Here is a 112,453-nt window from a genome sequence, read left to right on the forward strand (position 1 = left end):
TCGGTCAGGCAATAGGAAAACACCTTGTCCATGGTCAGCGCTGGCGCAAGGAACCGGTCCTTGACATCGTCGCTGCCGAAGCTGTCCAGCATCTTGGCGCACATGTTGTGGATCGACAGGAAGGCCGCGACCGAGGGACAAGCCATCGAAAGCGCCTCGAAGACCAGCGTTGCATCCAGTCGCGTGAGACCCGAGCCGCCCGATTCCTCGCGCACGTAAAGCCCGGCAAAGCCCAACTCGGCCAGTTTCGGCCACAGTTCTTTCGGGATGGTGCCGTCATCTTCCCATTTCTGCGCGAAGGGGGCGATCATTTCTGCCCCGAAGGCGCGCGCCATGTCGAAAATCGCGACCTGTTCCTCGGTCAGTGCGAAATCCATCTCTGCCTCCTCCCGGTATTATTGAACACCCGTTCATTTGACAGGTCCGCCAAAGGGATTGCAAGCAGCCCTCACAGGTCGGCGTTGTATTCCTCGATGAGGGAATGGATCACCGCGCGCACGGCGTCGTCGGGCGTGCCCCCGGCCGCGATGGCGTTGGCATGCACATGGCGCTGGCGGTCGGCGCTGGTGCCATCGGCGATGACGTCGCGCGCGGCATGCACCTCGTCAAGACAGCCCAGGGCGGCGGCATCGCGCTCGACCAGCGCGATCAGTTCTTCCAGCAGGTCTGGAAACGGCACCAGCGCCTTGCGACCGAAATCAATCAACCCCTCGGTGATGCCGTAACGCTGTGCGCGCCAGCGGTTTTCCCCGATCAGGAAACGTTCATAGACGCGCCAGCGCTGGTTTTGTCCGGCCAGCCGCCACAGCATCCGCGCGATGCACTGGGTCAACGCGGCGATGGACAAGGCATGGTCCAGCCGGGGCGAGACATCGCAAATGCGCGCCTCGATCGTGGGAAACCGTGCCGAGGGGCGCAAGTCCCACCAGATGCGGCTTGCATCCTCGATAAGGCCCAGGGACACCAGGGTACCCACGGAACGTTTGTAATCCGACCAGCTTTCGAACCGGGGCGGCAGGCCGGTGCGGGGCAGGTTGTCGAACACCGTCAGCCGGTACGAGGCCAGCCCAGTATCCAACCCCTGCCAGAATGGCGATGAGGCAGACATCGCCAGAAGATGCGGCAGGAAATACGACATCTGCGCCATCAGGTCGATGCGCTGGTCCTTGTCCGGCACGCCGACATGCACATGCATTCCGCAGATCAGCATCCGCCTCGCCACGCCGGCCAGTGCCTTTTCCAGATCGTTATACCTGTCCTTGTCGGTGTGATGTTGCTGTTTCCAGTCGGCGGCGGGGTGGCAAGACACCGCGATCGGAGCCAGCCCGTGGTGCGCGGCATTCCTGGCGACCGTGGCGCGCAGGCGCCTGAGGTCGTCGCGGGCCTGCGGGACGGTCGTACAGACGCGCGTACCCACCTCGATCTGGCATTGCAGGAATTCCGGCGTGACCTGGTCGCCCAACTCGGCGATGCAGTCCTGCATCAAACCCTTCGGGGCCTCGGCCAACGCGCAGGTCTCGACGTCGACAAGGAGGTATTCCTCCTCGATCCCGATGGTGAATTCGGGCGTTTCGGCCATGCCGTTCCTCCGGCGAGGCATGAATTTCCTGACCAGCAAAACAGACCTGCCCGCTTGCGGCAAGTCCGAAGGCAGGGCAGGGGATCAGCGCGTCAGGATCATCCTGTCGCTGACGAACTCGATCCGGCCGAAGCGGTTCAGATAGGCCATGCCCAGCAGGGAGTCATCCATCGTTCCGCCATTGACGAAGGCGCGCACACGGTTGTCCACGATGGGGCCCAGCCGCATTTCGTCAAGGCGCACCCGCGCGGTCGACACTACCCCGTTGGCGGTGCGTGCCTCGCCAAGATAAGGCAGCGTTTCGGGGTCCAGCCCTACGCGCGCGGCGTCCTTGCGGGTCAGCACCACATCGGTTGCACCGGTATCCACCACGAAACGCACCGGCGCCCCGTTCACCAGGATTGTCAGGTAATAATGGCCATCCGGCGCACGGGGCACCTCGATCTTGCGCGCCTCGGCAAAGATCGCCTGCCTGGGGGCGATCGTCTGGCGGATGTCGGACCACAGCCCCAGGCCCGCGATCACCCCCAAAAAGATCAGCGCCCAGATCGCCGCCTGTTGCGACAGCCTGCCCAGCCGCTGACGGTTCTCAACGAGGAAATAGCCGCCGATGGCCGCGCCCAGCAGGATCAGGTAGATGAGACGTCCGAAATCGTCGCCGTTCATGCCGATACCCTCAGGAGTTCAACCCGTCATATAGGGGCGGAAACGCGCCGCGCGAGGGGCCTTAGCCCGGGGCAAGTCCGAAATCGGCAAGCCCGTCCAGAACGAACTGTACCGACAGCGCCGCCAGAAGCATCCCCAGCAGGCGCGTGACAACGTTTATGCCGGTGCGGCCAAGAGCCCTTTCCAGAACCCCCGCGGCCAGGAACAGTACCAAGACCAGCCCGATCACCGCCACCATCACCAGGTGCACGCCCAGCATGGCCCACGGATCGCGTCCGACCGCTCCGTTCAGCAGGATCATCGTTGCCATCGCGCCGGGCCCCGCGATCAACGGCGTGGCGAGCGGAAAGACCGAAGGATCGGGCCTGTCGTCATGGGCCTGGTCCTCGCGCCGCTTGGTGCGACGTTCGAACAGCATCTCCAGCGCTGTCAGGAATAACAGGATGCCGCCGGCGATGCGGAAGGCGGGCATCGAGATTCCGACAAAGGTCAGCACCGCTTCGCCGAGCACGCCAAAGAGTGTCAGCAGACCCACCGCGATGCCGGCGGATCGCAGGGCGATGGCACGCCTCTCCGCGGCTGGGGTGCCCGCGGTCACCGCCACGAATAGCGGTGCCAGGCCGATCGGATCAATGATCACGAACAGCGTGACAAAGGCGCTGATGTAGAATGACAACTCCACTTTCTAGATCTCTGTTTTCTCAAGATTTTCAAGGGCCGTCATCCACAGACCCTCGGCCCGTTCCATGGCCTCTTCGATCTCGGCGAACTTGCGTTGCCAAAGCAACCTCTCATCCTCGCGCGCGCCGTCGTAAAGATCCGGCTCTGCCAGTTTCCCGGCCAGTTTCTCACGCATCTCTGTCAACTTTTCGACCCGTGCCTCGCATTTTCGCACCTCGGCGCGTAGCGCCTGCACCTCGTTGCGGCCGGGGCGCCGGGGTGAGGATTTCGTGACTTGCGGTTTTGCGGGCGTGTCGGTTGCCAGCAGCATCCGACGATAGGCATCCAGATCGTCATCATAGGGCGCCACGCGTCCGCCTTGCACCAGCCACAGCCGGTCGGCCACCAGCGACAGAAGATGCATGTCATGACTGACGAGTATCACCGCCCCGCCATAGGCGTTCAACGCCTGGGCCAGGGCCTCGCGGCTTTCGATATCGAGGTGGTTCGTGGGTTCGTCGAGGATCAGCAGGTGGGGCGCGTCGAGCGTGGCCAGCAACAGCGACAATCGTGCCTTTTGCCCGCCCGATAGCTTGGCAACCGCCGTTTCGGCCTGGTCGGCGCCCAGCCCGAACCCGGCCAGTCGCGCGCGCAGCTTGGCGGGCGCTTCTTCGGGGCGTTCGCGGCGGATATGATCGAGGGGCGTTTCGTCCAGGTGCAATTCGTCGACCTGGTGCTGGGCGAAATAGCCGATGCGCAGTTTCGTTGCGCTGGTCACGCGCCCGCCCATCGCGGGCAACCGGCCAGACAGCAGTTTCGAAAGCGTCGACTTGCCCTCGCCGTTACGGCCCAAAAGCGCGATCCTGTCATCCTGGTCGATGCGCAAGCTCAACCGGGACAAGACCGGCTTGCCGTCATAGCCCACGCTTGCGCTTTCCAGCGCGACGATGGGCGGGGACAACTCGTCGGGGGCGGGGAAGGTAAAGACGGTGCGCGCCGCCTCTTCGGGGGCGGCGATGATGTCCATCTTTTCCAGCATCTTCAGCCGGGATTGCGCCTGTTTGGCCTTGGTGGCCTTGGCGCGGAACCGGTCGACGAAACTTTGCAGATGGGCGCGCCGGGCCTCCTGCTTCTTGGCCTCGGCGGCTTGCACCGCGCGGCTGGCGGCACGGGCGCGCGCAAAGCTGTCGTAGCCGCCTGTGTAAAGCGTCAGCTTGCGGTTCTCGAGGTGCAGGATATGGCCCACCGCGCGGTTCAGCAGGTCGCGGTCGTGCGAGATCAGGATCACCGTGTGCGGATAGCGGGCAAGATAACCCTCAAGCCACAAGGCACCTTCGAGATCGAGATAGTTGGTCGGCTCGTCCAGGAGCAGAATGTCGGGACGTGCAAACAGCACACCGGCCAGGGCCACGCGCATCCGCCATCCGCCCGAAAAGGCGCGGCATGGCATCGCCTGTTCGGCCTCGGTGAAGCCCAGGCCCTTGAGAATCGCCGCCGCGCGCCCCTCGGCGCCCCAGGCGTCGATATCGGCCAGCCGGGTCTGAATCTCGGCGATCCGGTGCGGGTCGGTGGCGGTGTCGGCCTCGGCCAGCAGGCTGGCGCGTTCGGAATCGGCGGCCAGAACGGTATCGATCAGGGAATCATCGGTCGCGGGCGCCTCTTGCGCCACGCCGCCGATGCGGGCGCGCGGGGGCAGGGCAATCTCGCCCGATTCGAGCGTCAGCTCGCCCCGGATCAGGCGGAACAGCGTGGTCTTGCCCGCGCCGTTGCGACCGACAAGGCCCACCTTGTGCCCATCGGGAATAACGGCCGAGGCCGCGTCAAATAGCGGGCGGCCCTCGATGGCATAGGAAATGTCGTTGATACGCAGCATGGGGCGGGTGTGCCGCAGCCGCCGCGCCCCGTCAATCGCGGCTTTTCAAGTGGCAGACCCCATGCTAGCAGGGCCGCGATTTATCACCGCCGCGACCCTCGCGGCGTTCAGGAGGACGAAAAATGGCGATTCAACGCACGTTCAGCATCATCAAGCCCGACGCGACCGCCCGCAACCTGACCGGCGCGATCAACGCCAAGCTGGAGGCCGCCGGCCTGCGCATCATCGCGCAAAAGCGGATCCACCTGACTCAGGCGCAGGCCGGCGTGTTCTATGCCGTGCACAAAGAGCGTCCCTTCTACGGCGAACTTTGCGAATTCATGGCCTCGGGCCCGATTGTTGTTCAGGTTCTGGAAGGTGAGGACGCAATCGCGAAGAATCGCGAAGTGATGGGGGCAACCAACCCCGCCGAGGCCGCCGAGGGTACGATCCGCAAGGAATTCGCGCTGTCGATCGGCGAGAACTCTGTCCATGGCTCGGACGCAGAGGACACCGCCAAGGAAGAAATCGCCTATTTCTTCTCGGGACTCGAACTGGTCGGTTGATCCGCGGCGCATCTTGGCGCGCTTGAATTAGACTGATTCGAGGGCCGTTCCTTGGGGAGCGGCCCTTTATTTTGTCCCGGCGCGGGGGCTGCCTGTCCGAATCTGGCGATTTTTCCTGTCCCGGCGCCCCGGCCCGAGTCACATGGCAGGCCGCGGAACGGGTATATCTGAGGGCCTGATCGTGCCGTTTCGGGGGCTTTCAGGCGCGGCCTGCGGCCGCAGCGCGTCAACCTGTCATCACCTCCGCAAAGAGGTATCAGCCTGTGGTGCCCCGGATGCCTGGTCTGGGCGCGGCGCCTTGGTACCGCTTGCGCAGATCAAGGCCATAAAAGAAAGCGCCCGCGCGGGCCATACGGGCCGGCGCGGGCGCAAATGTGATGGCGGCGCGTTACTGAACGTGCGCCGCGATGCCGTAATAGGCGCGTTTGGACAGCAGTTTCCAGCCCATCCAGCTCGACAGGGGCGTGGGGTTGCTGGTCGTCAATTCGACATGACCCTCGCCCGTTCCGCCAAGTACCGGCCAGTTCATAGCGCTGGACAGCGGCGTGGGATTGCCGGTCGTCAGTTCGACCTGACGGGTGTTTTTCGACAGGCAGTCGACACCTAGCATGTCAGAAAACGGCGTGGAGCTGGCGCTGCGGTCAAAGGTGACATCGGTCATGCGGTCCTTGCTGGACAGCTTCGGAAGCCAGTCGTCCCAGATATACTTGGTCATGTTTCCTCCTGGTTCATGCTCGCGCATCGTTGCAGGTCGAGCGGGTGCGTTTGAGGCCCGACGAGAACGACATATTCCAAGTCGGCGCGCCCCATTACCCCACCATGTCACGAAAAATTCAATGGCGCTGACCGTCGCAGGTCAGCCTTGCGCCGCCCGGTCGCATTGCGCGGGTTTGGATCGATATGTCGCACGATTTGAGGGGTCTGTAAGGCTGCGTTGACATTGCCAACGTCAACTTCTTGTGACATCGTTTGTTCGTGACGATGCCGGGCATGTAACGCCCTGGACGCAAGATCAGGACCAAGTGTTCATATCCGGCCATTGTCGACATCGAGTGCAGGTTCTGCACGCAACGCAGTCGAAAACCATATTGGGGAGACGACAATATGACTGACGATATGGACAAGGTCTGGCCGACCGGCCTGACGCTCGCCGAAGCTGAAGAGGTGCACAAGCAGCTCATCGACGGCACCCGTGTGTTCGGCGCGATCGCGCTGTTCGCGCACTTCCTGGCCGCCGTTGCCACGCCGTGGCTCGGCTAAACAAACCAAGGAGGACCTAGGTTATGAACAACGCGAAAATGTGGCTGGTCGTTAAGCCGACCGTGGGCATCCCGCTCTTCCTGACGGCCGTCGCCCTCAGCTCGTTCCTGGTGCATGCTGGCCTGGTGCTGAACACCACCTGGATCGGCGACTACCACAACGGCACCTCGGCCGAGTAATAGCCCTTGTGCTAGACATCATACTTTCGCTGCGGGCCGAATGGCCCGGGCGAGGGGATACGCGAAGGCCGGGGCATCTGCCTCGGCCTTTGCACACCTGAGACGGGGTTCGGGCGCGGCTGGAACCGCGTTCGGTTTTCCGGCAGACAGGACGCGGCATTTCCTGCGCCGCGCGGAGACGTATCACGATGAACCGCTTTACCAAGATGGCGATCCAGAGCCTGGCGCAGACCGGGACGCGCTTCATGCCCTTTGCCGACGCTGCCAGCGAGAATGTCCCGCTCAGCCGCCTGTTGCGGCTCGCGCTGTTCCAGGTCTCGGTCGGCATGGCGATGGTGCTGCTTGTGGGCACTCTGAACCGGGTGATGATCGTCGAGTTGGAGGTTCCCGCCTCGCTGGTTGCAGTGATGATTGCCCTGCCTCTGGTTTTCGCGCCGTTTCGCGCATTGATCGGTCATCGATCCGACACGCACAAATCCGCGCTGGGCTGGCGGCGTGTGCCTTTCATCTGGAAAGGCACGCTGTTGCAATGGGGCGGCTTTTGCGTGATGCCCTTTGCCTTGATCGTACTGTCACGGCAGGAATACGCAGCCGAGGCGCCGATCTGGCTTGGCCTGGTCAGCGCGGCGATTGCCTTCCTGCTGGTTGGTGCCGGCATGCACATGGTCCAGACCGTTGGTCTGGCGCTGGCCACCGATCTTTCGCCGCGTGAGGATCAGCCCAATGTCGTGGGCCTGATGTATGTGATGCTGCTGGTTGGCATGATCGCCAGCGCGCTGATATTCGGCACGCTGCTGGAAAACTTTTACCACGCCAAGCTGATCCAGGTCGTGCAGGGGGCGGCCCTGATGACACTTGTCCTCAACGTGGCGGCGATATGGAAGATGGAGGCACGAGACCGGGAACGCGCCTACAAGCAACGCCAAGACCCCGAGCCGGAGCCCAGCTTTGCCGACGCCTGGGGCCTGTTCATGCGCGGCGCCAATCCAAAGCGCCTGTTATGGGTGATCGGGCTTGGCACCATGGGCTTCGGATTGGCGGAGGTCCTTTTGGAACCTTATGGCGGGCAGGTCCTGGGGATGAGCGTGGCGGCAACGACCAAGCTGACTGCGACGCTGGCCGGAGGTAGCCTTGTGGGCTTTGCCTGGGCCTCGCGTGTGCTCAGCAGGGGTGCCGATCCGGCGGTGATGGCCGCGGGCGGTGCGCTGGTGGGCTTGCCGGCCTTTGCGCTGATCACGCTGTCGGCCAGCCTGCAATCGCCGGGGATTTTCATCTTTGGCACGCTTCTGGCCGGATTCGGCGCCGGGCTGTTCGGCCATGGTACCCTGACGGCCACCATGCGTGCCGCCCCTCCAGAACAGGTGGGCCTTGCGCTTGGCGCGTGGGGGGCAGTTCAGGCGACTTCGGCGGGGATCGCGATCGCGCTGGGCGGGGTGGCGCGCGACCTGATCCTGGTCTCGCCGCTGGCAAGGCTCTTTGGCGAGGCCACGCCCTATTTCTTTGTCTACGCGGCCGAGTTCATACTGTTGGCGGTTTGCCTGTCCGTTGCCTATCCGCTGATTGCTGGAAAGGTCTATACCGCGCGCGGCCGAACAACCTGATCGGGTCGAAATTGCGAGGCTGCGCCTTTCGCTAGGGCGTCCCTTGTCGCAATATGGTCCCGAAGGAGACCGCGTGACCGACTCGCCCCTGATCCGATTCCTGGCCGTTCTGGCGTTTGGCGTGCTGTTCGCCGCGCCGGTCAGGGCGATAGAGTCCTCGCTCTCGGCGCCCGGTGTGTCGGCGGAACTGCGTCGCGCCCTGGCCGCATCGGCGCTGAGCATTCAGGCCGCGAACCGGACCGATGCCAGCGCGCAAGAGATCCTGGCCACTGCCCGCGCCGATTACTCCAGGTTGATCGGCGTGCTGTATGCGCACGGCTATTTCGGGCCGGTGATCCATATCCGGCTGGACGGGCACGAGGCCGCGGATATCGCGCCGCTTGCCTTGGGCGGGCCGCCTGTGCGGTTGCAGATCGATGTCGATCCGGGGCCCCCCTTTACCTTTGGCCGGGTCGCGATCGGACCTCTTGCGGCCGGCACCGAATTACCCGACGGTTTTGCCTTGGGCATGCCTGCCGCGACCGGCGTGATCCGAAAAGCCGCCGAGGCCAGTATCGATGGCTGGCGCGGGGCGGGCCATGCCAAGGCGGCGGTAGAGGCGCAGTCGCTAATGGCCGATCATGGAAGGCAGGTTCTGGATGCCGATCTACGCCTCGCGCCTGGGCCGGTGGTCCGGTTTGGCAGGCTGGATATCAGCGGACAAAGTGCGGTGCGCCCCGAGCGTCTGCGTGACATTGCCGGCCTGCCCGAGGGCGCGCGGTTCGATCCCGAGGCCATTGCGATCAGTGCCGAACGCCTGCGCCGTACCGGTGCCTTTGCCTCGGTCCGGTTGCAAGAGGCCGAAACGCTTGGTCCCGGCAACAGCATGGACATTGCCCTGTCGGTGGCGGACGCGAAACCGCGGCGGCTGGGTCTTGGCGGAACGCTGTCCTCTCTTGAGGGGATGACGTTGTCGGGATTCTGGTTGCATCGCAACCTGTTGGGCGGTGCCGAGCGATTGCGCTTTGACGCCGAGATTTCCGGGCTGGGTGCCGATACCGGCGATGGGGTCGATGCGCGTCTGTCTACCCGTTTTGACCGGCCGGCTACCTTCGATCCCGATACGGGCTTGTTTGTCCATGCAGCGCTGGAAACCCTCGACGAACCAGATTACCGCGAAGATACGGGCCGTTTCGGTGTGGGGCTTGCGCATGTCTTTTCCGATCGCTTGTCGGGCGATATATCGTTCGATCTGCACTATTCCGACGTAACCGATGACCTGGGACAGCGTGACATGAGCCATGTCATGCTGCCCATCGGGCTGAGTTGGGACGGACGCGACGATCCCCTTGACCCAAGGGAAGGGGTTTATTTCGCCGGTGGGCTGACCCCGATCGTGGCCCTTGGGGGCGGCGCCGAAAGCGGGCTGCGGATGAGTGCGGATGCCCGCGCCTACCGTGCAATGGGCGAGCGGGTGGTCCTGGCGGGGCGGTTGCAACTGGGGGCAATCGCCGGTGCCTCGACCTCTGGCGTGCCGTCCTCATTGTTGTTCTTTTCCGGTGGCGGCGGATCGGTTCGTGGTCAGCCCTACCAATCCCTCGCCGTCGATCTGGGGGGGGGTAATCGCGTTGGCGGGCGTGCCTTTGCGGGGCTGTCCACCGAGGCGCGCGTGGCGCTGACGGGGCCTTTCGGCGTGGTCGCCTTTGCCGATGCGGGCTATGTCGCGGGCGATCTGGACGGTAGCGGCGAGTGGCATTCCGGCGCGGGCGTGGGGGTGCGCTATGATACGGGGTTCGGTCCGATCCGCCTGGATATCGCGGGGCCTGTTGGCGGGACGACCGGCGACGGGTTGCAGCTCTATATCGGTATAGGGCAGGCGTTCTGATGCGGGCGGCTTTTGCGTTCCTCCTCTGCATGATGTGCGCGTTGCCGCTTTGGGCGCAACAGGCGCCCGTCACCGACGAGGGCGGCAGGGTTCTGGAACGCTTTCTCGAGGAAAGGCTGTCGGGCGCGGGCCGGAGCGTTACCGTCAGCGGCTTTCAGGGCGCGCTTTCGGCCCGCGCGACACTGGATGAACTCAGCATCGCCGATGGCGATGGTATCTGGATCACCCTTTCGGGCGTCGTGCTCGACTGGTCGCGCGCGGCACTCTTGCGGGGCCGACTGGAAATAGCCGAGCTTTCAGCCGAGCGGATCGAACTGGCGCGGCTGCCCGAAAGCGGCCCAGAGGGTGTGAAACGCTCCGAGGCGAAACCCTTTGCCTTGCCTGATCTGCCGGTGTCGATAGAGATCGGCAAGATCAGGACGCCACGCCTTGTTCTGGGCGAGGCATTGCTGGGCCAGGGTGCGGTTCTCGATATCGAGGGGACGCTGGGCCTTGCCGGTGGTGCGGGCCGTATGCGGCTTTCGGCGACCCGTTCCGATGCCGTTGCAAGTTTTTTTGTAGATGTAAGTTTTTCAAACGAAACGCGTGAGCTGGATCTCGATCTTGATCTGTCAGAGGCGCAAGGCGGCCTGGTTTCAGGCATTCTCGGAGTGCCGGGCGCCCCGGCCGTGGAGCTTTCGGTCGCGGGGGATGGGCCGCTTTCGGATTTCGCGGCAAAAATGACGCTGGCCACCGACGGTGTCGCGCGCCTGTCCGGCACTTTTGCGCTGACCGCGCCGCCGGCGTCCTCGCAGGCTCGGCGCTTTGCGCTGTCGGCCAGTGGCGATGTCGGCGCGCTGGTCGCGGCGCGTCTGCGTCCATTTTTTGGCGATACCGCGTCGGTCAACGTCGAGGGCACGCGCCTGTCGGGCGGCGATATCGATGTTGATCGTCTTATGCTGTCGACCGGGGCGTTGCAGATTGACGGAAGCCTTGCGCTGGGGCCCAGTGGGATGCCGCGGCGAGTGATTCTGGACGGGCGTCTTGCCGGGCCGGTCGCGCTGCCGCTGCCCGGTCCTGAAACCGTGCTGGACGGGGCCGGGCTGCGCGCGCGTTTCGATGCCGCTACAGGCCAGGACTGGAGCATCGCGCTGGACCTGGCCGGGCTGGCGCGCGACGGGCTGCTGCTGAAGAACGCGCGCCTGTCGGGGACGGGACGGATTGCACAGGATCTGCTGAGCGGCGATCTTGCGCTGGCGGTCTCGGGTATCGCCCATGATGACCCCGCGCTTGAAAAGGCGCTGGGGCCGTCGGTCACGGCCAAGACGCGTCTGGCCTGGCAGGAGGGTGCTGCGCCGCGGCTTGACGCACTGAGCCTGAGCGCGGGCGATGTCGAACTGACTGGCAATGCGATGCTTGGGTCGCTTGCCGATGGATTCCCGGTCGAGGGGGCGGTGCATCTGTCGGCGTCCGATCTGTCGCGTTTTGCATCGGTTGCGGGACGCGGGCTTGGCGGGACGGCAGAGGCCGCACTCAGCGGCAGCTATACCGTGCTGGGCGGGGTATTCGACCTTGCCGTGTCGGCCCGTTCGCGTGATCTGGTGACGGGCACCCCCCGGCTTGATCCGCTATTGACGGGAGCAGGCGATCTGCGCCTTTCGGCGCTGCGCGACACGGCCGGCACGCGATTGCGCGGGCTCAGGGTCGCGACACCTGGCATCACCCTGGATGTGGCGGGCATGCTATCGAGTGCGCGGGCGGGTCTGACGGTGATCGCCCGTGCCCCCGACCTCGGCCCGGTCGCCCCCGGACTGGACGGTCCGGGGGCGGTCGATGCGCGGATTGGCTGGCAGGAAGGCGGGCCGGTGCGGCTGGACCATCTCGCGGCCACGGCCGCGGGCGGCAGTTTCAACGCGCAGGGCACTGTCACCCCGGATGACCCGGCAATGCCCGTCGATTTGCGCGTCTCGCTGGACATACCAAGGCTTGCAGCCTTTTCCGCGCTCGCTGGGCGCAGGCTGGACGGGCAGTTGGAGGCCGAGATCACGGCCGGTGGCGCGATGCGGGGGGCGGGCACGGCGGAACTGGGCCTGCGGATCAAGGCGCGCGATCTCGCGCTGGGGCTCGGGATGACGGACGCGCTTTGGCGCGGGCAAAGCCGGATGGATCTCCGCGTGGCGCGCCGAGGTGGGGTGGCAATCATAGAGGAACTTGCGCTTGATAGTGCCGGGCTGACGGCCCGGGCGGTTGCCAATGGCGCCTCCGGTGCTGCGTCGGGTTCCGTCGATCTGACCGCCCGGCTTGTCAACCTTGCCATGCTTGTCCCCGGTCTGCCTGGTGCGGTGACGCTTGGCGGCAGCATGGCGCCCTTGGGCAATGGGGTGCGGCTCGATCTCGGCCTCGAAGGGCCGGGCGGCATCACGGCCCGCACGCATGGCACGGTCTCGGTCGATGCGCGTCGGGTTGCGCTGGCGCTATATGGCCGATTACCCCTTTCACTTGCCAATGCCGTGATCGCCCCGCGCAGCCTGGAGGGCGTGGCGCAGTTCGATCTCTCGATCGATGGTGCGCCGGGTCTTTCCGGGCTCAGGGGGCGAATTTCGACCGAGGATGCACGGCTTTCGGTTCCCGACCTGTCGGCCTCGGTAAACGGTCTTGGCGGCGAGGTGACATTGGCTGGCGGGCGTGCCCGGGTTGCGTTGTCGGGCGGGCTTGGCGGAGGGCGCCTGGGGGTCGGGGGCACCCTGGATCTGAGAGCGCCGTTCCCCGGCGATCTGACAGTGACGCTGAACCAGGCCGGGCTGCGCGATCCATTGCTTTATGACACGCGGCTGAACGGCCGGGTGAGTGTCTCGGGGCCTCTTTCGGGCGGTGCGACCATAGGGGGGCGGATCGATATCGGCCGAAGCGAGGTGTCGGTACCCTCCGCCAGTCCCGGTGGTGGTGGACCAGTACCCGTGATTGCACATCGTGGCGCCTCGGCGGCAGTCGAGGCAACGCGCGCGCGGGCCGGTCTGAGCGGTGTCGGGCATGCGGGCAGGGCGGGGCGGCCCTATCCGCTGGACCTGGTCATCGCGGCGCCGGGACAGATATTCGTCCGCGGCCGTGGGCTTGATGCGGAGCTTGGCGGGCGAGTCCACCTGCGCGGCACGACTGCCGATGTCGCCCCCGAGGGCCGGTTCGAATTGATCCGCGGGCGGCTCGACATCCTGTCAAGACGCTTTGACCTAAGCGAGGGCCGGATCGATCTTCAAGGCGCGCTGGATCCCTATCTCTATTTCGAGGCCACCAGCCAGAACGAGGATTTCATCGCGCGGGTGGTGCTCGAGGGCCCGGCGAACGCACCAGAGATCCGTTTCACCTCGGAACCAGACCTGCCCGAAGAGGAAGTGCTGTCGCGACTCCTGTTCGGCCAGGGTTTGCAAAATCTTTCCGCCCTTCAGGCCGCCGAGCTTGCCGGCGCGGTGGCCCAGCTTGCCGGCGGCGGTGGCGGCGGGTTGCTGTCGCAGCTGCGCAAGGGCACCGGTCTGGACGATCTGGATATTGCCGGGACACAAGGCGGCGGAACCGAGTTGCGGCTGGGCAAATACCTTTCCGAAAATGTCTATTCCGAGGTGACGGTCGATGACCAAGGGCGCAGTTCCATTACGCTGAACCTGGACGTGACACGCGATATCAGCCTGCGCGGAACCCTTGGCGCCGAGGGCGATACCGGGATCGGGATGGTGTTCGAGCGTGACTATTGACCCTCGGTGGGCAGCCTGGTGGCCGAGGCGAAAAGCGCATCGAGATCCATATGCGCTTCAAGATGGGCCGCGAGTGCGTCAAGCGTGTCCTCGACCGTGGCGTCATATCCGGCGTCGCCGCCCTTGATGCCAAGCCTGCCCAGCCAGGCACGGCGGAAACCGTCCTCGGAAAATAGCCCGTGCAGGTAGCTTCCGCTGATGCGGCCGCATCGTGAGACCGCCCCCTCCGGTTGGCCCGCAACATGGGCAAAGGGGCGGGCACGGTCGGGACCGTCGGTTGCGCCGATATGGATTTCATAGGCCGAGAATGTCGTTCCGGTCTCGGCATGGATGGCGCCAACCCGGCTGAGGGTCTTGTCCGCCCGCATCCGTGTCGTCACATCCAGCAGGCCCAGCCCCGGCGTCTCGCCCGGCACGCCTTCCAGGCCCTCGGGATCGAGGATGCGTCGGCCCAACATCTGATAGCCGCCACACAGCCCCAGGACATGCCCCCCGCGCCGCACATGGGCGGCAAGGTCGACATCCCATCCCTGTGCGCGCAGGAAGGCGAGATCACCGCGTGTGGATTTCGTGCCGGGCAGGATCACCAGATCGGCATCGCCGGGCAGCGCCTGTCCTGGCGGCACCATGCTGACGCGCAGGCCCGGTTCGAGTTTCAGCGGGTCCAGGTCGTCGAAATTCGCGATCCGCGACAGCATAGGGCAAACGACATGAAATCCGCGGGCACGGGCCGCGCCGGCCATGTCGACGGCATCCTCGGCAGGCAGGCGTGCGGCGCCGTCGAACCACGGGATCACGCCAAAGCCCCGCCAGCCGGTCCGCGCCGCGATCATCGCGTATCCATCGTCGAAGAGACAGGGGTCGCCGCGGAACTTGTTGATGGCAAAACCCCGGATCATCGCGGCGTCGGCCGAGGGCAACACTGCCTTCGTGCCCACGATCTGCGCGATCACGCCACCGCGGTCGATATCACCTACCAGCACGACTGGCACACCGGCAGCGCGGGCAAAGCCCATATTGGCGATGTCACCCGCGCGCAGGTTGATCTCGGCCGGACTGCCTGCGCCCTCGACCAGGACCAGCTCTGAACTGGCGCATAGGCGGGAAAAGCTGTCCAGCACCGCCGGCATCAGGTCGTGCTTGCGCGCGCCGTAATCGCGTGCGCGCAACGCGCCCCTGGCGCGCCCCTGAACCACGACCTGCGCGCCGGTATCGGTCTCGGGCTTGAGCAAGACCGGGTTCATGTCGTTCAGGGGTTCGCGGCCGCAGGCGCGGGCCTGCAAGGCCTGCGCGCGCCCGATCTCGCCGCCATCGGCGGTTACTGCGGCGTTGTTGGACATGTTCTGGGGCTTGAAAGGGACAACCGAGAGCCCCCGGCGCAAGGCCGCGCGGCACAGTCCGGCGACCAGCATCGACTTACCCACGTTCGAGCCGGTGCCCTGGATCATCAGCGCGCGTGTCATGTTCTGTCTCTTTCCCGGTGGCGGGACGGGGCGAACGGCCGCGGGATCTGGGTATTTGGGCCAAGAAGAAGACAGGGCGGGCGCATTGATGATCCTTGGTCAAGACGAGCTTGGCGATTGCTGCCCCGGCGCGCGCGCCTTAGAAAGCGCGGGACAGACACACAGGAGCGATCATGAGCCTTGAGACACCATTTGCCGACGCGCTGCAACGCAAGATCGACCTGAAGACCAAGCCTCCCGGCTCGCTTGGCCGGATCGAGGCGCTTGCCGCGCAGATCGGCAGGGTTCAGTCATCGCTGACGCCCCGCATGGCGCGGTGCCAATTGACGATATTTGCCGCCGATCACGGGATTGCGGAGGAAGGCGTGTCGGCCTTTCCCAGGGAGGTGACGCGGCAGATGGTGCTGAACTTCCTCGGCGGCGGCGCGGCGGCGAACGTGTTCGCGCGCAGCGTGGGGGTGGGGTTGCAGGTCGTCGATGCCGGGATTGCCGGTGCCCCTATGGAGGTCGAGGGGTTGATCGACCGGCGCGTGGGGGCGGGCACGATGAGTTTCCTGAACGGCCCCGCGATGAGCGCGGCCCAATGCGCGCAGGCTCTTGGGGCGGGGCGTGCGCTGGGCGCCGAGGGAGATTGGGACGCGGTTGCCTTTGGCGAGATGGGGATCGGCAATACCGCGACGGCGGCGGCGCTGGGCCACAAGCTGACCGGCGCGGGGCTGGAGCAGTTGGTGGGACGCGGCACCGGCCTGGACGATGCCGCGTTAAATCACAAGCGGGCGGTCCTGGAACGGGCGACGGCGCGGACAGGAGAATTGGCGCCCGCGCAGGCACTGGCCGAATATGGCGGTTTCGAGATCGCCATGATGGCGGGGGCGATGCAGGGCGCGGCCGCGGCGGGAAGGATCGTCATCGTGGATGGGTTCATCGCGACGGCCGCGGCGCTGGCGGCGACGCGGCTGGAACCGACTTGCCGAGGCGCCATGGTCTTTGCCCACCGGTCGCAGGAGCGGGGGCACGCGGTGTTGCTGGAGGCGCTGAAGGCGCGGCCGCTGCTGGAGCTGGAACTGCGCCTTGGCGAGGGGACGGGGGCGTTGCTGGCCTGGCCGCTTCTCAAGGCAGCGGCGGCAATGCTCAACGAGATGGCGAGCTTCGAGGATGCGGGCGTGGCGCGGCAGTCATGAAAGAGCGCTTGAGCGAGCAGGGGCGGCTGGCGCTTTTGGCGGTGCAGTTTCTGACCCGCGTGCCGCTGCCGATCGATCCCGGCTATACGCCGCTGCGGATGGCCCATGCCACGCGATATTTCCCGGCTGTCGGGTTGGCGCTCGGCGCGGTTCTGGCACTCGTCGTGGTCTTGTCTTGGCTGGTTTTTCCGCCGGTTGTCGCGGTTTTGTTGGCGGTGGCGGCCGGGGTGCGCCTGACAGGTGCGTTGCACGAGGACGGGCTGGCAGACATGGCCGACGGGCTGGGCGGTGGCCAGACGCGCGAGCGCGCGCTGGACATCATGCGCGACAGCCGGATCGGCAGTTACGGCACGGTGACGCTGGGCCTGGCACTGGGGCTGAAGGTTGGGGCGCTGGTCGGATTGGGTGCGGTTGCGCCCGCCGCGCTGATCGGTGCGCATTGCCTGAGCAGGCTGGGCGTTCTGGTCGTATCGGCCCGGCTGCCCTACGCGCGCGCAGAGGGCAAGGCGGGGTTCGCCGCCATGGGGCCGGGGCCAGGCGGCTGGACGATCGCATGGGGCACGGGGGGGCTGGCGGTGCTGATCCTGACCATGTGGGCGGGTTTGGCCGCGACGCTAAGCGCGATTGTGGCGGCGGTTGTGGTATCGCTTTGGCTTATGGCTATGTTGCAAAGGCGGCTGGGGGGGCAGACCGGCGATGGCCTGGGCGCGATCCAGCAATTGATGGAGATCGCGATCTATCTCGGACTTTTGGCATGGGTCTGATCCTGCTGCGTCATACCGCGCCCGAGGTGGCGCCGGGCACCTGTTACGGTCGGCTGGACCTGCCTCCGGGGCCCGGATTTGAGGCCGAGGCGGCGGCGACGATCACCGCCTTGCCACCGATCCGCCGCCTGCTGAGCAGCCCTTTGCGGCGCTGCCGCCTGTTGGCCGAGCGGATCGGTGAGGCTCGCGGCCTGTCGGTCGAGGTGGTGCCGGAACTGACCGAGATCGATTTCGGCCGATGGGAGGGGATGGCATGGGATGCAGTGCCGCGCGATGAGCTGGACGCCTGGGCCTCGGATTTCTGGCATGCCCGGCCCCATGGCGGCGAGAGCGTGGCGCGCTTTGCCGGGCGCGTGGCGGAGTTTCTGGCTCGCTGCGGCGCGGCGCAGGGTTGGCTGGCCGTGGCCCATGCCGGGCAGATGCGCGCGGCGGTTCACCTGCTGGGGCAGGATCCCGATTGGAAGCGGCGCTTTGCTTACGGAGAACGGCTGGTCCTGTCGGCGCATGACCTGGCACGACTGGCGGCGCGGGATCGGGATGCTTGACAGGCTTGGCCCAACTTTGATCTATGCGCCCAACCTGTCCCGCCGAGGCCCGCCATGACCGCATTGTCGTATCCGCCGAACCAGACCGACGCGGCCGGCCCGGCGCCGGAAACGGCTCCGCAGGTGTCGGTTGTCATTCCCCTGCATGATGAAGAACCCAACGTCGTGCCGCTTGTCGATGGTATCCGTGCGGCGCTGGAGGGACGATGGTTCTACGAGGTCGTGCTGGTTGATGACGGATCGCACGACAATACCCGGCAGGTGGCGCAGGCGCTGGCGCGCGACGATCCACGGGTGCGGGTGCTGGCCCACCCGCAGGCAGGCGGCCAGTCGGCGGCGGTGCATTCCGGTGTTTTGGCCGCGCGCGCCGCGATCATTGCCACGCTGGATGGTGACGGGCAGAACCCGCCAGCCGATCTGCCGAAGGTGATCGCCCCGTTGGCCGCCCCCGAAAGCCCGGCCGCCCTCGCGCTTGTCGCCGGTCAACGCGTGGGTCGGCGCGACACCCTGTCCAAGCGCCTGGCCTCGCGCCTGGCCAACGCGCTTCGGGGGGCGATCCTGAAAGACCGGACGCGCGATACCGGCTGTGGCATGAAGGCGTTTCGCCGCGATGCCTATCTCTCGCTGCCCTTCTTCAACCACCAGCATCGGTTCTTGCCGGCGCTTTTTGCGCGTGACGGCTGGCAGATCGCCCATGTCGACGTCAGCCACGCGGCGCGCATGGCGGGGCGGTCGAAATATTCCAACTTGCACCGCGCCCTGGTCGGGATCGTCGACCTGGCCGGCGTCTATTGGCTGATCCGCCGACGCAAGACCGTGCGTGCCGTGGATCTGTCACGCGCCCCTGAGCCGACATCGAGCGGCCCGTCGGCCGGATGACACGATGAGTACCGATAGCCTGCATTCCGGTGATGCGGACCGGGCACGCGCCGCGGCCGTGGCGGTCGGCACGGTCCTTGCGCTGACACTGTGGCGGTTGGTCTGGGGCTATCATGACGCAACGGAATTGTCGACGGACGAGGCGCAATACTGGCTCTGGGGGCAGGATTTTTCCTTTGGGGCCTATTCCAAGCCGCCGATGATCGGTTGGCTAATCGGCGCTGCGGATTCCGTTCTTGGCCAAAGCGTGTTTGCGGTGCGGGTGCTGGCGCCGCTCCTGCATGCGGTGACGGCCTTGCTGATCCTTGCCCTCGCGCTTCGGCTGGTCACGCCGCGCGCGGCGGCGCTGGCGGCGGTCAGCTATGCCACCATGCCCGCCGTGACGCTGGGCTCGGCGCTGATGACAACGGATACGCCGCTTCTGACCTGCGTTGCAGGAGCATTGCTGGCGCAACATGCGATCGCGGCACGCGGAGGCCGGGGATGGGCGTTGCCGGTCATGCTGGGGGTGGCGATCGGGTTGGGGCTGCTGTCGAAATACGCCATGCTTTATGCATTGGCCGGGATGGCGTGCGCGGCGGCGCTGAGCCCGGATTGGCGGATTGGCTGGCGCGCGACGAGCATTGCGGCGGGCTTTGCGCTGGCGCTGATCACGCCTAACCTGTGGTGGATCGCATCCCACGGGTTTGTCACCGCCCAGCACCTGGTAGAGGATGCCGAGTATTCAGGCCTGTCGCTGCACCTGGGGGGCACCGTTCGCTTCCTTGCCGAGCAATTCGGCGTGGTCGGCCCGATCCTCTTCGCGTCTTGGCTGGTCGGGTTGCGCCATCTCGCGGGTCGGGGGGCATTGGCTGGGTTGGCCGTGGCCTCGACCCTGCCGATTCTGATCGTGCTGGTGCAGGCGCTGACTGGCCGGGTTCTTGCCAATTGGGCGATTTCTTTCGCTGCTGCCGGGGTGATCGTGGCGGCCGAGGTGCTTTATCGCCGCCCTCGTCTTGCCCTGCTGTCCGTCGGGCTGGGAACGGTTCTGTCATTGGGGCTGCCGGTTGCGCGTGTATATGGCACCGGCTGGACACTGCCTAACGGGGACAGGGTCCTGGCGCGCTATCTGGGCCATGGCGACGTTTCGGACTGGGTTATGGCGCAGGCCGGGGCGCAGGGCGTTTACACGCTCCTGGCCGGGTCGCGCAGTCTTCTGGCCGATCTCAGTTGGGCGGCCGCGCCACGCGGCCTGGCGGTGCGGGCCCTTCCCCATGAGGGGGGGGCGCGCAACCATTGGGAGTTGATGTTCCCCTTTGACCCCGGTAGCGATGCGATGCCCGCGGCGATCGTCGCGCGCGTGGGCACTTCCGGCGCCGCGATATGCGCAGGGCAGGCAATTTTCACGGCGCACCATGATGCCGGGCCGGGTTATGCGGCCGGGCAAGGCTTTGTTATGCGAGTCATCGACAGCCCCGCATGTCTTGCGGCGGGGGATGGCGATGGATGATCCGCTTTATACCCGGCTGTTGATCGCTGTCTTGATGCTGACGGTCGCGGCACAGGCGCTTTTCGCCGCGCTCCCTTGGCTGGACCTGGCCGCCTCCGGGGCGCTGGCCGATGGCACACAGGGGTTTGCGGCGGCTCGCCATCCCGTGTTGCCGCGTTTGAACGGAGCGATCCGCGAGACGTTCCAGTTCGGTGCGATCGCGCTGATCCTCTGGGGGCTCGGGGCGATGATCCTGGGCCGGCTCAGGGGGGATTGGTTGCGGGTCTGGGCCTATTTCGCGTCGAGTGTCATCCTGGCGCCGGGCATCCTGGTCAACCTGGTGCTCAAGGCCCATTCGGGCCGCGCCCGACCCGCCACGATAGAACAGTTCGGCGGCGAGCTGGTTTTCACACCCGCGGGCGTGTTCACCGATCAATGTGCCAGGAACTGCTCCTATACCTCGGGCGAGGCGGCGCTGGCCGCTTGTCTTGCCATCGTTGCGCTGACGCTATGCTGGGCCAACCTGACCGTGTTGCGCCGCGTCGTCGCGCTTCTGGTCGCGGTGGCGGTGGTCGGGGGGGTGTCGTGGCTACGTATGGCGTTGGGGCGACATTTTCTCAGCGACGTGGTCATGTCAACGCTCTTCACCGCGCTGGTGGCGCTGGCGCTGTATCGTCTTCTGGGGATCGGCAGGGCGCGCCGGGTGGTCACACCCGCCGCGCTACGCGCCGGGCTTGGCGCTGCGCGGCGCGGTCTCGTGCGGATCGCGCGCGGGCGATCCTCGCCCTAAGCTAAGGGGCGCCCGCGCTTCCGCGCGACAGGGCCGCGATACCGGTGCGTGCCATCTCGACCAGGCCAAGCGGGCGCATCAACTCGGCAAAGGCATCTACCTTCTGCGGCGTGCCGGTGATCTCGAAGACAAAACTCTCAAGCGTGGAATCGACCACATTGGCACGAAAGATATCGGCCAGGCGCAATGCTTCGACCCTTTTCTCGCCGCCGCCCGTCACCTTGAACAAGGCCAGTTCCCGCTCTACCGAGGGGCCCTCGACTGTCAGGTCATGCACCTCGTGCACCGGCACGATGCGCCCTAGCTGCGCCTTGATCTGCTCGATCACAGCGGGCGTGCCGGTCGTGACGATGGTGATGCGGCTGGTATGGCCATGGTGATCCACCTCGGCCACCGTGAGGCTGTCGATATTGTAACCGCGGCCCGAGAACAGGCCGATCACGCGGGCCAGGACGCCCGCCTCGTTGTCGACGATCACCGCCAGCGTATGGCGCTCTATCGCCTCGGCATTGGGGTCGCGCAGGTCGTAGGCGGAGTGCTTCGACGTGCCCTTCTGGATGTTGAGTGCTGCTGCCATGTCTCTTCTTCTTGGTCCAAATACCCTCGGGGGGAGTCCCCGGCCCCGGCCGGGGACGGGGGGCAGACAGCCCCCCTCCCGCTTTATACCAGCACCGCGCCGCCGGCCTTGATCGCGTCTTCTCCACTGTCTTCGCCCAGCAGCATCCGGTTATGCGGCTCGCCCGACGGGATCATCGGGTAACAGTTCTCGTGCTTTTCCACGAGGCAGTCAAAGATCACCGGCCCGTCATGGGCCAGCATCTCGGCGATCGCGTCGTCCAGGTCGGCCGGGTCCGCGCACTTGATGCCCTTCGCGCCAAAGGCCTCTGCCAGCTTGACGAAATCGGGCAGCGCCTCGGACCAGGAATGCGAATAGCGGTTGCCATGCAAGAGCGACTGCCATTGCCGCACCATGCCGAGGCGTTCGTTGTTCAGGATGAACTGCTTGACCGGCAGGCGATACTGGATCGCGGTGCCCATCTCCTGCATGTTCATCAGCCACGAGCCTTCGCCGGCCACGTTGATGACCAGCGCGTCCGGGTGCGCGACCTGCACGCCGATCGAGGCCGGCAGTCCGTAGCCCATGGTGCCGAGGCCGCCCGAGGTCATCCAGCGGTTCGGCGCCTCGAAGCCGAGGAACTGCGCAGCCCACATCTGGTGCTGGCCGACCTCGGTGCAGATATAGCGGTCGGCACGGTGTTTGGTCAGAGCCTCCAGCCGCTCAAGCGCGTATTGGGGCTTGATGATCTTGTCGGACCCCTTGTAGCGCAGGCACTCGACCTTGCGCCATTCCTCGATCTGGGCCCACCAGCGCGCCAGGCCCTCCTTGTTGACCTTGCGCCCGCGCGATTTCCATATCCTCAGCGCGTCCTCAAGCACATGTGCCACGTCGCCGATTATGGGCATGTCCACACGGATCGTCTTGTTGATCGACGAGGGGTCGATATCGATATGGGCCTTGCGCGAATTCGGGCTGAAATCGGCCACGCGCCCGGTGATCCGGTCGTCGAAGCGGGCGCCGATATTGATCATAAGGTCGCAATCGTGCATCGCGAGGTTGGCCTCGTAAAGCCCGTGCATTCCCAGCATGCCCAGCCAGTTCTTGCCGGAGGCGGGATAGGCGCCCAGCCCCATCAGGGTGGACGTGATCGGGAAACCGGTGGCGTCTACCATTTCACGCAAGAGCTGCGTTGCGGCATCGCCCGAGTTGATGACGCCGCCGCCCGTGTAGAAAATCGGCCGCTCGGCGGTCTCGATCGCCTCGACCAGACGGGTGATCACCTCGCGGTCGCCCTTGACGCGGGGCTGGTAATGGCCGGTGCGCGCGGCGCGCGGCTCGACATAGGTCCCGGTGGCGAATTGCACATCCTTGGGGATGTCGATCAGCACCGGCCCAGGGCGCCCCGTGGTGGCGACATGGAACGCCTGGTGGATCGTATCGGCCAGCTTGTCGGTTTCCTTCACCAGCCAGTTGTGTTTCGTGCAGGGGCGGGTGATACCGACCGTGTCGGCCTCTTGAAACGCGTCATTGCCCACCATGAATGTCGGGACCTGCCCGGTCAGCACGACCAGCGGAATGGAATCCATCAGCGCGTCGGTGATGCCGGTGACGGCATTGGTGGCACCCGGCCCCGAGGTGACCAGCACGACGCCGGGCTTGCCGGTCGAGCGGGCATAGCCCTCGGCCATGTGGACCGCGCCCTGTTCATGGCGCACCAGGATGTGCTGGATCTCGCTTTGCATGAAAAGTTCGTCATAGATCGGAAGCACGGCGCCGCCCGGATAGCCGAAGATTACCTCGACGCCCTGGTCCCTGAGCGCCTGGACAACCATTTTCGCGCCGGTCATTTGTGTCATCTCTGTCTCCGTGCTCTGCGTCGGCCGGGCATAAAAAAGCCCCCGGTTTGGGCGGGGGCGCATGGGGTGAGACCCAGGGTCGGTTTATCCGCCCATGCGCCTGTCTGTAATTACTACAAGGCTCCGTCCCATATGCCCGGGGCTCCTATCTTGTCTGCGCGGCACACTATGGGGGGTGTATCTTCCGGTCAACCGGAAATGGATGAATAATGCTGTTCCAAGACAAAGATTCCTTTCCGTTTGTTGCGAAAAGCGGGGCTCTTGCGCATTTCTCGCAAAGAGGACTCGATTGTCTTTGCCTGTGTTGTCGTCCATGGGGCAGGGATGAGGTTCCCGCCCTGCGGCGAACTGGTCGGGGGACGATGATGCGGCTTGTGAGCGGCGGCAACTACAGTTTCTCAGCCAGTTCAGCGGTCCGGCGCCGCGGTCGCACGGTGTTGCCGGGCCGAATCAAGTTGACCTCTGCGCGAACGTCATGCCCGGCATGCGTGCGCGAGGCGGCAGGCATGCCGGGAATTTTGTCTGAATTGGTAAAGTCATCTTACAGATTTTTCCCCCGCAGGCGTTTCTGACTATTTATCTGCGTCGGACCAGAGGCTAGATTGCGCGCACCAAAAACGATCCGCCCGTCCTCGGGGCGGGCTCCAACCGGGAGGATTACTTAATGGATCGTCGTTCCTTTCTGAAAACTTCGGCGCTTGGCGGCTCGGCAGCCGCGGCCGCCACGCTTGCCGCGCCCGCCTATGCGCAGGGCAAGCGCACGCTGACCATGGTCACGACCTGGGGGCGCGGGCTGGCCGGTGTGCATGATGCCGCGCAATATTGTGCCGATGCGATTACCGCCTCGACCGACGGGCAGCTGACGGTCGATCTCAAGGCTGCGGGCGAACTTGTCGGCGCTTTCGAGGTGTTCGATGCGGTTTCGGCCGGACAGGCCGATATCTATCACGGTGTCGACTATTATTTCCTCGGTCAGCACCCGGCGCTTTCCTTCTTCAGCCAGATCCCGTTCGGCATGACCTTCCAGGAGTTCAACAACTGGTTCCATCATGCTGGTGGGCGCGAACTGGCGGACGAACTGTATTCGATCTTTGCGCTCAAGTGTTTCCCGGCGGGCAATACCGGCCCGCAGTCCGGTGGCTGGTTCCGCCAGGAAATCAACAGCCCCGAGGATTTCCAGGGTCTGAAGTTCCGTATGCCCGGCCAAGGTGGCCAGGTGCTGGGCAAGCTGGGCGCCTCGGTCCAGAACCTGCCCGGTTCCGAGGTCTACCAGGCGCTTGCCTCGGGCGCCATTGATGGCACCGAGTGGATTGGCCCCTGGGCCGATGAAAAGGCCGGCTTCTTCGAGATCACCAAGATTTACTACACCGCCGGTTTCCACGAGCCGGGGCCGAACCTGAACATGACCATGAATCTCGACGTCTACGAAAGCCTGACCCCGTCGCAAAAGGCCGCGGTCGAACAGGCGACCGGGGCCTGCAACACCTGGTCGATGTCGCAGTTCATGGCCAACAACGCTGCCGCGTTGCAGCGTCTCCAGGCTGGTGGCGTTCGGGTGCTGGAATTCTCGGACGCGGTCTGGGATGCCTTCGGCGCAGCGGCAGCCGAGGTCATGGCCGAGCCGATGGGCGATGAACTCTACAAGAAATGCTATGACAGCTACATGGCCTCGCTGAAAAGCTCGGCCGCGTGGAACGGGCGATCGCAGGCCATCTTTACGGCACAGCGCGACCGCGTGAGCGGCCTCTGAGCGGCGAGCTGTCTCGCCAATGGTTCCCCCGGTCCGGCAACGGTCCGGGGGCATCCGCTTGAAAAAGGCCGCCCCGACGGCGGCACGACCGGGGGGTGGGAATGCTGGACGGCATTCTTTGGATCTTTCAGAATATCGGTCTGTCCTTCTACAATTTCGGATATGCGATCATGCATCCGGGCTTGTGGCTGGATTGGTCAGACAAGCAAGCGATCATGCGCTTTGTCTATTACGGCGGCTCGGTGGAGTTCTTCTTCGTCGTGTTCACCGCCTTTTTGGTGCTGACGGCATTGGGTCTGTGGCGACGGCAGATCATGTGGGGCACGGTGCGCGTGCTGGAAGGATTTGCCAATACGCTTGGGCGTTTCTTTGCCTGGGCTGGCCTGTTGATGGTGCTGCAACAAATCATGATCGTATTCCTGCAACGCATCTTTCGCGTTGCGGAAATCCAGTTCGGACCGTTCGGCTATTCCTTTGCCAAGGATCTGTCGTGGTGGGGCGAAGAGCTTAAGCTGTATAACGCGATGATCGTTTGCCTGTGCGCCACCTATACCTTCGTGCAGGCGGGGCATGTGCGCGTGGACCTCGTCTATTCCAGCGTCAGCCATCGTACGAAACGGGCGATCGACATGTTCGGATCGCTGTTTTTCATGATGCCGGCGGCGGTGCTGACGTGGATGTATGCCTGGTTCTTCATGTGGCGTCATCTCATAACGCCCAAGCCCTCGGCCAGCGACACGCTTGATCGTCTGTTGATGAAGGCCCGCGCGGTACGCTGGAATGTCGAGACGATCGGATTCTCGCCCAACGGATTCAACGGCTATTTCCTGTTCAAGGTGCTGCTGGTCGCCTTTGCGGGGTTGGTATTCCTACAGGCCATCGCGTTTTTCTACCGGTCCTTCCTCGAATATGTCGAAGGCGAGGACAGCGCTGGAAAATACCTGGACCGCGACACGCTTGGCGCGGGCGAAGAAGCCTACGAAGGCACGCATTAAAGAGGCAGGGCTGGCGACATGCTATTCGGACTGGACGGGGTCGAACTCGGCCTGATCATCGTATTCCTCTGCCTCTTCGGGGGCATCCTGTCGGGCTTTCCGGTGGCCTTTGCCATCGGCGGTTCGGCGGTCATCTCGTTCGGGATCATCGCGGCGCTGGACAGTGCCGGGATCTTGGTTCACCAGGCCATCGATACCGGTAGCGCGGCTTATGGCGCGTTGATTTCGCAAGGTGTCCATCCCGACACGATTTCGCATTTCAGGTTCCCCGATCTGCCAACGGTGGATGTCGCGCTGTTTCCGCAGGGCTGGGAAACCGCGATGGACCGAAATCTGAGTTTCATCGTCAACCGCATGAATGAACGTGTTCTGGCGGGCCAGTCGATCGAGACGCTGCTGGCGGTGCTGATGTTCGTGCTGATGGGGATCACGCTGGAACGCTCAAAGATCGCCAACGATCTCTTGACCACGATGGCGCGCGTGTTCGGGCCGCTGCCGGGGGGGCTTGCGGTTTCGGTGGTTGTGGTGGGCGCGTTTCTGGCCGCCTCTACCGGGATCGTGGGGGCCACGGTTGTTACGATGGGCCTTCTGTCGCTGCCTACCATGCTGCGCAATCGCTACTCGCCCGAACTGGCAACGGGGGTCATCGCGGCCTCTGGCACGCTGGGACAGATCATACCGCCCTCGATCGTGATCGTGCTGTTGGGCACGTTGGCGGGTGACCTTTATTCCGCCGCCCAGGAACAGCGCGCCCAGATGGCTGGCTGTTCGGATGCGCTGACCTACCTTGGCGAGGCCGCGGTCGTGTCGGTCGGAACGCTTTTCCAGGCCGCGATTCTGCCGGGTATCTTGTTGGCCGTCCTTTACGCGGCCTATGCTTTCGGCTTTGCGTTGCTGAATCCTTCCAAGGCTCCGCCGGTCCGCATGGCCGATCAAGGCGGGGTGGCGCGCGACCGGGGCGAGGCGCTGACCTGGTTCCTGGCGGCACCCGCCGGGCTGATCGCCGCGGCGGTCCTGGCAACCTATGCCGGGCTTGCCGGCAGCCAGGATTTGACGGTCAGTTCCGTCACCGGAAACAGCGAAGCGGCCACCTTGAGGACCAATGTCTCCGAGCAGTGCAAGGTTTCCATGATCGAGTTGCACGGGCAGGAGAAATGGGATCGCGCGGTTGCCCAACAGCAGGCCATCGACGCAAGCGGTGGCGCGATCGAGTCGCGCCGTCTGAGCGCCGAGGAAATCGCCGAGATCCGCGCAGAAAAGATTGCCGCAGCCGCGCCGATCTCGACCTCGGTTCTTACGGCACTGGTGTTTCTGGCGCTGTTGCTGGTGACCGGGCGTGGCATGGCGCCCGCTGGCGATCCGCGACCGCTGGTGGTCGGGGGCGCGGGGGTTGTGCTGGCGCTATTGGCTGACGCGCTGCTGATCGCGCCGGATGCGACACCGGGTACGAGTTTCGTGATCCTGGCCCTGCCGTTGACGATGACGCTTTACGGTGCGCGCCACGCCGTCGGCCTGCTTGGGCAGTCGGAACTGCTGCGCGTGGTCTTTCCGCCGCTGGTTCTGATCGTTGCGGTTCTCGGCTCTATCCTGGGTGGCATCACCAACCCCACGCCGGCGGCTGCGCTGGGGGCGGGCGGGGCGCTGATGCTTGCGGCCTATCGCAAGCTGAAAGACGAGAACCGTTCTGGCCGGACGATCATCCTTGCCGCTTTCGCGATCGTGATCATGATCCTTGTCGGGGTGAATTTCGATCTGCGTATCGCACGCGAAACCGTCCCTGCGGAGGATTGGATCGCCTTCCTGGTGGCCCAGGGCGCCTATCACTTCGCGATGTTCGGCATTCTCTATTCCTGCTGGGTGCTTTTCCGTTCGGGGGTGTTGCCGCCGATCGTGCGCGAGACGGCCAAGGTCACATCCATGGTGTTCACCATCCTGATCGGCTCGCAACTGCTGAACCTGGTGGTGATCTCTTTCGGGGGAGAGCATTACATCCAGCAATTCCTGCGCAGCTTCGACAACGAGTTCAAGGTCTTCCTGATCGTGATGCTGGTGTTGTTCGTTCTGGGCTTCGTGCTGGATTTCCTCGAGATCATCTACATCGTGATCCCCATCGTGGGCCCGGTCATCTATGGCGGCACTTTCGATCCGAAATGGGTGACGATCATGATCGCGGTGAACCTGCAGACTTCGTTCCTCACACCGCCTTTCGGATTTGCACTGTTCTACCTGCGCGGCGTGGCGCCGAAAGAAGTCACGACGATGCACATCTACAGAGGCATCATACCCTTCGTCCTGATCCAGGTTCTGGGGCTTGCTATCTTGTGGTTCTTCCCCGGTATCGTGACGATCGTGCCCAGCCTTTTGCCCAGCGGGTAGGAGACAATCCCGGCGAGTTGACCGATGGGGCGATTTTCATGCGAAATATCGCCCCATCACATCGCTGCGTTGGGGCAGGCCAAGACGGCTCGTTACCGGCTGGCCATGGTGTCGGGCAGGGTGATGCGGGCCACCTGTTCCGCGATCGGGGCGACGGACAGGGGGTGGGCCACACCATCATGGGCAGCAGGGTCGCCGATATCCTGCCATGTGCCATTCTTGTATATTTCAAGCGCCGAGAACTTGGCCTTGTAGCCCATCTTGGGACTGCCGGGCACCCAGTAGCCCAGGTAGACGTAAGGGAGCCCCGCCTCTCGTGCCAGGTCGATGTGGTCGAGGATCACGTGGGTGCCAACAGATAGCCGCGCGCGGTCAGGGTCGTAAAAGGAATAGACCATGGACAGCCCGTCATCGAGGATATCTGTCAGGCACACCGCCACCAACGGCCTGTTTCGGCCGCCATTCACCGGCGGAGCGCTGTATTCGATAACGCGCGAGCGCACGGGCGTTTCCTCGATCATCGCGGCGAATTCGAAGATGTCCATATCTGCCATTCCGCCATCGGCATGGCGGGAATCGAGATATCGGCGAAACAGCTCGTATTGCTCTTCTGTGGCCCAGGGGGATGCGCTGTGCCGCACGAGGTCGGCATTGCGGTTACGCGCCTTGCGCTGGCTTCGCGTGGCCGTGAAATCGGTAACCCGGATGCGGGCGGAAAGGCAGGCAGTGCATTCCGCGCAGGCAGGCCGGTACAACACGTTCTGCGACCGGCGAAAGCCCTGCTTGGACAGCGCATTGTTCAGAGCCTCGGCACTTTCGCCCTGAAGCGCGGTGAACAGCTTTCTTTCCATCCGACGAGGAAGGTAGGGGCACGGCTGGGGGGCCGTGACGTAGAATTGAGGCGCGAGCGGTCGAGTGTGACGCATGTCATTGCCGGTGAATTCTTCTCGTGAATGTAAACGCTAACACCGCTTTCGCGGCGCTGCCAAGAGCGTTCGCTCAGCCCTGTGCTGGCCTGTTGATCGCCGCAGTGCCCAGCAACACGTCCCCAAGACCTTGGGCGCGCGGAGCGGTCAGCATCAACAGGATCGACCCGATCTGCGGCAGCACCAGCAGGAACGACGCGGTGTACATAAGCGTGTGTAGCAGGGCGGTGCGCCGGTCCAAGCGTTCGCCGCGACCGTTACGGATTTCTATCGCCATCAACCGCATCCCCCATGTGGCCGACCCCCGCGACAGCGTCACCGTTCGATAGGCCAGGCTGATGGCCACCAGGAAGGCGGGATAGATCAGGATCGCGGCAAAGGCGGTGAAGGGCAGCGCCAGCAGCGACAGCAACAAGATCACGACGCTGTCGACAAGCCAGGCGCCGAGCCTCTTGAGCGGCACGTCGTCGTAGAATTCGCGATGCAGTACTGGGTCGGGCAAGCCCCATGACATGTCTTTCATACGGGCCATGTAAGGGCGTGCGCGTTCCGGGAAAAGGGGCGCGTGGGGCTTTTCCGTTCCTCGCCGGGCGTCTTCGCGCGGTGAACGGACCGGGCGTGTTGCGCAACCCCGTTGACCGCCCGGCCCGCCCGCTGCATCAAGGCGGCATGACATTTGCCGCCCGCCTGACCCGCAGCCCCGTTCCCGTCGACCTCGCCCGCGCTGCCGAGGCGGATGACAGGTTTGCCGCCCAGCCCCCCGAACTGCGTGCGCTCTTGCGGGGAACCGCCGGGTGCAGCCCTTACTTGTGGGGCGTGATGACGCGAGAGGGCGATTGGCTTGACCAGACGCTGGCCTCAGATCCCGATGCGGCCTTTGCAACGATCCTCGACGATGTGCGGGCCATGCCGCTCGATGCGCTGAAATCGGGGCTGAGGCAATCCAAACGGCGCGCGGCGCTGTTGATCGCCTTGGCCGATCTTGGTGGTATCTGGCCGCTGGAGCAGGTCACGGGCGCGCTGACCGATTTCGCCGATCTCTGCGTGGACGTGGTATTGAGGCGACTGGTCGCCGCCGAGATCGCGCGAGGCAAGCTGCCGGGCCTTGCCGAGGCCGATGCCGAGACCGCTGGCGGCATGGTCGCGCTGGCCATGGGCAAGCAGGGCGCGCACGAACTGAACTATTCCTCCGATATCGACCTGATCATGCTGTTCGACCAGGATCGGTTCGACGCCGCCGATCTCCACGAGCTACGCAGCGGATTCATCAAGATTACGCGCCGGATGACGCAACTCTTGTCCGAGATGACAGGCGAAGGCTACGTATTTCGTACCGACCTGCGTCTGCGCCCCGATGCCAGCGTGACCCCGGTATGCCTGTCGATGGAGGCGGCCGAACGCTATTACGAGAGCCTTGGGCGCACTTGGGAACGCGCCGCCCATATCAAGGCGCGGCCCTGCGCGGGCGACATTGCGGCGGGCTGGGCCTATCTTGACCGGCTGCGCCCTTTCGTCTGGCGCAAGCATCTCGATTTCGCGGCGATTCAGGATGCCCATGACATGCGGCTGAAGATCCGCAGCCACAAGGGGCTGCACGGCGCGCTGGCGCTGGAAGGCCACGACATGAAGCTGGGCCAGGGCGGCATCCGCGAGATCGAATTCTTTACCCAGACCCGCCAGATCATCGCGGGCGGGCGCGATCCCGACCTGCGCGTGCGCGGCACGGTCGAGGGGTTGGCCCGGCTGGCCGACAAGGGATGGGTGCCGCAGGACGTGGCAGATACGCTGATCGCGGATTACCGTGCCCATCGCGAGGTCGAGCACCGGTTGCAGATGGTCAACGACGCCCAGACCCACAAATTGCCGGGAAATGCCGAAGGCATTGCACGGATCGCCAATTTCTGTGGCTGGGGCGATGTAGAAGCCTGGCGCTCCGATATTACTCATCGGCTGGAACGGGTGGCCGGTCTGACCGAGGAATTTTTCGCACCCGGTGGACGAACGCCGGAGCCGACTTTCGATCTGCCCGAGGGTGCAGAGGATTTCGTCGAGCATTGGCCGGATTATCCCTGCCTGCGCTCGGCCCGGGCGCGTGAAATCTTCAAACGGCTGGAGCCCGATCTTCTGGCGCGCCTGTCCAAGGCGGCCCGCCCGATCGAGGCATTCGCCGCCTTTGACGGATTTCTCAAGGGGCTGCCCGCCGGGGTGCAGCTTTTCTCGCTGTTCGAGGCGAACCCGCAGCTGATCGACCTGATCATCGATATCACCAGCGTTTCGCCGGAGCTTGCGCAATACCTGTCGCGCAACGCGGGCGTTCTGGACGCCGTGATCGGCGGCGATTTTTTCCAGGACTGGCCGGGGCGGGCGAGGTTGACGTCACTTCTTGCCGCGCGGCTGATGGCGGCCAAGGATTACGAGGGCCAGCTTGATGCCGCGCGGTCCTGGGCCAAGGAATGGCATTTTCGCATCGGCGTGCATTTTCTGCGCGGGTTGATCGACGCCACCGAGGCCGGGCGCGAATATGCCGATCTGGCCGAGGCGGTGCTGTCGGTGCTTTGGCCCCATGTGGTCGCGCAATTCACGGCCAAGCATGGCACTCCGCCCGGAAAGGGGGCGGTTGTTCTGGGCATGGGGTCGCTTGGGGCGGGCGCGCTGACCGCGAAATCCGACCTGGATCTCATCGTGATCTACGATGCTGACGGGGTCGAAACCTCGCTGGGGCGGCGGCCGCTGGCCTCGCGGGTCTATTACGCCAAGCTTACCCAGGCATTGGTTACCGCGCTGACCGCTCCGATGGCGGAGGGCAAGCTTTACGAGGTCGATATGCGACTGCGGCCCTCTGGCAACCAGGGGCCGGTGGCGACATCTTTGCAAAGTTTTCGCAACTACCAGCGTGACGAGGCCTGGACCTGGGAACACCTGGCATTGACTCGCGCGCGTGCAGTGGCGGGCGAGGCCGACCTGGCCAAGGAGGTGGAACTCTTTCGCCAGGGCTTGCTGGCCGACAAGGCAGATGCCACGCGCACCCTTGCCGGGGTCGTGGACATGCGCCGCCGCCTGGCCGAGGCCAAACCCGCAAAGTCGGCCTGGGATGGCAAGCAGGGGCCGGGGCGTGGGCAGGATATCGAATTGATCGCAAGCGCTGCGGCCCTGATCTCGGCCAACCCTGCGACCGGCGTGAGCAATCAATTGGCCGCTGGCGTGGAGGCCGGGCTCCTGTTGTCCAGCGAGGCGGCGATACTGACCGAAAGCTATGGGCTCTTGCGCAAGGTGCAAGGGGCGGCGAGACTGATTTCCGACAGCGCGCTGGATCCCGCAACCCTGGGCGAAAGCGGCCGTGCCTTCTTGTTGCGCGGGACCGGTGCGGCGGATGCCGCGGGGCTCGAGGTGCGGCTGGCGGCGGCGCGGGACGCGGCGGCCGGGGTGATCGACGCCGTGATCGAACGGGGGCTGAGCAATGCGACTTGAACAGGCCGATCCGCGGCGACTGATCGCGGAATCCTACCGCATCGAGGCGATCAGAGCTGAGGAGTGCCGTTCGATTTTCCTCGATTGGGCGCTGGGACTGCCGGTCGAGGTGAACACGCGCCGCGCGTTGAAACGTTTGTTGGCCGAATATTCGATGCAAGCCCCCGACCATCCGATGACTGCCGTGCTGCGCGAGGGATTGGAGGAGGCGCCCACGCCCCGCCGTCGGGGCGGCGCGAGCGCCCGGCGGAACTGAGCGGCGATTTCCCCGCGCATGCTTGCGCGCTAGCGCGCAAGCCGGGCGGCCTCTTCGGCAAGGGTGCGAATGGCGTCCCAATCTCGCGCGGCGATGCGATCACGCGGGGCTAGCCATGAGCCGCCCACGCATAGCACGTTCGGCTGCGCAAGGTAATCGCGGGCGGTGTCATGCCCGATCCCGCCGGTCGGGCAGAACCGCAGGCCGGGCAGGGGACCGGCCAGTGCCTTGAGCATGTCGACGCCGCCTGCCGCTGTGGCGGGAAAGAATTTCAGCACTCGGTGGCCCATTTCCATCAGGGTCATCGCCTCGCTTGCCGTCGCCATCCCCGGCAGGAGGGGAAACTCCGCCTCACGTGTCGCCTTTAGCAGGCTGGGCGTTGCGCCGGGCGAGACACCGAAGCGGGCGCCGGCCGCCTGGGCCGCGGCAATGTCGTGAGGATTGAGCAGCGTGCCTGCGCCGACCACCGCGCCGGGCACCCCGGCCATTGCGGCGATCGCCTCGAACGCGGCGGGCGTGCGCAAGGTCACCTCAAGCACCGGAAGCCCGCCGCTGACCAATGCCTCGGCCAGCGGACGGGCAATTTCGGCCTGGTCCACCACGAGCACCGGGATGACCGGGGCAAGGCCGAGCAGGTTCTCGAGTTCCTGGTTTGCGGTGTCACCAGTCATGGGCAGGGTCTTTCGCGGAGATGTGGAATGGGTATTTTCGCCAAGAAGAAGATCATGCGATGATCCCTCCGCCCAGCGTCGCGGCTGCGGCATGGGCGCGGAAGGCCGCGAAAAGATCTCGTCCCGGCCCGGTTTCATTGCCCGAAAGGTCGGGTGTGACCGGCGCGCGATCAAGTGCTGCCGGGTTTTTCACGTCGAGCCTGCCCGCGCTGGCATCCAGCCGGATCACGTCGCCGTCACGCAGCCGGGCCAGCGGACCGCCCTCTGCCGCCTCGGGGCAGACATGAATTGCGGCGGGCACCTTGCCGCTCGCCCCCGACATGCGGCCGTCGGTGACGAGCGCGACTTTGAGCCCACGATCCTGCAGCACGCTGAGCGTGGGGGTCAGGGCGTGCAATTCGGGCATGCCATTGGCCCTTGGCCCCTGGAAGCGCAGCACGATGATCGTGTCGGCGGTGAATTCGCCGGCCTGGAAGGCCGACTTGACGCATTGCTGGTCGTGGAAGATGCGGATCGGTGCCTCGATCACGAGCCGGTCCGAAGGCAGGGCAGATGTCTTGACGATGCCTCTACCCAGGTTTCCGGAAAGCGCGCGCAGGCCGCCACTGGGCTGGAAGGGGGCATGGGCCGGACGCAGGATGTGGTCGTTATGGCTGCTGTCCGGGCCCTCTAGCCATGTCAGCTTGCCCTCTATGATCCTGGGTTCGCGCGTATATGCGGCCAGCCCCCGGCCTGCCACCGTGGTGGTATCCGGATGCAGCAGACCGGCCGCCAGCAATTCGCCGATCAGGTAGGCAAGCCCACCGGCCGCATGGAAATGGTTCACATCCGCCAGGCCGTTGGGATAGACCCGTGCCATCAGCGGCGTGATTGCGGAGAGCCGGGCAAAATCCTCGATATCGAGCACTATGCCCGCGGCGCGTGCCATCGCGGGAAGATGCAGCACCAGGTTGGTCGAGCCCCCCGTCGCCATAAGTCCGACGATGCCGTTCACGAATGCACGTTCGTCGAGGACATGGGCGGCGGGCGTGTACTCGGCCCCAAGTGCGGTGATATCCAATGCCCGTTTCGCGCCCGCCACGGTCAGGGCATCACGCAACGGGGTGCCGGGATTGACGAAGCTTGCGCCGGGCAGGTGCAGGCCCATCAGTTCCATCAGCATCTGGTTGGAATTGGCGGTGCCGTAGAAGGTGCAGGTGCCGGGCCCGTGGTAGGAGGCCATCTCGGCCGCCATCAGCGCGTCCCGCCCGATCTCGCCGGCGGCGAATTGCTGGCGCACCTTGGCCTTTTCGTCGTTCGGCAACCCGCTGGTCATGGGACCGGCGGGCAGGAACACCGCCGGCAGGTGGCCGAAGCTGGCCGCGGCGATCACCATGCCCGGCACGATCTTGTCGCAGACGCCGAGGAACACCGCCGCGTCGAAGGTGTTGTGGGACAGCGCCACGCCCGCGGCCAGCGCGATCACGTCACGGGAAAACAGCGACAATTCCATTCCCGGCTGGCCTTGGGTGACGCCGTCGCACATGGCCGGCACGCCGCCGGCGACCTGGGCGGTGGCGCCGGCCTCGGCCGCGGCCTGGCGGATCAGGGCGGGGAAGCGTTCGAAGGGCTGATGGGCCGAGAGCATATCGTTATAGGCGGTGACGATGCCGAGGTTCGGTGCCCGCCCCGTGGCGAGCCTGTCGCGTGCCGCGCCCATGGCGGCATAGGCATGGGCCTGGTTGCCGCAAGAGAGATGCGCGCGGGCGGGTCCTGCCTCGGCGGCTTGCGCGATTCGTTCCAGATAGGCCGCGCGGCTTTCGCGCGAGCGCGCAGCGATGGCGGCGGTGACATCCTGCAAGACGGGGTTCAGCGCCATGGCGGGGTCTCCGGGAAGGGGATACACACGCCAGTATAAGTGGTTAGCGCTAACAGAGAAACCCCCGGCACGGCATTCGGGGCCGCCTGCGGGCAGGACGCGGCGAATGCCGTGGAAAGGCGACATGTTTTCCAAAGAATTGCCCGATTTCAGAACGATGCCTTGTACGAGCAGAGAGCGGGACCACCCGCCAAGGAGGATCGAGCGATGAAAACGATGCGTCTGTCCCTTTCCCTTGTCCTGGCCGCGGCCTTGGCGCTGAGCGCCTGCGCGTCGGTTGAAACGGCGAGCCGCGACGCGCCCCTCGGCCTGTCGCCGCACCTGTCGCTGGCTGCGCCGCAATCCGGTGATCTGTCCCATGCCCCGGACGCCGGGTTGGATGTGCGCGCGATCAACGTGAGGGTACCCCTTGAGTTGACGGTATCCGAGGCCAACAGCTATCGGCCCGTTGCCGATATCGTCTGGCGCGGGGATGCCTTTGGTGATCGCCATGCGCAGGTGCAGGCCATTTTCGAAGAGGCGGCGAAGCGGGCGATAGCGGGTGCCCGCCCCGGGCAGGAGGCGGTCCTCGATATCCAGGTCACCCGCTTTCATGCGCTGACTGAAAAGGCGCGTTATACGATAGGGGGGGTTCATGACCTTCATTTCTTTGTTGCATTGCGCGATTCCCGCACCGGCCTGCCCCTTGCCGAACCGGTGCTGGTCCAAACCGAGTTGAAGGCATTTGGCGGCACCCGCGCGATCAAGGCGATGCGGCAAGGCGAGACCCAGAAGGTGCGCATCACCCGCCATCTTGCAGGCGTGATAGCCGAGCAACTGGCGCGCTTTGTCCCCGCGGGGGAGGCGTGGCGCGGTTCCAAGGGGGGGTGAGGCCCCTTTTCGAACCTGCGGCAAGGCCGTAAAGGAGGGGTATGAATGATGCCCCTTACCCCGTTATCCGCCTGAGGCCCAAGGCTGAGTCGCGCGCGCTGCGCCACGGCTTTCCTTGGGTCTATTCCGATGAGCTTGTCACCGACCGACGGACTCGCGCACTTGCGCCAGGCACGCTGGCCCGGCTGGAGGATGCCGAAAGGCGTGTGCTGGGGCTTGTGGCGCTCAATCCGGCCTCGCGCATCATCGCCCGGATGCTGGACCGCGATCCCGACGCGGTGATCGATGCAGCCTGGTTTGCCGCGCGGCTGGAACGGGCACAGGCGTTGCGCACGCGGCTCTACGATACGCCCTTTTACCGGCTGGTGCATGCCGAGGCCGATGGTTTGCCAGGGGTGGTGATCGATCGGTTCGGCGATGCGGTGGTGATCCAGCCCAATGCCGCCTGGGCCGAGGCGCATGTTGAGGCATTGGCCGAGGCGGTGGTCGCGGTGACCGGGGCCGAGGTGCTGGTAAAGAACGGCACCGGGCGGGCGCGGGGGCTGGAAGGGCTGGCCGAGGAAACCGTGCTTTTGCAAGGGGTTCTCGACCGTCCGGTGCCGGTATCCATGAACGGGGCCACCTACATGGCCGATCTGCTGGGCGGGCAAAAGACGGGTCTGTTCTACGATCAGCGGCCGAACCATGCCTTTGCCGCGCGCCTGGCCAAGGGTGCGCGGGTACTAGACGTGTTCTCGCATGTGGGGGGCTTTGCGCTGGCGGCGCTGGCCGGCGGGGCAGAGTATGCGCTATCGGTAGACGGGTCTGCCCCGGCGCTGGCGCTTGCGCAGGGCGGGGCGCAGGCGATGGGCATGTCGGATCGCTTTGCTACGCGGCAGGGCGATGCCTTTGACGTTATGGCGGCATTGGCTGACGAGGGTGCAAGTTTCGACCTGGTGGTTTGTGATCCGCCAGCCTTTGCGCCGAACCGTGCAGCGCTTGAGGCGGGCCTTCGGGCTTATGAACGAGTTGCACGGCTCGCCGCCGGGCTGGTCGCGCCAGGGGGGTATCTGGGGCTTTGTTCATGTTCCCATGCGGCCGACCTGAGCCGGTTCCGCGCGGCCAGCGCCCGGGGTATCGGCAAGGCCGGGCGGCGGGGGCAGATCCTGTACACCGGTTTTGCCGGACCCGATCACCCGGTGCTGCCGCAACTGGCCGAGTCGGGCTATCTCAAGGCGCTGTTCTTCCGCTTGGCGCCATGAGGGCGCTGCTGGACGCCTGCGTGCTGTATCCCACGGTGCTGCGGGAAATCCTTCTGGGCGTGGCGCGCGAGGGGTTGTTCACGCCGCTTTGGTCCGCGCGCATCCTGGAGGAATGGGCGCGCGCGGCGCGCAAGATCGGCCCGACGGGCGAGGCGCAGGCACGGGCCGAGGTCGCGCTGGTCCGCGCCGCCTGGCCGGGGGCTGAGGTTGCGCCGAAAGAGGGGCTGGAGGCGCGGCTGTGGCTCCCCGATGTCAATGACCGCCATGTGCTGGCCGCCGCGATCGCGGGCAGCGCCGATGTGATCGTGACCTTCAATGCCCGGGATTTCCCCCGCCATGTCCTGGACGAAGAGGGGCTGAGGCGGGATGCGCCGGATGCGGTATTGATGGCGTTCTGGCTGGCGCGCCCGGACGTTGTGGAGCAGGTCGTGAAAAGGGTGCATGCGCAGGCCGAGAAGATGTCGGGAGAGCCGATGCCCATGCGCGCCTTGCTGAAACGCGCGCGTCTGCCGCGACTGGGCAAGGCGCTGGCGGGCTGATCGCCGTTACAAGAGCCGGGGCAGGATGGCCCGCAACCGGGTCATGCCGCCGGGCGTCCAGCCCAGCGCCTGCATCCGGGTGCAGTCCATCGCGCTGACCGGGCTGTCGCTGCGGGCGGGCAGGGGGGCGGTCAGCCCCTCGGCCTTGGCCAAGAGCGCCAGCAGGTCGTGCCGGTCCAGCAGGATGTCCGACAGGTTGAAGGCCCGCCCGGCGACCCGGGCCGGGTCCGCCGCACGCAACAGCCGCCCGGCCTCGGCCAGGTCCGCGCCATGCACTTCCGTCCCCCGTCGCGGGGCGATGGCGCGGCCCGCGCGGAACTCTTCGAACAGGTCCGCCCATTTGTGCCGCTGCCCGGGTGCGGCCGGTCCGTAGACCCCGGTGGCACGCAGGGACACGGGAACGAAACCTGGGGCGGCCATGGCGAACAGCGCCTGCTCGGCCTGGTGCTTGACCTGGCCGTACAGCGTGTCCGGGCGCGGTGCCATCTCCTCGGTCAGCACGGTGCCGGGCGGGTAGGCGCCATAGACCGCGCGGCTCGACAGGAACAGAACCCGTCGCAGGCCAGAGGCCCGCGCAGCCTCGAACAGCGCAATCGACCCGTCGAGATTGGCGCGCACGAATCCCTTCGGATCGTCGCCTTCGCCGCCACGATAGCGCCCCGGCACATGGGCAAAGGCGCAGTGGATCAGCGTGTCATGGCCCGTCAGGTCGGGCCGGTCGCCAAGGCTGTACGGCCGATGCGCGACGGGGGCCGAAAAGAAGCCGGGCGGCGGTGTGCGACGGGTCAGCACGGTGACGGGCTCATTGCGCGCCAGCGCCTCTTCGACGAAGAAGCGGCCGACCAGGCCGGTGGCGCCGGTGACGGCCAGGCTCATGCCGGGTTGGGCAGGTTGGCGGGGTCCGGGATCCCCTCGCCGGATTCATAGGCGCGCCACAGTTCGATCAGCGGGCGCAGCCGGTCCGCCTTGGCGTGGTCCTGCCAGGGCTTTTCGTACTGGAAATGCAGCACGCGGATGTCGGGCCAGTTCCACAGCTCGGGCAGGTTGAACCAGACATATTGCAGCATGTTGTCGAAGACCGGCAGCCCGTGCCAGTTCGGGAAATAATCCTGCAGGAAGGTCTGGTCGGTGCGCCGCCAGAAGGCGCCCGGGGCATCCAGCCGCGCCAGCATCGCCTCGAACGTCGCGGCAGAGGGCCGTGCGGTGAAGACACCGGAATTCAGGCGGTGGAAATCGGCGAGGCTTTCATAGACATTCGGCGCGGCCGAGAATTCGGGGTAGTCGAACAGCCGGTCTATATTCTGCAAAACCAGCGTGTCGGCATCCAGAAACACCACGCGGTCATAGTCGAGCTGCCAGAGCCTGAGCTTGCAGAAATTATCGAGCGGTGTGTGAAAGGCCGGCTTTTCCCCCTTGGTGAACGGGGCAAGCCCATGGATGCGGTCGCGCGCATGCGCCGCGTTGAAGGCATCCGACGTCGGCAAAAGACCGGTTTCCACAAGCCGCGCGCCCAGTCGGGCGAGCGGGGTCAGTGCGGCCGGGTCCACGCCGCCCGTATGCAGCACGCACAGATCGGCCGTCGTCCCCGTCAGCTTCAGCGACCGGATCAGCGCCTTGGCCCCCAACGCGAAATCCGCGTTGGTGACCAATGTGACGTAGGACCGGGCGCTGCCCGCCGGTTTGGCGGGCCTCAGCCCGTCGGTCATGACACAGATTTCAGGCGCTTGCCCTCGGGATCATGGTTCACCCGGTGGGCGATTTCCCTGGTCCAGGCCGAATGCGCCGGCACGCGCGAGCGGTCGATGCGGTGGGCGTATTTCCTTGCGATCTCGATCACCTCTTCCAACAAACCCTCTTGCAGGGTGATCGGGTTCAGGCCGAGGTCGAGGAAGTGTTCGTTCTTGACCTCCAGCTCGTTCTCGGCGGCCTCCTTGCGCGGGTTCGGCAGATAGGCGATCTCGGCCCCGGTCATTTTTGCCACCAGTTCCGCCAGGTCGCGCACACGGTGCGTCTCGGTCATCTGGTTGAAGATCTTGACCCGTTCGCCCGCCTCGGGGGCATCGCGCAGCGCCAGTTCGATGCAGCGCACCGTGTCCTGGATATGGATGAAGGCCCGCGTCTGCCCGCCGGTGCCATGCACCGTCAGCGGATAGCCGATGGCGGCCTGGGCCAGGAAGCGGTTCAGCACCGTGCCGTAATCGCCGTCATAGTCGAACCGGTTGATCAGCTGTTCATGCCGCTTGGTCTGATCGGTGTTGGTACCCCAGACGATGCCCTGGTGCAGGTCGGTGATGCGCAGGTTGTCGTTCTGAGCATAGAACTGGAACATGATCTGATCCAGCGACTTGGTCATGTGATAGACCGATCCGGGCTTGGTCGGATACAGGATTTCCTGACCCTTGGGGCCGGTGGGCGTGTCGATGGTGACATCGAGATAGCCCTCTGGGATCGGGGCGCCGACCGTCGAATAGCCGTAGACCCCGGTCGTGCCCAGGTGCACCAGATGCGCGTCGATGCCGGTTTCCACCAGGGCCACCAGCAGGTTGTGGGTGGCGTTGATGTTGTTGTCGACGGTGTAGATCTTGTGCCGCTCGGAAATCATCGAGTAGGGCGCGGCGCGTTGCTCGGCGAAATGGATGATGGCGTCGGGTTTCTCGTCGCGCAGCCAGTCGCGCAGGCGGTAATATTCCTTGGCCAGGTCGATCAGGTGGAAGTGGATCTTCTCGCCCGAGACCTCTTTCCAGATCCGGCAGCGTTCCTGGATCGAATCCATCGGTGTCAGCGATTGCACGCCCAGTTCGGTGTCGATCCAGCGGCGGCTGAGGTTGTCGATGATATGAACCTCGTGACCGAGGTTGGACAGGTGGAGCGAGGTGGGCCAGCCGCAGAAACCGTCGCCCCCGAGAACCGCAATCTTCATCAACATCTCCTTTCGGAATGGTTTGTCCGGAGCATCGCACGAACCGGAATGGCTGATGCGTTAGCGGATGCGCCAAGTGGATGTCATTTGAAAGTTTTGTGTCACCTGGCGGAATTCAGCCTTTCCGGTCACAGGTTCGTGGGAAACTTGCGCAAGATCAAGGCATGCGGGGCCTGTCCTGCCTTACAATCGTTCTAAAGGTATCTTCCCTTTGAATAAGTTATGTCGTAGGTATACCTTTGAATACAAGAGTCGTGCCACGCGTCGGGAGGAATTCGCATGCGCAAGTTGGGGCTGGGGCGGATAGTTCTGGCGGTTGTCTTGGGGATGGCCGGTCCGGCCGCTCTTTGGGCGCAAGAGACGCCGCAGATTTCCGAAAGCACGGCCGATCATTCCAAGTTCAAGGAATTGCAAAAGGACTTTGCCTCGGGCCCCGAGGTCACCGCGGCCTGCCTGTCTTGTCACACCGAGGCCGCGACGCAGGTCAAGCATTCGATCCACTGGAAATGGGAATTCGATAATCCAACCACCGGGCAAACGCTGGGCAAGCGCCATGTCCTGAATTCGTTCTGCGGCAACGTGGCATCTAACGAACCGCGCTGCACCTCATGTCATGTGGGCTATGGCTGGGACGACATGGACCAGCCGCCCCCCGCGCAGGACGCGGCGGTGGATTGCCTTGTCTGCCACGACACCTCGGGCCAGTACACCAAGCTGGCCACCGGGGCGGGACACCCGCCGATGGCGGCCAAGGGCAAGACCATCACCGGGGCCGATGCCTGGGTCGTGGACCTGAAGGAAGCCGCCCAAAGCGTTGGCGAGCCGACGCGTCAGAATTGTGGCAGCTGTCATTTCTACGGTGGCGGCGGGGACAACGTGAAACACGGCGATCTTAGCTCGGCGCTCTATCACCCGGCTCGCGATGTCGATGTTCACATGGCCGAGGATGGCCTGAACTTTACCTGTGAAACCTGCCACCATTCCGACAAGCATGTTTTCGCGGGTTCGCGCTATGACGTTCATGCGACCGATCCAGAGGGCGCCGGCCAGCCCGGCATGATGCGCAAGGATGTCGCGACCTGCGAGAGCTGTCATGGCGATACACCCCATGATATGCTGACGGTGACGGGCATCAAGCTTAACGACCATGTCGATCGCGTCGCCTGCCAGACTTGCCACATCCCGAGTTTCGCCCGCGGCGGTGTGGCGACCAAGACCCGCTGGGATTGGTCCACGGCCGGCAAGATGGACGAACAGGGTCAGCCGCTGCACCTGAGCGAGTATACCCAGGGTGACGGCAAGGAGCTGCATACCTATCTCGCGACCAAGGGCGATTTCGAATACGGTGAAAACGTCGTTCCCTATTACAGCTGGTTCAATGGTCAGGTCGATTACACCACTGCCGACGAGGTGATCGACCCCAGCCAGGTCGTCGAGGTGAACAGGATCGCCGGAAGCGCCGAGGACGGGCGTTCGCGTATCTGGCCGTTCAAGCGGATGGAAGGGCGACAGGCCTATGACTCCGTTCTCAACCATCTCGTCTATTCGAATGTCTGGGGGCCGACCACCGAAACTGCCTTCTGGACGAATTTCGACTGGGGCAAGGCGATCGAGGCGGGGATGAAGGCCGCCGGGGCCGAGTATTCCGGCCAATATGGTTTTGTCGATACACACATGTACTGGCCGATCACCCACATGGTCGCGCCGTCCGAGGATGCCGTGGCCTGCGATGAATGCCACACCAGCAATGGCCGGTTGGCGGGCCTGGCTGGGTTCTACATGCCCGGTTCGCAACCGTTCAGCATCGGCGGCATCCTGGGCATGCTCGTTTTCGTCGCGATGGCAGGCGGCGTGCTGCTGCATACCACGCTGCGGGTCATCATGCGCGGCGGCAAGAAAGGGACCACCCATGACTGATGCACCCCATGCCCCCAATCTCGACAACGTCGTCGAGACCTGTCCTGACTGCAACGAACGCGAGGTGTTGATCTATCCCAAGTTCGAACGGCTCTGGCACTGGTCGCAAGCGGGCTCGATCATGATCCTGATGTTTACGGGTTTGGGGATGAACGGCTTTCACAGCCTGATCAGCTTCGAGCTGGCGGTGCGGCTGCATACGCTGGTGGCGCTGGCGCTTCTGCTTTTGTGGGTGTTCGCCACCTTCTGGCTGTTCACGACCGGCACCTACAAGGTGTTCCTGCCGCGTGTGGTGGGACTTTTCAAGGTGGCACGCTTTTATGCCTATGGCGTGTTCAAGGGGGAACATCACCCCTACCAGAAAAGTCTTACCCGTCGGCTCAACCCGTTGCAGGCACTGGCCTATTCGGCACTAAAGACCGTGGTCTTCCCGTTGGTCTGGGGCTCGGGCATCGTCTATCTGACGTATAATTTCTGGGAACCCCTGCCCAATGCCTCGTTATGGCTGGAGGTTGTCGCCAATGTTCACCTGGCGGTGGCTTGGTTCGTTGCAGGATTCGTGATCCTTCACATCTATCTGCTGACCATCGGCCATTCGTTCCGCGAGGGCGTGCGCCCGATGATCCGGGGCACCGAAACCGTGGCCCTGACCCCCGAGCAGGAGGCCTATCTCGAAAGGCACGAGACCTGGCGCCTGGTGAAATGACAGGGCCTTCACCTCGAATGCGAAAGGCGCCCTTTGGGGCGCCTTTTTCGTTCTGGGTCGATCTGTTTGGTGTGGCCCACGCACAAGGGTGGAAGGGTGCCTAGCTGCCCCAGTTGCGGACCGGACCGCAATCCATGTGTACGAAGTTGGATCGCGAATAGCGCCCCACGCCGCCTGCATGACAGGCCGAGGCAGCCTTGGCCACCTGGTTGACCGAGCGGCTTTGCAGACGCACATCGGCGGCCTGGCCCTTCATATGCAGCGAGTTCTTTGCAACGCCGGAAGAGCGCGCGCGTAGCATTGCATTGGTCTGGGGCGAGCGATAGCCCGATAACAGCATGTAAGGTTCGTCCACGTCCATCAGGCCGTGTGCGGCCGCCAGGATGTCGAGATTGCGCAGGTCCATCGACACGACCAGATCGTTGCGCCAGTCGCGCATGAAATGGTTAATCTCGTCGACGGCTTCCTTGATGTAATCGCCCTCGATCCAGTAGATCGTGTCGATATTTTCGCCGGTGCGGCCCGAATACATTCGGAGGCGTCGCACATCGCCTGCCCCGCGCAAAAGGCCGAACGCCTTTGCATAGGAGGGTGCGGCTGTTACGGTGGTCGCCGCGAACGCTGCAAGAATGCCGCGGCGTGAAAAGCCGGTCTGTCGTTTGGTCATGAGCTGGGTGCCCGCCCTCGTTTTATGTCCTGGACTGCGTTTTCGCAGCATTATTTGTGCCAAACCGCGATGTTCTGGCGGTTTGTCGCGCTCATCCCCAAGGCGCGAAAGGCTTATCGCATATCGATGCCTATGGGCCAAGCAGTGATTCGACGCGCCGCCGTGCAGCGAGGCGAAACCGGCAAAATTCTGCTCATTCCTCATTCGGCGGATCGATTTTTCCTCGGGTGAGGGGCGGATGCAACATGTGCGCTGCCCGCAATTGGGGCGTCTTGCGAAATGGAATGGACAGGGCAAGGCGTTTGCCCGATCCTTGAATACGCTGGGGAAAGAAAGATTTTGATATATCGGGGAAGGGTTTTGATGGGTATCGCGATCGTGAAACGTGGCATCGGGGCCGCGGCAATTGCGCTGTGGCTTGGGACGGCGGCGTTGCCGGTTCAGGCTGCGATGGAGTTGACGGCGTTCAAGCAATCGGTCGCGGCCGAGGCATCACAAGACTCCGCGATCGCCGCCTTCTACCGCGATCGCGACTATGCCCCGTTCTGGACCTCGCCCGAGGCCGCCGCCCATCGCAGTGCCTTGCTGCACGCGGTGGCTGGTGCCGGGGTGCATGGCCTGCCGGTGTCACGCTATGATTCCGATGCGCTGATCGCGACGTTCCGGGATGCCCTCACCCAGCGTGACATGGGGCGGGCCGAGGTGGCGGCGATGCGCCTGTTCCTGGCCTATGCGCAGGATATCAGCAACGGCGTTCTCGATCCGAACAAGGTCGTTCCCGACATCAAGCGCAAGGCTGACCGCATCGATCCAGCCGCGATGATGAAAGAGTTTGCCAAGGCTGACTCGCCCGAGGCGTTCTTGAAGGCTTTGCCGCCCGAGAGCCCGGAATATGCCCGGCTGCTGCGTGAAAAGCTGCGTCTTGAACGGCGTATCGCCAACGGGGGGTGGGGTGATCCGGTTCCCATCTCTGCCCTGCGTCCGGGCGATAGCGGACCGCAGGTCGTTGCGCTGCGCAATCGGCTGATCGCGATGGATTACCTGCCGCGCACGGCCACCCGCACCTATGATGGCGCGATGCAAAAGGCGGTGCAGAGGTTCCAGCTTGATCACGGGCTTGAACCTGACGGGGTTGCAGGCACGGGCACCGTTGCGGAGATCAATCTCGGTCCCGAAAAGCGCCTGCAACAGGTGCTGGTCGCGATGGAGCGTGAACGGTGGCTGGGAGATGCCCGTGGCACCAAGCATGTCCTTGTCAACATCACGGATTTCCATGCGCGCATCGTCGAGGATGGCGAGGTTGTGTTTGAAACCCGTTCGGTCGTCGGCCAGAACCGGCATGACCAGCGCACGCCGGAATTTTCGGATGAGATGGATCACATGGTCATCAATCCCAGTTGGCATGTGCCCCGGTCGATCGCGGTCAACGAATACCTGCCGCAGATGATCGCCAATCCCGGCGCGGCGCGCCATCTGCAACTGGTGGATGGCCGCGGCCGCGTGGTCAGCCGCAGCGCGATCGATTTCTCGAAATACAGCCCGCGCAATTTTCCCTTTGACCTGAAACAGCCGCCTTCGCAGGGCAATGCGCTGGGACAGGTCAAGTTCATGTTCCCCAATCCCTACAATATCTACCTTCACGACACGCCCTCCCAGTCGCTCTTCGCGCGTGAAGTGCGGACCTTTTCGCATGGTTGCGTGCGCCTGGACGACCCGTTCGACTTTGCCTATGCGCTGCTTGCAATGCAGACCGATGATCCCAAGGGGTTTTTCCACGAAAAACTGGATACTGGTCGCGAGATCAGGGTCGATCTGGAGCATCCCTTGCCGGTGCATATCATCTATCGCACCGCGCTTGGCGACCCCAAGGGCCGGATGCAGTATCGCCGTGATGTCTATGGCCGGGACAAGGCGATCTTCGAGGCGCTGTCGGAAGCTGGGGTGGTGCTGGCGCCGGTTCGGGGTTAAATCCTCCTCATAGACCGGGGCGCGAAACGCGCGCCTCAAGGGCAGGGGGGCGGCATGGCATTCACCGTTCAGGATATCGCAACCGCACTGGGCGCGCGGCTTGAGGGGGACGGAACGATCCAGATCGTCCGCGCCGCAGAGCCGGCGCATGCCGGCCCGTGTGATATCGCGCTGGCGATGGACCCGAAATACGCCGATGGCCTTGGCCGCGGTGCCGCGCGCGCCGCGATCCTGTGGGACGGCGCCGATTGGCGCGGGCTGGGCTTGGAGGCTGCGGTTTTCGTGCCGCGTCCGCGTTATGCGATGTCGGGGTTGACCCGGCTGATGGATCCGGGCCCCGAGATTGCGCCGGGCATCCACCCGAGCGCCATTATCGAGCCCGGCGCGCGGATCGGCGCCGAGGCGGCCATCGGTCCTTTCGTGGTGGTGGGCGCGCGGGCTGTGATCGGGGACAGGGTGCGCATTGCCTCGCATGCGGTCATCGCCGAAGATGCCCGGGTCGGCGATGACGCACTGATCCTTCACGGGGTTCGGATCGGCGCGCGAGTGCGTATCGGTGACCGATTTGTCGCCCAGCCCGGCGCCGTGGTTGGGGCGGATGGGTTTTCTTTCGTGACCCCCGAGAAATCGGCTGTCGAGAACGTGCGCGAAACCCTGGGGGCCCGGGGCGATGCGGCCGCGCAAGGCTGGACGCGCATTCATTCCCTGGGCGCGGTCACCATCGGCGATGATGTGGAACTTGGTGCCAATACCTGCGTCGACCGCGGCACGATCCGCGACACCTCGATCGGTTCGGGCACCAAGCTGGATAATCTTGTTCATGTCGGCCACAATGTACAGATCGGCCGCGATTGCCTGCTCTGCGGTCAAGTGGGTATCGCCGGATCGTCGAAAATCGGCGACCGCGTGGTGTTTGCCGGGCAGGTCGGCGTGAACGACAACATCTTCGTGGGCGACGATGTCGTGGCCGGGGGCGCGACCAAGATATTTACCAATGCACCGGCGGGCCGGGTGCTTTTGGGGTATCCTGCGATGAAGATGGAGTCTCATATAGAGGCCTATCGGGGTTTGCGTCGTCTGCCGCGTCTCTTCGCGCAGGTTGCCGCGCTGCAAAAAGCGGTTTCAAAGACCCACGATACCGACTAAACGAAGCCTGATTTCACGCAAAAGGGCACATTCATGTCGGACAGCGTCAGGGACAAGGTGATTGCGATCATCGCCGAACAGGCGGTGCTGGAGGTGTCGGACGTCAAGATGGAGTCGACGCTTGAGGAATTGGGGATCGACAGCCTCGGCCTCGTCGAATCGATTTTTGCCATCGAAGAGGCGTTCGATATCCAGGTCCCCTTCAATGCGAACGATCCCAGCGAAAGCGATTTCGACATTTCGTCGGTCGCGGCGATCGTGACGGCTGTCGAGCAATTGGTGGCCGATCAGAGGGGATGAAGCGCGTCGTCATCACAGGGCAGGGCACGATCAACGCGCTTGGCCAATCGGTGCCCGAAACTCTGGCGGCATTTCGCGAGGGTCGTTGCGGAATTGGTCCTCTCGATATCCGCGATGTCGACCGGTTATCGATCAAGATCGGCGGCCAGGTTCGTGGTTATGAGCCAGAGAGCCATTTCAACCGCCAGCAGATCGCGCTTTACGATCGGTTCACCCAGTTCACGCTTTTGGCCGCGCGCGAGGCGCTGGCGCAGTCCGGGCTGGATTTTTGCGGCGAGCTGTCGCTCGAATCGGGGGTTGCACTGGGCACCTCCGGCGGCGGGATGAACACGCTGGACGAGAATTACCGCTCGGTCTACGAGGACGGCAAGAACCGGGTTCATCCCTTCGTTGTGCCCAAGCTGATGAACAACGCGGCGGCCAGTCACGTCTCGATGACGTTCAACCTCAAGGGGCCCAGTTTTACCGTCGCGACCGCCTGTTCTTCGTCGAACCATGCGATGGGGCAGGCATTCCACATGATCCGTTCGGGCATGACCCGGGTGATGGTCACCGGCGGGTCGGAATCGATGCTGTGCTTTGGCGGCATCAAGGCGTGGGAAGGGCTGCGGGTGATGTCCAAGGACGGCTGCCGTCCGTTCTCGGCCAATCGCAACGGCATGGTTCAGGGCGAAGGCGCGGCGATCTTCGTCTTCGAGGACTACGAACATGCCCGCGCCCGTGGGGCCGAAATTCTCGCCGAGGTTGTAGGGTTTGCCATGACGGCAGACGCCTCCGACATCGTGATGCCCTCGCGCCAGGGGGCGGCACGGGCGATTTCCGGCGCGCTGCGCGACGCGCGGCTGACGCCCGAGGACGTGGATTACATCAACGCCCATGGCACCGGGACCGCCGCCAACGACAAGACCGAATGCGCCGCGGTTGCCGATGTGTTCGGCCCCCATGCAGACAAGTTGATGATCTCGTCGACCAAGTCGATGCATGGCCATCTGATCGGTGGAACCGGTGCGGTCGAACTCTTGGCCTGTATCATGGCCTTGAAAGACGGCGTGGTCGCGCCGACCATCGGATATGACGAACCCGACCCGGAATGCACCCTCGACGTGGTGCCCAACCACGCGCGCGAGGCCAAGGTCGATACGGTCCTGTCCAATGCCTTTGCCTTTGGCGGGCTGAACGCTGTCTTGGCTTTGCGAAAGGCGTAAGGCCCGGTCGCGTTGGTCCTGGTGCGCCGGGGACGGCGCGGGGGCATTGTCCTGTGGTGGTGGCGGGGCGATTGGCCTAGCCTGTGTCACATGATGGAACGGATCATCGAAACCGAGGACTGCGTGGCCGAGGGGGCGGACTACCTTGCCCGGATCGAACCTCGCTTTGCGCACCTCTTGACGCTGACCGGTCCCTTGCCCCTGCGTCGTCGGCCCGACGGGTTTGCCGCGCTGTTGTCGGCCATCGTCAGTCAACAGGTTTCTGTGGCGGCGGCAGACGCCATCTGGGCAAGGATGCAAGTCGCCGGCCTGACAGATCCACAGGTGATCGCGGTGGCCGGGGACGAGGCCCTGCGCGCCTGCGGTCTGTCGCGCCAGAAAATCCGCTACGCCCGTGCGCTGTCCACCGCCGGTATCGATTTTTCCGCGCTTCGCGCGTGCCCGACTGGTGCGGTCATCTCGCGGCTGGTCGCGGTGCCTGGCATCGGCCGCTGGACTGCCGAGATCTATGCCATGTTCTCGCTCGGCCGTGCCGATGTCTTTGCCCCCGGCGATCTGGCCTTGCAAGAGGGCGCGCGGATGCTGTTCGACTTGCCCGAACGTCCCAGGGAAGGCGCGCTCCGGGCAATGGCCGAGGACTGGGCGCCTTGGCGGGCCGTTGCGGCACGCGCGCTTTGGGCCTACTACCGGCTGGCAAAGGACAGGGAGGGCATAAGGTGACGAACAGCTTGACTGCGGGGCGCGTGGGCGCGGCAAGGGGAGAAGCCGAAACGCTGGTGATCTTTCTGCACGGCTATGGTGCCAACGGTGCCGACCTGCTGGGGCTTGCCGATCCGTTGAGCCCGCACATGCCCGGCACGGCCTTTCTTGCCCCCGACGCGCCACAGCCCTGCGCGGGCGCGCCTTTTGGGTATCAATGGTTCCCGATCCCGTGGATCGATGGTTCCAGCCAAGAGGAAAGTGTCTCGGGGATGCGCGACGCGGTGGTCCATCTCGGCGCCTGGCTGGACGAGGTGGCCGAGGATGAAGGTATCGGACCGCGGAACACCATCCTTTTCGGCTTTTCCCAGGGGACGATGATGGCCTTGCATGTGGGGCCACGGCGCAGTCCGGCCTATGCGGGGCTGGTGGGGTTTTCCGGGCGGCTGCTGATGCCCGAACTCTTGGCCGATGAAGCGGTCGAGAAGCCGCCGGTTCTGTTGGTGCATGGTGATGCCGATGACGTGGTTCCGGTTGCTGCGCTGCCCGAGGCGGGCGATGCGCTGGAGGAGGCCGGGTTCGATGTCTATGCCCATGTAATGAATGGCACCGGCCACGGTATTGCCCCAGACGGGTTGAGCGTGGCATTGGCCTTCATGCAGGAAAGGTTGGGGATCGCTCGTCAAGTCTGAGCCTTGGATCGCCGATCCGCCGGGCTTTGGCTGTTGCCCGCCCGCCTGTCTTGCCGTGGATTACGTCACATGCTCGTTACGAGGGCAGGTTAGTCAGCATCCGAACCCACCGTATTTGCGGGGGTTGCCAGGCGGTTAACGCCATATATAGTCATACACAGGCAAGGGGCGGGCGCGTCCCGCCTCGGGGCCGGGATCGGGCAGACGGGGCGGAGGCGGAGTCTCAAATGGACGGCGATTTTAGAAGCACATTCGTGCGTGAACCGGGCAGTCTGAAGCATCACCCCGCTCTTGTTCTGAATGCCGATTATCGCCCGCTTTCCTATTACCCGCTATCGCTGTGGCCATGGCAAGAGGCGGTCAAGGCTGCCTTTCTGGACCGGGTCGATATCGTCGCCGAATACGACCAGGTTGTGCGTAGCCCTTCGCATGAAATCCGAATACCCTCGGTCGTGGTACTCAAAGATTACGTCAAACCTCAAAAGCGCGTGGCCTTCACGCGCTTTAATCTTTTCTTGAGGGACGAATTTTCCTGCCAGTATTGTGGTTCGAGGGGGGATCTGACCTTCGATCATGTCGTGCCACGGGCGCGGGGTGGGGTGACAAGCTGGGAAAATGTCGTGGCAGCCTGTGCCCGGTGCAACCTTCACAAGGGCTCTAAAAGCCTGCGTCAGGCCGGAATGGCTCTGCGCAAGACACCGAAACGTCCGGGCGCGGAAGAGTTACGCAATACCGGCCGCAAGTTTCCGCCCAACTACCTGCACGAAAGCTGGATCGATTTCCTTTACTGGGATGCCGAACTGGAAGCCTGACCCGCGGTTGCGCCGTCTTGTCAGCGTGCTAGACATCGAACAGGCCGCCTTGCGCCGCACGGGGAAGGGTTTCCCATGGTTTCACGCGTCATTCCGGTCGATCTCTTCGACCTGGTTATTTTCGGGGCGACGGGGGATCTGGCCATGCGCAAGATCCTGCCCGCGCTTTATCGCCGGGACCTGGCCGGTCAGTTGCCCGATGGTGCCCGGATCATCGGCGCGGCGAGATCCGATTTCACCGATGCAAGCTGGCGCGACGAGCTGCGGCGCGACCTTGCTGACTGCGTGCCTGCGTCGCTACAAGAGGCGGGCGCGCTGGACCGTTTTCTGAACCGCCTTGGATATGTGCCGATCGATGTGCGGGGCGAGGACGGCTGGCGGGATCTGGCCGCAAGGATACGCCCCAAGGCGATCCAGGCTTATTATTTCTCGGTCGGCCCGGATCTGTTCGGCGACCTGGCGCGTAATCTGCACGCCCATGGCATGAATTCCGAGACTTGCCGGATCGTCGTGGAAAAGCCCTTCGGTCACGATCTTTCCTCGGCACGGGCGCTGAACGCAACGCTGGCGGCCCATTTTCACGAGCATCAGGTTTATCGTATCGACCACTACCTGGGCAAGGAAACCGTGCAGAATCTGATGGCGGTGCGCTTTGGCAACATGCTGTTCGAGCCGCTTTGGAACGCGCAATACGTGGACCATATCCAGATCACCGTGGCTGAAACCGTGGGCGTTGCCGGGCGGGGGGAATATTACGACAAATCCGGCGCTGTGCGTGACATGGTGCAGAACCACATGATGCAGCTTCTATGCCTGATCGCGATGGAACCGCCCTACGCGTTCGAACCGGACGCGGTGCGCGACGAGAAACTCAAGGTGATCCGCGCGCTGGACCCCGTCGCGCCGGATGATATCGTGCGTGGCCAGTATGGCGCGGCAAACGGTTTTGCCTCTTATCTTGAGGATGTGGGAAATCCCGACAGCCATACCGAGAGTTTCATCGCGATCAAGGCACATGTCTCTTCTTGGCGCTGGAAGGGCACGCCCTTTTACCTGCGCACCGGCAAGCGGCTGCGCGCGCGGACGTCCGAGATCGTGGTTACCTTCAAGGACCCTCCGCATTCGATATTCGGTCCGCAGGAGGGACAGAAATCCAACGTTCTCGCTATCCGCCTGCAACCCAACGAGGGCATCAAGCTAAAGGTCACGATCAAGGAACCGGGGCCTGGCGGCATGAGGCTGATCGAGGTGCCTTTGGACATGTCCTTTGCCGAGGCCCTGGGCGAGGGCGCGCGCGACATCGCGGATGCTTATGAGCGCTTGATCATGGATGTGATCCGGGGCAATCAGACATTGTTCATGCGCGGCGACGAGGTCGAGGCCGCATGGGCCTGGACCGATCCGATCATTGCGGCATGGGATGCACGCGAAGACAGGCCACAGCTTTACGATCCGGGCAGTTCGGGGCCGGAGGATGCGCTGATGCTGATGCACAGGGACGGGCGGCGGTGGCGGGAGGTCAAACCGTGAGGCTGGTCGAGTATCCAGATGCCGAGATGATGATGATCTCCCTTGCAAACGTGCTTGCGGGGGAAATTAACGCGGCCCTTACCCATGCCGATCGCGTCAGCATCGCCTTGCCCGGCGGTACGACACCTGGCCCGCTATATGACGATTTGTGCGAGACCGGGCTGGATTGGGACCGCGTGCGCGTGTTGCCCACCGACGAACGGCTTGTGCCGCCCGATCACCCCCGCTCGAACGAGGGTATGTTGCGCGCGCGGCTCTTGACAGGGGCGGCGGCCAGGGCGCGGTTCGTCGGACTGCGTCCCGGCGCCGACGGCATGGCGGGCCTGGTCGAAAGGGTGCGCCGCGCGATGCCGCTGAACATTCTCGTTCTCGGTATGGGCGAGGACATGCATACCGCCTCGCTCTTCCCCGGCGCACCCGAGCTTGAGGCCGCGCTGGCGCCCGACGCGCCGCCGGTGATGCAGATCACCCCCCCCGGCCAGCCCGAGCCGCGCATGACCCTGACGGCGCCGGTACTGCGCGGTGCGTTGTCGACCCATATCCTGATCGCGGGCACCGAAAAGCGCGCCGCGCTGGAACATGCGGCAGAACTTGGCAACCCTCAACTCGCCCCGGTCTCTCTCGCTCTAAGGGGGGCGACGGTGCACTGGACGCAAGAGCAATGACGGTTTCTGCCCTCTGGCAAGCCCTGGATGCGCGCGCCGCCGACATGGCCGGGCGCCCCATTTCCGAACTGTTCCGCGACAAGGCCCGTGCCGAGATATTCTCGGTCCAGGCCGAGGGTATGATGCTGGACTATTCCAAGACCAACATCGATTCCGAAACGCGCGATTTGCTGATCGCGCTTGCACGGGCCGCTGGTTTGGTCGAGCGCCGCGCGGCTATGTTCTCGGGCGAAAAAATCAACGAAACCGAGGGGCGCGCGGTGCTGCATACTGCACTGCGCAATCCCGGCGGCCCCGCCGAAGCGGTCCTGGTCGATGGGCAGGACGTGCTTCCAGGCCTGCGCAATACACTGGTGCGGATGCGCGCCTTTGCCCGTGATCTGCGCGACGGGTGCCTGATCGGGCAGGGGGGGCGCTTCACCGACGTGATCAATATCGGAATCGGAGGCTCTGACCTAGGCCCCGCCATGGCGGTGATGGCGCTTGCCCCTTATCATGACGGGCCGCGTTGTCATTTCGTGTCGAATATCGACGGGGCGCACATCGCCGATACGCTGAAAGGTCTGAATCCCGAGACGACGCTGGTAATCGTCGCCTCGAAGACCTTTACCACCGTCGAGACGATGACCAACGCACAAACCGCCCGCGCCTGGATGGCCAGCCGGGTCGCCGAGCCCGGCGCGCAGTTCGTCGCGCTGTCCTCGGCGCTGGACAAGACCGCCGCCTTTGGCATCGATGCGGAGCGCGTGTTCGGATTCGAGGACTGGGTGGGCGGTCGCTATTCGGTCTGGGGGCCGATCGGGCTGTCGCTGATGCTTGCCATCGGGCCGGATCGGTTCGACGACTTCCTTGCGGGCGGTGCGGCGATGGATGCGCATTTTCGATCCGCCCCGCTGGAACGTAACCTGCCTGCTCTTCTCGCCTTGGTGGGGCTTTGGCACGCGCAGGTACTTGGCTGTGCTACTCGGGCGGTGCTGCCTTACGATCAGCGCCTCGCGCGGCTGCCGGCCTACCTGCAACAGCTTGAGATGGAAAGTAACGGCAAGGGTGTAACCATGGACGGCACGCCCCCCCTGCGCCCCACCGGTCCGGTTGTCTGGGGCGAGCCTGGCACCAACGGCCAACATGCCTTTTACCAACTCATCCACCAGGGCACGCAGGTCGTTCCTTGCGAATTCCTGGTGGCCGCGCGCGGGCATGAGCCCGAGCTTGCCCATCATCATCGCCTGCTGCTTGCCAATGTGCTGGCCCAGTCCAAGGCGTTGATGCGCGGCCGGCCACTGGCCGAGGCCCGCGAGATCGCGGCACGTGCCGGCTATGTCGGCGAGGAACTGGAACGCCAGGCCCGTCACCGTGTCTTTCCCGGCAATCGCCCCTCGGTCACGCTGATCTATCCCGAGCTGGACCCGCGGATGCTGGGCCAGATCATCGCGCTTTACGAACATCGCGTGTTCGTGGAGGGTGTGATCCTGGGGATCAATTCCTTCGATCAATGGGGCGTGGAACTGGGCAAGGAACTGGCGAATTCCCTGGCGCCTTTCCTGGAAGGTGCAGAGGCGACCGACGAATTGGACGCATCTACTCGAGCATTGCTGCGCTTCGTGCGAGAGACGGAATAGCGGGGCGAGGAAGTAATCAACCTGGAGCGGGTGAAGGGAATCGAACCCTCGTCTTAAGCTTGGGAAGCTCCTGCTCTACCATTGAGCTACACCCGCCCGGTGCGCTTCGAGGTAGTCAAACCTCCCGCCCTCGTCAAGACCCGATCAGCGCCGCCGCCGCCGGGTGCTGACGGCGGTATTGAATGAAACCTCGGGTAAGTTCACGGTCTTTTCCAGCTCTGGAAACGGATCGCTGGCATGGGGCAGGGCATTAGCGGCGACGAAATGTTCCTGGAATTTCGGCTCGACGGCTGTTTCCACCTTTTCGATCCGGCGCACGTTGTCCTCTATCAGCCGCCGCGCGGCGCGCGAACACAGCGCAATCCGCGCCCCCGTGCCGGCCGCGTTCCCGGCCGAACGCACATGATCCAGCGGCACGTCCGGGATCATGCCCAGTACCATCGCGTGCAGCGGGCTGATATGCGCGCCAAAGGCTCCGGCCAGAACAACCCTGTCGACGCGCGTGACCCCCATTCGGTCCATCAACAGGCGCGCCCCGGCATAAAGCGCCGATTTCGCCAGTTGGATCGCCCGGATATCGCCTTGGGTCACCGTGATGACAGGCCCGCCCGCAGCCGAGCCATCATGCAACACATAGGCCTGTGTCCGCCCCTCGGGGACGCAGCGCGCGCTGCCGGTCTGTTCGGCTGTGCCGATCAGGCCAGCCGAGTCGAGCAACCCGGCCATCCGCATTTCGGCAACCGCCTCGATGATACCGGAGCCGCAGATGCCGGTTACGCCGCCCTTTCCGAGGGCGGCCTCGAACCCTTCCTCATCCGACCACAGGTCGCACCCGATCACCCGGAACCGCGGCTCTTTCGTGGCAGGGTCGATGCGGACACGTTCGATCGCGCCAGGGGCGGCGCGCTGACCGGAACTGATCTGGGCCCCTTCAAAGGCCGGGCCGGTTGGCGAGGAACAGGCCAGAACCCGCGTCCGGTCGCCCAGGATGATCTCGGCATTGGTGCCGACATCGACGATCAGCACCAGGTCCTCGGATTTCTCGGGCGCCTCGCTCAGCGCCACCGCAGCAGCATCCGCGCCCACATGGCCCGCAATGAGAGGCAGGACGTATGCCCGGCCGGACGGGTTGATCGATCTTATCCCGAGTGCGCCCGCCGTGATCTCGACCGCGCCGGATGTTGCCAGCGCGAAAGGGGCCTGACCCAGTTCCACGGGGTCTATTCCCAGTGCAAGATGATGCATGACGGGGTTACAGACCAGCACTGCCTCGACCATGGTGCGCGGGTCGATCCCGGCCTCTTGCGTAATGGCGCGCGCCAACTCGTCCAGGGCGCCGTGCACAGCGGTCGTCATCTCGCCCGCGCCGCCGGGATTCATCATGGCATATGATACCCGGCTCATCAGGTCTTCGCCAAACCGGATTTGCGGGTTCATCACCCCGGACGAGGCGACAACCGCGCCAGTGGCAAGGTCGGTCAGGTGCGCGGCAATGGTGGTGGACCCGAGGTCGATCGCAAGCCCGTATAGCGGTCCCTCGAAAAAGCCGGGCCAGAGGTCGAGGATCTCTGCCTCCCCCCCTGTATGGGGCTGGTGTAGCGCCACCGTCACCTGCCAGTGACCTGCGCGCAACACTTCTTGCAAACGTGCCAGCACAGGCAGCGAGGCCCGCGCCTCGGGCAGGCCCCATTGCGCGGCCAATGCCGCGTTCAGCCGCTCCAGGTCGCCGGTTGGGGCATGCATGTCCGGCGCGGCGACATCGACGAGGAAAAGCCGTGTCGCCGGGTCCATTGCCACTGCGCGGGCCTCGGCGGCCTTGCGCACCACCTGTCGGTGCAACTGGCTTTCGGGGGGGATATCAAGCACGACATCCGAAAGGATCTGGGCCTGACAGCCCAGGCGACGACCGGGTTTCAGGCCGCGTTTTTCATCATAGCGTTGTTCGACCGCGTTGATCGGTGACAACGCATCCTCTGAAACGGTAAGTCCGTGTTTGGAAAAATGGCCGATGCCTGGGGCCACCTGGCATTTGGAACAGATGCCGCGCCCGCCGCAGACGCTGTCCAGATCGACGCCCAACCGGCGAGCGGCATCCAGAACGGTGGTTCCGCGGGGCACGTGGCCGCGTTTTCCCGAAGGCGTGAAGATTACAAGAGGGTCCTGCTCGGTCATCGCTTTGTCCCGTTCCGATTACCACCCGCTTAACTGCGGCGTCGGCGCCGACCGCCACGCCCGGCCCCTGCCTGCGCGCCCGCTTTGGACGCCTCGGGGAAGGGCGTTCCTTCGGCCACGGCGTCCAACACGCGGGAAAACCCGATCCAGGTCGAGCCGTTCTCGTCGTGGTTCATCAACAGGTTCGCGGCGCGCACGGCCTCCATCTCGACGGGGCGCAGCGGGTTCATGATCGCGCTTGTCATCCCGGCCCCGATCGCCATCGGCAGGAAGGCCGCGTTGATTCCGTGCCGGTGCGGCAGACCGAAGGAAATGTTCGAGGCGCCACAGGTCGTGTTCACCCCCAGCTCCTCGCGCAGGCGCCGGACCAGGGCAAAGACCTGCTGACCGGCGCTGGCCATTGCACCTATGGGCATCACCAGCGGGTCCACGACGATGTCATGGGCGGGGATGCCGAAATCGGCGGCGCGCTGGACGATCTTTCTGGCCACGTCGAAGCGCACGTCTGGGTCTTCGGATATGCCCGTGTCGTCGTTCGAGATCGCCACTACCGGAACATTGTATTTCTTCACCAGCGGCAGAACGCGCTCCAGCCGCTCCTCTTCGCCGGTGACGGAATTGAGCAGCGGCCGGCCCTGCGCGACCTCCAGCCCCGCCTCCAGCGCGCCGGGGACCGAAGAGTCGATGCACAACGGTACATCGACCAGCCCCTGAACAAGCTCGATCATCCGGCGCATGAGCGGCGGCTCGGTTTCGTTGGGATTGGGGTTGGAGTTGTAGACCACGCCCGCGTTCACATCGAGAACCATCGCCCCGCAAGCTACCTGTTCCAACGCGTCTCTTTCTACGGTCGAGAAATCGCCCGCTTCCAGTTCTGCCGCCAGTTTCTTGCGGCCTGTGGGGTTGATCCGTTCGCCGATCACGCAGAACGGGTCGTCAAATCCGATTGCGACGGTTCGGGTCCTGGATTCGAGCACGGTGCGGGTCATGGAAACTCCTCAACTTTGCTGCGCCGGGGCAAGGCCATGATCGGCCAGCCATGCGGCATTCGTTGCGATCCCGCCGAGCGGGAAGAAATGGACGCCCTGGATCGGGAAATCGGGGCGCGATGCGGCGGCTTTGGCAAGATCACCCAGGAACGCGTCAGGGGTGAAGGGCATCACCAGCTTTGAAACGTCCCGCGCCCGGCGTTGCAACACGGCCAGCGAAGGGCCGACACCGCAGGCAATGGCGTATTTTACCAGGGTCTGCAACTTTGCCGGCCCGGCCACGCCAATGTGGATGGGCAGGTCGACGCCGGCCGCGCGCACCCGGTCTGCCCAGTCGATCACCGGGACCGCGTCAAAGGCGAATTGGGTTATCACCGCCATCCGGGCATCGGTGCGTTCGGAAAATGCCTGTTTCCATCCAAGCGCGGCCATCATGTTGGCCTCGCCCCCGTCGGGGTCGATATCGCGAGAGCCTTCCGGATGTCCGGCCACGTACAGATGCGTGAACCCCGCCTTGTCGAACAGCCCCGTCTCTAGCAGTTGCATCGAGGAATGGAACACGCCCCGCGGCCGGGCAATGCCTCCTGCCAGGATCAGCCCCGCGTTCACGCCAGCCTCGCCGCCATAACGCGCGATCCAGTCCGCAAGCGTTGCGAAATCGGGGATCGAGCGCGCGGGGAAATGCGGTATGGGATGAAACCCCTCATCCCGCAGGCGTCTTGCGGTCGCGACCATATCCGTGATCGATGTGCCGTCGAGATGGGCGATATAGACCCGCGTGCCCGCGGGCAGCAGGGCGCGGAAATCATCGATCTTCTCCGCGGTGCGTGGCATTACCTCGACCGAATAGCCCTCGACAAAGGCGGCCAGCGGGCCGCCCCGCGGAGCGCGCGTCTCGCGCCGTTTGAAATGCAGAAGTCCCATGGCGGCCTCCCGGAGCCTGTTCACGATGTTTCCCAACCGGAAGACTCGATCAGTGCCTTCAGCCGTGCGGCGTCATAGGTCGCCTCGATCCGGCTTGCCTCGGCCTCTGCCAGCATGGCGGCCTCGCCCTCAAGCGTGACCGGATCCGCCCTGCGCCAGTCGGCAAGATAGGCGTCGCTGTCGCGCGCGCCCACCGCCATGGCGCAGCGGTCGATGGCCTGTTCGAAGCGGGGGTCCAGGATGCGCTTGGCCGCCCTGCGTCCCCGGCCGACGATGACCTGGGCGGGGATGTCGCGCCAGTAGATGACTGTGATCTCGGGCATCTGATTCGTTTCCTTCCCTGTTCCGCTTGTAATCCGGCCCATTGTCGCGGATAGGCCGGATTTCGACCGGATGGGCGCCGCTAACGACGGATCTAGACGAGCGGTGGGAGCGCGGCCAGTAGGCAGGATCGGAAAAATACTCATCAAGACCATGAGGTCGGGCCCGTATCGATCTGCGCCATTGCAAGGGAAAGGGGCAGGGGCTACGGTTGACACAACTCGATCTGGAGGGCGGTTCTATGGCGCCCAGGCGTCCCAATGGTGCGGGCGCGTTCCCCAAAGCGGTTGTAACCCCCGCGCCAAATCCGCCGGACCCAGCGTCGCTATACGCAGCGCTGGATCTCGGCACCAATAGCTGTCGCATGCTGATTGCCCAGCCAAAGGGTAACCAGTTCCATGTGGTGGACAGTTTTTCGAAGTCGGTCCAGCTTGGTACCGGGCTTGAATCTTCCGGCCGGCTCAGCCGTGCCTCGATCGCGCGCACGGTACAGGCGCTGCGTATCTGCAAGGGCAAGCTGGAAAAGCACCAGGTGGACCGCATGCGCCTGGTTGCCACCGAGGCTTGCCGACGCGCGGTCAACGCGCGTGAGTTCATGCGCATGGTCCGGCGCGAGACGGGACTCGATCTGGAGATCATCGAGCCGGAGGAGGAGGCCCGGCTGGCCGTGGTATCCTGCGCGCCGCTGGTCTCGACCAAGACCGAGCAGTTGCTGGTGGTCGATATCGGGGGCGGGTCGACCGAACTTGTATGGATCGACCTTTCAGCCGTTCCGCGCCACGACCGGCCGCGCGCGATCATGCGGCTGCATGCGGGGTTTCATACCAAGGACAGCCCGTTTCCGGCCGCCCGCGTGGTCGACTGGATATCCGTGCCGCTGGGGGTGGCGACCTTGCGCGAGCAATTCGACGACGTCGAGGATGACCATGCCCGCTTTGCGCTGATGAGCTGGTTCTTCGAGGAAAACCTTGCCGGCTTTGCCCCCTATGCGGCCGAGCAGACCAAGGAGGGGTTCCAGATCATCGGCACGTCGGGGACGGTTACCACGGTCGCGGCCAGCCACCTGGGATTGCGTCGCTATGATCGGACCAAGGTGGACGGCCTCAGGATGACATCGGCCCAGATCGACCGGGTGATCCGAGATTACCTGGACCTTGGCCCGGACGGGCGGCGTGCAGATCCCAGGATCGGGCGCGATCGCCATGCGCTGATCATGTCGGGCGCGGCGATCTTGCAGGCGCTGATGCGGGTCTGGCCGACCGATCGGCTTTCGGTGGCCGACCGGGGCTTGCGCGAGGGGCTGCTTTACGCGCAGATGAGCGCCGATGGCGTGCTGGAGGATGGCCCGTTCTGAGCCCATGGCGCGGCGTTGCGCCGGTGGACAGGGCGGGGCATGGGTATTTTTGCCAAGAAGAAGCACAGGGTCCGCCTCGGGCGGGAAACGGGAATGACAGAGAAAAAGGGCAGTAGCGGGCGCGGACAGCGCGATCTGAAGGTCAAGGTCAAGACGGCGCGGGGGCGGCGCCTGTCCTCGACGCGCTGGCTTGAGAGGCAATTGAACGATCCTTACGTCAAGCGGGCACGGGCCGAAGGCTATCGCGGGCGCGCAGCGTTCAAGATCCTGGAACTGGACGACAAGTATCATTTCCTGCGTCCGGGGGCGCGGGTGGTTGACCTGGGCTGCGCGCCGGGCGGCTGGTGCCAGGTCGCGGTGGGCCGGGTCAATGCGCTTGGGGAAAAGCCGGGCAAGCCGGTGGGCACGGTCCTGGGGGTGGACTTGCAGCCGGTGGAACCGATCCCGGGGGCGGAGGTGCATCAGCTTGATTTTCTTGAGGAAGGGGCGGACATGAAGGTGAAGGGATGGCTGGGCGGGCGAGCCGATGTTGTCATGAGCGACATGGCCGCGGCAAGTTCTGGTCACAAGCAGACTGATCATCTGCGCATCATAGCCCTGTGCGAGGCGGCTGCGGAGCTGGCCTTTGACGTCTTGGAAGAGGGGGGAACCTTCGTGGCCAAGGTATTGGCCGGGGGCGCGGAGGCAGAGTTGCAAAAGCTCTTGAAACAACGATTCGAAAAGGTGGCGAATGTCAAGCCGCCGGCAAGCCGGCCCGATAGCTCGGAGAAATTCGTGGTTGCCACCGGGTTTCGCGGACGGCCCGAGGCCGGGTAAGGTTCAGCCGCGCCAGGCCAGAAGACGGCGTTCGGCCCAGCCGATGGCCGCGCTTGTTACCACGCCCAATGCCGAGAGGATGACCACGCCGGCAAACAGTCTTTCGAGGTCGTAAAGCGATCCGGCTTGCAGGATGTAGGCGCCAATCCCGTGTTCGGCACCCAGCATCTCGGCCGCGACCAGCAGGATGATCCCGATTGCGAGGCTCACGCGCAGGCCCGACAGGATACCGGGCAGGGCGCCTGGCAGGACGATCTTGCGCACGATTGACAGCCAGTCGAGGCCGAAGCTTTGGCCCATGCGGATCAGGGTGCGGTCCACGGTATCGACCGCGCCATAGGTTGCCACGACGGTCGGCGTGAAGGTGCCCAACGCGATCAGCGCGTATTTCGACCCCTCGTCGATGCCAAACCAGATCACGAAAAGCGGTAGCAGCGCGATCTTGGGGATCGGGAACAGGGCGGCGACCACGGGGGCCAGCCCGGCGCGCACCAGGCTGAACAGCCCCATCAGCACGCCGATGCCGATACCCGCACTGATCCCCAGCACCGAACCCACCGCCAGGCGGCTTAGCGAAGGGACAAGGTGGGTGAACAGCATCCCGCTTGCTGCGAGATCCCACAGCGTGGTGCCCACGTCGGAGGGCCTGGGCAGGGTGAGTGCGGAGATAGCTCCAGACCGCGTACCCCACTCGACCAGCGCGACCAGGAGTACGAAGACGGCAAGGCCGACGCCGCGCACGCGGCGGAGCCGAAAGCCGCCGCCGCGGAACGGCACGGGCGTGGTTTGCAACTCAGGCATCATGCAGTTCCTGGACGGCGGCGGCGGCCTCGTCGCGCATCAGTTGCCAAAGATGGGATTGATGCGCCTCCAGCGCCGGGGCGCTCGCGCGGCGTTCGGCCAGCGGTATGTCAATCTCGACGATGTCGCGGATACGGCCGGGACGGCGGGACAATACGACGATGCGGTGGCCCAGCCGCACCGCCTCGGCCAGGTTATGGGTCACGTAGACGGCGGTGAAGGGGGCGCGGGTCCACAGGGCAACGAGGTCGTCCATCAACAATTCGCGGGTCTGGGCGTCAAGGGCCGAGAGCGGTTCGTCCATCAGCATCACCGCGGGTTTCACCGCAAGCGCGCGCGCGATGGCGACGCGTTGTTTCATGCCGCCAGAGAGTTGCCGGGGCCAGGCATCGCGGAACTCGGTCAGATTGGTGCGCGCCAGCACGTCTGCGATGATCGCGTCGCGATGCGTGCGGGGAAGGCGGTGATCCTCCAGCACGAGCCCGACATTGCCCGCCACGCTGCGCCAAGGCAAAAGCGCGAAGTCCTGGAAAACGTAGGTCAGCGGGTTGAGACAGCCTTCCGGTACGGCGCCGTTTTGCACGATCCGTCCTCTATCGGGCCGTTCAAGACCGCCGATCATCCGCAGAAGCGTGGACTTTCCACAGCCCGACGGGCCGACGATGCACATGATCCGGCCATCGGCGATGTCGAGCGAAATGTCCGACAGCACCTCGGTCGTGCCATAGCGATGCGAAACACTGGTAAGCGAAAGGTCCATGGGGCAAGGCGAGCGAGAGGCCCGAAGCGTCAGATGATGTCGACGTAAGAGGGATCGACCAGTGTTTCGGTCGTGATCGTGTCCTTGATCAGCCCCTCGGATCTGAACCACCCGAGTTGGTCCTCTACCGAGCCCATGTTCAGCGCGCCATCCTTGTTGATGCGCATTGCGCCGTTGACGATGGCCGGCCGGGCCTTGTCGTAGTCGCGGTCGGTATAGACGTATTTGTGGATGAGCCTGACCATGTCCTCGGCGGCGTCGTCACCGGCGCTCTTGTCCACCAGTGCCGCGTTGAAATCGTCCGCACCCCGCGCAAAGGCCCGCAGGAAGCTCTCCGTCTTGGCGCGCTCATTCTCAGCGTTCCGGGCAGAGGTGAACACGGTCGTCACCTGATAATCGGGCAGGTAATCGGCCACGTTGCCGATGATCCGTGCCGCGCCTGCCGCGGCCAGCGGTTTGGCGATATGGGGCACGACGGACCACGCGTCGATCTGCCCGGACTTCAGCGCGCCGATCACCGCGCCGACCTTTTGCAACGGCTTGAAGGTGATATCTGCGCCTTCGGTGGCGGCGATCCTGGCCCCCATGTAGTGAAAGGACGACCCGGCCTGCGTGATGCCGAAGCTTTTGCCATCAAGGGTGGCGGGACTGACAAGGCCGGCGTCGTAGGCGGCGTTGGAGGCAAGTATCTTCTGTCCGTCGATGCCTTTTTCCTCGGACAGGGCGCCGCCGATCACGCGTGCTGCCCCCTTTTCGGCGAGCGAAATCAGACCGCCCGAGATCGCGCTGACCGCGTAATCCGCATCGCCCGATGCGATCGCGATGGCCATCGGCTGTGCCGCCTCGAAGAATCTGAATTCGACCTCCAGCCCCTCTTGCGCGAAGTATCCTCGTTCGAAGGCCACGAAGCTGGCGGCATGACTGGTAAAACGCAGCGCCCCGACGGTCAGCTTGTCCTGGGCCAGGGCCGGGCGGGCCAGTACCGGCAGCGTGGCCGCCGCACCGATCGCCCCCATCGCGCTGCGTCGCGTGAACCGGGTCATGGTTTTTCTCCTTGGCAAATCCCCACCGGGTGTCGGAAACGAACATTTCAGAGCCGGGCGCGGAAGAAAAGTGCAAAGCGCTCTCAGAACCCGATACGACCGCGCGGGGTTGAATTGACGGTCAGCCAGTCGGGCCAGCCGAGGACATGCTCGACAATGAAAAGCGCCATGCAGATGGCGATGATGGCCAGCACCAGCTTGACCCTTGCCGGGCTTGGCGGGTTTCGCGCCCAGCGTGACGCGCGTATGAGCCAATGCAGGTTCATCAGGTGAACCTGACCTTGCCGATATGGGGCAGATTTCGGTTGTGCTGGGCATAATCGATGCCATAGCCCACCACGAATTCATCGGGGATTTCGAAACCGACCCAGTCGGCCTTGACCTCAACCTCGCGTCGCGACGGTTTGTCCAGCAATGCGCAGACCTTCAGCCGGGCGGGTTTTCGACCGCCAAGCATATGTAGTACGTGTTTGAGCGTGTGGCCGGTATCCACGATATCCTCGACCACCAGAACATCACGCCCCGCGATCTCGCCGCGCAGGTCCTTGAGAATGCGGACCTCGCGCGAACTGACCGTGGCCTCGCCATAAGACGATGTCTCGATGAAATCGACCTCGACGGGGAGGGTCAGTTCGCGCACAAGATCGGCGATGAAAACGAAAGAGCCGCGCAAGAGCCCGACAACGATCAGCTTGTCACTATCGGCAAAGAAGGTTTCGATCTCGTCGGCCAGCGCCTCGATCCGCGCTGCGATTGTCTTTGCCGAGATCAATTCGTCTATGACATATGGTCTCTCGCCCATGCCGCCCCCTTGATTTTGTCGTCCCGGTGTCTGAAATGGCACCCCACCGTTAGCAACAAACCGGACCCATGCCGAGCCATTCCGAAAATCGCGAGATGCCTTATACCGCCCAGCAGATGTATGACCTGGTGGCGGATGTGGCGTCCTATCCGAAATTCCTGCCCTGGACAGGAGCGGCGCGCATCCGGTCACGCAAGCCCATCCCCGGCGGGGGAGAGGTGATGGCGGCCGATCTTGTCATTTCGTTCAAGGTGTTCCGTGAACGCTTTGGCAGTCGGGTCACGCTTTGGCCTGCGATTCACAAGATCGACACCGAGTACCTGGATGGTCCGTTTCGCTATATGAAATCCTACTGGAAGTTCGACGATATCGGCGAGGGGCGCTGCAAGGTCGAGTTCTTCGTCGATTTCGAATTCCGTAATCGCGTTTTGCAGGGGGTGATCGGCGCGGTGTTCAACGAGGCGATGCACCGCATCGTGCGCGCCTTCGAAGAGCGGGCCGAGGAACTTTACGGCCGTCCCGCGGCCTGATCTGTGCAAAAGCCGAGACGGCGATTGGGCTGGGGATCACGCACCTTCATCCAGCGCTGAAAGCAAGAGGTCCAGCGCATAGCCGACGCTGGCCTCGCGCACCTGTGAGCGTCCTTGTGCGCCGAACTCCACCGTTTGGGTGACAACTGTCCGACCTGCCTGTGCCAACCCGAAACAGACCCGTCCCTCGGGTTTGTGCCGCGATCCGCCCGGCCCCGCGATCCCGGTAACCGACACCGCCAGCCCTGCGCCGGACCGCGCCAGCGCGCCTGCGGCCATTTCGCCCGCGACCGCCTCTGAGACAGCGCCAAAGGCCTCCAGCGTTTCCGCCCGAACGCCCAGCATCGCCTGCTTGGCCTCGTTGGAATAGGTGACGAACCCGCGGTCGAACATGTGTGACGAACCCGCAATCTCCGTGATCGCCGCCGAGACAAGCCCGCCCGTGCAACTTTCGGCGGTTGCGATGATCGTGCCCGTCGACCGGGCACGCCAGACAAGTTTTTCGGCCCTGCTTCTCACACGAGGAAAATATGCGACAGCGCGGCCAGTGCAAGAACAAGAATTGCGGCCGCGAACCCGGCAAGGATGTCGTCCAGCATCACGCCCACCGGCGTTTTCATGCGGTCGGCCCATCCGATCGGGCCGGGTTTCCAGATATCGAACAGCCGGAACGCCAGAAATGCCGCGATCCAGCCGGGGTAAAGTGCCAGTACATCCACCCTTGCCGCCGCTGACCCGATCGAGATGGGCATCAGGGCGATCCACATGCCGGCGACCTCGTCGATGACGAATTCGCTGCGGTCGGGATCGGCCACGCTGCCCGCGGCCGCGCCCACCGACCACCAGCCGATCAGGCTGACCGCGAGACAGGCAATCCCGGTCAGGACCGGCCCGCCGAGGACATGCAGCGCCCAGAACAGCGGCAGCGCGGCAAGCGCACCCCATGTTCCCGGCGCCGGGCGCAACAGGCCGACGCCAAAAAAGGTGGCGACAAAGCGGCTCACGGTTTGATCAGCGTCACGGTGGCCAGCGCCGCGATGCCCTCTTGCCGACCGGTAAAGCCAAGCCTTTCCGACGTAGTGGCCTTGACACTGATCCGGTCGATATCGATGCCCATGAGGCGCGCCATTTCGGCGCGCATCGCGCCCGCGACGGGGCCGATCTTGGGCTGTTCGCAGATCAGCGTCAGGTCCGCGTTCGAGATACGGTAGCCCCGCTCGCCCGCCAGCGCGACTGCGTGTTTCAGGAAGATGTCCGAGGGCGCGCCCTTCCATTGCGGGTCGGAGGGTGGAAAATGCTGGCCGATATCGCCATCCGCCAGCGCGCCATAGATCGCGTCGGTGACCGCGTGCATCCCGACATCGGCATCCGAATGGCCCTTGAGCGCCTTGTCATGCGGCACCTTGATCCCGCACAGGATCACCCCGTCGCCCTCGCAAAAGGCGTGTACGTCGAAACCGTTGCCGGTGCGAATGTCCATGTCTCTCTCCCGCAAGACCCGCGCGGCGCGGGTGAAATCCTCTGGGTGGGTGATCTTGAGGTTGTCCTCATCGCCGCGCACGATTGCCACGTCAAGATGTGCGCCAAGAGCGACCTCCACATCATCGGCTGCACCACCTGTATGGGCGGCGTGAGCGGCGCGGATTGCGCGTAGGTGAAAGCCCTGCGGAGTCTGCGCGCGAAAGAGTCCTTCGCGTGGGTGAGGTGCCACCACAAGGCCCTCCGCGCCGCGCCACAAGGCGTCCGTGACCGGCAGGGCCGGGGCGGCGCCAGGGTGTGTTTCAAGCGCTTCAAGGATGCGATCTATGAGCTGCGGCGAAACAAGCGGCCTTGCGCCGTCATGGATCAGAACGAGCCCGTCCTCGCCCCGGACAGCGGCAAGCCCCGCCTGAACGGAGGCATCGCGTGTGGCCCCGCCCCTGACCGTGGCGATGTTCAGCCCCAGCCCGGCAATGGCCTCGGCGAAAAGGTCGTCATCCTCGGGGTGCAGCACGGCCACCAGCGCATCGACGCGGGGGTGGGCGGCAAAGGTGGCCAGCGTGCGCGCCAGAACCGCGCGCCCCATGAGAGGCTGATACTGCTTGGGCCTGCTGCCCCCCGCCCGTGTACCGCGCCCGGCGGCGACGATAAGTGCCGTGACCGTCATCCGATGCCCTTCCGCTATTCGCTGGCGTTCTAGGCGGGGGCGGGCTGCGGGGCAATGGGGCAATCTGCCGGGATAGAGTGCTTAAATTTTGCGCAAAACGATTTTTCGTCCTGCCCGGCGTCCGCGTGCGATTGCCATTGCGTGCTCGCATTGCTAGATCGGTTGGGTCTGCACAAGGATTAATCAATTGTCCATTCAGGTGGCAAATATCTCGATAGATCCGCCCGTCCTGCTGGCCCCCATGGCCGGTATTACCGATTTGCCATTCCGGCGATTGGTGGCCGGGTTCGGCGCCGGGCTTGTCGTTTCCGAAATGGTGGCAAGCCAGGAAATGATTCAGGCCAAGCCGGGTGTGCGCGAGCGTGCCGCGCTGGGGCTGGACGAGGCCAGGACAGCGGTGCAACTGGCCGGGCGCGATCCCGAATGGATGGCGCGGGCCGCGCGAATGGTCGAGGCGCAGGGTGCGCGGATCATCGACATCAATATGGGCTGTCCGGCGCGCAAGGTCACCGGGGGTTTCTCCGGCTCGGCCTTGATGCGCGACCCCGACCGGGCGCTTCGCCTGATCGAGGCGGTGGTGAGCGCGGTCTCGGTTCCTGTCACGCTGAAGACGCGGCTGGGCTGGGACGACGAGATGCGCAACGCCCCCCAGATCGCGGCCCGGGCCGAGGCCGCAGGAGTGCAAATGATCACGATACACGGCAGGACCCGCTGCCAGTTCTACAAGGGGCGGTCCGACTGGGGCGCGATCCGCGCGGTCAAAGAGTCGGTCTCGATTCCGGTCGTCGCCAACGGCGACATCCTCGATGGGGCTACGGCCGCCAAGGCGCTGGAGCTGTCCCGTGCCGATGGGGTGATGGTCGGGCGGGGGATCAGGGGGCGCCCCTGGCTGTTGGCCCAGATCGCAGCGGACCTGTCAGGTGCCCCGGTGCCCGAGGCGCCGAGAGGACAGGCATTCGTAGACACGGTTGCGCGCCATTACGAGGATGCGCTGGCCTTTTACGGAACGGATCTGGGAGTGCGTGTGCTACGCAAACATCTGGGGTGGTACATGGATTCCGCCGATACCCGCTCCGAGCTGCGGCGCTTGGTGCTGACGGCGCGCGATCCGGGGCGGGTGCTGGCGCTGTTGCCCGAGGCGTTGGCCGGAAATGCCTTTCACAGGGCGGCCGCATGATGCTGGATCACGATGCCATCTGGACCGCGCTGCCCATCCCGGCGCTGCTGCTGGATGCCGGGGACAGGATCGCGGCGATTAACCCGGCGGCCGAACTGTTCATGAATGCGACGATCAAGGCCCTGCGCGAAGTGCCGGTATTTGACCGGTTGGCAGTGGCCGCTCCATTGGACGAGGCATTCGCGCGGGTGCGCTTGAACCGCGCGCCGCTATTCATAAACGATGTGGACGTCAGCGCGGGCACCCGGCCCCCGGTGGAATGCAATATCCAGATCGCGCCGATGAACGACCTGGCCGAACACGTCTTGTTGCTGGTTTCCCCGCGCGAGATCGCAGGGCGGCTGGGACGCGCGCATTCGGTGAAATCGGCGGCGAAATCCGCGATCGGCATGGCCGAGATGCTGGCCCACGAAATCAAGAACCCGCTGGCGGGCATTACCGGTGCGGCGCAGCTTTTGTCGATGAACCTGAGCAACGGCGATCTGGAGATGACCGACCTGATCGTGGCTGAAAGCCGCCGAATCGTGAAGCTGCTGGAACAGGTCGAACAGTTCGGCAACCTGTGCCCGCCCGCCTGTCGCGCGGTCAATATCCATGACGTTCTGGACCGGGCGCGCAGATCGGCCGCCGTGGGTTTTGCCGCGAATATGCGCATCGTCGAGGAATATGACCCCTCGTTGCCGTCGACCTGGGCGGATGCAGACCAATTGATGCAGGTCTTTACAAATCTCATAAGGAACGCCGCCCAGGCCGCCGGACCCGCGGGCGGGACGATCACCTTGCGCAGCTTTTACGACCTTTCGCTCAGGCTTCGCCATCCCGATGGGTCGGGTATGCCTGTGCCGTTGCAGGTCGAGATCGTGGATGACGGTCCCGGCCTGCCGCCCGAGATCGCGGGCGACATTTTCGAGCCCTTCGTTTCGGGCCGTGAAAACGGCACCGGGCTGGGGCTTGCGCTGGTGTCCAAGATCATCTCCGACCATGGCGGCTGGATCGCAGTGGATTCCGTGCCCGGGCGCACGGTGTTCCGCGTCTCGTTGCCCGTGGCGCCCAAATCGCAAGAGGACTGAGCACTATGGACGGAACCGTTCTTGTCGCCGATGATGATCGCACGATCCGCACCGTTCTGACCCAGGCGCTGACCCGAGCAGGGTGCAGGGTGCATGCCACCAGTTCCCTGACCACCCTTATGCGCTGGGTGGGCGAGGGCAAGGGCGACCTGGTGATTTCCGATGTCGTCATGCCCGATGGCAACGGGCTGGAAATGCTGCCCAAGATCGCACAGGAACGGCCCGGCCTTCCGGTCATCGTGATCTCGGCGCAGAATACGATCATGACCGCAATCCAGGCCGCCGAGGCAGAAGCCTATGACTACCTGCCCAAACCATTTGACCTGCCCGACCTTATGAAACGCGCGGGCCGCGCGCTGGAAACCCGGCGCCGTGCCCCCGGCCCGCGTTCGATTCCCGATCAGCCGCCGAGCGAAAAGGACGACTTGCCGCTGGTGGGCCGCACGCCGCAGATGCAGGCTCTCTATCGGCTTGTTGCGCGCGTGATGAATGCGGATCTGCCGGTGTTGATCTGTGGTGAATCCGGCACCGGAAAATCGTTGATCGCCCGCGCTATCCACGACTTTTCCGACCGCCGTTCGCTGCCCTTCGTGGTGGCCACGGCCCCCGACCTGCAAGGGGTAGACGGACCCTCGGCGCTGGTGGCGCGCGCCAGGGGGGGGTCGATCCTGTTCGACGAGGTGGCCGATTTCGACGACGAGGCGCAGGGTCGGATCGTTCGCATGATGGACACGTTCGGCGATAGCGCGCCACGGGTCATGGCCACCAGCCAAAGCGATTTGACCGCCCTGATGGAGGCCGGCGCCTTCCGCCAGGACCTGTTCTACCGGTTGGGCGGGGTGACGCTTGCCGTGCCCTCGCTGCGTGAAAGGGTCGAGGATATCCCGCTTTTGGCGGACCATTTCCTTGTCCGCAGCGAACGAGATGGGACCGCGATAAGACGCATTGCACCCGACGCGATGGATCTGATCCGTGCCTATAGCTGGCCGGGCAATGTGCGCCAGCTGGAGCACACAATCCGCCGGCTTGTCGTGACCAGCCCCGAAGAGGTCATTACCCGCGCCGAGGTCGAGACAGTGCTAGGCAACCAGCCCGAGATCGAGCCCCTGGTGGGGGGAGGAAGTGGCGAAAAGCTGTCGGCCTCTGTCGCCAAGCACCTGCGCCGTTATTTCGATCTGCATGGAGGGGTGTTACCGCCGCCGGGTCTTTACACCCGCATCCTGCGCGAGGTGGAAATGCCGCTGATCGAGATCGCGCTTGATGCCACCGGCGGTAATCAGGCCAAGTGCGCTGACCTGTTGGGCATCAACCGCAATACCCTGCGCAAGAAGATCAACGATCTTGATATTCGCGTGACTCGTCGTCGTAAGTTGATGTAGTTTCGCAACACCCGTGGCGCCAGGGCAGCAGTCCCGACCAGCGTCCGGGCAAACGGGACCAGCCGCGCGAACGCGGCGCAGCGACACGAGGCAGGCCGTGCCAGCCCTGGCGGGGAGATCACGTTTCGAGCGCCTCTTGCAGGCGCGCAAGACACGGCGCGTCGAGAACATGGCGACGTTGAGCGTCGTCATCCTTGGGCCGCTTCTTGCGCTGGCCACTTTCCTTTTGTTGGGTCCGCTGGGGCAGGGGGCGACCTCGACCGGGTTGCGTGCGGTCTTGTTGGCGGATCTTGTCTATGCGCTTGTGCTGGCCGCACTGGTCTTTCAGCGCATCGCGCGGATGATCGCGGCCCGCCGCCGCCATTCGGCGGGATCGCGGCTGCATCTGCGGTTGACGGGCGTGTTCGCGCTCATCGCGCTTATTCCCACGGTTCTCGTCGCGGTTTTTGCCGGGCTGACGATCAATATCGGTCTTGAGGGCTGGTTCTCCGAGCGGGTGCGCAACGTTGTCGGGGCTTCCTTGTCCGCTGCCGAAGCTTATGAAGAGGAGCACCGGCGTGACCTGGCCACCGATGCCGATGCCTTGGCCGGCTATTTGAACGTGGCACGGCAGGCCACCTTCTTCCTGTCGGATGGCGAGGTGCGCCAGCTTTTGACGCAGGCACAGGGGCGGGTACAACGTGGCCTTAAAGAGGCCTATGTCATTGACGGGTCGGGAGAGATCGAGGCGCGGGGCGAGCGATCTTATCTCTTTGATTACGAAAAGCCGACTGCCGATGAGTTGGCCCGCGCAGGGCAGGGTGAGACGGTCATCATCGAGGACTGGGACAATAACGAGTTCCGTGCGCTTATCCAGCTTGCCGCTTATGTGGACCGTTACCTTTACGTTTCGCGCAAGGTTGACGGCGAAATCCTGAGCCTGCTGGACGATACGCAGGAATCGGTCCGTCTCTATCATCAGTTAGAGAGCGAACGAGGCCGTGTCCTTTTCGAGTTCGGGCTTTTGTACCTCGGCTTTGCCGCGATCCTCATTTTGGCCGCGGTCTGGCTGGGCCTGTGGTTCGCCGAACGTCTGTCGCGGCCCGTGGGGCGACTGGCAGGCGCAGCACAGCGCGTCGGCGCGGGCGATCTGGACGTGCAGGTGCGCGAGGAGGCTGGCGACGACGAAATCGCGATGCTGGGGCGTGTTTTCAACCAGATGATCCGGCAATTGAAGGCGCAGCGCGAGGCGCTTTTGCAGACCAACCGCCAGATAGAGCGGCGGCGGCGGTTGTTCGACTCGGTCCTGTCCTCTGTCACCGCCGGCGTGATGGGACTGGATGACGAAGGCCGTGTCGAGTTCATGAACCGTTCGGCCCTGACGTTGCTGGAGCTGGACGAAGGCCGTGACAACGGGCTTGAACTGCAAGCTGTCGTTCCAGAATTCAAAAGCTTGTTCAATAGATTGAGAGCCAGTCCTCGCCTGGTATCCCAAGAAGAGATAAAGCTGGTGCGCCGCGGCAAGATGGAAAACCTGTTGGTACGCATGGCCCGGCGGCAGCGTTCCGATGGCCGGCTTGAGGGCTACGTTGTGGCCTTTGACGACGTGACCGATCTCGTCTCTGCACAGCGCATGGCGGCCTGGGGCGACGTGGCCCGCCGCATCGCGCATGAAATCAAGAACCCGCTTACACCAATCCAGCTATCGGCCGAACGGATCAACCGAAAGTTTCGCAAGCTGGCCGGTGACGAGGCCGCAGCCGTCGAGCAATATACCGACGTTATCATTCGACAAACCAATGACTTGCGACGCATTGTTGACGAGTTTTCCAAGTTTGCACGGATGCCCGAACCCGAGCGCAAGCCGGTCGACCTTGTGGCGCTGGTGCGCGATGCGGTGGTATTGCAGGATAGCGGTCAGCCGGGGGTCACGATCGTCTCTGATCTGCCCGAGGGGCGGCTTGACGCCGAGCTTGATGCGACGATGATCAGCCAGGCGTTGACAAATCTTATAAAGAACGCAGGCGAAGCAACGGAAACATTTTTTGAAAAAGGTGCGCCGCCAGGTTACGCGCCGCAGATCCGCGTGGCGCTTGATACCACGGAGGGAGTGGCGCTAATCACGATTGAGGATAACGGCATCGGCCTGCCTGAAGATCGTGCGCGACTGTTCGAACCTTACGTCACGACGCGCGACAGTGGCACCGGGTTGGGCCTGCCCATCGTCAAGAAGATCGTCGAGGAACATGGCGGCACGCTGGACCTGCGCGATGCACAGCCCTTTGCCCCCGGCGCCCATCGTGGCGCGCTTGCCGAGATACGGTTGCCGCTGACGCTTTTGCGCGGTCGTGATCCGGGCGCTGAAATGAACGAGTTGAAAACGGTTTCGGGAGAGTAATTGATGAGTGACATTCTGATCGTGGATGATGAGCGCGATATCCGCGAATTGATTTCCGATATCCTGATCGACGAAGGTTATACGACCCGGCTTGCCGCCAATTCCGAGGATTGCATGGCGCAGGTCAATGCCGAGCCGCCTGCCCTGATGATCCTCGATATCTGGCTAAAGGACAGCCGGATGGACGGTATCGACATCCTGACCGCCACCAAGCGTGACAATCCCGATATCCCGGTGGTCATCATTTCGGGCCATGGCAACATCGAGATCGCGGTCGCCGCGATCAAGCAGGGGGCATATGACTTTATCGAGAAACCGTTCAATATCGACCAGTTGCTGGTCGTGATCCGCCGCGCGATGGAGGCGTCACGCCTGCGTCGCGAGAACCAGGAATTGCGCCGCCGCGACGTGACCCAGGCCGAGATGGTCGGCTCCAGCGCTGCGTTCAAGGCGCTTCGGGCTCAGCTTGACAAGGTAACCAAATCGAATGGCCGGGTGATGCTGCGCGGGCCGTCGGGATGCGGCAAGGAAGTTGCGGCGCGCTATATCCATGCGGGGTCGAACCGGGCCGGGGGACCATTCGTCGTGGTCAATTCCGCCTCGATCGAGCCCGACCGCATGGAAGAAGTGCTGTTCGGCCGCGAAAGCCCCGAACGCGGGGTCGAACCGGGCCTTCTGGAACAGGCCCATGGCGGGATCATCTATTTCGACGAGATCGCGGATATGCCTCTGGGTACGCAGTCGAAAATCCTGCGTGTTCTGGTAGATCAGCAATTCCAGCGTGCTGGCGGGGCCGACAAGGTGCGTGTTGATCTGCGGGTGATTTCCTCGACGACCCGCGATCTGGCTGCTGAAATCACGGCGGGTAATTTCCGCGAGGAGCTTTATCACAGGTTGAACGTGGTCCCGATCGAGGTGCCCGCGCTGGACGAACGGCGCGAGGATATTCCCGAACTGGCCGCCCATTTCATTCGCGCCTTCAACCGCGACCAGGGTCTGCCGCTGCGTGCCTTCAGCAGCGAGGCCGCGGCCCTGCTCCAGACGATGGACTGGCCCGGCAATGTGCGCCAACTCAAGAACGTGATAGAACGGGTGCTGATCCTGGGTGAAGGCAGCGAGCCGATTGCCGCAGGTGAACTGCCGATCCCTGCCGAGGCACCTGCCGAGCAGGGGCGCGTGGTGCTGTCGGGCGGGTTGGCCACGCTGCCGCTGCGTGAGGCGCGTGAACTGTTCGAGCGCGAATATTTGCTGACCCAGATCAATCGCTTTGGTGGCAATATCTCGCGCACGGCCAGCTTTGTGGGGATGGAACGCTCTGCATTGCACCGCAAGCTCAAGACTTTGGGCGTGGTGACCTCGGCCAAGACGAATGGTCGGGTGGCCCATGTCGACCCCGAGGGCGGGGCCGATTGACCGGCTATGGGCCATCTGCAATGGATGAGACAGGTCAGCCAAGGGATACGGATCGGGCATGAAAGTCATAATCTGCGGCGCGGGCCAGGTCGGCTGGCAGATCGCCCGGCACCTCTCGGGTGAAAAGAATGACGTCACGATCGTCGACATGAACGGCGACCTGATCCGGCGGGCGACCGATGCGCTGGATGTGCAGGGGATCACCGGGCATGCCTCTTACCCCGATGTCTTGGACCGCGCGGGCGCCCGCGATGCCGACATGATCATTGCCGCCACCCATTCCGACGAGGTCAACATGGTGACCTGCCAGGTGGCCCATTCGGTCTTTGCGGTGCCGCGCAAGATCGCGCGGCTACGTGCGCAATCCTATCTCACGGCGATCTATTCCGACCTCTACCGGCGCGATCACATGCCCATCGACGTGGTTATCAGCCCTGAACGCGAAGTGGCGAATGCGGCGCTTCAACGACTGGCGGCGCCCGCGACCTTTGACACCGAGAGTTTTCTCAAGGGGAAGGCTCAGCTTCTGGGGATCACGCTGGAAGAGGATTGCCCGGTTCTCAATACCCCACTGCGTCAGCTTAGTGAGTTGTTTTCGACGCTGCGCGCGGTGGTGGTCGGTATCCGCCGGGAGGGCACGCTATTCGCCCCCGAGCCGGGCGATCAATTGTTTGCAGACGACCAAGTCTACGTCTTTTCCCATCTCGATGACGTGAATCGCACGCTGGAAATCTTTGGAAAGTCCACCAAGCGGCAGGAACGGGTGGTCATCATCGGCGGCGGCAATGTCGGCCTGTCTGTCGCCCAGGCACTGGAACGTCAGGAACACCGCATCCGTGCCAAGGTCATCGAGTATGATCGCCGCCGCGCGGAAATGGCGGCCGATGCGCTGGAACGGACCATCGTGCTGAATGGCGACGGGCTGGACATGGCGCTGTTGCAAGAGGCAAATATCGAGCGCGCCGACGCGGTTCTGGCGGTGACAGACGATGACAAGACCAACCTCCTGGCCGCGGTACAGGCCAAGATGGCCGGCTGTCCGATGGCGATCTGTCTGGTCAACGAACCTTCTTTGGTGCCGCTGATGGGGCCACTGGATGTCGATGCCTATATCAACCCGCGCGCGACCACGGTCAGTTCGATCCTGCGCCATATACGCCACGGGCGCGTGCGCGGCGTTTATTCCATCGGCGATGCCGAGGCCGAGGTTCTAGAGGCGCAGGTTCTGTCAACCTCGCCCATGTGCGGCAAACGCATTGCGGATATCGACTTTCCCGAGGGGGCGCTGGTTGGTGCCGTTCAAAAGAACGACAAGGTGATCCGCCCGACCGGCAGCACCCGTATCGAAGAGGGTGACATGATCGCGATATTTGCGCTGGCCGACGATGTGCCAGCGGTTGAGCGGCTTCTTCAGGTCTCGATAGATTTCTTCTGACCCATGGGCCGGTTGTCTGACCTTCCGTTTCTGGTGATCCTGATGGCGGCGGGGGCGTTGTCGATGTTCGTGCCGGTTGTCGTGGCTGTCGCAATGGGCGAATGGTCGGCCGCACGCGGGTTCTTTTACGGGGGCCTGATGTTCAGCGCGCTGAGCGTGCTGATCGGCATCGCCACGATCAACAACCCGGTCAGGAACCAGGGCCGAAGTCATCTGCTGGCGATGTTGGGGTTTTACACGGTTCTGCCGCTGATGCTTGCGGTTCCGATGACAGAGGCGGTGCCGGGTCTGCCCTATCTCGACGCTTATTTCGAGATGGTCTCGTGCCTGACCACGACCGGGGCCACAGTGTTCGACGCAGGTTTTGATCCGGGTGCGGCGGTGCATGTCTGGCGCGCCCTGGTGGGCTGGATGGGGGGGTTCTTTCTCTGGGTGACGGCGATTGCGATCCTTGCCCCGATGAATCTCGGCGGGTTCGAGGTGACCGCCGTGCCGGGGGGCGTCACGGGGCGGGCCCATCCGCGCCCTGCCGCCTCGACCACCGCGGCCGATGCGCGCGAACGCCTTGTCCGGTTCGGCCGACAGCTTGCCCCGGTCTATACCGGGCTGACCGCCAGCTTGTGGGTGCTGATGCTTCTGGCCGGCGAGGGGCCGCTTGTGGCGGCTTGCCACGCGATGGCGGTGCTGGCGACGTCTGGTATCTCGCCCGTCGGGGGGATCGAAGGCGGCGCAAGCGGTCTTGCCGGCGAGTTCATGCTGTTCTGGTTTTTTGCCTTTGCCTTTTCGCGGCGCACCTTCATGTTCGATTTCCGCCCCGAAAGCTGGCGCGCCCTTTGGGGCGACCTGGAATTTCGCATGGGCATCGCCATCGCCTGGCTTGTCACGGCCTTCCTGATCGCGCGGCATTGGATGGGCGCCTACGAGGTTTCATCCGATGACAATACGTTTGCCGCGCTCGAAGCGCTTTGGGGGGCGGTGTTTACCGTCACGTCCTACCTGACCACCACCGGGTTCAACTCGGTCGAGTGGACGGCGGCGCGCGAATGGTCGGGGCTGCCGTCGGCGGGGTTGATCCTGGTGGGACTGGCCGTCTTTGGTGGTGGCGTCGCGACGACGGCGGGCGGCGTCAAGCTGTTGCGCATCTATGCTCTTTACAAACATGGCGTGCGAGAAATGGAAAAACTGATCTATCCCAGTTCGGTCGGCGGCGCGGGCGCCTTTGCCCGCCGCATTCGCCGACAGGGGGCCCAGATCGCCTTTGTCTTTTTCATGCTGTTTGCCCTGTCCGTCACGGTTGTAATGGTGGCTCTTGGCGCGGCGGGACTCGAGTTCGAGGCCGCGATGGTTCTGACGGTTGCCGCGCTTACGACCACCGGCCCGCTGGCCGCCGCAGCGGCCGAGCCAGCGCTGAGTTATGCGGCCCTCGGGGACGGGGCAAAGATGGTGCTGGCCGCCGCCATGGTGCTGGGGCGGCTTGAGACCCTGGCGATCATCGCGCTTTTGAACCCTGAATTCTGGCGCCCTTGACACGCGATGCCGATTTTCCCGGTAAAGACCTGACAAGAGGGCTGGAATCTCGGGCGACCTCGTTTCATACTCGCCGTGTAGGGAGACGGCTGTCCGCCGAGGGGCAGGTTCAGACAACAAGGGCAAGAACAAATGGCTGCCGACAAGCAGAATCTTCAAGACGCATTTCTTAACCACGTTCGCAAGACCAAGGTTCCCGTGACCATTTTCCTGATCAACGGGGTCAAGCTTCAGGGTGTCATCACCTGGTTCGATAATTTCTGTGTTCTGCTGCGGCGGGACGGGCAGTCGCAGCTTGTTTACAAGCATGCGATTTCCACCATCATGCCGTCACAGCCGATCAACCTGTACGACGGTGAGGATTGAGCGCGTCCGAACTTGAGGAGCATGGCCCAAGCGTGACACGCGCCTGGGTTCTGCATCCCGACATTACATCTGACCGTGCGCGTCGCGCTGCAGGGCCTGCCCTGCAAGAGGCCATCGCGCTTGCAGAGGCTTTGCCCGGTCTCGAGATCGCGGGGTCCGGCGTGGTGCCCTTGGCCAAGGCGCGGCCGGGCTATCTGTTCGGATCGGGCAAGATCGACGAGCTGGGCGCCCTCTTTCGCGATGCTGAGGTCGAACTCGTGCTGATCGACGGGCCGGTGACGCCGGTGCAACAGCGCAATCTCGAACGCGACTGGAAGGTCAAGATCCTCGATCGCACGGGGCTGATCCTGGAGATCTTTGCCGACCGCGCACGGACCCGCGAGGGCGTGTTGCAGGTCGAACTGGCGGCACTTTCCTATCAGCGCACGCGGCTGGTGAGGGCCTGGACCCACCTTGAACGCCAGCGCGGCGGACTTGGCTTTGTAGGCGGTCCCGGCGAAACCCAGATCGAGGCCGACCGCCGTGCCATCGACGAGGCAATCACGCGCCTGCGCCGGCAATTGTCCAAGGTGGTCAAGACCCGCGATCTGCACCGCGCCGCTCGTCGCAAGGTGCCTTTCCCAGTGGTGGCATTGGTTGGCTATACCAACGCCGGCAAATCCACGCTGTTCAACCGGCTGACCGGTGCGCAGGTGCTGGCCAAGGACATGCTTTTTGCCACGCTCGACCCCACGATGCGCGCGGTTACCCTGCCGTCCGGGCTAAAGGTGATCCTGTCCGATACTGTTGGCTTCATTTCAGAACTTCCCACGCAGCTTGTCGCGGCCTTTCGCGCCACGCTCGAAGAGGTGCTCGAGGCCGATCTGATCTTGCATGTGCGCGACATCGCCCATTCCGGGACAGAGGAACAGGCCGAGGACGTTCGCGCGATCCTGTCAGAACTGGGCGTTGCCAGCCAGACGCCTGTGATCGAGGTGTGGAACAAGACCGACCTCGTTTCGCCCGAGAATCGCGCCGCACTCGAGGCCCTTGCGGCCCGTCACGAGGGTGTTCTGACGCTATCGGCCTGGACTGGTGAGGGGATGGAGCCACTATTGGCTGCGGTGACAGCCGCATTGGACGATGCGCGCAGCCGAACCGAACTGTTCCTCGGCTTTGATGAGGGAAGGAAACGCGCCTGGCTGTTCGAACAGGGCGTGGTCGAGGACGAACGACCACAGGAGAACGGATATCGTCTGAATGTCAACTGGACAGCGCGGCAGCAAAGCCGGTTCCGCGAGATGTAGATCGCTGTCGGCACATGACGGTCACGGCTCCGGCCTTGCAGCTCGAAGAGGCGCTGCGCCGGGGGTCTGCTCAGTCATGCGCCGGGATAAGACGGCTTGTCCCTACCGCGGCGGCACGGGCGAGATCAGGGTCAAGCGTCATCGGTATATATTCCCCGCGCCGCCACAGTTCCCCCAAGTCATCGTAATGTCGGCTAAGCGGATGGCCCGATTGCCCGGTTGCGATGATGAAGACAGAGCTTTCGGGATCGGCAAAGTCATAGACGCCACGATAGCCCGCCCCATGCACGTTGACAAACGGATCAGGCGCGGTGCCGCGGGTCAGGCCCCGGTTGAGCGTGTTGTCCCCGCCCGACGTCGGCTGGCGGATGTTGACTATCCATTTCAGCAGCGGCGTTTCGCCAAGGACCTGGTGCATGTGAAACGCCTGATGGGCCTCGCCCCAGCGCAGCGCCTCAAGCTGGCCGCCATAGGTCTCGTCAAGCCACAACAGCGCCTCGTCCAGTGCGCGCCGGGCGATCTCGGTGCATGTCTCGGTTGCGCTGGATTGGCGGATGTCGCACCATTGCCCGGCGCCGTCGACGTTGCGAAAGACCCGTTCGACAAACAGCGGTTCGACATGGGTAAAGGTATCGGCAAGCGGGCCAAGCTCGTCCCGGATCAGTCTGTCCTGTAAACGCCTCAGCCATGCCGCATAGATCAGCGGTTCGGGTAGGTGCTCGTTCATCTCGCCGTTCCACTCGGCCAGCAGTTCCAGCGCACGTTGGCGGCGGCGTTCGGGGCTGCCGGCGGGGGCGGGGTCACCGGTGAACCACAAATCGCGCCCGATAAGTGGCAACAGCGAACGCGCGGTAAAAGATACCGCGTCAAGCTGCGCCTCGATAAAGCTTTCGCGGGTGTGAACCTCGCGGCTTTCCATCAGCCTTTTCCAGCGCTGGATGCGTTGCGTGTCGCCCCAGTGATAGCTGACATGCAGCGGAAAGGGGCGGTCGACCAGCTTGTTGTTCGTGTTTCCCAGTATGCCACCCTCGGGGTCGAGCACGCGCGGGTTGGCGGCGTAGTTCAACCAACCTTGCCACCGGTTTTCCGCGCGCCAGCCGGGCACGGGCAGGCGGCCCATGCCCTGGTTTGCGGCCTGGCGACGGGGCATCGCGCCGATCATCTGGATCGCGATACGTTCGTGATCGACCACGGTCAGGTTCTGCGACGGCGCAATGAAGAGCCGTCCGGCCTCGATCGCCTGGTCGACGTCCTGGGCGCGCATGATCCCGATCGCCGCGCTCATCGAGGTGTCCGCGCCCGACAGCAATGTCCAGCCAAGCGAGGTCACATGCCCCGGCGGCGTGATAGAGGCGAGGTCGTAATGGCCGCCCGGCAGAACGGGGCCGTTCTCTGTCCATCGTAGGGTGATGGTCACGGGGTCGGAATCGGCAACCTTGATGATGGTGCGCCGCGTCTCGAAGGGCTTGTAGCCCTCGGGCGTGAGATACTCGTCTGGGTTTTCGGGGTTGAGCCGTTCGAGGAACACGTCTTGATCGTCGAGATAGGACGAGGTGATCGCCCAGCCCAGCATGTCCGAGCGCCCGGCCAAAACCGTGGGAATGCCTGGTATCGTGCCGCCGATCACCGCCCCCGAGGACAGTTCGATCCGCGCCAGGTACCATGGCGAGGGCGCGGTAAAGCCCAGGTGTGGATCGTTGGCTAGCAGGCTGCCGCCGGCGGCTGCACGACGCGGGGTTGCGGCCCAGGCATTGGAGGCGCCTGCCAGCGCGCGAGCAGGGAAGGGCGAGAGCGGGCCCTCGGCCATGCGCGTCAACGGCGCGCTTGACCGCGTCACACCCGGGGCAATCGCGGCATAGTCGATCGCCATCACCCCCGCGCCGGGCGCATCGGGCATGAGATCGCGAACGCGGTTCCCGTCGATCAGCAGGGACAGGCGCGCGCGCAACACCTCTTCCTCCAGGTGGGCTGAAAGCTGAAGGCCCATGAGCTTGACCAGGGCGAGTGAATCGGCGGGCTGCCAATAGGCCACCTCTGGATCGAACAGGAAGAATTCCGGTGCCCCGCGCCCCATCGCCTTAGCGTTGACCGTGGTGATCCAGGCATTGACACCGCGGGCATAGGCGTCAAGCGCTGCGCGCGTCTCGGGATCTTGCGCCGCCACTGATTTCTGCGCCAGGCCATATAGGTCAAGCCGCCGGATCAATTCGTCTATTTTCAAAGTGCGTTCACCGAACAATTCGGACAGCCGGCCCTGGGCGGTGCGCCGCATCATGGTCATCTGCCAAAGACGGTCTTGCGCATGGGCAAAGCCCAGCCCAAAGAACACGTCCGCGTCGGTTTCGCCGAAAACATGCGGGACACTCGCGTTGTCGCGCACAATCTCAACCGGCGCCTCAAGGCCCGCAAGCGTATACTCTGCGTCATAATCAGGCAGCGATCGCGAAGCGAGGTAATAGACCGTCGCCACCCCCAGCCCTACGGCGGCGACCGCAATCACGAAAAGCCGCAAAAGCCAGCGGAAAAGCATCGCCATGTCTGACCCGTTATTGACGCCCTGAACCCAGCCGTTAGGTAAGTGCAAAAGGCAGCACATGCAATCAGGGGGGGCAATGGCCAAAGTCGCGTTTCTGGGTCTTGGCGTCATGGGCTATCCGATGGCCGGCCATCTTGCCGCGCGGGGGCACGAGGTCACCGTCTACAACCGCACTGCCGCAAAGGCCGAGAATTGGGTGGCCCTGCATGGTGGCCGGGCGGCGTCCACCCCGGCAGAGGCCGCTTCGGGCGCCGAGTTCGTGATGGCTTGCGTGGGAAATGACGATGATCTACGCGCGGTCTGCACGGGCGAGACCGGCGCGTTCGCGGGGATGTCCGAGGGGGCGGTCTTTGTCGATCACACCACGGTTTCAGTCGTGGTCACGCGTGAAATGGCACTGGCCGCTGCCGCGGGAGGGATCGCTTTTCTTGACGCGCCCATCTCTGGTGGACAGGCGGGGGCGGAGAACGGCCAGCTTGTGGTCATGTGTGGCGGCGACTCGGCAGCCTATGCCAGTGCCGAGCCGGTCATCGCGGCCTATGCCAAGTTGGCGCGTCGGATGGGCGAGACCGGGACGGGACAGTTGACCAAGATGGTCAACCAGATCTGTATTGCCGGGCTGGTTCAGAGCTTGTCCGAGGGGTTGCATTTCGCCGAAAAGGCTGGGCTGGACGGTCGCGCCGTGGTCGAGGTGATCGGTGGCGGGGCAGCCGGTAGCTGGCAGATGCTCAACCGTTACGAGTCCATGCTGGATGACATGTTCGAGCATGGCTTTGCCGTGGACTGGATGCGCAAGGATCTGGGCATCTGCCTGGAAACCGCCAACGAGACCGGCGCCAGCCTGCCGGTTACTGCGCTGGTCGACCAGTTCTACAAGGATATTCAAAAGATGGGAGGCGGGCGCTGGGATACCTCCAGCCTGGTCAGGCGGCTGCGGGCCATGGGCTGAAGGGTGTCGGGACAACGAGCAAGGCCCGGCGGGTGCCGGGCCTTGTCCATGTCTTTACATTCACCACCCGCCCGGTGGTTTTCAGGGCATCAGCCGTGAAACATAGCCGGGCAGGGCAAACGCACCTTTGTGGACGGCGGGGGTGTAATAGTCCGTCTCGATACCAGCGGCGGCATAGCGTGCCTCGAGCTGTTCGAGGCTGACCTGCCCGGCATCGCCATCCGTCCCCCAGCCAAAGGCCATTGGTCCTCCCGCATAGGTCGGGATCGTGGCGAGATAACACGACCAGTCGGCAAAGAGCGCCTTGAACGCGCGCATCGTATTGGTGAGTTCGTCCCCCTGCATGAAGGGCACGCCATTCTGGGTGACAAGGATGCCACTTTGATTCAGCGCACGCTTGGCATGGCCGTAGAACGTGTCGGTGAACAACACCTCGCCCGGTCCGATGGGGTCGGTCGAATCAACGATTATGACGTCGAATGTCTCGGCGGTGGTGCGAATGAAGGCCGCGCCGTCGTCGATCACGAGGTTCAGACGAGGATCGTCAAAGGCGCCCGCGCTGAGCATCGGCAGGTAGTGTTTCGAAAAATCCACTACGCCCGCGTCGATCTCGACCATGGTGACATGCTCGATCGTGGCATGGCGCAGAACCTCGCGTGCCATGCCGCCATCGCCACCGCCGATGATCAGCACGCGGCGCGCCGCCCCATGCGCAAGGATCGGCACATGGGTCATCATCTCGTGATAGATGAAATTGTCACCCTCGGTGGTCTGAACAACGTCGTCCAGCGTCAGCACCCTACCAAAGGTTCCATTCTGGAAAACCTTCAGCCGCTGATGCGCGGTTTCGCTGTCATACAGCATCTCGTCCACGCGCAGGGATTGCGCGTAGTCGGGATGCAGACTTTCGCGGACCCAGGTTGTCATGCTGCCTGGCTTTCGGAAACCAGCCCGTCGCCGCGCAGCAGTTCCTGCACGCGCACGTCCTGCGTGCCGAAGGCGCGCTTGAGCACATCGACCGCCCGCCAGGGGTTGGCATCGCCGCACATGAACACGTCGAAGGCGCCATAGCCGATTTCCGGCCAGGTGTGGACCGAGATGTGGGACTCGGCCAGAACGGCGACCCCGCTCACGCCCTGCGGGGTGAACTTGTGGGTGTGGATGTGCAGCAGGGTCGCGCCGCATTCGTCCACGCAGTCGCGGAACGCCTGGTCGATCCGGGCCTCGTCGTCCAGGCCGTGGCCGTTGACCACCTCGATGATCAGGTGGGTGCCGGCAAAGACCCGGCCATCGCGGCGGATGAAATGATCCTCGCGGTCCTCGTCGAAAACGTCACGAGTCGTATTTGCGGCCGCAAGGCCGCGGGTATCTTCCGCATGGGCGCCTGTCTCCAGACCGATCCCCAGTTGGAAGAGGTTGGCGTCAGTCATGGCGCGCCCCTTCTTACCAGCAGATTGAATCCAGTCGGTTCCTTAGCGCCCCCCCGGTATCTGCCGAAGTTGGGATCGGTTCCGATCGTGTGGGGGGCACCTAAGGGGTTCGGATGAGTCGTTCAAGGGAAGATTTCGTGACAGGCCGGATTTGTGGCCGCGCGGGATTTATCGCATTCAGATGCGTATCGATTGTTCAATGTTTTGGGGTATTTTGATACCGATTTTTTAAGGTATTGAAATACAATAACAAGTTGGAAGGAAAGGCCCTTGACTGCGTGCGCCAAATCCTTAGAACTGCGCCATCCCGAATGGGGCCGCGTCGATATGGCCAGCCTCTGGACCTTTTTCCGATAGGGCAGAAACATGAAAACCTACACCGCTACCCCGGCGGATATCGAGAAGAAATGGATCGTGATCGACGCCGAGGGCGTCGTTCTCGGCCGTCTCGCCTCGATCGTCGCCATGCGCCTGCGTGGCAAGCACAAGGCAACCTTTACCCCGCACATGGACATGGGTGACAATGTCATCGTCATCAACGCCGACAAGGTGCAGATGACCGGCAACAAGCGCGCCGACAAGAAATACTATTGGCACACCGGTCATCCCGGCGGGATCAAGCATCGCACCGCCGCCCAGATCCTTGAGGGCGCCTATCCCGAGCGTGTCGTGACCGCCGCGGTCAAGCGCATGCTGCCGGGCAACCGTCTGTCGCGCAAGCAGATGACCAACCTGCGCGTCTATGCCGGGGCCGAGCATCCGCACGAGGCACAGAACCCCGAAGTGCTGGACGTAAAGTCCATGAATAAAAAGAACACCCGGAGCGCATGATGGCCGAAGAAATCAAATCCCTCGACCAGTTGAACGAGGCCGTTTCCGGCGAGGCTTCGGTTCTTGTCGACCTGGACGCCCCGCGCGAACCCGTTCGTGACGAGTTTGGCCGTTCCTATGCCACCGGCAAGCGGAAAGATGCAGTCGCCCGTGTCTGGATCAAGCCCGGTTCGGGCAAGGTCACGGTGAACGGTAAGGAAATGCGTGCCTATTTTGCCCGCCCGGTGTTGCAGATGATCCTGCGTCAGCCGTTTCAGGTGGCGGGCGTGGTCGATCAGTTCGACGTTCAGGCCACCGTCAAGGGCGGCGGTCTGTCGGGCCAGGCCGGTGCGGTCAAGCACGGCATTTCCAAGGCGTTGCAGCTTTACGATCCCGCTCTGCGCGGCGCATTGAAAGCCGCCGGCTTCCTGACCCGCGACAGCCGTGTGGTGGAACGCAAGAAATTCGGCCGCCGCAAGGCTCGTCGGAGCTTCCAGTTCTCCAAGCGCTGATCTGGCGTTTCGAATACGCATCGGGGCCGCGCGTTTTCGCGCGGCCCTTTTGCTTTTTTCTATCGCTCGGGGAGGCGGTGCATCAGCACCAGCGCCGAGGCAACCGCCAGGAACGTGCCGGTTGCCAGAGGACGGGGGGTGCCGTCGAAAAGCTGTCCCACGGGCAGGGCAAGAATTGCCGACATCACTGTGGATAACGCCCCGATGATCGAGGCAGCCATGCCCGCGATATGGCCCAGCGGCTCCATGGCCAGGGCGTTCAGGTTGCCCACGGTCAGCCCGAGCATTCCAAAAATTGTGATCGACCAGATCACATAGGCCGGAAATTCTGCCCAGGGGGCCAAGACACCTGTCCACAGCGCGATCATCATAGCCGCCGACAGGCCAGTCTGCACGATCAGCGTGACACGGATCAGGAACCGCATCCCCAGCTTGACGACCAGCATGGCGTTGAGAAAACTCGCGCCGCCCGCGATAAACGCGATCAGGCCGAACCATAGCGGAAAACCGTCGCCGCGCCCGAAATACTGGTCGAACACCTGCTGGGTCGAGGTCAGGAACATGAACAGCACCGAAAAGATCAACGTCTGAACCAGCGTCGCGGTGCGTGCGACGGGATCTGCAAACACCTCGCCTGCGGCCGCTCTCAGGGGGGCCGCCGCGAGTGGGCGGCGGTTGGTCGAGGGCAATGTTTCGGGCTGACGCAGTGCAAACCACCCCACCGAGAACAAGGCGAAGACGACAAAGGCGCCGAAAATTCCGCGCCAGCCAAAGAACAGGATGACCAACGCGCCGATGCTGGGTGCCAGGGCGGGCAAAAGGGTAAAGATCATCATTACAAAAGACACGATCCGCGCCATGTCGCGGCCGGAATAAAGATCGCGGACGATCGCCAGGCCAACGACCCGCGGCCCCGCTGCGCCAAAGCCTTGCAGGATGCGCCCCGCAAGCACCAGCTCAAGGGTCTGCCCGATACCGGCCATCAGCGCGCCCGCCACGTAAAGTGCCGAACCGCCCAGGATCACCCGCTTGCGCCCCAAAGAGTCCGACAGCGGCCCCGCGATCATTGTGCCCAAGCCCATCCCGGCCACGAAAAACGTCACGACGAATTGTGCGTGGTTGATGTTCTCGGGGGTTAGTTCGGCACCGATCCGGGGCAGGGCGGGCAGCATCGCGTCGATAGAAAAGGCGACCGTCGCATACAAGAGCGCGATCATCGCGATGAACTCTGTCCGCGAAAGGCGCCGGGTGTTCATTCTTTCGTCCTTTCCGGGGGAGGGAGTGCCCTCGTTTTGCGTCAGGGCCGCCCCCCGCACCAGCCGAAATGCCGAAAGACGGTCAATTCGGTTGTCCGGTGGTCACTGAAGCCTCTGCGGGGCCTGCGCGTGCCCCTTTAGCTCTGCAATCACCTTTTCCCACAGCGCGGTGGGCTGCGCCCCGACCACCACATGGGTATTGGCCAGAATGAACGTGGGAACGCCCGTTACGCCACGTTCTCGTGCATGGATGTCGCTGTCACGGATCGTATCGGCATCCGCTTCGCTGGCCAAAAGGCGGGTGATCACCCCTACGTCCATTTCCGCGCGTTCGGCAATCGCCGTCAGAACAACGACGTCGCCAATATCCTGCCCGTTCTGGAAATAGGCCTCGAACAGGAAGGATACGACTGCCTGCTGCCGCCCCTCGATCCCGGCCCAGTGGATCAGCCGATGCGCATTCAGCGTATTGGGGGTGCGGCCGATTGCGGCGAAATTGATCACGAGGCCGGCATCGCGGGCGTGTTGGTCGATCTCGGCATAGATCTTTGTGGCCTCGGCCCTGCCGCCGAATTTCGCCTCGAGATAAGCGCGCCGATCCATGCCCTCCGTGGGCATGTCGGGATTCAACTGGAACGGCAGCCAATTAATCGCGAAGGGATGATCGGGATGGCGCATCAGCGCATCATCCAGCAGGTGTTTGCCGATAAGGCACCATGGGCAGATCGGATCGACAAAGATATCAAGCGCGATCATGTCCGGCCTCATAGCGTTGGCGGATCAGGCGCCGGTTCAGCTTGCCGTTGGCACCCTTGGGCAACTCGTCCATGTGGACGTAAAGCCGGGGCTGTTTGTAACGCGCCAGCCGTTCTGCCGCGAAGGCGTGCAGCGCCTCGTCCTCGGCGCGCTCGCCGGTATAGAAAGCGGCGATGACTGTGGTGTCGGCCTTGATGGCGATCTCGGTCGCGGCGACCTCGTGGATTGCCGGGTGGTCCATCAGGGCGCGCTCGACCTCCAGCGGCGAGACCCGAACGCCGCCTGCGTTCAGCATGTCGTCGGTGCGTCCCAGGTAGGTGATCGCGCCATCCTCTGCCATCTGGACCATGTCGCCGGTCAGGAACCATTCGCCGTCGAAACGGTGCTTGGCCTCGGCCTCGGCGCGTAGATAGCCCAGCATCAGGCCGGGATCGCGGCCGGATACGGCAAGTTGCCCCGGTTCGCCACGTTCGACCGGCCGGTGACCTGGGTCCAGCACGGCGAGGCGACGCCCCGGTTGCGGATAGCCAGAGGCGCCCGGCGGCGCGGGCCGCGCCGGGCTGCCCGAGATGAACGTTGAACATTCCGACATGCCCAACGCCTCGTAGACCTCGGTGCCGGTGGCCTCGATCCATGCGGCGCGGGTGGCTTCGGGCAGTTTCTCGCCTGCCGACAGGCCATGGCGCAGCCGCGGCAGCACCACCTGAGGAAAGTCGCGCAGCATCGGTCGGTAAACACCGGGTGCGGCGGCAAAGATCGTGGCGTCAAAGCGTTTGAGGAGCAGTGGCAATTGCGCCGGCCGCACGCCGGGGGCGGGGATCAGGGCGGTCGCGCCTATAGCCCAGGGATCCAGAAGGCCCGTGCCCAGAGTATAGGTCCAGTTGAAGGCGCCCGCGTGCAGCAACCGGTCGTCCTTGGTCAGACCGTACCAGCCGTCCCACATCATCCGCCGCGCCCAGACCGCGCGATGGGCGTGGATGACGCCGCGCGGCCGGCCCGAGGTGCCCGAGGTATAGACGACATAGGCGGCCCGCTCCGGGTCTCCCATGACATAGTCGGCAGGCGAGGCCTCGTAAAAGGTGCGCTGTCCGGCGATATCCAGAACCGGTGCATCGCAGTGGTCGGGCAGGGCGATATTCGGCCCTGCCAGGATTGCACCCGGTTGCACCTCGGCAGCCAGTTTCGTGATCTCGGGGCCAGTCAGTTGCGCCGAGGTCGGCACCGGTATGAGGCCAGCCGCGATTGCGCCCAAGAATCCGATGGGGAACTCGACCCCGTTGCCCAGGCGTAGCAGGACATGCGCGCCGGGTTGCAGCCCCATCTCTGTCAGACCAGTGGCCAGTCCCCGCACCGCGGCGGCAAGGCGGGCATAGCTCCACCGGTCCGCGCCATGGGGGCCGACGATGGCTAGCGCGACCTTGTCAGGATCGGTTTCGGCCGCGGCCAGGACATGGGCGGCGAGGTTGAACGGGGCGGGGCAGGGGGACGGGGCCCCTTCGTCGAAAAGCGCTTGCATGATCCGGGTGCTAGCCCCGCGGCCTTGCGGTTGCAAGGGGCAAGCACTAGACCGTTATGTCATGGAGGAGATGCGCGAACACAGCCTGATCCACGTCGTCCGCGCCAGCGGCACCGATGCCCCGCCCGAGGCGGTCGACCTCGGCCAGAGGGTGCGCGAGCTGCGCACCGAAAAGGGCTGGACCCTCGAACAGGCCGCCCAGCACGCAGGGCTTGCCCGTTCGACGCTGTCAAAGATCGAGAACGCGCAGATGTCGCCGACCTATGATGCGCTGAAAAAGCTGGCCACGGGCCTTGATATTACCGTGCCACAGCTTTTCACGCCCCCGCGCGCTGCGCATGGCGGCGGGCGCATGGCGGTGACGCGCAAGGGCGAGGGCGCCAGCCATGCCACCGCCACCTACGAGCACGAGTTGATGGCCGGCGCCCTCAGCCAAAAGCGGATGATGCCTTATCGCACTCGAATCCGGGCCCGTGACATGGCCGAGTTCGACGGCTGGGTGCGCCATGCGGGCGAGGAATTCCTCTATGTTCTGACCGGTGTCGTGCAACTTTATACGGAATTCTACGCTCCTGTAGAGATGCGCCGCGGCGATAGCGCCTATTACGATGCCGAGATGGGGCATAACGTGATCTCGCTCAGCGAAGAGGATGCCACCGTGCTTTGGGTGACCTCGCTGGAGTGATCGGGGCTATGCCGGTTCCGGCCTCGCCGTCAAGGCCACTCGCGACTCATGTGGCCGCGGGCTTGATCACTGGTTCCATTTCGGCCAGCACGTCCGCGGAAAGGTGGCACTTGATCCGATGCCCTTCGCCCAGGGGGATGTCCGGCGGTAAAACGCGTTCGCAAAGCCGGCCCGGCACACGGTCCTTCCAGCGGCAGCGGGTTTGGAACGGGCAGCCCGGCGGCGGGTCCATCGCTGAGGGAATATCGCCCTCCAGGACGATCCGGGTCTTTTGCAAATGTGTATCGGCAATGGGGACTGCAGATAGCAGTGCCTCAGTGTAGGGGTGGTATGGGGGGGCGAAAACCTGCTCTGTAGCGCCGATCTCGACCACGTGGCCGAGATACATCACCATCACCCGGTCACTGAGGTAACGCACGATAGACAAGTCGTGGCTGATGAACAGAAGCGTCGTCTTTCGTTCGCGTTGCAAGTCCATGAGCAGGTCGGCGACAGCCGCCTGAACGCTGACATCGAGCGCCGACACTGGCTCATCCGCCACCACGATCCGCGCGCCCCCCGCAAAGGCCCGCGCGATCCCCACCCTCTGTTTCTGTCCGCCCGACAATTGTCGGGGCCTGCGGTTTGCAAAGTCGCGGGGAAGTTTCACGAGGTCCAGCATTTCCAGCATACGCGCGCGCCGCTCTGCATCGCTGCGGCCTATGCCGAATACCTCGAGCGCGCGCATGATCTGAGTTCCTACGCTCATCGAGGGGTTCAACGTGTCGAACGGGTTCTGAAACACCATCTGAACATCGGCAACAAGGGCGCGGCCGCGCTTGTGGATCGGCTTGTCCTGGATTTCGCGACCATCCAGCGTGATCTTGCCGTCGGTGGCGGTTTCCAGCCCCATCAGCACCTTGGCGAAGGTGGATTTGCCGCAACCGGATTCGCCCACGATGGCCAGTGTCTCGGCCTCGCGCACATCGAAACTGAGCGTCTCGTTTGCCTTGACTACCCTTTTCCCGCCCGATCCGAACAAGGTATTGGGCGTGACCTCATAATATTTTCTCAGCCCTTCCATTTCCAGGACAACCTCGCCCACCTGCGCGCGCGCGGCCCTGTCCGGGGCCTGGAGGGGCTGGTTCCAGTCGATCTCGCGGAACCGCACGCAGCGGGTTTCGTGCCTGTCCTTGCCGGGCACGGGCGCCATGTGAAGGTTTTGCGCATCGCAGCGGCCAGCTTCGAAATAGGAACAGCGCGGACCGAAGTTGCATCCGCCGGGCCGGTCGTGCGGCAGGGGGAAATTGCCCGGGATCGCCACCAGGGGATGCCTGATCTTGTCCGCGCCGGGCCTCGGGATCGAGCGGAAAAGAGCCTGTGTATAGGGGTGGCGCATGTCGTCGAACACGTCCTTGATGCTGCCGCGTTCGACCGCCTCGCCGGAATACATCACGCAGACCCTGTCGCAGACCCCCATCACGAGGCCGAGATTGTGGCTGATGAACAGCATCGAGGTGCCATATTTGCGGCCCAGGTCCCTGACCAGGTCGACGATCCCCGCTTCGACGGTAACATCCAGCGCGGTGGTGGGTTCGTCGAGGATCAACAGCGAGGGTTTGGACATAAGCGCCATGGCTATCACGATGCGCTGTTGCTGCCCTCCTGAAAGCTGGTGGGGATAGGCATTGAGGATGCGGCGTGGATCGGGCAGGCGCACATCCTCGAGCATTCGCAGAGCCATCGCGCGCGCCTGTTTCGCGGACAGGCCCCCGTGGATCATGGGAACTTCCATCAATTGGCGACCGATCTTCATGGCCGGATTCAGGCTTGCCATCGGTTCCTGGTAGATCATCGCGATTTCGCAACCACGCAGGTCGCGCAATTCCTCGCGGCCAAGCTGGGCCAGGTCGCGCCCCTTGAACCTTATCGTGCCACCGACGATGCGCCCATTCGTGCCCAGGTCCTGCATTACGCCCAACGCCACGGTGGACTTGCCGCAACCGGATTCTCCGACCAGGCCCACCGCTTCGCCGGGTTGGACGGTGAGAGAAAAATCCATCACCGCCGGGATTTCCCGCGCGCGGGTGAAAAAGCTGATCGAGAGGCTGTCAATCTCCAGGATCGGGCCGTCAGCGTCGGTTTTTCTCATGGCGCGGTCCTTTCGGAGGTGGCCGTGATTTTTCCGTATAGAGTCGGCATCGTGCTCAATCTTTCAGGCTTTCTTCGCGCAGACCGTCGGCCAGAAGGTTAAGCCCAAGAACAAGGCTCATGATCGCGACGGCGGGGACGAGCGGCGGGAAGGGAAAGACCTGCAACAAACCTCGCCCCGCATTGATCGAACTGCCCCAGTCGGGGCTGTCAGGCGGCAGCCCGAGCCCAAAAAAACCAAGCGTCCCCAAAAGGATCGTTGTATAGCCGATACGCAGGCAGAAATCGACCAGCAGCGGCCCGCGCGCATTGGGCAAGATTTCCCACAGCATGATATACCATGCGCCCTCGCCGCGGGTCTGGGCGGCGGCCACGTAATCGCGGGTGCGTATATCCAGCGTCAGGCCGCGCACGATGCGAAACACGGTCGGCGAATTGACGAAGACCACAGAAACGAAGACGATCAGCACGCCGTCGGGGATCGAGATCAGCCCCAGCGGGTCGGCATCCCAGGCCAGCCCCAGATACAGCCAGCCGCCAATAAGAAACGTCAGCCCGACCAGGATGTTCCGCCGCATCGGGTGGGTGCGATAGCGCGCGTTCCACAGGATCACGAGAAAGATGATCGGAAAGAGAAACAGCACGGCCGCCATGTAGGCCGGAACCCCCATCTCCACGATCTCGGGTGTGACGAGCAAGAAGAACAGCAGGATCACCGGGAAGGCCATCACGAGATTGGCGGCAAAGGACAGGATCGAGTCGAACCGACCGCCAAGGTATCCCGCTGGCAGCCCCAGTACGATCCCCACCATGAAGGCAAAAAGGGTAGCCGCCGGCGCGATTGCCAGCACCACCCGCGCACCCGCCACCATGCGCGAGAACACGTCGCGTGCCAGCATGTCGCCCCCCAGAAGGTAATGATCGAACTGTCCCTGCGCCGGATTGGCCAGCGGTGTGCCCGGCGCCCTGTTCTTCATTCCAGGCAGAACGTCGCGCACAGGGTCGAAAGTCACGATCATTTCGGCGAAAACGGCAGTAAATACCCAGAACAAGACCAGCCCCAGCCCGATCATGCCCACCGGGTTGTCAAACAGATGACCATAAAGGCCCAGGCGTCTCCGAAACGCGAAAGACAGCGCAAAGGTCAGCCCCAGTGCGATCCAGACCGGCAAGAACCGGGTCGAAAGATATCCGATGATCCCCTTTTGATCGGGCGGTAAAAGAATGCCGCCGACAAGATAGGCCAGCGCGACCACGACGAGGGCGCCCAGTGCCAGGGACAGCCCCCCCCGCGTGAGGCGATATGCAAGGGGGCTGTGGCGTGCGGCGGTGCCCGGTGCGTGTTGCAACCGCTGCCCGGCGGTCAAGAGCGCGACGAACATATGCGCGATGGCCGCGATCCCAAACGCCAGCACGGCCGCCCCGATCGCGGGGTTCAGCCATGGCCCAAGCGCGCCAGTCCAGCTCAGCTGTTCCATCGACATTCTCCGGTCACGATACACGGATGCGCGGGTTGAGCAGCGCATAGCCGATATCGGAAATCAGCTGTGTGACCAGCACCACGACAACGGCCACGACCGATACCGCAAGCAGCAGGTCGATATCGTTGTTCTGTGCCCCCTGCACCAGCGCGTCACCGAAGCCGGGATATACGAATAGCGCCTCGACGATGACTACCCCGGTCAAGAGCCATGGAAATTGTAGCATTACGATTGTGAAGGGCGCGATCAGGGCGTTGCGCAGGGCGTGGCGCAAGACGATGTCGCGAAACTTGACACCCTTCAGGCGCGCGGTGCGGATGTATTGCGCGGTCATCACTTCGGCCATGCTGGCCCGGGTCATCCGAGCGATATAGCCCATGCCGTAAAGCGCGATGGTCGCGACCGGCAGGGTGAAATTCTCGAATGTGATGCCGTTCACCGCGGACTTGGCCGAACCGGTGAACCATTTTAGCCCGACCGCCGATGATGCGAAGACCACCACGAACACGACACCCGAGACGTATTCCGGCGTCGAGGTCGATGCGATGGAGATGGTCGATAGCGTCCTGTCCGTGACAGAGCCTTCGCGCATCCCGGCCAGAACCCCGAAGATCAAGGCCAGCGGAACCATTGTAGCGAAGGCCCAGAACATCAGAACTCCTGTGCGCGCCAGTCTCTCGGTGACAAGGTCGGAAACGGGTACGCGGAACTTCGTGGAATAGCCCCATTCTCCTTGCAACACGCCGCAATAGCGCGGGACGCGCTCGATGCTGGTCGACCGCACGCCCCGCAGGCAGCGCCCGCCGACCACGTTGCCCGCGGCATCGGTCGCGACCGATGCGGGCACCACGCCCAGCCATTCGCCATAACGTCGCAGGATCGGCGCGCTATAGCCATTGCGCTCCAGCCAGCTATGCACCTCGTCATCGGTGATGCGGGTGCCGGCCTGGGTCTTGGCCAGCTTTTCGAGGTTGGGCGGCAGGTTGGTCAGCGCGAATACGATCAGCGTCATGCACAGCGCCGTCAGCACCATCACGCCCAGCCGGCGCAGGATGAAGAGAGCCATCGGCCCCTCCTGTCATGTCTCCCCAGGCGCCGGTGCCCGGTCCAATGTGCCGGCCCTTGCCAGAAAAACGGGGGCAGGCGCAATGCCTGCCCCGTCCTGCCCTGAACGCGGGCGATCAGGCCCAGCCGAGATGGTGGATGTTGATCTCGAATTTGGGATGCATCTGCGCGCCAACCAGGCCGGGTTTGTAATGACGGTAAAGCGAGCGGAAATAGGGTATGATCGCTATGCCCTCGTCCACCATCATCTGTTCCAGCCTTGCCATGATCGCCTTGCGGGTTTCGCTATCGGCTATCGCGGTTGCCTGGTCCAGCAGCGCGTCGAACTCGGCCGACCGAAAACCGGTCTCGTTCCAGGCAGCAGTCGAGCGATAGGCCAGGTTCAGTGTCTGGATACCGGTTTCGCGATGGTTCCAGTTGGTCGAGGAAAAGGGGTATTTTGTCCAGTCGTTCCAGAAGGTCGAGCCCGGCATCACGGTGCGCTTGACCTTGAACCCCGCGTCGCGCAACTGCGCGGCCACCGCGTCGGTGGTGTTCTTGCGATAATCGTCGTCGATGGACACCAGTTCATGCTCGAACTCCATCATGCCGGCCTCGTTCATCAGGCGGCGGGCCTCTTCGACGTTCTTTTCGTGGGGCGCAATCTCGGCATGATCCGGATGCACACCTGGGGCGACATGGTAGTTGTTGTTCGACTGCTGTCCGCGGCCCGATATCCCCAGTTCCAGGGGAACCGCATTGTCCACCGCAAGCGCAAGCGCGCGACGCACGCGGACATCGGCATAGGGCCGGATGCCGTTTACCTCGGCCTCGCGGTTGGGGCGGATGACGACGGTGACCGAGGTGCCGACCTCGCTTTCGACCCAGCCGATCGAGGTAAAGATGTCGATGAAATCCGATACCATCTCGAAGGTCATGTCGAATTCGTCAGCATCGGCCCCGGCCAGCCAGGCAGAGGGATCGGTGCCGTAATCGAGAAACTCGACACGGTCGAGCCAGGCCTCGCCCCAATAGGTGTGGTCGGGGTTTTTCACCATGACAATGCGTTCGCCGACTTTCAGTTCCTCGATCATGTAGGCGCCGGTGCCGATGCCATGATCGGTCAGGGCCTCGCCGATCCGGTCCTTGGGCACGATCGCCGCCGGATAGTCGGCCATGCCGAACATCAGCGTCCCGTCCGGGGTCCTTGGCTTGACCTTCACGGTGTGACTGTCCACGATTTCCACCGTGCCTTCAGCCGCCTGGCCGTCCGAAATCAGCGAGGCCATGCGCGCGGCCATCGAGTTGCCCTCAACCGATTCATCGCACCAGCCGATGATGTTCGCGGCCACATCCTCGGCGGTAAAGGGCGTACCGTCGTTCCAGTTCACGCCCCTGCGGACGTTCAGCGTGTATTCGGTGGCATCATCGTTGGCCGCCCAGCTTTCCAAGAGCATCGGGCGCAGGGTTCCGTCGCGCTGAACCTCGACGAGGTATTCGATCACGCCGCGGCTTACGGCGGACATTTCCGACCAGTCGTAGATGCGCGGATCTTTCAATTCGAGGCAGTTCATCTGGATACGCAGCGTTCCCCCCATCCGTGGCACAGGTTGCGCGCGGGCCGGGAAGGACGTGCCGATCAGCCCGTAGGCCGCCGATGCGCTGACGCCAAGCGCGGTGGCCCGGCCCAGGAATTCGCGGCGGCTCATCTGGCCCTTGGTGACCTCGCGGGCATACATCCGGGCGGCGGGGTGGATATGGGTCTTCATTCGGGGGGTCTCCCTGGTATCGCGTTGAGGATGGGGCCGCGGTCATGGCCGAGGCGAATCCGCCCGGCGCCGTGGGCCTGCATGGGGCCATTCATGGTTGGATCTGCAATGGCACGCCCTCGCGCCGCATTTGGCGGGAAAACGACATTTGGTGACAAGGCAAACGATATCGCCCCCGTTTTCAACCGCAAGCTCAACGGCCCGACCTCAGACGGCCCGGCGGAACGTCAGGGGTGATTGCCCGGTGCGGTCATGAAAGACCCTGGTGAAATAGGCCGGCGAGGCATAGCCAAGTGCCGTGGCGATCTGGTTGACCGGCGCGCGGGTATCGGCAAGCAGGCGGCGCGCCTCGCTGATCTTGCGTTCGCTCAGCAGTTCAGACGCGGTGCGTCCGCAGGTCTGCTTGCAGACCCGCGTAAGGTGCGTCGGCGTCACCCCGAGCGTCGCCGCGTAACCCGAAACAGACTTGTCGGTGCGGAATTCCTTTTCTACCAGCGCCGCAAAGCCCGCAGCCAGACGACGCGCCGATTCCGGGGTGGTTATGGTTTCCTCGGCATCGGCGATACGCCGTTCCAGCCAGACCGATATCAGGCCGGCATGGTGTTGGATCGCCCGTTTCGCGGCGGGTTTGCGCCCCTCCAGTTCTCGCTGAAGACTTTCCAGCAGTATGGTGAATTCGCCTTGTACCATGCCGTCACGGATACGCAGGTGATGGGGTGTTTCGGGCAGGTCGGTGTCCGAGCCAGCCGAGAACATGACCGCGGTGCCGTAGACCTGGCTCGTGACCTCGAAGCTGTGCATCGTATGTGCCGGGATGAAGATCGCGTTATGTGAGCCATAGCCGCGGGTGACGCCGCCCACGGTAATCCGTCCTTGTCCGCGGGTGATCCACAACAACTGCGGCGCGGAATAGCTTCGCATTGCCTGCACGCGCCATTTGCTGCCCTGGGTCAGGCGCGAGACCGGGATCAGGCGTATCTCGGGAAACAGTGACATTGCGGCGGCTCCGGGCGCGGATCGGTCGTGATTTACGATGCCCCGATTCGCGGCCTTGGGTAAAGGAAACCATGTTGTAATCCTGCGGATTTTTCCATTCATCCATCCGTCGCTTGCCAGTCGGGAACAACACGCTCCCACTGTTTCAGCCGCGCGCGAAACCAGGTGCGCTGCCGCTTCGCGTATTGGCGCGAGGCGATTTTGGCCGCGTCAATGGCGGCCTCAAGCGTCGTCTCGCCGCCGAGATGCGCGACCAGTTCCGGCGCCCCTATGGCCTGCGCGGCCTGGCGTCTTGCGTTCCAACGGGGCAGTGCGGCGCGGACCTCTTCCAGTGCGCCCGCGGCGATCATCGCGTCGAACCGCGCCGCGATGCGGGCGTTGATCGCGTCGCGCGGGGCCTCGATCACCAGCGCCTGCGCTTGGTTAAGCGGCAACAGCGGCGCCGGGGTGGCGTCTTGCCAGTCAGCCAGTCCGCGCCCGGTCGCCTGCAACACCTCCCAGGCACGTTGTACACGGCGAGGGTTGGCCCGGTCGATACGCCCCGCACTCGGGGCGTCTAGTTCTGCAAGCAATGCCTCAGCGCCCCGCGCGGCCAGCCGGGCCTCTGCCTCTGCGCGGATATCGGGGGGCGTGGCCGGGATCTCGGCCAGTCCCTCGGTCAATGCGTTGAAATAAAGTCCGGTGCCACCGACGATGATCGGGCGGGTGTCGCCCGACAGGATCGGTGCGATCTCGCGCAGCCAGTGCCCCACGGAATATTCCGCATCGAAGGGCACATGGCCATAAAGCGCATGTGGATGTTCAGTCTCTTGCGAAACCGTGGGCCGGGCGGTCAGGATGCGCCAGGTCGAGAATACCTGTAACGCATCGGCATTCACGATCACGCCGCCCTGCGCGCGAGCAATCGCCATGGCAAGCGCGGATTTGCCGCTTGCGGTGGGGCCGGCGATCAGCACCGGGCGCGCTGGGTCGAGAGGGGGGATATCCATGAATGCGCCCGATGTGTTTGGTCGTTGAACCTGCCCGTATTTTCCGACATTTTGCGGCGAGTCCAGACAGCGAGACAATGGAGAACCTATGAGCGACGTCAGCGCCAATCAACCGACGCCGGCCTACGGGCGCGTGCTTTTGAAAATTTCGGGCGAGGCACTGATGGGCGACCAGGGCTACGGGCTTCATCCGCCCACGGTCGAACGCATCGCGCGCGAGGTCAAGGCGGTCCGCGACATGGGTGTGGAAATCTGCATGGTGATCGGGGGCGGCAACATCTTTCGCGGGCTACAGGGCAGCGCGCAGGGCATGGAGCGCACCACCGCCGATTACATGGGGATGCTGGCCACCGTCATGAACGCGCTTGCGATGCAGTCCGCGCTTGAGGGTCTGGGGGTTTTCTGTCGGGTGATAACCGCGATCCGCATGGACGAGGTGGCCGAACCTTATATCCGCCGCCGCGCGGTGCGGCACCTCGAAAAGGGCCGGGTCATCATATTCGCGGCCGGTACTGGTAACCCCTACTTTACCACCGATACGGCCGCGACCCTGCGTGCCAATGAGATGGCCTGCGAGGCGATCTTCAAGGGAACCAAGGTGGATGGGGTCTACGACAAGGACCCTCTAAGGCATGCCGATGCGAAACGCTATGACGACATCACCTATGATGATGTCCTGCTGAAAAATCTCAAGGTGATGGATGCCTCTGCCATCGCGCTGGCCCGTGACAACGACCTGCCGATCATCGTGTTCAGCCTGGATGAACCGGGGGGGTTCCGCGGCATCCTTGCCGGGCAAGGCACCTATACAATCGTGCATGGTTAGCGGTATAGAGCCCCTCAGGCGCCGCAAGAACGAGAAGTGAAGACAATGGCCGAAGACGAACTGGAAATCGACCTCGACGACCTCACGCGCCGGATGGACGGTGCGATGGTCGCGTTGAAACATGAATTCTCATCCCTTCGGACTGGGCGGGCCTCGGCCTCGATGCTGGAGCCGGTGATGGTGGATGCCTATGGTTCGATGACACCGATCAACCAGGTCGGCACCGTCAACGTGCCCGAACCGCGCATGGTCACCATCAATGTCTGGGACAAGGCATTGGTGAACAAGGTTGAAAAGGCGATCATGGAATCGGGGTTGGGTATCAATCCGCAGACCAACGGCACGATCATCATGCTGCCGATCCCCGAGCTGAACGAGGAACGGCGCCGCGAATTGACCAAGGTCGCCGCGCAATATGCCGAACAGGCCCGTATCGCCGTGCGCAATGTGCGCCGGGACGGGATGGAACAACTCAAGAAGGCCAAGAATGCCGGCATGAGCGAGGATGATAACAAGGTCTGGCACGACGAAATCCAGGCATTGACGGACAAGCACATCGCCCAGATCGACAAGGCGCTGGAAACCAAGCAAGCCGAGATCATGCAGGTCTGAGGCAATCGGCCCCCCGTGGGCCGGGAAGGGGACGGCGTGGCCGCAAAGCACAGGACACAGGGCGGTCCGGCACATGTCGCGATCATCATGGACGGCAACGGCCGGTGGGCGCAGATGCGCGGCCGGCCGCGTCTTTTCGGCCACCAGGCCGGTGCGCGCCGCGTGCGCGAGATCGTCGAGGCCTGTCCTGACCTTGGCATTCGCTACCTGACGATCTTTGCCTTCTCGACCGAGAACTGGAAACGCACCCAGGCCGAGATTGCCGGGCTGATGATGCTGTTTCGGCGCTATATCCAGAAAGAGGCCGAGGCGCTGCATGCCGAGGGCGTGCGGGTGCGTTTCATCGGCGATCGTGACCGGCTTGACGCGAAACTGGTCTCGCTCATGCATTCGCTTGAGGAGCTGACCGAGGGCAACGACCGGGTTCACCTGACCATCGCACTGAATTATGGCGGGCGCGATGAGGTTGCGCGCGCGACCAGGCGGCTTGCCCACGAGGTTGCCGCGGGCCGTCTGTCGCCGGACGACGTCGATGCCGAGACACTGGCCCATTTCCTGGATACATGCCTGCTGCCGGACCCCGATCTGGTCATCCGCACCAGCGGAGAGGCAAGGATCTCGAACTTCTTGTTGTGGCAATCGGCCTATGCGGAATACGAATTCACGCCGGTCCTTTGGCCCGATTTCACCCGCGCCCATTTCGAGGAGATATTGAATGCCTATTCCACGCGCGAAAGGCGCTTTGGCGCGGTGAGGGCCTGATGGCGGGCAATTGGGAAGATCTGGGGCCGCGTCTGGCCTCTGGCGCGGGCATGGCGGCGCTGGGGATCGCGATGGTCTGGCTGGGCGGGCCCTGGTTTGCCGCGCTGGCAGCCCTGGTCAGTGGTCTCATGGTCTGGGAACTTGTGCGCATGACCGCGCCCGCGCAGCGCAAGACCGCGCTGCAACTCGGGATTCTGGCCGGGGCGGCGGTGCTGTCGGCGCGGGCTTTGCCGGGTCTTGTCGCGCTGCCGCTGCTGATGGTGCCGGTCGTGGCGGGGGCGGTCCAGTTGCGGCAGAACCGGGTTCTGTTCGGGGTATTCGCCGCTGCGATCCTGGCGGCGGGTTTCGGGCTGTCGCTGTTTCGGGACACCTATGGCATGGTCTGGCTGATCTGGCTGGTGCTGGTCGTGATTGCGACCGATGTTGCGGGCTATTTCGCCGGCCGGTTTATCGGAGGTCCGAAATTCTGGCCGCGCGTCAGCCCGAAAAAGACCTGGTCGGGCACTTTGGGCGGCTGGTTCGCGGCGATGCTGATCGGGCTTGTCTTCCTGAGTTTCACCAATGCCGGTCCTGACCTGCCATGGATCTCGATGGCGCTGTCGCTTGCGAGCCAGATGGGCGATATTGCCGAAAGCGCATTGAAACGCCGCATGGGCGTCAAGGACAGCTCGTCCCTGATCCCGGGCCATGGCGGATTGTTCGACCGGTTTGACGGGCTTCTGGGGGCGGCGCTGTTCATGCTGCTGGTGGCCCAGCTAGTATACGTTCCCGAAGTGAGGTTCTGAGAAAAGATGCGCAGGCGGATCACGATCTTTGGCGCCACCGGTTCGATCGGCGAGAACACGGTTGACTTGCTGACCCGGCAGGGTGGTGCGGCAGCCTATGATGTCGTCGCGCTGTCGGGTGGGCGCAACATTGCTCGCCTGGCAGAGCAGGCCAGGGATCTTGGGGCCGACCTTGCCGTGACCGCCTATCCCGAGCTTTATGGCGATCTCAAGGCCGCGCTGGCCGGATCGGGCGTCGAGGCCGCCGCAGGCGCGCAGGCGCTGGCAGAGGCGGCCGATCGCCCCTCGGACTGGATCATGTCCGCGATCGTCGGTGCGGCGGGGCTGGTGCCGGGACTGCGGGCACTGAAACACGGCACCACGCTTGCCCTGGCCAACAAGGAAAGCCTCGTGACAGCGGGACCGCTGTTGCTGGCAACCGCTGAACGGAACAAGGCGCGCATTCTGCCGGTTGACAGTGAACATTCCGCTGTTTTTCAGGCGCTGGTCGGCGAAGAGATGGAGGCGGTAGAGCGGGTCATCATCACCGCTTCGGGAGGGGCGTTCCGCGACTGGCCGATCGAGGATCTTGTCAGGGCTACACCGGAACAGGCCTCGTCACACCCCAATTGGGCGATGGGCCAGAGGATCACTGTCGACAGCGCCTCCATGTTTAATAAGGCTCTGGAACTAATTGAAACAAAAGAATACTTTGGTATAGATCCCGCCCGGATCGAAGCCGTTGTCCATCCTGAATCCCTTGTTCATGCGCTGGTTGGTTTCCGCGACGGGGCGATCATGGCACATGTCGGCCCGCCGGACATGCGTCACGCCATCGGTTATGCGCTTAACTGGCCCGAGCGGAACGAACTGCCGGTGGCGCGGCTCGACTTGGCGCAGGTCGGTCAACTGACCTTTCGCCCTGCCTGCGAAAAACGCTGGCCCGCGCTGCGCCTTGCGCGCGAGGTGATGGCCGCGGGAGGGCTGAGCGGTGCGGCCTTCAACGCCGCGAAAGAGGCCGCGCTTGACGCCTTCCTTGGCGGTCAGATCGGGTTCACGCAGATGGCCGAGGTTGTCGAGGACGTTCTTGATCGTCTTTCGCGCGATAGCGGCCTCACAAATGACGTGATCAGTCTTGAGAAAGTGCTTGAGGTGGACCATCTGGCACGGCAGACCGCCGCTGATGTGGTCCGGACACTCGAGCCGTAAGTCACAAAGGCCATCGAATTGGATATTCTGTCGTTGATCCCGTCTTTCGGGAGTGCTGCGTTCACTCTAGTTGCCTTCGTGGTTGCGCTGTCCGTCATCGTGACCGTTCACGAATACGGCCATTACATCGTCGGTCGCTGGTCCGGCATCCATTCCGAGGTATTCTCGCTGGGGTTCGGTCCGGTTCTGTTTTCGCGCAAGGATTCTCGCGGCACGAGGTGGCAGATCGCGGCCTTGCCGCTCGGGGGCTATGTCCGCTTTCTGGGCGACAGCAATGCGGCCAGCGGCAAGGATGAGGGCACGCTGGGTGAGATGGACGCGAAAACACGACGCAACACGATGCATGGCGCGCCGCTCTGGGCGCGCAGCGCGACGGTGGCGGCGGGACCGCTTTTCAATTTCGCCCTTTCGATTCTTGTATTTGCCATGGTCGCCCTTTTCCGCGGCGAGGCGGTCGAACCGCCAACCGTCGGCACGCTTGTCGATCTGCCCGAAAGCAGGCTGGAACAGGGCGGCCTCAGGGCAGGGGACCGTATCCTGGCGCTTGGTTCGGTCGAAACACCGGATTACGCGGCCTTCTACGAGGCGGTTGACGCGCTGCCCATCGGTGAGGTGCCTTTTTACAAGGTCGAGCGGGAGGGTGAAACCCTGCGCGTGCCGGGGCCCTATCCCTTTCCGCCGCTGATCCAGACGGTGCAGCCGGGATCGGCCGCCGCCCAGGTCGGACTCAAGCCGGGCGATGTCATCCTAGCGCTTGACGGGCAGGAGGTGAGTGCCTTTTCGCAGCTTCAGGCCGTCGTGGCCGAAAGCGGCGGCCGGGCGTTGGAACTGACCGTGTGGCGTGCCGGCGAAACGTTGCGTTTTGACCTGACGCCGCGGCGCGTCGACCTGCCGCTAGCCGATGGCGGGTTTGAACAGCGTTGGCTGATCGGGATGACCGGCGGTCTGTCTTTCGATCCCGCGACGCGTGTGCCAGGGGTGTTGGGCGCGCTGGGTTACGGGGTGGATCAACTGTTCCATATCATCCGCTCCAGCCTCTCTGGGCTTTACCACATGGTGATCGGAACGATCAGTTCGTGCAACCTGTCCGGTCCGCTTGGAATTGCGGAAAGTTCTGGTGCGGCTGCCAGCCAGGGCGTCGTCAGCTTCATCTGGTTCATTGGTATGTTGTCGACCGCGGTTGGTCTGTTGAACCTGTTCCCGATTCCTGTGCTCGATGGCGGTCACCTCGTTTTTTACGCCTACGAGGCCGTGACCGGGCGTCCGCCCAGTGACAAGGCGCTGCGCATGTTGATGGGGGCGGGCCTGGCGTTGATCCTGACGGTGATGGTTTTTGCCTTGAGCAACGACATCTTTTGTCCCTGACAGGCCCAAATCACGCCACATTCGTCGACTAGCGTCCGACACAGGCGCATTTGGGGGCGCCGGCGCACAGGGGCAGGAGGCGCAGATGCAATATATCCAGCACACCGTTCGCGGCTTGACGCTGCTGTTTGATATCAACTGGGACAGGATGCTCTTTCCGGTGGCGATTGCGCTCGCCCTCTTGGTGGCGGCCTTCCTTGGGTCGCTGTGAAACATCCTCGTGTCGGCAGGCGATAGAGGCCGCGCCAAAGGGAACGGTATTGGTGCTGCTGCGCTTTGACATCACGGGGCAATGCCGCTAGCAAGGCGGGGTAGTCATTGCGTCAGGGCGGAGTTTCGGATGAACCTGTATCGAGGCGCCGGAAACGCCGGAACTATCGGCGAGCGGCTGGCAAAAAACGCGTTCGCAATTATAATTTCTATTTCTGTTTCAATGGCCTTGGCGTCTATACCTCAGGCGGCGCAGGCGCAAAGCTACAGTTTTTCAACTGTCGAGGTTCAGGGAAATGCCCGCGTAGATGCGGCCACGATCGTCGCGTATGCCGGAATCGCCCGCAATGAAACCGTGTCGGCGGGCCGACTGAACGACGCCTATCGCAACATTGCCGCGAGCGGACTTTTCGAAACGGTCGAATTGATCCCCCAAGGTGACAAGTTGGTGATCGTGGTCACCGAATATCCAACGATCAACGTGATCGGGTTTGAGGGCAATGGCCGGCTCAAGGATGACGACCTCGCCCAGATCATCCAGTCCCGGTCGCGCAGGGTCTATTCCCCCAGCATGGCAGAGGCAGATGCCGCGGCCATTGTCGCGGCCTACGAACAATCGGGCCGCCTGGCCGCGACGGTTACCCCCAAGATCATCGAGCGCAGTGACAATCGCGTCGACCTGGTGTTCGAGATCGTCGAGGGCAAGGTCGTCGAGGTCGAACGCATCTCGTTTGTCGGCAACCGCTACTATTCTGAACGCCGCCTGCGCGGTGTTCTTGAGACCAAGCAGGCCGGCCTGCTGCGCAGCGTGATTTCCCGCGATACTTTCGTGGCCGACCGGATCGAGTTCGACAAGCAGGTGCTGCGCGATTTCTACATGTCTCGCGGGTTTGTCGATTTTCAGGTTTTGTCCGTCACACCGGAACTGACCCGTAACCGTGATGCCTATCTGCTGACTTTCAACCTCCGCGAGGGACAGCAATTCCGCTTTGGCGAGATAAGCACCGTGTCTGACCTGCCAGAGATAGACGCTGCCCTCTATGAGGATGCCGTGCGCATTCGACAGGGCAGCGTATATACCCCGATGGCGATCGAACAGGCGGTGACGCGCATAGAGTTGCTGGCGCTGCGCCAGGGGCTGAATTTCATCCGGGTCGAGCCGCGCATCACCCGCGACGACCGCAATCTTGCCCTTGATGTCGAGTTTGCCCTGGTCAAGGGGCCGCGGTTGTTCGTCGAACGCATAGATATCGAGGGTAACTCGACCACACTTGACCGCGTTATCCGGCGTCAGTTCAAGACGGTAGAGGGGGATCCTTTCAATCCCCGCGAGATCCAGGCCGCATCCGAACGCATACGCGCACTTGGCTTTTTCTCAAGTGCCACTGTGAATGCGCGCGAGGGTACCTCGCCTGACCGCATGATCGTGGATGTCGATGTCGAGGAACAGCCCACCGGGTCGCTCTCTTTTGGGTTGAGCTATTCGGCCGTCGACGGGGCCGGGGCGACCGTCGGCTTTAGCGAGAGCAACTTCCTCGGCCGCGGGCAGTATCTTGCCGCCTCGGTCAGCACCGGAACCGACGATGTAAACTCGCGCCTGGTCTTTGCAGAGCCAGCGTTCCTGGGCCGTGACGTGCGCTTTGGTTTCTCGACGACCTACGTCGAAACGAACTACGCCGACGAGGCATATTATGACACGCGCGACCTGTCGATTTCGCCCTCTGTCGAGTTTCCCCTGTCGGAAACGACACGGCTTGGCCTGCGTTATGCCGTAGGTGAAACCACGATCAAGAATTACACCGGCACCTCTCCGTTGCTGGCGCTGGAAACCGCGACGCAGGAAACGCTGTCCTATTCCAAGATCGGCTATAGCTATTCCTATGACAGCCGAGAGTCCGGCTTGGACCCGAACACCAATTTCCTGTTCACGTTCAACCAGGATTTCGCTGGCTTGGGCGGCGACATGGACTTTGTGGAAACCTCGGCCCTGGCAATGGCGCAGACCAGGCTGTTCCACGAGGAACTGACCTTGCGTGCCGAACTCGAGGGCGGGGCGCTGACCATGCTGAACGGTCAGACCAGCCGCGTATCGGAACGCTATTTCCTGAACGGCAAGATTCGCGGATTTGACAGCAACGGCCTTGGCCCGCGAGATGTATTCAGCGTTGATAACGAGGCCTTGGGTGGCAATACTTATGCCGTGTTGAGGTTGGAGTCCGAATTTCCGCTGGGCCTGCCAGAGGAATACGGCATTACCGGCGGATTTTTTGCCGATTTCGGTTCGGTCTGGGATCTGGACAATGACGGTGGATACGTGGATGACGGTTTCAAGCTGCGCTCGGTTATCGGCTTTGCGGTCTACTGGGACACACCGATCGGTCCGCTTCGGTTCAATTTCACCGATGCAATCCAGAAGGAAAGCTATGACCGAGAGCGCAATTTCGACCTGACGATTTCGACCAGGTTCTGATGCGGCGCGCGGCGCTCTTTGCCTGTCTCGTCTGGGCAGGGCTGTCGCATGGAACGTCCGCGATAGCCCAAGAGGCGCGTCCCCCCCTGCGAAGCCCGTTTGTCATTCTTGACGAGGCGCGCCTATTCTCGGATTCCCGCTTTGGACAAGAGTTGCTGGATCGGATCGAGGCGGAAACCGCCGCCTTGGTGGCCGAGAACCGCAAGATCGAAAACGAACTGTCCGTCGAGGAACGCGACTTGACCGCCCAGCGTCCGCAACTCGCCCCAGATGAGTTTCGAAAGCTGGCCGAGGCCTTTGATGACAAGGTTGTGGCGATACGCCGGGCGCAGGATACAAAGACGCGCGTCTTGGCGCAGAAACGCGAGAGCGCACAGCAGGATTTCTATCGCGAGGCATTGCCTTTGATCGCCGAACTGGTTGCCGAACGCGGCGCCGTTGCCGTGCTGGACCGAAGCGCGGTCCTGTTATCGGCCGATCAGATCGACATTACCGAGGCCGCCATCGCCCTGGTCGATGCACGGCTCGCAAAGGATCTCGCAACGGATGATGAGACCGGCGACGGTGAAGGGCCGCGAGGCGATGCCGTTCCCCCCGCGCCGGCCGACACCCCCTAGCAAAGCTTGTCTCCCGCAGGGGGAGTTGCTAGGTGCTGGCCGGGGCGCCAGTGCCCGCACCGCCAACCAAGGAGCCAGGCCGCGATGAGCGATACCCCCGTCCACGAAGCCGACATCCAGCTGATCCAGCGCATCATTCCCCACCGTTACCCGTTCCTGCTGATCGACCGGGTGACACGCATCGTTCCGAACCAGAGCGCCGTGGGCATCAAGAACGTCACCATGAACGAGCCCCATTTCCAGGGCCATTTCCCGGGCACACCGATCATGCCCGGCGTGACCATCATCGAGGCGCTGGCCCAGACCGCGGCGGTGATGGTGGGGATCTCGCTCGACATGGTGGACCGTGATCTGCTGGTCTATTTCATGGCCATCGACAAGTGCAAGTTCCGCCGCAAGGTGGTGCCCGGCGATGTTCTTGAACTGCATGTCACGGTAAAACGGGGCGGATCGAAGGTCTGGAAGTTCGAAGGCGTGGCCCGTGTCGGGGACGAAATGGCCGCCGAGGCTGAGTTCACCGCGATGATGGACCTGGGCCGGGAGTAGCGCCCATGTCCATCGATCCCAGCGCGCGCATCCATCCCTCGGCCGTGGTCGAGCCTGGCGCGGAAATCGGGCCGGGCTGTGTCGTTGGTCCGTTCTCGGTGATCGGTGGCCTGGTGCGGCTTTCCGAAGAGGTCGAGGTGAAAAGCCACGCCATCGTTACCGGCCTGACAGAGGTCGGGGCCGGAACGGTGATCTTTCCCTTCGCCAATATCGGCGATGTACCGCAAGACCTGAAATATCGCGGCGAAAAAACCCGGCTGTTGATCGGTGCGCGCAACCGCATTCGCGAGGGCGTGACGATGAATGCCGGTACAGAGGGCGGCGGCGGCATTACCCGCGTGGGTGACGATTGCCTGTTCATGACGGGGGCCCATGTCGGTCATGATGCACAGGTGGGCAACCGGGTCATAATGGCAAATAATGCCGCGCTGGCGGGCCATTGCATTATCGGCGACGAGGTCATCATTGGCGGGCTGTCGGGCATTCACCAATGGGTGCGCGTGGGCAAGGGTGCGATCATCGGCGCCGTCACCATGGTGACCAATGACGTGATCCCTTATGGGCTTGTGCAGGGGCCGCGCGGCACGCTCGATGGTCTGAACCTGGTGGGCTTGAAACGGCGCGGTGTCGACCGGTCAGAGATTGCGGCCCTGCGCGCGGCTTTTCAGACCCTGTCGGCGGGCGAGGGCGCCTTTGTGGACCGTGCCCGCCATCTGGGGCTTGAATGCGACAGCCCCCATGTGCGCGAGGTGGTCGACTTCATCCTTGCGCGAACCGACCGTTCTTTTCTGACCCCGCACCGATGAGCGATCTGACAGCGATCATCGCAGGGCGGGGGGCACTGCCCGCTCACCTGGCGCGCGTCATGGCGGCGCGCGGGCTACCTTTCCTCGTCGCCGAGATCGAGGGCGCCGGGATGGTCCCCGAAGAGGGATGGGAGGTGGTGCCCTTCGCGCTCGAACGCCTCGCGCTGCTTTTCGACCTGTTTCATGATCGCGGCGTGACACGCGTCGTGCTGGCCGGGGCCATGACCCGTCCCCGGCTGGAGCCCGAACGTATCGACCCGAAAACCGCGATTCTGTTGCCGCGTATCCTGCCCGCGCTGGGGCAGGGCGATGACGCGGCGCTGCGCGCGGTGATTGCGCTGATCGAGGAAGAGGGCCTTTGCGTGATCGGGGCCGAGACCGTTGCACCCGACCTTTTGCCCGACGCGGGGGTCTTGACCGCCACCCGCCCCTGTGCGGCCGATGAGGCCGATACCGCCCGCGCCGCCGCGATCGTCTCCGCCCTTGGGGCGGCGGATGTGGGACAGGGGGCGGTGGTGGCACAGGGTCTCTGCCTGTCGGTCGAAACGCTGCCGGGAACGGATGCGATGCTGGACTGGGTCGCCGAGATCGCAGGGGCCTGCCGTCCCGATCCCGATGGTCCGGGCGGTGTATTCTACAAGGCCGCCAAGCCGGGACAGGAACGCCGTGTCGATCTGCCGGTTATCGGACCGACCACCGTCGAGGCCGCTCATCGCGCGGGCCTTGCCGGTATCGCCATCGAGGCGGGCGGCGTCATGGTGCTTGATCCGGTGCGCACCTGCGCCCGCGCCGACGCGCTTGGCATGTTTTTGTGGGTACGCGCCCCATGAAATTGTTCCTGATCGCCGGAGAACCCTCAGGCGACGCCCTCGGGGCCGCACTTATGGCGGGGCTGAGACAGCTTGCCCCTGGGGTCGAGTTTCACGGGGTCGGCGGGCCGCTCATGCAGGCCGAGGGGCTAACCAGCCTGTTCCCGATGGATGAGCTGTCGGTAATGGGCATCGCCGAGGTGCTGCCGCGTTACCGCGCATTGCTGCGCCGGATCGACCAATGCGCGGGGGCTGTCCTGGATCTCGTCCCGGCGGCACTGATCACCATCGACAGCCCCGATTTCTGTCTTCGCGTCGCCCGCCGCGTCAAGGCCGTCAGCGATATCCGCACCGTGCATTACGTCGCCCCCACGGTCTGGGCCTGGCGTCCGGGGCGTGCCGCGAAAATGGCACGAGTCATAGACCAGGTGCTGGCCCTCTTTCCCTTCGAGCCGCCCTACATGGAGGCCGAGGGCATGCGCTGTGATTTCGTTGGCCATCCGGTCGTCGCCCAGCCCCGCGCAAGCGCCGCCCAGGCCACGGCCTTTCGTGCTGCGCAAGGCATCGCACCGGAGACACGCCTTGTGCTTGTACTGCCCGGATCGCGCAGGGGGGAGGTCGCGCGCCTGGCCCCAATTTTCGGCGCCGCGCTCGACCATGTGCTGGCCCGTCATCCCTCGGTGCGCATCGTCGTTCCCGCCGCGCCCGCCGTGGCCGAAGAGGTCCGCGCCCTTGTCGCGGAGTGGCCGGGCGCACCACTGGTTCTCGACCCGGCCGCGCCCGGTGCGGCCGACGCCAAACGCGCGGCTTTCGCCGCGGCGGACGTGGCGCTGGCCGCCTCGGGCACGGTCTCGCTGGAGCTGGCCGCCAATGCGACACCGATGATCATTGCCTATGACATGGCCTGGCTTAGCCGGCAGATCATCGCCCGCATGGTCAGGATCGACACGGTAACGCTGGTCAACCTTGTCAGCCAGACGCGCGCCGTGCCCGAGTTTATCGGCACTGCCTGCCGACCGGATCCGATCGCTGCCGGGCTCTTGCGCCTGCTCGAAGACCCGGCCGCGCGCAACGCTCAAGCCGTCGCGGCACAGCGCACAATGCAGCTTCTCGGACAAGGCGGTCCCGCGCCGGGTCTGCGCGCCGCCCGCGCCGTTCTGGAGGGGCTCGACGCGGCGGCCCCACGCGACTAGCTCTCTTTTCTTCTTGGTTCAAATACCCCTGTCGCGTCCGTGACACGGGCGCGATACCGATCAGGCTAGGATGTCCCGCGCCAGATCCACCCCCCGCCCAGAACCCGGCTCCCGCCGGTCTGGTAGAACACGCAGGCCTGGCCTGGGCTCACGCCTTCCTCGGGGGTCAGCAACTCGATCTCGGCCTCGGTAGCGGAGAGTGGGCGCAACAGCGCCTCGCGCGGGGGGCGGGTGGACCGGACCTTGACCGAGATATCCCATTGGGGCCGTGCGTCCAGCGGCTGATCGCCCAGCCAGTTGACCTCGCGCACCGGCACGATGCGGGTTGACAACAACTCTTTCGGGCCGACGATCACTTGCCGTGCCTCCACGTCCAGCCGCACCACGTAGAGAGGCTCTGCCAGGCCGCCGATGCCAAGACCCCGACGCTGGCCGATCGTGTAATGGATCACCCCCGAATGCAGTCCCAGGACACGCCCGTCGGCGTGAACGATTTCGCCCGGCTCGGCCGCGCCGGGGCGCAGCCTTTCGATCACGCTGGCATAATTCCCCTCGGGGACGAAACAGATATCCTGGCTGTCGGGCTTGTCGGCCACCGGCAGCCCGTATTTCGTCGCCAGTGCGCGCGTCGCAGCCTTGTCGGGCAGGTGCCCCAGCGGAAAACGCAGGTAGTCGAGCTGTTCACGCGTGGTCGAGAACAGGAAATAGGATTGGTCGCGCACCGGGTCGGCGGCACGGTGCAGCTCGGCGCCCATCGGTCCTGTCTTGCGCTGGATGTAATGGCCGGTGGCCATGCAATCGGCGTCGAGATCCCTGGCGGTTTCCAGGAGATCGCGGAACTTGACCCTTTCATTGCATCGGATGCAGGGCACGGGTGTTGCCCCGGCCAGATAGCTGTCTGCGAATTCCTCGATTACCGCGTCGCGGAAGGTGTTCTCGTAATCCAGCACGTAATGCGGAAAGCCGATGCGTTCGGCCACCCGGCGGGCGTCATGGATGTCCTGCCCCGCGCAACAGGCGCCTTTTTTCGCCAATGCCGCGCCGTGATCGTAAAGTTGCAGGGTAATGCCGATCACGTCATAGCCCTCTTCGGCCAATTGCGCGGCGACGACAGAGCTGTCGACGCCGCCGGACATGGCGACCAGAACGCGGGTGTCTCGTTCGGGCTTGGCAAAGCCCAGGGAGTTCAGCGGGCGGGCGGCGCTGGCATGGGGCATTCGGTCTCTCCCGGGAAGGTTCGACGGAATATAGGAAAATCCGACGTATTCTCAACCCCGGCCTTCATCGCCTCTTAAGGGCAGCCGCCCACGGTCTGCACAGCACAGGAGGTGAGGTGAATGTATCTCAAGCGTATCGACGGGCCGCGCGCGGTGACATTGCCTGATGGTAGAACGATGACCCGCGCTGATCTGCCGCCGGCGGACACGCGGCGATGGGTAGCCAGCCGAAAGGCGGCTGTGGTCA

Annotated in this window: 104 protein-coding genes and 1 tRNA gene (2 of these 105 running past the window's edge); 62 read left to right on the forward strand and 43 right to left on the reverse strand. The window is 63.9% G+C overall.

Going from position 1 to position 112,453, the window contains the following annotated elements:
- From EV663_RS02795 to EV663_RS02815, 5 genes are all read right to left on the reverse strand, one after another.
- On the reverse strand, positions 1-377 hold the start of the coding sequence (locus tag EV663_RS02795) for an acyl-CoA dehydrogenase family protein (RefSeq protein WP_132950228.1). 769 nt of this gene lie to the left of the window's left edge; 377 of the gene's 1,146 nt are visible here — the first part of the coding sequence; the start codon lies at positions 375-377; its stop codon lies beyond the left edge, outside the window.
- A gap of 71 nt (positions 378-448) precedes the next feature.
- A complete protein-coding gene (locus tag EV663_RS02800) occupies positions 449-1,579 on the reverse strand; it encodes a carboxylate-amine ligase (protein WP_132950229.1) in 1,131 nt (376 codons plus the stop codon).
- 84 nt (positions 1,580-1,663) lie between these two features.
- A complete protein-coding gene (locus EV663_RS02805; RefSeq protein ID WP_132950230.1) occupies positions 1,664-2,245 on the reverse strand; it encodes a retropepsin-like aspartic protease family protein in 582 nt (193 codons plus the stop codon).
- A gap of 61 nt (positions 2,246-2,306) precedes the next feature.
- Positions 2,307-2,927, reverse strand: a complete 621-nt coding sequence (locus EV663_RS02810) for a MarC family protein (protein ID WP_132950231.1) — start codon at positions 2,925-2,927, stop codon at positions 2,307-2,309.
- Positions 2,928-2,930: 3 nt separating this feature from the next.
- Positions 2,931-4,778 (reverse strand): ABC-F family ATP-binding cassette domain-containing protein, encoded by a 1,848-nt coding sequence (locus tag EV663_RS02815; protein WP_132950232.1) that lies wholly within the window; start codon positions 4,776-4,778, stop codon positions 2,931-2,933.
- A 122-nt stretch (positions 4,779-4,900) separates the two neighbouring features.
- On the opposite strand from EV663_RS02815, the gene ndk reads away from it, so the two are divergent.
- Positions 4,901-5,323 (forward strand): nucleoside-diphosphate kinase, encoded by a 423-nt coding sequence (gene ndk / locus EV663_RS02820; RefSeq protein WP_132950233.1) that lies wholly within the window; start codon positions 4,901-4,903, stop codon positions 5,321-5,323.
- A gap of 388 nt (positions 5,324-5,711) precedes the next feature.
- On the opposite strand, the gene EV663_RS02825 is transcribed toward ndk, so the two are convergent.
- On the reverse strand, positions 5,712-6,038 hold the full coding sequence (locus EV663_RS02825) for a hypothetical protein (RefSeq protein WP_132950234.1): 327 nt from the start codon (positions 6,036-6,038) through the stop codon (positions 5,712-5,714).
- Between the two features lie 389 nt (positions 6,039-6,427).
- Here EV663_RS02825 and pufB point away from each other — a divergent pair, with 389 nt between their 5' ends.
- The 5 genes from pufB (at position 6,428) to EV663_RS02850 (ending at position 13,952) form a co-directional block, all read left to right on the forward strand.
- Positions 6,428-6,583 (forward strand): light-harvesting antenna LH1, beta subunit, encoded by a 156-nt coding sequence (gene pufB, locus EV663_RS02830; RefSeq protein ID WP_132950235.1) that lies wholly within the window; start codon positions 6,428-6,430, stop codon positions 6,581-6,583.
- 23 nt (positions 6,584-6,606) lie between these two features.
- Positions 6,607-6,762, forward strand: coding sequence for a light-harvesting protein (locus EV663_RS02835; protein WP_132950236.1), 156 nt, complete (start codon positions 6,607-6,609; stop codon positions 6,760-6,762).
- A gap of 188 nt (positions 6,763-6,950) precedes the next feature.
- Positions 6,951-8,363 carry a PucC family protein gene (locus EV663_RS02840; protein ID WP_132950237.1) on the forward strand — a complete coding sequence of 471 codons (1,413 nt, stop codon included), beginning with the start codon at positions 6,951-6,953 and terminating at the stop codon, positions 8,361-8,363.
- A 73-nt stretch (positions 8,364-8,436) separates the two neighbouring features.
- Positions 8,437-10,227, forward strand: coding sequence for an autotransporter assembly complex protein TamA (locus tag EV663_RS02845; RefSeq protein WP_132950238.1), 1,791 nt, complete (start codon positions 8,437-8,439; stop codon positions 10,225-10,227).
- A complete protein-coding gene (locus EV663_RS02850; protein WP_132950239.1) occupies positions 10,227-13,952 on the forward strand; it encodes a translocation/assembly module TamB domain-containing protein in 3,726 nt (1,241 codons plus the stop codon). Before EV663_RS02845 ends, EV663_RS02850 begins: the two co-directional genes overlap by 1 nt.
- On the opposite strand, the gene EV663_RS02855 is transcribed toward EV663_RS02850, so the two are convergent.
- Positions 13,946-15,415 (reverse strand): cobyric acid synthase, encoded by a 1,470-nt coding sequence (locus EV663_RS02855; RefSeq protein ID WP_132950240.1) that lies wholly within the window; start codon positions 15,413-15,415, stop codon positions 13,946-13,948. The two genes, EV663_RS02850 and EV663_RS02855, sit on opposite strands and share 7 nt — an antisense overlap.
- Positions 15,416-15,588: 173 nt before the next feature.
- Here EV663_RS02855 and cobT point away from each other — a divergent pair, with 173 nt between their 5' ends.
- From cobT to EV663_RS02885, 6 genes are read left to right on the forward strand one after another with little or no spacing between them, the layout of a single operon-like run.
- Positions 15,589-16,596 carry a nicotinate-nucleotide--dimethylbenzimidazole phosphoribosyltransferase gene (gene cobT / locus EV663_RS02860; RefSeq protein ID WP_132950241.1) on the forward strand — a complete coding sequence of 336 codons (1,008 nt, stop codon included), beginning with the start codon at positions 15,589-15,591 and terminating at the stop codon, positions 16,594-16,596.
- Positions 16,593-17,360, forward strand: a complete 768-nt coding sequence (locus tag EV663_RS02865; RefSeq protein WP_132950242.1) for an adenosylcobinamide-GDP ribazoletransferase — start codon at positions 16,593-16,595, stop codon at positions 17,358-17,360. The genes cobT and EV663_RS02865 overlap by 4 nt, the downstream gene beginning before the upstream one ends.
- Positions 17,351-17,905 (forward strand): histidine phosphatase family protein, encoded by a 555-nt coding sequence (locus tag EV663_RS02870; RefSeq protein WP_132950243.1) that lies wholly within the window; start codon positions 17,351-17,353, stop codon positions 17,903-17,905. The genes EV663_RS02865 and EV663_RS02870 overlap by 10 nt, the downstream gene beginning before the upstream one ends.
- Before the next feature lie 54 nt (positions 17,906-17,959).
- A complete protein-coding gene (locus EV663_RS02875; protein ID WP_132950244.1) occupies positions 17,960-18,784 on the forward strand; it encodes a glycosyltransferase family 2 protein in 825 nt (274 codons plus the stop codon).
- Positions 18,785-18,788: 4 nt separating this feature from the next.
- Complete coding sequence (locus tag EV663_RS02880) at positions 18,789-20,273, forward strand: ArnT family glycosyltransferase (protein WP_132950245.1); 1,485 nt, start codon at positions 18,789-18,791, stop codon at positions 20,271-20,273.
- Entirely contained in the window at positions 20,266-21,042 is a 777-nt protein-coding gene (locus EV663_RS02885; RefSeq protein WP_165910114.1) for a phosphatase PAP2 family protein, read from the forward strand. The genes EV663_RS02880 and EV663_RS02885 overlap by 8 nt, the downstream gene beginning before the upstream one ends.
- 1 nt (position 21,043) lies before the next feature.
- On the opposite strand, the gene ilvN is transcribed toward EV663_RS02885, so the two are convergent.
- Positions 21,044-21,619 (reverse strand): acetolactate synthase small subunit, encoded by a 576-nt coding sequence (gene ilvN / locus EV663_RS02890; protein ID WP_132950247.1) that lies wholly within the window; start codon positions 21,617-21,619, stop codon positions 21,044-21,046.
- Between the two features lie 83 nt (positions 21,620-21,702).
- Entirely contained in the window at positions 21,703-23,457 is a 1,755-nt protein-coding gene (locus tag EV663_RS02895) for an acetolactate synthase 3 large subunit (RefSeq protein ID WP_132950248.1), read from the reverse strand.
- Positions 23,458-24,121: 664 nt separating this feature from the next.
- Between EV663_RS02895 and EV663_RS02900 the strand changes: the two genes are divergently transcribed.
- From EV663_RS02900 to EV663_RS02910, 3 genes are all read left to right on the forward strand, one after another.
- Positions 24,122-25,207: a TRAP transporter substrate-binding protein gene (locus EV663_RS02900; protein ID WP_132950249.1), complete on the forward strand. Its 1,086-nt coding sequence runs from the start codon at positions 24,122-24,124 to the stop codon at positions 25,205-25,207.
- A gap of 101 nt (positions 25,208-25,308) precedes the next feature.
- A complete protein-coding gene (locus EV663_RS02905) occupies positions 25,309-26,202 on the forward strand; it encodes a TRAP transporter small permease subunit (protein ID WP_132950250.1) in 894 nt (297 codons plus the stop codon).
- Between the two features lie 18 nt (positions 26,203-26,220).
- A complete protein-coding gene (locus EV663_RS02910) occupies positions 26,221-28,578 on the forward strand; it encodes a TRAP transporter large permease (RefSeq protein ID WP_132950251.1) in 2,358 nt (785 codons plus the stop codon).
- A gap of 92 nt (positions 28,579-28,670) precedes the next feature.
- Here EV663_RS02910 and EV663_RS02915 read toward each other — a convergent pair whose 3' ends face one another.
- Both EV663_RS02915 and EV663_RS02920 read right to left on the reverse strand, forming a co-directional pair.
- A complete protein-coding gene (locus EV663_RS02915; RefSeq protein WP_132950252.1) occupies positions 28,671-29,504 on the reverse strand; it encodes an arginyltransferase in 834 nt (277 codons plus the stop codon).
- A gap of 73 nt (positions 29,505-29,577) precedes the next feature.
- The gene (locus tag EV663_RS02920; protein ID WP_425057106.1) at positions 29,578-30,036 is read right to left on the reverse strand and encodes an RDD family protein; all 459 of its coding nucleotides are present in this window, start codon (positions 30,034-30,036) and stop codon (positions 29,578-29,580) included.
- 137 nt (positions 30,037-30,173) lie between these two features.
- Between EV663_RS02920 and EV663_RS02925 the strand changes: the two genes are divergently transcribed.
- Together EV663_RS02925 and EV663_RS02930 are read left to right on the forward strand one after the other, a co-directional pair.
- The gene (locus EV663_RS02925) at positions 30,174-32,972 is read left to right on the forward strand and encodes a [protein-PII] uridylyltransferase family protein (protein WP_132950418.1); all 2,799 of its coding nucleotides are present in this window, start codon (positions 30,174-30,176) and stop codon (positions 32,970-32,972) included.
- Positions 32,962-33,228 (forward strand): hypothetical protein, encoded by a 267-nt coding sequence (locus tag EV663_RS02930; RefSeq protein ID WP_132950253.1) that lies wholly within the window; start codon positions 32,962-32,964, stop codon positions 33,226-33,228. The genes EV663_RS02925 and EV663_RS02930 overlap by 11 nt, the downstream gene beginning before the upstream one ends.
- Positions 33,229-33,257: 29 nt before the next feature.
- Here the strand turns inward: EV663_RS02930 and eda are convergent, their stop codons facing one another.
- Both eda and edd read right to left on the reverse strand, forming a co-directional pair.
- Positions 33,258-33,899, reverse strand: a complete 642-nt coding sequence (gene eda / locus EV663_RS02935) for a bifunctional 4-hydroxy-2-oxoglutarate aldolase/2-dehydro-3-deoxy-phosphogluconate aldolase (RefSeq protein ID WP_132950254.1) — start codon at positions 33,897-33,899, stop codon at positions 33,258-33,260.
- A 52-nt stretch (positions 33,900-33,951) separates the two neighbouring features.
- Entirely contained in the window at positions 33,952-35,757 is a 1,806-nt protein-coding gene (edd, locus tag EV663_RS02940) for a phosphogluconate dehydratase (protein WP_132950255.1), read from the reverse strand.
- 207 nt (positions 35,758-35,964) lie between these two features.
- On the opposite strand from edd, the gene EV663_RS02945 reads away from it, so the two are divergent.
- From EV663_RS02945 to EV663_RS02955, 3 genes are read left to right on the forward strand one after another with little or no spacing between them, the layout of a single operon-like run.
- Positions 35,965-36,627: a DUF6778 family protein gene (locus EV663_RS02945; RefSeq protein ID WP_132950256.1), complete on the forward strand. Its 663-nt coding sequence runs from the start codon at positions 35,965-35,967 to the stop codon at positions 36,625-36,627.
- A gap of 41 nt (positions 36,628-36,668) precedes the next feature.
- Positions 36,669-37,868 carry an RSP_2647 family RNA methyltransferase gene (locus tag EV663_RS02950; RefSeq protein WP_132950257.1) on the forward strand — a complete coding sequence of 400 codons (1,200 nt, stop codon included), beginning with the start codon at positions 36,669-36,671 and terminating at the stop codon, positions 37,866-37,868.
- Complete coding sequence (locus EV663_RS02955) at positions 37,865-38,407, forward strand: RSP_2648 family PIN domain-containing protein (protein ID WP_132950258.1); 543 nt, start codon at positions 37,865-37,867, stop codon at positions 38,405-38,407. The genes EV663_RS02950 and EV663_RS02955 overlap by 4 nt, the downstream gene beginning before the upstream one ends.
- A 6-nt stretch (positions 38,408-38,413) precedes the next feature.
- Here EV663_RS02955 and EV663_RS02960 read toward each other — a convergent pair whose 3' ends face one another.
- Genes EV663_RS02960 through EV663_RS02970 form a run of 3 tightly spaced genes read right to left on the reverse strand, consistent with a single transcriptional unit; the run spans position 38,414 to position 41,327 of the window.
- The gene (locus EV663_RS02960) at positions 38,414-39,283 is read right to left on the reverse strand and encodes an NAD-dependent epimerase/dehydratase family protein (protein ID WP_132950259.1); all 870 of its coding nucleotides are present in this window, start codon (positions 39,281-39,283) and stop codon (positions 38,414-38,416) included.
- A complete protein-coding gene (locus tag EV663_RS02965; RefSeq protein ID WP_132950260.1) occupies positions 39,280-40,113 on the reverse strand; it encodes a glycosyltransferase in 834 nt (277 codons plus the stop codon). The genes EV663_RS02960 and EV663_RS02965 overlap by 4 nt, the downstream gene beginning before the upstream one ends.
- A complete protein-coding gene (locus EV663_RS02970) occupies positions 40,110-41,327 on the reverse strand; it encodes an NAD-dependent epimerase/dehydratase family protein (RefSeq protein WP_132950261.1) in 1,218 nt (405 codons plus the stop codon). The genes EV663_RS02965 and EV663_RS02970 overlap by 4 nt, the downstream gene beginning before the upstream one ends.
- 279 nt (positions 41,328-41,606) lie before the next feature.
- Here EV663_RS02970 and EV663_RS02975 point away from each other — a divergent pair, with 279 nt between their 5' ends.
- On the forward strand, positions 41,607-43,244 hold the full coding sequence (locus tag EV663_RS02975; RefSeq protein WP_132950262.1) for a tetrathionate reductase family octaheme c-type cytochrome: 1,638 nt from the start codon (positions 41,607-41,609) through the stop codon (positions 43,242-43,244).
- Positions 43,237-43,950, forward strand: coding sequence for a cytochrome b/b6 domain-containing protein (locus tag EV663_RS02980; RefSeq protein WP_132950263.1), 714 nt, complete (start codon positions 43,237-43,239; stop codon positions 43,948-43,950). Before EV663_RS02975 ends, EV663_RS02980 begins: the two co-directional genes overlap by 8 nt.
- A gap of 100 nt (positions 43,951-44,050) precedes the next feature.
- Here the strand turns inward: EV663_RS02980 and mepK are convergent, their stop codons facing one another.
- Positions 44,051-44,617 carry a peptidoglycan L,D-endopeptidase MepK gene (mepK, locus tag EV663_RS02985; protein ID WP_132950264.1) on the reverse strand — a complete coding sequence of 189 codons (567 nt, stop codon included), beginning with the start codon at positions 44,615-44,617 and terminating at the stop codon, positions 44,051-44,053.
- 363 nt (positions 44,618-44,980) lie between these two features.
- Between mepK and EV663_RS02990 the strand changes: the two genes are divergently transcribed.
- From EV663_RS02990 to pgi, 10 genes are all read left to right on the forward strand, one after another.
- Entirely contained in the window at positions 44,981-46,585 is a 1,605-nt protein-coding gene (locus tag EV663_RS02990; RefSeq protein ID WP_132950265.1) for a L,D-transpeptidase family protein, read from the forward strand.
- Between the two features lie 54 nt (positions 46,586-46,639).
- Complete coding sequence (lpxD, locus tag EV663_RS02995) at positions 46,640-47,731, forward strand: UDP-3-O-(3-hydroxymyristoyl)glucosamine N-acyltransferase (protein WP_132950266.1); 1,092 nt, start codon at positions 46,640-46,642, stop codon at positions 47,729-47,731.
- Positions 47,732-47,764: 33 nt separating this feature from the next.
- Positions 47,765-48,031 (forward strand): acyl carrier protein, encoded by a 267-nt coding sequence (locus EV663_RS03000; RefSeq protein ID WP_132950267.1) that lies wholly within the window; start codon positions 47,765-47,767, stop codon positions 48,029-48,031.
- Positions 48,028-49,236, forward strand: a complete 1,209-nt coding sequence (locus EV663_RS03005) for a beta-ketoacyl-[acyl-carrier-protein] synthase family protein (RefSeq protein ID WP_132950268.1) — start codon at positions 48,028-48,030, stop codon at positions 49,234-49,236. The genes EV663_RS03000 and EV663_RS03005 overlap by 4 nt, the downstream gene beginning before the upstream one ends.
- Positions 49,237-49,326: 90 nt before the next feature.
- Complete coding sequence (locus tag EV663_RS03010) at positions 49,327-49,956, forward strand: DNA-3-methyladenine glycosylase family protein (RefSeq protein WP_132950419.1); 630 nt, start codon at positions 49,327-49,329, stop codon at positions 49,954-49,956.
- Positions 49,953-50,627, forward strand: coding sequence for an alpha/beta hydrolase (locus tag EV663_RS03015; RefSeq protein ID WP_132950269.1), 675 nt, complete (start codon positions 49,953-49,955; stop codon positions 50,625-50,627). The genes EV663_RS03010 and EV663_RS03015 overlap by 4 nt, the downstream gene beginning before the upstream one ends.
- A gap of 227 nt (positions 50,628-50,854) precedes the next feature.
- Positions 50,855-51,439, forward strand: a complete 585-nt coding sequence (locus EV663_RS03020; protein ID WP_132950270.1) for an HNH endonuclease — start codon at positions 50,855-50,857, stop codon at positions 51,437-51,439.
- A gap of 75 nt (positions 51,440-51,514) precedes the next feature.
- Positions 51,515-52,969, forward strand: a complete 1,455-nt coding sequence (zwf, locus tag EV663_RS03025; RefSeq protein ID WP_132950271.1) for a glucose-6-phosphate dehydrogenase — start codon at positions 51,515-51,517, stop codon at positions 52,967-52,969.
- On the forward strand, positions 52,966-53,634 hold the full coding sequence (pgl, locus tag EV663_RS03030; protein WP_132950272.1) for a 6-phosphogluconolactonase: 669 nt from the start codon (positions 52,966-52,968) through the stop codon (positions 53,632-53,634). The genes zwf and pgl overlap by 4 nt, the downstream gene beginning before the upstream one ends.
- Entirely contained in the window at positions 53,631-55,253 is a 1,623-nt protein-coding gene (gene pgi / locus EV663_RS03035) for a glucose-6-phosphate isomerase (RefSeq protein ID WP_132950273.1), read from the forward strand. The genes pgl and pgi overlap by 4 nt, the downstream gene beginning before the upstream one ends.
- Positions 55,254-55,275: 22 nt before the next feature.
- Here the strand turns inward: pgi and EV663_RS03040 are convergent.
- The 5 genes from EV663_RS03040 to EV663_RS03060 form a co-directional block, all read right to left on the reverse strand.
- Positions 55,276-55,349 (reverse strand) — tRNA-Gly (locus EV663_RS03040).
- Positions 55,350-55,397: 48 nt separating this feature from the next.
- On the reverse strand, positions 55,398-57,425 hold the full coding sequence (locus EV663_RS03045; RefSeq protein WP_132950274.1) for an ASKHA domain-containing protein: 2,028 nt from the start codon (positions 57,423-57,425) through the stop codon (positions 55,398-55,400).
- Between the two features lie 29 nt (positions 57,426-57,454).
- On the reverse strand, positions 57,455-58,414 hold the full coding sequence (locus EV663_RS03050) for a methyltetrahydrofolate cobalamin methyltransferase (protein ID WP_132950275.1): 960 nt from the start codon (positions 58,412-58,414) through the stop codon (positions 57,455-57,457).
- A gap of 9 nt (positions 58,415-58,423) precedes the next feature.
- The gene (locus EV663_RS03055) at positions 58,424-59,338 is read right to left on the reverse strand and encodes a methylenetetrahydrofolate reductase (RefSeq protein WP_132950276.1); all 915 of its coding nucleotides are present in this window, start codon (positions 59,336-59,338) and stop codon (positions 58,424-58,426) included.
- A gap of 20 nt (positions 59,339-59,358) precedes the next feature.
- Complete coding sequence (locus tag EV663_RS03060; RefSeq protein ID WP_132950277.1) at positions 59,359-59,661, reverse strand: virulence factor; 303 nt, start codon at positions 59,659-59,661, stop codon at positions 59,359-59,361.
- Positions 59,662-59,900: 239 nt separating this feature from the next.
- On the opposite strand from EV663_RS03060, the gene EV663_RS03065 reads away from it, so the two are divergent.
- Both EV663_RS03065 and EV663_RS03070 read left to right on the forward strand, forming a co-directional pair.
- Entirely contained in the window at positions 59,901-61,013 is a 1,113-nt protein-coding gene (locus EV663_RS03065; RefSeq protein ID WP_132950420.1) for a Ppx/GppA phosphatase family protein, read from the forward strand.
- 93 nt (positions 61,014-61,106) lie between these two features.
- Complete coding sequence (locus EV663_RS03070) at positions 61,107-61,829, forward strand: RlmE family RNA methyltransferase (RefSeq protein WP_132950278.1); 723 nt, start codon at positions 61,107-61,109, stop codon at positions 61,827-61,829.
- Positions 61,830-61,832: 3 nt separating this feature from the next.
- On the opposite strand, the gene EV663_RS03075 is transcribed toward EV663_RS03070, so the two are convergent.
- The 5 genes from EV663_RS03075 to hpt all read right to left on the reverse strand — a co-directional run bounded on the left by EV663_RS03075 (position 61,833) and on the right by hpt (position 65,235).
- Positions 61,833-62,630: an ABC transporter permease gene (locus EV663_RS03075; RefSeq protein WP_132950279.1), complete on the reverse strand. Its 798-nt coding sequence runs from the start codon at positions 62,628-62,630 to the stop codon at positions 61,833-61,835.
- Positions 62,623-63,390, reverse strand: a complete 768-nt coding sequence (locus EV663_RS03080; protein WP_132950280.1) for an ABC transporter ATP-binding protein — start codon at positions 63,388-63,390, stop codon at positions 62,623-62,625. Before EV663_RS03080 ends, EV663_RS03075 begins: the two co-directional genes overlap by 8 nt.
- 29 nt (positions 63,391-63,419) lie before the next feature.
- A complete protein-coding gene (locus EV663_RS03085) occupies positions 63,420-64,433 on the reverse strand; it encodes an ABC transporter substrate-binding protein (RefSeq protein WP_132950281.1) in 1,014 nt (337 codons plus the stop codon).
- A gap of 83 nt (positions 64,434-64,516) precedes the next feature.
- Positions 64,517-64,699 carry a hypothetical protein gene (locus tag EV663_RS03090; protein WP_132950282.1) on the reverse strand — a complete coding sequence of 61 codons (183 nt, stop codon included), beginning with the start codon at positions 64,697-64,699 and terminating at the stop codon, positions 64,517-64,519.
- Positions 64,699-65,235 (reverse strand): hypoxanthine phosphoribosyltransferase, encoded by a 537-nt coding sequence (gene hpt / locus EV663_RS03095; protein WP_132950283.1) that lies wholly within the window; start codon positions 65,233-65,235, stop codon positions 64,699-64,701. Before hpt ends, EV663_RS03090 begins: the two co-directional genes overlap by 1 nt.
- Positions 65,236-65,303: 68 nt before the next feature.
- Between hpt and EV663_RS03100 the strand changes: the two genes are divergently transcribed.
- Positions 65,304-65,765 (forward strand): type II toxin-antitoxin system RatA family toxin, encoded by a 462-nt coding sequence (locus tag EV663_RS03100; protein WP_132950284.1) that lies wholly within the window; start codon positions 65,304-65,306, stop codon positions 65,763-65,765.
- Between the two features lie 36 nt (positions 65,766-65,801).
- On the opposite strand, the gene EV663_RS03105 is transcribed toward EV663_RS03100, so the two are convergent.
- From EV663_RS03105 to EV663_RS03115, 3 genes are read right to left on the reverse strand one after another with little or no spacing between them, the layout of a single operon-like run.
- Positions 65,802-66,284: a CinA family protein gene (locus EV663_RS03105; protein WP_243697852.1), complete on the reverse strand. Its 483-nt coding sequence runs from the start codon at positions 66,282-66,284 to the stop codon at positions 65,802-65,804.
- A complete protein-coding gene (locus EV663_RS03110; RefSeq protein WP_132950286.1) occupies positions 66,281-66,769 on the reverse strand; it encodes a phosphatidylglycerophosphatase A family protein in 489 nt (162 codons plus the stop codon). The genes EV663_RS03105 and EV663_RS03110 overlap by 4 nt, the downstream gene beginning before the upstream one ends.
- Positions 66,766-67,911 carry a bifunctional 2-C-methyl-D-erythritol 4-phosphate cytidylyltransferase/2-C-methyl-D-erythritol 2,4-cyclodiphosphate synthase gene (locus tag EV663_RS03115; RefSeq protein WP_132950287.1) on the reverse strand — a complete coding sequence of 382 codons (1,146 nt, stop codon included), beginning with the start codon at positions 67,909-67,911 and terminating at the stop codon, positions 66,766-66,768. Before EV663_RS03115 ends, EV663_RS03110 begins: the two co-directional genes overlap by 4 nt.
- A gap of 187 nt (positions 67,912-68,098) precedes the next feature.
- Here EV663_RS03115 and dusB point away from each other — a divergent pair, with 187 nt between their 5' ends.
- The 9 genes from dusB to hflX all read left to right on the forward strand — a co-directional run bounded on the left by dusB (position 68,099) and on the right by hflX (position 79,941).
- Positions 68,099-69,088 (forward strand): tRNA dihydrouridine synthase DusB, encoded by a 990-nt coding sequence (gene dusB, locus EV663_RS03120; protein ID WP_132950288.1) that lies wholly within the window; start codon positions 68,099-68,101, stop codon positions 69,086-69,088.
- On the forward strand, positions 69,085-70,158 hold the full coding sequence (locus tag EV663_RS03125; protein WP_243697853.1) for a two-component system sensor histidine kinase NtrB: 1,074 nt from the start codon (positions 69,085-69,087) through the stop codon (positions 70,156-70,158). The genes dusB and EV663_RS03125 overlap by 4 nt, the downstream gene beginning before the upstream one ends.
- Positions 70,159-70,163: 5 nt before the next feature.
- Positions 70,164-71,537, forward strand: a complete 1,374-nt coding sequence (locus tag EV663_RS03130; RefSeq protein WP_132950290.1) for a response regulator — start codon at positions 70,164-70,166, stop codon at positions 71,535-71,537.
- A 169-nt stretch (positions 71,538-71,706) separates the two neighbouring features.
- Positions 71,707-73,914: a sensor histidine kinase NtrY-like gene (locus tag EV663_RS03135; protein ID WP_132950421.1), complete on the forward strand. Its 2,208-nt coding sequence runs from the start codon at positions 71,707-71,709 to the stop codon at positions 73,912-73,914.
- Positions 73,915-73,917: 3 nt separating this feature from the next.
- Complete coding sequence (gene ntrX / locus EV663_RS03140; RefSeq protein WP_132950291.1) at positions 73,918-75,327, forward strand: nitrogen assimilation response regulator NtrX; 1,410 nt, start codon at positions 73,918-73,920, stop codon at positions 75,325-75,327.
- A 58-nt stretch (positions 75,328-75,385) separates the two neighbouring features.
- Positions 75,386-76,762: a Trk system potassium transporter TrkA gene (gene trkA / locus EV663_RS03145; protein ID WP_132950292.1), complete on the forward strand. Its 1,377-nt coding sequence runs from the start codon at positions 75,386-75,388 to the stop codon at positions 76,760-76,762.
- Positions 76,763-76,765: 3 nt separating this feature from the next.
- Positions 76,766-78,289 (forward strand): TrkH family potassium uptake protein, encoded by a 1,524-nt coding sequence (locus tag EV663_RS03150; RefSeq protein ID WP_132950293.1) that lies wholly within the window; start codon positions 76,766-76,768, stop codon positions 78,287-78,289.
- 132 nt (positions 78,290-78,421) lie between these two features.
- Positions 78,422-78,655: an RNA chaperone Hfq gene (gene hfq / locus EV663_RS03155; protein WP_081535796.1), complete on the forward strand. Its 234-nt coding sequence runs from the start codon at positions 78,422-78,424 to the stop codon at positions 78,653-78,655.
- On the forward strand, positions 78,652-79,941 hold the full coding sequence (gene hflX, locus EV663_RS03160) for a GTPase HflX (protein ID WP_243697855.1): 1,290 nt from the start codon (positions 78,652-78,654) through the stop codon (positions 79,939-79,941). Before hfq ends, hflX begins: the two co-directional genes overlap by 4 nt.
- A gap of 70 nt (positions 79,942-80,011) precedes the next feature.
- Here the strand turns inward: hflX and EV663_RS03165 are convergent, their stop codons facing one another.
- Complete coding sequence (locus EV663_RS03165; RefSeq protein WP_132950295.1) at positions 80,012-82,477, reverse strand: penicillin acylase family protein; 2,466 nt, start codon at positions 82,475-82,477, stop codon at positions 80,012-80,014.
- 76 nt (positions 82,478-82,553) lie between these two features.
- Between EV663_RS03165 and EV663_RS03170 the strand changes: the two genes are divergently transcribed.
- Positions 82,554-83,426, forward strand: a complete 873-nt coding sequence (locus tag EV663_RS03170; protein ID WP_132950296.1) for an NAD(P)-dependent oxidoreductase — start codon at positions 82,554-82,556, stop codon at positions 83,424-83,426.
- An 81-nt stretch (positions 83,427-83,507) separates the two neighbouring features.
- Here EV663_RS03170 and speE read toward each other — a convergent pair whose 3' ends face one another.
- Positions 83,508-84,353 carry a polyamine aminopropyltransferase gene (gene speE, locus EV663_RS03175; protein WP_132950297.1) on the reverse strand — a complete coding sequence of 282 codons (846 nt, stop codon included), beginning with the start codon at positions 84,351-84,353 and terminating at the stop codon, positions 83,508-83,510.
- Positions 84,350-84,856, reverse strand: coding sequence for an adenosylmethionine decarboxylase (speD, locus tag EV663_RS03180; RefSeq protein WP_132950298.1), 507 nt, complete (start codon positions 84,854-84,856; stop codon positions 84,350-84,352). The genes speE and speD overlap by 4 nt, the downstream gene beginning before the upstream one ends.
- Positions 84,857-85,222: 366 nt before the next feature.
- On the opposite strand from speD, the gene rplM reads away from it, so the two are divergent.
- Both rplM and rpsI read left to right on the forward strand, forming a co-directional pair.
- Complete coding sequence (rplM, locus tag EV663_RS03185) at positions 85,223-85,687, forward strand: 50S ribosomal protein L13 (protein ID WP_132950299.1); 465 nt, start codon at positions 85,223-85,225, stop codon at positions 85,685-85,687.
- Positions 85,687-86,178: a 30S ribosomal protein S9 gene (rpsI, locus tag EV663_RS03190; RefSeq protein WP_132950300.1), complete on the forward strand. Its 492-nt coding sequence runs from the start codon at positions 85,687-85,689 to the stop codon at positions 86,176-86,178. The genes rplM and rpsI overlap by 1 nt, the downstream gene beginning before the upstream one ends.
- A 59-nt stretch (positions 86,179-86,237) precedes the next feature.
- Here the strand turns inward: rpsI and EV663_RS03195 are convergent, their stop codons facing one another.
- From EV663_RS03195 to EV663_RS03205, 3 genes are all read right to left on the reverse strand, one after another.
- Positions 86,238-87,434 carry a multidrug effflux MFS transporter gene (locus EV663_RS03195; RefSeq protein ID WP_132950301.1) on the reverse strand — a complete coding sequence of 399 codons (1,197 nt, stop codon included), beginning with the start codon at positions 87,432-87,434 and terminating at the stop codon, positions 86,238-86,240.
- A gap of 102 nt (positions 87,435-87,536) precedes the next feature.
- Positions 87,537-88,190 (reverse strand): DsbA family oxidoreductase, encoded by a 654-nt coding sequence (locus EV663_RS03200; protein WP_132950302.1) that lies wholly within the window; start codon positions 88,188-88,190, stop codon positions 87,537-87,539.
- Positions 88,177-89,706 (reverse strand): class I adenylate-forming enzyme family protein, encoded by a 1,530-nt coding sequence (locus EV663_RS03205; protein ID WP_132950303.1) that lies wholly within the window; start codon positions 89,704-89,706, stop codon positions 88,177-88,179. The genes EV663_RS03200 and EV663_RS03205 overlap by 14 nt, the downstream gene beginning before the upstream one ends.
- 70 nt (positions 89,707-89,776) lie before the next feature.
- Between EV663_RS03205 and EV663_RS03210 the strand changes: the two genes are divergently transcribed.
- Positions 89,777-90,391 carry a helix-turn-helix domain-containing protein gene (locus EV663_RS03210; protein ID WP_425057107.1) on the forward strand — a complete coding sequence of 205 codons (615 nt, stop codon included), beginning with the start codon at positions 89,777-89,779 and terminating at the stop codon, positions 90,389-90,391.
- A 46-nt stretch (positions 90,392-90,437) separates the two neighbouring features.
- On the opposite strand, the gene EV663_RS03215 is transcribed toward EV663_RS03210, so the two are convergent.
- The 6 genes from EV663_RS03215 to miaA form a co-directional block, all read right to left on the reverse strand.
- Entirely contained in the window at positions 90,438-92,522 is a 2,085-nt protein-coding gene (locus EV663_RS03215) for a dipeptide ABC transporter ATP-binding protein (RefSeq protein WP_132950305.1), read from the reverse strand.
- A 55-nt stretch (positions 92,523-92,577) separates the two neighbouring features.
- Complete coding sequence (locus tag EV663_RS03220; RefSeq protein ID WP_132950306.1) at positions 92,578-93,999, reverse strand: ABC transporter permease; 1,422 nt, start codon at positions 93,997-93,999, stop codon at positions 92,578-92,580.
- Between the two features lie 13 nt (positions 94,000-94,012).
- On the reverse strand, positions 94,013-95,068 hold the full coding sequence (locus EV663_RS03225) for an ABC transporter permease (protein ID WP_132950307.1): 1,056 nt from the start codon (positions 95,066-95,068) through the stop codon (positions 94,013-94,015).
- Positions 95,069-95,183: 115 nt separating this feature from the next.
- Positions 95,184-96,815 (reverse strand): ABC transporter substrate-binding protein, encoded by a 1,632-nt coding sequence (locus EV663_RS03230; RefSeq protein WP_132950308.1) that lies wholly within the window; start codon positions 96,813-96,815, stop codon positions 95,184-95,186.
- Positions 96,816-97,022: 207 nt separating this feature from the next.
- Positions 97,023-97,811 carry an AraC family transcriptional regulator gene (locus EV663_RS03235; protein WP_132950309.1) on the reverse strand — a complete coding sequence of 263 codons (789 nt, stop codon included), beginning with the start codon at positions 97,809-97,811 and terminating at the stop codon, positions 97,023-97,025.
- A gap of 98 nt (positions 97,812-97,909) precedes the next feature.
- A complete protein-coding gene (gene miaA / locus EV663_RS03240; protein WP_132950310.1) occupies positions 97,910-98,800 on the reverse strand; it encodes a tRNA (adenosine(37)-N6)-dimethylallyltransferase MiaA in 891 nt (296 codons plus the stop codon).
- An 88-nt stretch (positions 98,801-98,888) separates the two neighbouring features.
- Between miaA and pyrH the strand changes: the two genes are divergently transcribed.
- The 13 genes from pyrH to lpxB all read left to right on the forward strand — a co-directional run bounded on the left by pyrH (position 98,889) and on the right by lpxB (position 110,989).
- Entirely contained in the window at positions 98,889-99,626 is a 738-nt protein-coding gene (gene pyrH / locus EV663_RS03245) for a UMP kinase (RefSeq protein WP_132950311.1), read from the forward strand.
- Positions 99,627-99,671: 45 nt separating this feature from the next.
- Positions 99,672-100,238, forward strand: coding sequence for a ribosome recycling factor (gene frr / locus EV663_RS03250; RefSeq protein WP_132950312.1), 567 nt, complete (start codon positions 99,672-99,674; stop codon positions 100,236-100,238).
- Between the two features lie 36 nt (positions 100,239-100,274).
- Positions 100,275-101,000 (forward strand): polyprenyl diphosphate synthase, encoded by a 726-nt coding sequence (uppS, locus tag EV663_RS03255; protein ID WP_279432534.1) that lies wholly within the window; start codon positions 100,275-100,277, stop codon positions 100,998-101,000.
- Positions 101,000-101,785 carry a phosphatidate cytidylyltransferase gene (locus tag EV663_RS03260; RefSeq protein WP_132950313.1) on the forward strand — a complete coding sequence of 262 codons (786 nt, stop codon included), beginning with the start codon at positions 101,000-101,002 and terminating at the stop codon, positions 101,783-101,785. Before uppS ends, EV663_RS03260 begins: the two co-directional genes overlap by 1 nt.
- A 6-nt stretch (positions 101,786-101,791) precedes the next feature.
- Positions 101,792-102,973: a 1-deoxy-D-xylulose-5-phosphate reductoisomerase gene (gene dxr, locus EV663_RS03265; RefSeq protein WP_132950314.1), complete on the forward strand. Its 1,182-nt coding sequence runs from the start codon at positions 101,792-101,794 to the stop codon at positions 102,971-102,973.
- Positions 102,974-102,991: 18 nt separating this feature from the next.
- On the forward strand, positions 102,992-104,338 hold the full coding sequence (rseP, locus tag EV663_RS03270) for an RIP metalloprotease RseP (RefSeq protein WP_132950315.1): 1,347 nt from the start codon (positions 102,992-102,994) through the stop codon (positions 104,336-104,338).
- An 85-nt stretch (positions 104,339-104,423) separates the two neighbouring features.
- Entirely contained in the window at positions 104,424-104,549 is a 126-nt protein-coding gene (locus tag EV663_RS15945; protein ID WP_279432535.1) for a hypothetical protein, read from the forward strand.
- 222 nt (positions 104,550-104,771) lie between these two features.
- The gene (gene bamA, locus EV663_RS03275) at positions 104,772-107,018 is read left to right on the forward strand and encodes an outer membrane protein assembly factor BamA (protein ID WP_132950316.1); all 2,247 of its coding nucleotides are present in this window, start codon (positions 104,772-104,774) and stop codon (positions 107,016-107,018) included.
- Positions 107,018-107,635, forward strand: a complete 618-nt coding sequence (locus EV663_RS03280) for an OmpH/Skp family outer membrane protein (RefSeq protein ID WP_132950317.1) — start codon at positions 107,018-107,020, stop codon at positions 107,633-107,635. Before bamA ends, EV663_RS03280 begins: the two co-directional genes overlap by 1 nt.
- An 84-nt stretch (positions 107,636-107,719) precedes the next feature.
- A complete protein-coding gene (gene fabZ / locus EV663_RS03285) occupies positions 107,720-108,181 on the forward strand; it encodes a 3-hydroxyacyl-ACP dehydratase FabZ (RefSeq protein ID WP_132950318.1) in 462 nt (153 codons plus the stop codon).
- A gap of 5 nt (positions 108,182-108,186) precedes the next feature.
- Positions 108,187-108,987 (forward strand): acyl-ACP--UDP-N-acetylglucosamine O-acyltransferase, encoded by an 801-nt coding sequence (lpxA, locus tag EV663_RS03290; RefSeq protein WP_132950319.1) that lies wholly within the window; start codon positions 108,187-108,189, stop codon positions 108,985-108,987.
- Positions 108,984-109,817, forward strand: coding sequence for an LpxI family protein (locus tag EV663_RS03295; RefSeq protein ID WP_132950320.1), 834 nt, complete (start codon positions 108,984-108,986; stop codon positions 109,815-109,817). The genes lpxA and EV663_RS03295 overlap by 4 nt, the downstream gene beginning before the upstream one ends.
- Positions 109,814-110,989 carry a lipid-A-disaccharide synthase gene (gene lpxB, locus EV663_RS03300; protein ID WP_132950321.1) on the forward strand — a complete coding sequence of 392 codons (1,176 nt, stop codon included), beginning with the start codon at positions 109,814-109,816 and terminating at the stop codon, positions 110,987-110,989. The genes EV663_RS03295 and lpxB overlap by 4 nt, the downstream gene beginning before the upstream one ends.
- A gap of 65 nt (positions 110,990-111,054) precedes the next feature.
- Here lpxB and mnmA read toward each other — a convergent pair whose 3' ends face one another.
- On the reverse strand, positions 111,055-112,206 hold the full coding sequence (gene mnmA, locus EV663_RS03305) for a tRNA 2-thiouridine(34) synthase MnmA (RefSeq protein ID WP_132950322.1): 1,152 nt from the start codon (positions 112,204-112,206) through the stop codon (positions 111,055-111,057).
- 120 nt (positions 112,207-112,326) lie between these two features.
- Between mnmA and sciP the strand changes: the two genes are divergently transcribed.
- On the forward strand, positions 112,327-112,453 hold the beginning of the coding sequence (gene sciP, locus EV663_RS03310) for a CtrA inhibitor SciP (protein WP_132950323.1). 152 nt of this gene lie beyond the right edge of the window; only the first 127 of its 279 coding nucleotides appear in the window; its start codon is at positions 112,327-112,329; its stop codon lies beyond the right edge, outside the window.

This window comes from Rhodovulum bhavnagarense (assembly GCF_004343505.1).
Classification (GTDB): domain Bacteria; phylum Pseudomonadota; class Alphaproteobacteria; order Rhodobacterales; family Rhodobacteraceae; genus Rhodovulum; species Rhodovulum bhavnagarense.

What these genes read in the sequence shown, in the direction of transcription:
- EV663_RS02800 (WP_132950229.1), bottom strand. Translation starts at nt 1,579, where the DNA reads ATGGCCGAAACGCCCGAATTCACCATCGGGATCGAGGAGGAATACCTC.
- EV663_RS02805 (WP_132950230.1), bottom strand. Translation starts at nt 2,245, where the DNA reads ATGAACGGCGACGATTTCGGACGTCTCATCTACCTGATCCTGCTGGGC.
- EV663_RS02815 (WP_132950232.1), bottom strand. Translation starts at nt 4,778, where the DNA reads ATGCTGCGTATCAACGACATTTCCTATGCCATCGAGGGCCGCCCGCTA.
- ndk (WP_132950233.1), top strand. Translation starts at nt 4,901, where the DNA reads ATGGCGATTCAACGCACGTTCAGCATCATCAAGCCCGACGCGACCGCC.
- EV663_RS02825 (WP_132950234.1), bottom strand. Translation starts at nt 6,038, where the DNA reads ATGACCAAGTATATCTGGGACGACTGGCTTCCGAAGCTGTCCAGCAAG.
- pufB (WP_132950235.1), top strand. Translation starts at nt 6,428, where the DNA reads ATGACTGACGATATGGACAAGGTCTGGCCGACCGGCCTGACGCTCGCC.
- EV663_RS02835 (WP_132950236.1), top strand. Translation starts at nt 6,607, where the DNA reads ATGAACAACGCGAAAATGTGGCTGGTCGTTAAGCCGACCGTGGGCATC.
- EV663_RS02840 (WP_132950237.1), top strand. Translation starts at nt 6,951, where the DNA reads ATGAACCGCTTTACCAAGATGGCGATCCAGAGCCTGGCGCAGACCGGG.
- EV663_RS02850 (WP_132950239.1), top strand. Translation starts at nt 10,227, where the DNA reads ATGCGGGCGGCTTTTGCGTTCCTCCTCTGCATGATGTGCGCGTTGCCG.
- EV663_RS02855 (WP_132950240.1), bottom strand. Translation starts at nt 15,415, where the DNA reads ATGACACGCGCGCTGATGATCCAGGGCACCGGCTCGAACGTGGGTAAG.
- cobT (WP_132950241.1), top strand. Translation starts at nt 15,589, where the DNA reads ATGAGCCTTGAGACACCATTTGCCGACGCGCTGCAACGCAAGATCGAC.
- EV663_RS02865 (WP_132950242.1), top strand. Translation starts at nt 16,593, where the DNA reads ATGAAAGAGCGCTTGAGCGAGCAGGGGCGGCTGGCGCTTTTGGCGGTG.
- EV663_RS02870 (WP_132950243.1), top strand. Translation starts at nt 17,351, where the DNA reads ATGGGTCTGATCCTGCTGCGTCATACCGCGCCCGAGGTGGCGCCGGGC.
- EV663_RS02875 (WP_132950244.1), top strand. Translation starts at nt 17,960, where the DNA reads ATGACCGCATTGTCGTATCCGCCGAACCAGACCGACGCGGCCGGCCCG.
- EV663_RS02880 (WP_132950245.1), top strand. Translation starts at nt 18,789, where the DNA reads ATGAGTACCGATAGCCTGCATTCCGGTGATGCGGACCGGGCACGCGCC.
- EV663_RS02885 (WP_165910114.1), top strand. Translation starts at nt 20,266, where the DNA reads ATGGATGATCCGCTTTATACCCGGCTGTTGATCGCTGTCTTGATGCTG.
- ilvN (WP_132950247.1), bottom strand. Translation starts at nt 21,619, where the DNA reads ATGGCAGCAGCACTCAACATCCAGAAGGGCACGTCGAAGCACTCCGCC.
- EV663_RS02895 (WP_132950248.1), bottom strand. Translation starts at nt 23,457, where the DNA reads ATGACACAAATGACCGGCGCGAAAATGGTTGTCCAGGCGCTCAGGGAC.
- EV663_RS02900 (WP_132950249.1), top strand. Translation starts at nt 24,122, where the DNA reads ATGGATCGTCGTTCCTTTCTGAAAACTTCGGCGCTTGGCGGCTCGGCA.
- EV663_RS02905 (WP_132950250.1), top strand. Translation starts at nt 25,309, where the DNA reads ATGCTGGACGGCATTCTTTGGATCTTTCAGAATATCGGTCTGTCCTTC.
- EV663_RS02910 (WP_132950251.1), top strand. Translation starts at nt 26,221, where the DNA reads ATGCTATTCGGACTGGACGGGGTCGAACTCGGCCTGATCATCGTATTC.
- EV663_RS02915 (WP_132950252.1), bottom strand. Translation starts at nt 29,504, where the DNA reads ATGCGTCACACTCGACCGCTCGCGCCTCAATTCTACGTCACGGCCCCC.
- EV663_RS02920 (WP_425057106.1), bottom strand. Translation starts at nt 30,036, where the DNA reads ATGGCCCGTATGAAAGACATGTCATGGGGCTTGCCCGACCCAGTACTG.
- EV663_RS02925 (WP_132950418.1), top strand. Translation starts at nt 30,174, where the DNA reads ATGACATTTGCCGCCCGCCTGACCCGCAGCCCCGTTCCCGTCGACCTC.
- EV663_RS02930 (WP_132950253.1), top strand. Translation starts at nt 32,962, where the DNA reads ATGCGACTTGAACAGGCCGATCCGCGGCGACTGATCGCGGAATCCTAC.
- eda (WP_132950254.1), bottom strand. Translation starts at nt 33,899, where the DNA reads ATGACTGGTGACACCGCAAACCAGGAACTCGAGAACCTGCTCGGCCTT.
- edd (WP_132950255.1), bottom strand. Translation starts at nt 35,757, where the DNA reads ATGGCGCTGAACCCCGTCTTGCAGGATGTCACCGCCGCCATCGCTGCG.
- EV663_RS02945 (WP_132950256.1), top strand. Translation starts at nt 35,965, where the DNA reads ATGAAAACGATGCGTCTGTCCCTTTCCCTTGTCCTGGCCGCGGCCTTG.
- EV663_RS02950 (WP_132950257.1), top strand. Translation starts at nt 36,669, where the DNA reads ATGAATGATGCCCCTTACCCCGTTATCCGCCTGAGGCCCAAGGCTGAG.
- EV663_RS02955 (WP_132950258.1), top strand. Translation starts at nt 37,865, where the DNA reads ATGAGGGCGCTGCTGGACGCCTGCGTGCTGTATCCCACGGTGCTGCGG.
- EV663_RS02960 (WP_132950259.1), bottom strand. Translation starts at nt 39,283, where the DNA reads ATGAGCCTGGCCGTCACCGGCGCCACCGGCCTGGTCGGCCGCTTCTTC.
- EV663_RS02965 (WP_132950260.1), bottom strand. Translation starts at nt 40,113, where the DNA reads ATGACCGACGGGCTGAGGCCCGCCAAACCGGCGGGCAGCGCCCGGTCC.
- EV663_RS02970 (WP_132950261.1), bottom strand. Translation starts at nt 41,327, where the DNA reads ATGAAGATTGCGGTTCTCGGGGGCGACGGTTTCTGCGGCTGGCCCACC.
- EV663_RS02975 (WP_132950262.1), top strand. Translation starts at nt 41,607, where the DNA reads ATGCGCAAGTTGGGGCTGGGGCGGATAGTTCTGGCGGTTGTCTTGGGG.
- EV663_RS02980 (WP_132950263.1), top strand. Translation starts at nt 43,237, where the DNA reads ATGACTGATGCACCCCATGCCCCCAATCTCGACAACGTCGTCGAGACC.
- mepK (WP_132950264.1), bottom strand. Translation starts at nt 44,617, where the DNA reads ATGACCAAACGACAGACCGGCTTTTCACGCCGCGGCATTCTTGCAGCG.
- EV663_RS02990 (WP_132950265.1), top strand. Translation starts at nt 44,981, where the DNA reads ATGGGTATCGCGATCGTGAAACGTGGCATCGGGGCCGCGGCAATTGCG.
- lpxD (WP_132950266.1), top strand. Translation starts at nt 46,640, where the DNA reads ATGGCATTCACCGTTCAGGATATCGCAACCGCACTGGGCGCGCGGCTT.
- EV663_RS03000 (WP_132950267.1), top strand. Translation starts at nt 47,765, where the DNA reads ATGTCGGACAGCGTCAGGGACAAGGTGATTGCGATCATCGCCGAACAG.
- EV663_RS03005 (WP_132950268.1), top strand. Translation starts at nt 48,028, where the DNA reads ATGAAGCGCGTCGTCATCACAGGGCAGGGCACGATCAACGCGCTTGGC.
- EV663_RS03010 (WP_132950419.1), top strand. Translation starts at nt 49,327, where the DNA reads ATGATGGAACGGATCATCGAAACCGAGGACTGCGTGGCCGAGGGGGCG.
- EV663_RS03020 (WP_132950270.1), top strand. Translation starts at nt 50,855, where the DNA reads ATGGACGGCGATTTTAGAAGCACATTCGTGCGTGAACCGGGCAGTCTG.
- zwf (WP_132950271.1), top strand. Translation starts at nt 51,515, where the DNA reads ATGGTTTCACGCGTCATTCCGGTCGATCTCTTCGACCTGGTTATTTTC.
- pgi (WP_132950273.1), top strand. Translation starts at nt 53,631, where the DNA reads ATGACGGTTTCTGCCCTCTGGCAAGCCCTGGATGCGCGCGCCGCCGAC.
- EV663_RS03045 (WP_132950274.1), bottom strand. Translation starts at nt 57,425, where the DNA reads ATGACCGAGCAGGACCCTCTTGTAATCTTCACGCCTTCGGGAAAACGC.
- EV663_RS03050 (WP_132950275.1), bottom strand. Translation starts at nt 58,414, where the DNA reads ATGACCCGCACCGTGCTCGAATCCAGGACCCGAACCGTCGCAATCGGA.
- EV663_RS03055 (WP_132950276.1), bottom strand. Translation starts at nt 59,338, where the DNA reads ATGGGACTTCTGCATTTCAAACGGCGCGAGACGCGCGCTCCGCGGGGC.
- EV663_RS03060 (WP_132950277.1), bottom strand. Translation starts at nt 59,661, where the DNA reads ATGCCCGAGATCACAGTCATCTACTGGCGCGACATCCCCGCCCAGGTC.
- EV663_RS03065 (WP_132950420.1), top strand. Translation starts at nt 59,901, where the DNA reads ATGGCGCCCAGGCGTCCCAATGGTGCGGGCGCGTTCCCCAAAGCGGTT.
- EV663_RS03070 (WP_132950278.1), top strand. Translation starts at nt 61,107, where the DNA reads ATGACAGAGAAAAAGGGCAGTAGCGGGCGCGGACAGCGCGATCTGAAG.
- EV663_RS03075 (WP_132950279.1), bottom strand. Translation starts at nt 62,630, where the DNA reads ATGCCTGAGTTGCAAACCACGCCCGTGCCGTTCCGCGGCGGCGGCTTT.
- EV663_RS03080 (WP_132950280.1), bottom strand. Translation starts at nt 63,390, where the DNA reads ATGGACCTTTCGCTTACCAGTGTTTCGCATCGCTATGGCACGACCGAG.
- EV663_RS03085 (WP_132950281.1), bottom strand. Translation starts at nt 64,433, where the DNA reads ATGACCCGGTTCACGCGACGCAGCGCGATGGGGGCGATCGGTGCGGCG.
- EV663_RS03090 (WP_132950282.1), bottom strand. Translation starts at nt 64,699, where the DNA reads ATGAACCTGCATTGGCTCATACGCGCGTCACGCTGGGCGCGAAACCCG.
- hpt (WP_132950283.1), bottom strand. Translation starts at nt 65,235, where the DNA reads ATGGGCGAGAGACCATATGTCATAGACGAATTGATCTCGGCAAAGACA.
- EV663_RS03100 (WP_132950284.1), top strand. Translation starts at nt 65,304, where the DNA reads ATGCCGAGCCATTCCGAAAATCGCGAGATGCCTTATACCGCCCAGCAG.
- EV663_RS03115 (WP_132950287.1), bottom strand. Translation starts at nt 67,911, where the DNA reads ATGACGGTCACGGCACTTATCGTCGCCGCCGGGCGCGGTACACGGGCG.
- EV663_RS03125 (WP_243697853.1), top strand. Translation starts at nt 69,085, where the DNA reads ATGATGCTGGATCACGATGCCATCTGGACCGCGCTGCCCATCCCGGCG.
- EV663_RS03130 (WP_132950290.1), top strand. Translation starts at nt 70,164, where the DNA reads ATGGACGGAACCGTTCTTGTCGCCGATGATGATCGCACGATCCGCACC.
- EV663_RS03135 (WP_132950421.1), top strand. Translation starts at nt 71,707, where the DNA reads ATGGCGACGTTGAGCGTCGTCATCCTTGGGCCGCTTCTTGCGCTGGCC.
- ntrX (WP_132950291.1), top strand. Translation starts at nt 73,918, where the DNA reads ATGAGTGACATTCTGATCGTGGATGATGAGCGCGATATCCGCGAATTG.
- trkA (WP_132950292.1), top strand. Translation starts at nt 75,386, where the DNA reads ATGAAAGTCATAATCTGCGGCGCGGGCCAGGTCGGCTGGCAGATCGCC.
- EV663_RS03150 (WP_132950293.1), top strand. Translation starts at nt 76,766, where the DNA reads ATGGGCCGGTTGTCTGACCTTCCGTTTCTGGTGATCCTGATGGCGGCG.
- hfq (WP_081535796.1), top strand. Translation starts at nt 78,422, where the DNA reads ATGGCTGCCGACAAGCAGAATCTTCAAGACGCATTTCTTAACCACGTT.
- EV663_RS03165 (WP_132950295.1), bottom strand. Translation starts at nt 82,477, where the DNA reads ATGGCGATGCTTTTCCGCTGGCTTTTGCGGCTTTTCGTGATTGCGGTC.
- EV663_RS03170 (WP_132950296.1), top strand. Translation starts at nt 82,554, where the DNA reads ATGGCCAAAGTCGCGTTTCTGGGTCTTGGCGTCATGGGCTATCCGATG.
- speE (WP_132950297.1), bottom strand. Translation starts at nt 84,353, where the DNA reads ATGACAACCTGGGTCCGCGAAAGTCTGCATCCCGACTACGCGCAATCC.
- speD (WP_132950298.1), bottom strand. Translation starts at nt 84,856, where the DNA reads ATGACTGACGCCAACCTCTTCCAACTGGGGATCGGTCTGGAGACAGGC.
- rplM (WP_132950299.1), top strand. Translation starts at nt 85,223, where the DNA reads ATGAAAACCTACACCGCTACCCCGGCGGATATCGAGAAGAAATGGATC.
- rpsI (WP_132950300.1), top strand. Translation starts at nt 85,687, where the DNA reads ATGGCCGAAGAAATCAAATCCCTCGACCAGTTGAACGAGGCCGTTTCC.
- EV663_RS03195 (WP_132950301.1), bottom strand. Translation starts at nt 87,434, where the DNA reads ATGAACACCCGGCGCCTTTCGCGGACAGAGTTCATCGCGATGATCGCG.
- EV663_RS03200 (WP_132950302.1), bottom strand. Translation starts at nt 88,190, where the DNA reads ATGATCGCGCTTGATATCTTTGTCGATCCGATCTGCCCATGGTGCCTT.
- EV663_RS03205 (WP_132950303.1), bottom strand. Translation starts at nt 89,706, where the DNA reads ATGCAAGCGCTTTTCGACGAAGGGGCCCCGTCCCCCTGCCCCGCCCCG.
- EV663_RS03210 (WP_425057107.1), top strand. Translation starts at nt 89,777, where the DNA reads ATGCGCGAACACAGCCTGATCCACGTCGTCCGCGCCAGCGGCACCGAT.
- EV663_RS03215 (WP_132950305.1), bottom strand. Translation starts at nt 92,522, where the DNA reads ATGAGAAAAACCGACGCTGACGGCCCGATCCTGGAGATTGACAGCCTC.
- EV663_RS03220 (WP_132950306.1), bottom strand. Translation starts at nt 93,999, where the DNA reads ATGGAACAGCTGAGCTGGACTGGCGCGCTTGGGCCATGGCTGAACCCC.
- EV663_RS03225 (WP_132950307.1), bottom strand. Translation starts at nt 95,068, where the DNA reads ATGGCTCTCTTCATCCTGCGCCGGCTGGGCGTGATGGTGCTGACGGCG.
- EV663_RS03230 (WP_132950308.1), bottom strand. Translation starts at nt 96,815, where the DNA reads ATGAAGACCCATATCCACCCCGCCGCCCGGATGTATGCCCGCGAGGTC.
- EV663_RS03235 (WP_132950309.1), bottom strand. Translation starts at nt 97,811, where the DNA reads ATGTCACTGTTTCCCGAGATACGCCTGATCCCGGTCTCGCGCCTGACC.
- miaA (WP_132950310.1), bottom strand. Translation starts at nt 98,800, where the DNA reads ATGGATATCCCCCCTCTCGACCCAGCGCGCCCGGTGCTGATCGCCGGC.
- pyrH (WP_132950311.1), top strand. Translation starts at nt 98,889, where the DNA reads ATGAGCGACGTCAGCGCCAATCAACCGACGCCGGCCTACGGGCGCGTG.
- frr (WP_132950312.1), top strand. Translation starts at nt 99,672, where the DNA reads ATGGCCGAAGACGAACTGGAAATCGACCTCGACGACCTCACGCGCCGG.
- EV663_RS03260 (WP_132950313.1), top strand. Translation starts at nt 101,000, where the DNA reads ATGGCGGGCAATTGGGAAGATCTGGGGCCGCGTCTGGCCTCTGGCGCG.
- dxr (WP_132950314.1), top strand. Translation starts at nt 101,792, where the DNA reads ATGCGCAGGCGGATCACGATCTTTGGCGCCACCGGTTCGATCGGCGAG.
- EV663_RS15945 (WP_279432535.1), top strand. Translation starts at nt 104,424, where the DNA reads ATGCAATATATCCAGCACACCGTTCGCGGCTTGACGCTGCTGTTTGAT.
- bamA (WP_132950316.1), top strand. Translation starts at nt 104,772, where the DNA reads ATGGCCTTGGCGTCTATACCTCAGGCGGCGCAGGCGCAAAGCTACAGT.
- EV663_RS03280 (WP_132950317.1), top strand. Translation starts at nt 107,018, where the DNA reads ATGCGGCGCGCGGCGCTCTTTGCCTGTCTCGTCTGGGCAGGGCTGTCG.
- fabZ (WP_132950318.1), top strand. Translation starts at nt 107,720, where the DNA reads ATGAGCGATACCCCCGTCCACGAAGCCGACATCCAGCTGATCCAGCGC.
- lpxA (WP_132950319.1), top strand. Translation starts at nt 108,187, where the DNA reads ATGTCCATCGATCCCAGCGCGCGCATCCATCCCTCGGCCGTGGTCGAG.
- EV663_RS03295 (WP_132950320.1), top strand. Translation starts at nt 108,984, where the DNA reads ATGAGCGATCTGACAGCGATCATCGCAGGGCGGGGGGCACTGCCCGCT.
- lpxB (WP_132950321.1), top strand. Translation starts at nt 109,814, where the DNA reads ATGAAATTGTTCCTGATCGCCGGAGAACCCTCAGGCGACGCCCTCGGG.
- mnmA (WP_132950322.1), bottom strand. Translation starts at nt 112,206, where the DNA reads ATGCCCCATGCCAGCGCCGCCCGCCCGCTGAACTCCCTGGGCTTTGCC.